Raw genomic sequence first — 95,364 nt, 5'->3', positions numbered from 1 at the left:
CCATCCAGGTTGTACTGCGCTGCATGCGCCTGCCAATTGCCGCTGGTGCCTTGTTCGATGCCGCCCGCATTGAAGCGCATGTAACTGCCCCCGCCATTGATGAGGACTTCTTCCTTGGCGGTGATGCTGATGCGATTGGCGGTGTGAGTGATGTTCAGTTTCGCCAGGATGTTGATGCTGTCCCTAAGCGCGGTGATGTCGATATCGGCGGCGGCGGCCACCAGCTTCATGCCGGCTTTACAGGCGAACAGGCGTACCGCATCCCTGGCGCTGGCCAACAGGCTCTTGCCGGCGCTGATGCTGGCATGGGCGCCGCTGGTCAAGGCCGTGTGCTGGTGGCTGAGCAGATGCGTAGAACCGGCACTGCTGGTCTGGATGCCGGCGGGGCTGGAAAGGGTGAGATGGGGTTGCTGGAATTCGGGGAAGCCGTTTTCGTCGCCAACGACGCGGCCCTTGACGGCATCATTCTGCTGATGCAGTTCCGCCGCCACCTGTCGCTGGTCACCGTCCTGCTGCGCCCCGGACTGCAGGGCGGCCTGCGACAAGCTGTCATGCAGATCGGCGCCCTGCTCCATGCGCGCCACCGTCTCGGTCATGTCGGTGATATGGCCCTCGGCGCCTGGCCGGGCTTCGGTCGTAAGCAGCAGGCCGCGCTGCGCACGCACCGCACCGTGACCGTCGGTACGCAGTTCAAAGCCTTGTCCTCGGCCATCCTTGCGACCGGCGTGGTCATCGATGCGGGTAATGTGACCCAGGCTGAGTTGGCTGGACTGATGATCGCTTTTGAGTTGGATCTGGATCTGCTTCCAGGTATCGTCCAGGACCAGATGATTGCTTCTCCCCAAGGCACGGTTGCCGCCCTCGGGGGTGAGCTCGCGACTGCGCAGGCCGGTCAGTGCACGCTGCTGCGGCAGCTCCCAGGGCGGCATGTTGGCCTCGTTATGGACACAGGCTGTGACCAGGGGATGATCAGGATTGCCGTCCAGCCACTGCACAACCACTTCGGAATCCACCCGAGGATGAGTGGCCAGCCCGCTCCGGGAGCCAGCCCAGTTGGTCGCCACGCGCACCCAGCAACTGCTGGTCTGCTCCCGATCCCAATGGAAGCGCACCTCGATGCGGCCGTAGCGGTCCACGTTGAGGCTGCCCTTGCCCTTAGGCCCGACCACGGTGGCCGTCTGCAAGGTAGCGATCCGGGTATCGACACTGTCGAAACCCGGACCGGGGCGCCAGGGGCTGTCCAGTGGCTGGCAAACGAAGCGGTTGCTGTAATGCGCCTCCATATCGGCGCCTTGCAGATAGTTGTTGCAGGCCTCGTGATGGACTTCCAGGATCAGGAATTGTCCATCCTCCTTGCCGTGGCGAAAATGTTCACGCAGGCGGAACGACCTGCCGGGTGTCACGTGACGGTTGTTCCCGCTGGCCTCGAACTGCAGGGTGCGGGCCTCGAGTTCCTCCATCCGCAGGCGCACCAGGCGCTCCGCATCGGCCAGGTTGCGAAATCCATAGTGGCCCAGGTAGCGATGCTCTTCCACGCGGGCAGTGGCCCCCTGCTGGACAATCGTGCGGATTTCCGTCTCACGCGGATAGGGCTGCTTGAAATCGAATCCGGTGACCACCGAATGGGCCGGTACCGCCTGCCTGGTCGCACGCCACTGCGCGATGGCGTCTTCGTCCTGCGCCCCGCCCTTGCTGTGGAAGCGGATTTCCGCACCGTCCTCGTCGAGAGGGCGGGCGCCGCAGGTGTCGTCACTCACGACCAGGGTGTGGCCATCCTCGGCATGCTCGTACCAGTAGGCGTATCCCTCAGCCGCCCAACGCCGCGACAGATAGTTGTGGTCGCTCTCGTCCCACTGCGTGCACATGGTGTATTGCAGCGGCTTGCGTACGACCGACCAGCGCCAGCGTGGCAGCCCACTGTAGGCCTTGAGGATCGCGTGGGTCTGCTGCTCTATCGTCTGCTGATGAAAGAGACGGCTGTTGCGGCGTAGGCGCGCGTAGTGCAGCCACGGAACCAGAATGGCCTCATAAAACGCGATCGCGCCGTCGGTCTTGACGAAGGCAAAGCGCGATACGTAACCGGTAAAAGGGCGCAACCGGCCATCGGCCAGCACCAGCGACACGCAGAGCAGCTTGCCCTGCATGCTTTCCAGTGCAATGGTGGCGTCGTCGCTGAGCAATTCCAGCGTGAAGCAGAAGTCTCTCGACATCGATTCGTGACCACTGAAACGGTGGATCATCAGTGGGGCCGAGGGGGCATCGTCGTGAGGAAAGGAGAGACGCAACAGACGATGGTGCTGATGCCGCTGATGCAGCATTTTCAGGATATTCATGGCAGCAAGAGAAGGATGAGCCGGACCGGGGAGGCAGTATCGGCTCAGCGCGCGCCCTTGTTCTTGCACCTTGTTGAACTAATTGGCTGCTTCCGAAAATTTTCGACACATTTTTTCGCTGCACCAAACTGATCCGGTCATTCATCAAAATGGGGCAACTCAATTCGTACCGATAGCTTCGCTATCAGGCCCCGGAGAAATCCACGGCTCGCCTACGTAAAAAGTGGATAGTCGCGCGCCCGCAAGATGCAAGCGCCGGATATTTTTCATCGTTCCGATTCCCTATGATCGCCGCAGCAAGCGATGAGGTCGTGCGTCCACGCGCACGGCTTCACGGCAGGTCGGTCTGCGCGCTTGCCACCTCCACATCCGCACCACTCAATTCAATCAACATGGGGAAGAGCATGAAAAAACTGGTCGCAGGCGCCATGGCGCTCACGGCAATGACTTGTGCACAGCAGGCGCTGGCGCAAAGCCAGGTCAGCATCTACGGCATCATCGATACCGGCGTGGTCTATACCACCCACGCCAACGCTGCCGGAAACTCGGTCCTGAAGATGCCGTCGCTGACGGCCTCGTTTCCGTCACGCCTGGGCTTCAAGGGTAGCGAAGACCTCGGTGGCGGACTGCAGGCCATGTTCGTGCTGGAGTCCGGTTTCGCCGTCGATACCGGTGCCATGGGCCAGGGCAATCGCCTGTTCGGCCGGCAGTCCTACGTCGGTCTGAAGAATGGCTGGGGTAGCCTGATGCTGGGCCGGCAGGTCAACATGACCTATCTGGTCACGGCCAAATCGGATGTGATGGGTCCCAACATCTTTTCCATCAGCAGCATCGATTCGTACATCCCCAACGCCCGCAGCGACAATGCCATCGGCTACCTGGGCAGCTTCAACGGTCTGACCGTCGGCGCCACCTACAGCTTCGGTCGCGATACTTCCAGCGCCGGCGGTGCCAGCGCCACCAACTGTGCCGGCGAAGTGGCGGGCAACACCAAGGCCTGTCGCCAGATCACCGCCATGCTGGGCTATGACGGCAGCAGCTACGGTATCTCCAGCTCCTACGACATCCTGTACGGCAACACCGGTGCCGCCAATGGCCTCACCAGCAGCAACAATCACGATCAGCGCGTCACATTGAATGGCTACGTGATGCTGGGCCAGAGCAAGATCGGCGGCGGCGTGATCGACCGCAAGACCCGCGCGGCCACCGCCAATACCGATTCGGACCTGTACTACCTGGGCTTCTCCACGCCGCTGTCGGTCGCGCTGGTGCTGGATGCGCAGGTGGCCCGGCTCAAGATCAAGGGCACATCCAACAACTCCACACTGTCGGTGGCACGCCTGACCTACAACCTCTCCAAGCGCACTGCGCTATACAGCTCGGTGGGATACATGAAGAACGGCGGCAACGCCGCGATCCCGCTGGATGTGGGCGGTACGGTCGGGGTCGGCATGAACCAGTTCGGCGTGATGACGGGTGTACGCCATACCTTCTGAGCTTGATCCCTCAGGTCTCGGCGTCGACTACGGCGATCCATTGCAGGATGGCCTGCATTGCATCCGGCTCGCCGTCGGCCAATGCCGTCTGTAGCATCTGGCTGCGTTCGGCCAGATGCTCGCGGCCCATGGCCAGCAGACCACCCTGCAGGCGATGCAGGATGCGCGCGGCGCGTTCGCCATCGCCGCACTGCAGGACCTGCTGCAACTTGTCCCGCTCCTGCGGCCAACTGTGCCGGAAGGCATCCAGCAGTACCTTTTGCAACGGGTCACCCAGGTCTTGTACCGGCGCTGCCGGGCGGCCGAAACGGGATAGCAGTTCCTGCATCTGCTGCAGCGACCCTGGTTTGTAGAGCAGGGCATCGAACAGTCCGCAGGGCAAGTGCGCCAGGCTGTCCGGGCCGGCGGCGGTGGTGGCGATGATGCATGCCTGCGCATGTTCCTGACGCACGCGTCGGGCCAGCGCGACGCCGTCCAGCCCCGGCATGTCCAGATCGGTGATGAGCAGGTCGGCGCGCTGCGCCTGCCATTGCGCCAGGGCGTCCAGGCCATCGCGTGCCAGCCGCAGGCGCTGACAGCCCAACGCTTGCAACTGTTGCTGGATCAGGGTCAGGTTCACGTAGTCATCCTCCACCACCAGCACGTCCAGCATGTCCGGTGCGGCGGGCAGCTGCACGGCAGGCGGCGGGCATCGCCATGCCGGTACGATCGTCCCATCCTGCTGGCTCAGGGCCATCCGCCAGGCATGGCGGTCGAAGGCACTGACCTGACGCCAGTGCGTTACGCTGCTGCTGTGGCGCACCACATCGGCGCGGATCAGCACGGCCGTCTTCGATACACTCGCAGGCGCAGCCGCGAAGGCTTCTACGCTATCCGGCGCCACCAGGTGAATGGTGGTCAGGCCGGCCGACTCCGGCTCGACCGGCTCGGCACCCCAATGTTTGAGGTATGCGCGCAGCATGGCTGCGGTGCCCGCCTCACCGGCATACAACGCCACCTGGCGTCCACGCAGGGGGGCGGCATGCTGCAAATCCACCTGCGGCAGCGTCTGCAGCACAATCTCGGCGCCGAACACGCTGCCCTTGCCCGGCTCGCTGGTGAGGGTGATGTCGCCACCCATCAATTCGGCCAGGCGCCGGCATAGCGACAGGCCCAGTCCGGTGCCACCGAAGCGCTGGCTGATACTGTCGTCGGCCTGTTGCAGGGACTTGAAGATGCGCTGGCGCGCCCCGGACGAAACACCGATGCCGGTATCGGCCACCTCGAAACGCACCACGCTCACCGCCTCGGCAACGCGCAGCAGGCGCGTGGACAAGGTGATGCTGCCGGTGCTGGTGAACTTGACCGCATTGCCAACCAGGTTCTGAAGGATCTGCATCAGCCGACGTGGATCGCCGCGCAGCGGGCGTTCCAGCGCGACATCCGGGAGACAGCGGAACTGCAGTCCCTTGTCCAGCGCCAGCGGCGCGAACAGCTGGGCGCATTCTTCGAGCAGCTCGTTGACCTGCAACTGCTCGGAAGCCAGCGTGATGCTCTGCGACTCGATCTTGGTGATGTCGAGAATGTCGTTGACCAGGCTCATGAGCATGTCGAAGGCATGCCGGATCAGCTCGATGCGCTGGCGCTGCGGCGCCGACAGGTCTTCACGCGTCAGCAACTCCAGGTGACCGATGGCGCCGTGCAAGGGGGTGCGGATTTCGTGGCTGACCTGGGCCAGGAACATGGACTTGGCCTGGTTGGCACGGTCGGCCATGCTCCTGGCGTCGCGCATCAGGGCTTCGTGCGCCTTCTGCATGTTGAGGTCGATCATGCCCAGCAGTAGCACATCCTGACCCGAAAAGCGGGTGCGCGACCACACTGCCCCCAGGTGGCTCACGCCGCCATCGCGCAAAGGCAGTTCCGCTTCGATCATGGCCTGGTGCAGATCGTCACCCACCCGCACCGCCGTGAGGATCTGGGCGTAGAAGCCGGCGCTGGGCAGTGCAGATTGCTCCAGCATCTGTGCCGCCACTGCGTTACGCAGCACCACCTCGCCGGAGCCCGGCGCATAGACGGCGATACCCACCGGCAGTGTGTCAATGATGGTCTGGCTGAACTGGCGACTTTCCACCATCGCCAGTGCCTTCTTCTGTAGCGGGCCGATCACGCAACGATCGAAGTACAAGGTGGCTGCCCACACGAAAAGCAAGGAGAACAGCCCCCAGAACGCGCCGGTGATGAAGTTGCCCTGAAGGCCGGCCAGCACGTCGCGCCAGGTAAAGGTATAGACCACCACCCAATCCGGACCCTCGATGGTCTGGGCGATGAAGAAGCTGCCATCGTCATGGAAATGGCCGACGTGATCATGCGGGTCCATCTCGCGTCGCACATGCTCCTGGATGTGCTGCATCAGGCCCGGATCGACCTGGCTGTCCGGCTGGCTCAACAACTGGACGCTACCCTGTCCTTCGAAGACGAACAGTCCAGGGGTATCTTCGTTCTTCATGAAGAACTGGCGGAACTGGCTGGCCGGGACCGAGAAGACGGCCGTGGCCTCATCAGCCTTGTCCAGCTGGATACGCACGGCCAGCCTGGTCACTGCATTACGCACCAGCGGCGCGCTCAAGGCCGGACTCATCCATAGCACACGCTGTCCAGTGCTGCCCTGGGCGCGGGCGGCACGCTCGCGTTCGGCGGCGAAGGCGGCGTCGACCGGTGCCCCCAGGGCGCTGATGAAGCGCGCGATACCCTGTTGCCTCACCAGAGTGAGCTCAGCCCCCTCCAGCGGTGGCGAGATCGCCAGGAAACCGGCATCGGACGTATAAATGAAACCGTCCAGCGTCACCCCTGGCTCGGCGGGATTGAACATCGGCAGGGCCGACGCCTGACGCAACAGGAGCAGCAGGCTGGCCAAGCGCAGACGGTCGGCGGCCGTATCGCTGCGCACCAGGAGCGAAAACGGTACTACCGTCAAGTTTTCCGGACTGCGGGTGATCTGTCCGCCACCGACGTTGCCGGTATAACCCTCCAGCGTCAGCAATTCCCTCTTGTAAAGATGTTGCAGGCGTGCGTACATTTCGGCGAACTGGACCACACGCGCTGTCAGCCGGTCGACCTCTGACTTGATCTGCTCGCGCTTGCTGGTGAAGGTGCCGATCTGGCGTTCTCGAAACTGGGAAAAGGCGCTGTATCCAAGGAACAGGATGGCGCAGACGATGGCCGCCGACAACAGGCAGGCACAGCAGTAGAGCAGGCGCCGATAGTAGCGCTCGGAAAGGGCGAGGAGCTGGCGTGGCATGGGGTCCGGTGGTGCGCTGGATCAGTCGCCCAGGCTCTGGAAGACGCGACTCAGTTCGACGTCATTGCTCACTCCCAGCTTCTTCATCGCCGCCACCTTCTGGTTGCTGATGGTCTTGGGGCTGCGGTGAAGTCGTTCGGCAATTGCTGTGATGGACATGCCCTGGCAGATCATGCGCGCCACCACCAGCTCGCGCTCGGACAACTGGCCCAGGCCGCTTTGGCGCGGGTTGACGCTGAACAGGCTGCCCAGCAGGGCCGACGACAGGGACTGCGGCAGGTAGACCTGGCCTCCCTGCACGCTGTAGATGGCCTGTGGCAGGTTGACGAAATCACTGCGATTCTTGCCGATGAATCCGGCAGCGCCCAGTTCCAGGGCGCTGGAGATGATCTGCGGCTGGGCGTGGGCGCTGAGGAAGATCACCTTCATCGCCGGATGGTGCCGGCGCAGCCGCTTGAGCAGGTCCAGTCCGTCGGCATGCGGGTCGTCGTCGAAAGCGTAGTCGCACAGCAGCACATCGACCGGTGTCTGCGCCAGCGCCGCCATGAGCTGGGCGATGCTCTCGGCGGAAAAATGCAGTGCGATGTCCGTGCAGGGCGCCAGGATCGCCTCTATCCCGCGCAGAACCACCGGAAAATCATCGGCAATGCCGACCCGTATCGTTACCCCTCTAGTCGTCACGGCAATACCCCCTTTCCGAAACTGGCTTCATCGCCGATGCTTGTGTGGCGTGACCGCCTACCGGCCTCCTGGCGTGATCCAACCTGACAAAGAAATCCGGCAGCGCCATCGGCCTGGCGAAATAATATCCCTGGAAACGTCTCACCCCGATGCGGCGCAGGCCCTGCCACTGCGCCAGGGTCTCGACCCCTTCGGCGGTGACGGAGGCACCGAAAACCGCGGCCAGTGCCACGATCTTTTCGATCAGGCGACTGTACATGGAATTTCCGTGCATGGCAGCAACAAATGAACGATCGAGCTTGAGGCAACTGATGCGGCCACAGGCCAGTTGGTGCAGGCGAGCGTCACCGACGCCGAAATCATCGAGCGCTATGGCGATGTCGGCATGCTCGCACTGGGCGAACAGGCGACGGCAATGCACCGGCCCGAGATCGCCGCCGCGTTCCGGCATCTCGATCATCAAGCGTAGCTGCCCCTCCTGCAAGTCTTGCAACAGGGCCTGACATTGCGCCACCAGGGTATCGTCATGCAATTGCTGGCCACATGCGTTGAAGGAGAGAAAGAAGGGCTGCAACAGACGCACCTGCGCCCGCTTCCAGCCGATGCTCAGTTGCCTGAGCATCTGCCGCGTGGCCGCCGCCAACAGTCCCTCCTCCTCTAGCCTCTGCAGAAAACTGGCCGGCGGCAGCATCCCGGCCTGCGGATGCTGCCATCGCATCAGGATCTCGGCACCCTGCCATTGGCCATCGGTACCGACGATGGCTTGCAGGAAGGGCAGGAACTGCCGTCGACGCAGCGCCTGCAACAGCTGTGCGCGCGTCATCGCGGGCATCCTGTCACTCCTGGTGCTGTGGTAAGTGAGGCCAAGCATAAGAACTCCGTTCAGGGGTGGGCGGGCGGCGTCAGCGCAACTTCGTGTTCGCTGAGGCGGCCGTCGTCATTGATGGTGTGGTACCGCAGATACGGGGCTTGCCAGGCGGCGGGCATCCCGGTCCGGGCATTTCCATCCTGCTGCAGCGCATAACGCTGCTGGCCATAGGGTGGGACCATCTGGTCGGGCGCCAGACGTGGCGAGAACGCTTGCGCACCATCGCCAAGCTGCAAGGCAGCGAAGGAGGCGAAGTAGGGGCTTTCGTTGCGACATACCAGCACCCATGCGCCTTCTTCCCCGGGGTCGCGCTCCAGATGGAAGTGCAGTGCGTGGTGCCACTGCGGACCGGGGGGCGACAGGCCAGGTGGGCGGTAAAACAGCTTGATCTGCGTGTTGATCCCCAGCAGTAGCCGTGATGCATCTTGCTGCGGGGCCTTGGCCGACAACAGCGCTATCTCATAGAGATTGAGCCAGAACACCGACTCACGCCCGGCCGGCAGGGGATCGCCGGTGTACAACACCCGCACCTGGCTGACGGCGTGCGGCTGCAGTCGTTGCACCGCCGGCATGACGAACATCGAAGACAGCACCGTGTCCGGCGCCTGACTGCCTTCCCCCTGATCGACCCAGCTCTGCATCATCACAGGGTAATCGTTGGTATTGGCCAGGCGCAGGCTAATCTCGCCAACGCCCTGGCTGAAGATCAGACGCGTACGTTCCGGCATGATCCCGGCCTCTCCGACGCTGCACACTGTCAGGCTCAGCCACAGGAAGGCACAGCGCCACATGGACCACTGCCTCATTGCGTAGCGCCACTTGCCGCGGGCGGGCCGGCGTCGGCGGGGAGGAAGGCTTCGCGCCGGGGCGCGGCGATGCAAGCGGCATCCAGGCGCAGGAGGGCGGCCTTGAGATCCTGGCCGTGCAAGTCGTAACGGACCGCGCAGCGCTCCTGCTGGCCGTCCCCCCAGCGTACCAGCAGGTTGCCGCGCAACTGGGCGATGCGCAGATAGGCCTGGCTACCCTGCCCCACCATGCCTACCAGCTCGCCCTGCGGATCCAGCACGTCGGCGCCCATGGGCAGGGGCTGACCATCGTCGCGCCGCAGCCGGATCAATAGTGCATGGCCGGAGCGGGTCCGGAAGTTCAGCTTCAGGGTGGCGCCGGCGTAGGGGATCACGGTGCGCTGGCTCTCAAGGATCTCGCTCTTGCTGCTCATGCCGGCGTCCGCCAGTTCCACGACGTTGCGCTGGTAGGGCGACAAGGACGGCAGCAGCGCAAAGCCGTTGCTGTCGATCACCGCACCTTGACCGTTGAAGAGCCGGGCCCCCTCGGCCCCCTTGGCTTCGACCAGTGCAAAGGTATCTCCCAGATAGGGGCCAAAGGTGATGCCGCCACCATGCAAGGCCAGCGCGCCACGGGCGTTGGCCGCAGCCTGCCAGTAGTCATGGCCACGCGCCAGGTTGAGATTGAGGTTGACCTTCGGCAGGCGCATGCCGACATTGCCATTGAGGCTTTCCTGTCCTCCGCCCGGTGCGTGGCTGGCGCCCAGGCTGTAGCTGATGTGGCGCTCGCCCGGCACCATGGCGGAAAGCTGCGACTGGTACAGATCCTGTCCAGCCGCCTTGACCACCGAGCTGCTCAGGACCGGTCGATCACCGCCGGCTTGCCCCAATGGAATGGAAAGCGACAGCATGACCGAGGAACCTGGTCGACCCGCTTGCGGCAGGCGAGGGTCGAGGCCCGACTGTACGCTGGAGGCGCCACTGACCTGCTGCCGCTGGAATGCCAGATTGATGCTCATGCCATTGCTCCACATGGTTGAATAACCGAACTGCAACTGGGTGATGCGGCTGCGGTTGTGATAGAAGGTCTGGGTCAGCCCGGAGAGGTAGAGTGACCCCACGCTGCCCAGTTGCTGACTGAGCGAGACGTCGAACCGCGAATGCTGCTGATAGCTGCTGGAATTGGCCAGCGCCCACTGGTTGCCGCGCCCGGCATGGCGCTCGCTGAGCACATCGGCCAGCTCCCGGTAGCCGGCCGTCGAATAGCGATAGCTGGCAATGGAAAAATTGGTGCCGGTGGCCTCGAAGGCGTGGGAATAGGACAGGCCCAGCATCCAGCCAGCGCGCGCCCCACGCCCGGTATCTGCGTAAGAATGATTCAACGCCAGTCCGACCGACCCTGCCGGCCCTGCCAACGTAGTTCCGATCAGCACCGAACGGTAAGCCCGGGCCAGTCGCAGCCCGACGTTGCCGGTCAAGGCATTGCTCAGACCACGTTGATACAGCGCGTCCATGAACAGCGCCGGCGTGTCGGTATCACGCGTGCGCCCGGCGGTCAGGCTGTAGCGCGAGCGACCGGGGCGCATCGATTCCGGCAGCGCGGAGAATGGCACGCTGAAGCCGGAACGCGTGCCGTCAGCCTCGATCACGGTGACGTCGAGGTCGCCGTTGTAACTGGTCGGATACAGATCGTCAATGACAAAGCTGCCTGGCGCCACCGTGGTGCGATAGATCTCGCGTCCCTTCTGGCTGACGATGACCTGGGCATTGCTGCGGGCACTGCCGCGAATGACCGGCGCGTAGCCGCGCTGCGAGTCAGGCAGCATGCGGTCATCCGAACTGAGTTCCAGACCCTGGTAGGCCAGACCGGAGAGCAGCTTTCCGGAAGTGAAGCTCTGGCCCACCGTCAGTTCGCTGGTCCAGCCTGGCAAGGCGCGCCTGGCGTAGGTGCGTACCGGATTCCAGGCCAGCCCGGCATGGTTGTCATAGCCCAGGCTGCCCTGCTGGCGCAGGCGCCAAAGACCGAGATTGACGCCGCTGTCGGTAAAGCCGTAGGTCGCGCTATGGCTGACCTGTGCCGTGCGAACGTAGTACTGGCTGATGCTGTAGTTGACGAAGCCGATACTTTCGCCGGCGTCGTAGTGTTCGGGGTCGACATAGCCCCGCGCCACATGCTTGAGCTGTGCCTGTGGCAAGGTGAGATTCAGGCGCAGATTAGCCAGATCGAACACCGCGTTTGCGCCCGGCGCAAGTTCTTCGAGGCGCGCACACTCGCGCTGCCCCAGTTGCGCCAGCAGATCCGGACGCAGGTTCAACATGGCAGCATCCTGCGCCTTGAAGCAGGCTGCGACGCCCTGCCCTTCGAACAAGTCGAAACGCAGCGACCGCCGGTGACTGAAACTGCCATTGACGAACACATCCACGCTGTAGGTGCCGGGCTCCACATTACCGATCCGGTTGAAGCGCGACAGGCTACCCTTGTTGACAGGGGAGGCCATCTCCAGCGCCTCCAGGAAGCGATAGCTCTGCTCCGGTTGCCCGGCCACCGGCGGGGCCATGACCAACAGACTGGCGCCCAACGACAGCGCTGTCCGGCCGGCTCCCGCCCGTAGCGTTGATCTGCATGGTTTCACTACCGGTCTCGTCAGTGCAGTGGGTAGTCGCGCACGACTTCCGCCCCGAAATCATTGACGATGCGCAGTTGCATGTGCAGGTCCGAGCGTTCCACCGGCACACGCGTCAGTGGCCAGCGCAGTTGCTGGAACGGACTGATCACCGTGGCCCGCGCCAGCGGCTGTTGCTGCTCTCCCTGCAGCAGCGTCGCCTGCTGCACCACGACGTGGTAGGCACTGGCATTATCGACAACGACGGTGGCGGCACTGCCCGTACTATCGATGGAGAATGCCAGGCCATCCGGCGCCCGCGCAGCATCGGCCTCGCTGGCCAGTGCCGCTGGTCGGTAGAACAGTTTCATGCGGCTGCGCACGGTGAGCACCAGTTGGTTTTCCCCGACGGAATCAGCCTTCAGGGCCGGCACCTGGAGAAAATTGAGGAAGAACAGGGACTCCCGATCCTGTGGCAACGCTGCACCCACATACGACAATCGCACCATCTGGCCACCATGCGGCTCTACCCGAAACACCGGCGGAATCACCAGAAACGGCGAGGACAAGGCATGGGCATCGCCACTGCGACCATCGTCGAGCCACACCTGGACGAGATTGGGATGATCGTCCGGGTTACTGAAACGCAGCGCCTGTTCGCTGGCATCGGCAGGATAGATGATGCGTGTGCCAAGCATGGTCACGCTGGCCTGGACGCCTGCGATGAATACCAACATCATGATGAGCCCTGCGAGCAAGCTTGCTTTTTTCATGTTCAAAACGGAAAAGGCACCGCGGCGGCGATCCAGCGGCGGCGAAGGTGAAGCGACAAAGCTGGCGCCGGCGCGCATTCAATCTGCGAGACGCGTGGATTGAATGTGCACCGGACCTGAAGGTAGCGAAGGAGATGATCAACAAGAGGCGACGCGGCAAGGCAGCCGCCCCGGGGGCGGCCCGGCCCGCAGGTCAGAGGTAGTCCAGCGCGTACTGCACCGAGCCGATGACCGAACCGGCTCCCGCCGAGCCAGCCTCTGAGATGTAGCGCACGGAGAAGGTATGCGACGCACTGGTGGCGCCCGTGGCGATCTCCAGGCCATCAACCGAGACGGCACTTCCGCCGACCAGCTTGATGGCTTCTCCGCCCATGCCGGCACGCAATTGCAGCGCCACGTTCTTGGCACTGCCGAGGTTGGGGATGTTGTTACCACCGGTGGCTGAACTGGCCAGGAACTGGGTCTTGATCTTCAGTGAATCCGAAGCCGATGCCGTACAACCGCTCACGCTGACCACGAAGGGAGTCTCACCGGCGGCGCTGCCAGCGGCTACCAGGTCACCGGCAGCCACCGTGGGCAGCAACACCACCGGATTGGTGGCGCCATCGACCATCACCTGGCAGGTCTGCTTGCTGACCTGGCCACGGAAGCTGATGGTATTGCCGGCCGCCAGCACCAGAGATGGCGAGACCAACATCAGGATTGCAAGATACTTTTTCATGTTTACCCCCAAAAGGATTCGGCCGACCGAAAGAAAATGCAGACGCCGACCGAAGCGCCCTGCACCGATCGCATCTTAGGCAAGAGCGGGCATCCAGAGGATCGGCACACGCCCATGTATGGGCCGGCAAAATCTGATTGCGGCATGGGCGAAATCCCATTAGGCATCGGCCCATCCGCATTGCGGGCCAGGCCCATTCACCGGCGCAGCGCGGAGAGCGATGATGGCTGGTGTCTCCTTCCCCCCTTTCCCCCTTTCCCGCCCTGTCCGCCCATGTCCCTCTTCCCTCACTATCCTCATCGCGCGCGCACGATGCTGTTTTTGCTGCTGACGCTTTCCCTATGGCTGCTGGCACCGACGGCAGAGGCGATCTGCAAGCGCAACAACCGCGCCGCCTATCCGTTTGCGCCGCTCAGTGACGGCGGCTCTGCCCAGTTCTGGTTCGGCCGTATCAATCTGGCCAGTACGGCGATCCAGCCACCAGGCAGCATACTGGGCAGCGCGGTGGCCAGCGCCGCTGACGCCGCCGGCATCAACGGCGATACCCTGCTCTGGACCTGCGACCTGGCCGATGCCGACCAGATCTATGAAGTCTTTTCCACCAATGGTGATGACAGGGTCGGTGGCTATGCCGAAATAGGTATCAAGGATGGCCTCCATGGTTTCTATCGCACATGGTTTCCCGGGGTGGCGATCCGCCTCACGCATCTGCGCTCGGGCAAGATCCTTTCCCGCTATTACCAGTCCAGCAAGCTCGATACCTATGAAGTCGATCAGGCCACCAGGAAGATCCTGATCCGCGCCCGTCACCTCAGCCCGATCAAGGCCGAGGTGGCGAGGGTATCGGACCTGACACCGGGCACCGGAACCAGCAACTGGTGCAGTGGCGCACCGGACAACACGCGCTGGGCCGCCGTCGCGTATGAGTGCACCCAGCCCAATGGCTACCTGATGCTGCGCGGTCCCGGCTATAACCGTGCCAGCGGCGACATGGATGACGATGGCGAAGACCATGCCTATCGCTACCTGTTCTTTGGCGCGGCCAATGGCATTGCATTCGGCATGCGCATGGGCGCAACACTGAGTGTGCTGCCCTCCTGCGTGGTCCAGAATGTGACACCGGAAGTGGTGTTCCCGCCGATCTCGGAAACCGAGCTCAATCTGGGGCAGACGCGCCAGGTGGAATTCACGCTCTCATTCCGCTGCGACGAGGGCATCGGCAGCAAGCCGCCATTCGCCGCCGGCACCGATGACAACCAGACCGCCTTCGGACTCCAGGTTTCATCGGGTGCGCTGGCGGCTGCCCGCTTGCTGGGCTATGTGAATCAGAGTCAGGGGGTGCGCTATCTGCTTTCGGACAACTACGGCACCGACCCGTCGCTGGCTAAGGGAGTGGGGATAGGCCTGAGCGATGCAGACAATCAACAGGAGATGCAGTTCCTGAGTTCATCGGTGACCGGCCAGTGGCTGTCGCAGTCCTTCCCGTCCGGCCGCAATGCCGGCTGGTATCGGCTGAGGGCAACCGAGGAACGATGTCCGCCCAGACCGCCGTCGCCCGCTGCAGCCGTCGAACAATTTACGATCAACAAGCGCCTGACGGCGACGCTACAGAAACTGCCGGGGCAGACCGTCACACCGGGAAGAGTGTTCTCGACCGCCTATGTCATCGTGAAGGTCCAGTGAAGGTCTCGGTCCTAAGCGGCCTTCAGTCGTCCGGGCTGGCCATCATCGATGGGGAAATGCAGCAGTGCCGCGACGATTCCCACCACGAAGGTGGCCATCCACAGCAAGGAATACGATCCGCTCAGTTCCAGCATCCAGCCCCCCAGCCAGGCGCCAAGGAAGGAACCGATCTGGTGGCTCAGGAAGCACACGCCGAACAAGCTGCCCATGTGGGTCGGACCGAACAGGCGTGCCACCAGCGCCGTGGTCAGCGGGACCGTGCCCAACCAGGTCAGCCCCATGACGGCGGCAAACAGGGTCACCGACAGACTGCTCTTGGGGGCGATGAAGAACAATCCGATCGCGGTGCTGCGCACCAGGTACAGCCAGCCCAGCACCTGCTGCGGACGATAGCGACCGCCCAGCCAGCCGCAGGTCCAGCTGCCGGCCATGTTGAACAGGCCGATCAGCGCCAGCGCCGTCGCCGCCAGGCCGGTGGGCATGTGGCACAGCTCGAGATAGCCCGGCAGGTGGGTGGCGATGAAGGCCAGCTGGAATCCACAGGCGAAGAATCCCAGGGTCAGCAACTGGAAGCCACGGTGCCGCAGTGACTGCACCATCACCCGCCGCAAACCGCCCTCCTGGCGCGGCATGACCGGCGTACGGATCGCTGGGGAGCGCAACACCAGCCCCAGCGGCGCCACCATCAGGACCAGCACGGCCAGCACCAGCAGCGCCAGGCTGATCCCCGAGGCAGCGCGCAAAGCCTGCACCAGCGGCAACATCAGCACCTGGCCCAGCGAGCCACCGGCACTGACCAGCCCCATGGCGCTGCTGCGCCGTTCGGGCGGTACGCTGCGTCCCACCGCCGGTAGCACCACGCCGAAGCTGGTGCAACTGATACCCACGCCGATGAAGACCCCCATGCCCAAGACCAGCAAGGCGCCGTTGGGGGCGAGTGCCGTCAACGCCAGGCCGATGGCATAGCAGACCGCGCCGAATGCCACCACGGGCGCTGGGCCATGCCGATCGGTCATGGCCCCGGCCAGCGGCTGCGCCGCACCCCATACCAGGTTGTGCAGGGCGATCGCGAAGGCCACCAGGGTCACCGGCAGGCCATGATCGTAGGACAAGGGACTGATGAACAGGCCGAAGGTCTGGCGCGATCCGAGCGCCATGCTCATGATGATCGCGCCGGCCACCACGGCCCACCACGGTTTGCGATTAACAGAAGCCTGGCTCATGGGAAATCTCTGTACTGGATGATGGAATGCTCCGATTTGACTATGAAATCGGGTGAGATTCAAATGACTTCGGTTGCCTCTCGCATTCCGTGTACGCATGCGAAAGAATTGCACCGCAAGTACCACGGCAGCGCCCGGCCATGCTTCAATAGCGCATTCCATCTCCGTCTGTGGACCGTCATGACCCTGCCCCTCGCCAAACTGCCGCCGCTGGACCTGATCCGTGGCTTCGTCGCCGTCGGCCGCCGCATGAGCTTCACGCTGGCCGCGCAGGACCTGTTTCTGACACAGTCGGCGGTCAGCCGCCAGGTTCACCTGCTGGAAGAATTCATGGGGACGCCCTTGCTGCAGCGGCATCATCGGGCGATCTCTTTCACCCCCGCCGGCGAGCGGCTATTCCGCAGCACCGATACCCTCCTGCTGCAGCTGCAGGACACGCTCGGGGAATTGCGCGCCGGGCAGGCGGCACGGCCAGTCACCATCACCGCCAGCATCGGCATGACCGGGCTGTGGCTGCTGCCGCGCCTGTCGCGGCTGCAGCGGCAACTGCCGGGGGTGGAGGTGCGGGTGGCCGCCAGCGACAGCGTGCTCGACCTGCGCCACGAAGACATCGATCTGGCGCTGCGCTACACCACCCGCGCCCACACACCACCGGAAGCGTTCCGCCTGTTCGGCGAATCGGTGGCGCCGGTGGCACATCCCCTGCTGCTCAAGCACGGCAGGCTGCCGGCCGATACCACCCTGATCGAATTCGAACAGGCCAATCCGCGCCTGCGCTGGAAGGACTGGCTGGAAGGTGGGGAATGGAAGAAGAAGCGCCGCATGCTGCGCTTCAACCAATACGACATGGTGATCCAGGCCGCGCTGGCTGGACAGGGTGTGGCGCTGGGCCGCATCGAACTGATCGGGCCACAGCTGGACAGCGGCCAGCTGGTGCTGCTGGCTGAACCGAGGGCGCAGGACGAGGACGGCTACGCCTACTGGATGATCCAGGCCACCCCGGCGGCGCGGCGCGAGGTACAGCAGGTCGCCAGCTGGATCCGCGCCGAAGCCGGAACCCCGGGCTAGCCTCACACCCTGGCGGCCTGTCCGGCACAGGCGGCCAGGGCGTCTTCCAACCTGTCATTGCCCCAGAACATCTCGCTGCCGACGAAGAAAGTGGGGGCGCCGAAGATGCCCAGCGCCCGCGCGCTGGCCGTCTGCTCGCGCAGGCGCATGCGATTCTCCCCGGATTGCGCGCGGACCAGGATGTCCGCTACCGGCAGATCCATCGCGGCGAGCACTTCACTGACGGTCTCGGCACTGTCGATATCACGATCCTCGACGAAATTCAGGTGCATCATCAGGCGGCAGAATCCCCCCACCCAGGCCGCCCCGGCCCAGGCCAGCGCGACCCGCGTGGCCAGCACCGCCGTGCGCGGGAAACGGCTGGGTCGGGTCCACGGCAGGCCATACTTGCGGCACTGGCGCGCCATGTCCTGCCAGGTGTAGTCCCCCTTCTCCTTCTGCAACACGAAGGGCGAGGTATTCCAGCCCAGCTCGCGGAACACCGGCCCCAGCAAGAAAGGACGCCATTGCACCCCCACTCCGGCATGCCGGACAGCCTGTTCGATGCGCAGCGTGCTGAGGTAACTGTAATTGCTGCCGAAGTCGAACCAGTATTCGATCGTGGGAAGAGCCGCGCTCATGCATGCACCACCAGGCAGCGGATTTCCAGGCTCTTGCGCAACGGCGCTGCGGGACCGATCTCGGGCAGGTCGAAGGCGCTGTGCGGCGTGAAGCGCGCCACGCCACTGGTGCGCGAATCGAACTGCTTGAGCACCAGCGCATGCTGGCGGTCCATCTGCGGGAAGTAGGCCCAGCGGTGCGCGGGATTGTGGCGCATCAGATAGATCTCGCCGGTACGGCGCGGATAGCGCACCTCCCCCCGCACCAGGTCTTCCTGCGCCACGCTGCGCGCATCGACCACGGCCAGCGGCGTATCCTCGATCACGCCGCGCAGGCTGCGCCAGATGTTGATGATGGAAAAGTGGCGGGCAAAGGGGATCAGGTCCGAATCATGCAGGACCATGGATAGCCTGCGGCGTCCCGATACCTCGGTGTAGTCGTTGTGGATACGGCCGTTGGCGGCCGGGGTGGCGCCCCGCGCGGTGCGCCCGAAATCCAGCGCGGTGCGGCCCGGATCGCGCTCGCGTACCAGGTGATCGAAGACATAGGCATGGGTGCCGCCAGTGACCTGCAGAGCCAGCTCCACCGCTTCGGCGTAGCAGGTGGACTCGATCTCGGCGGCATCGTCCGGGTTGCGCAGCGCGGTCGGGGCGTCCCGCAGTTCGAAGCCGTTGCGGTCGATGTCGAGCCCACTCCATCCGCTGGCATCGGCGATGAAGGTATCGTGCACGGCGTACTCGGCGCTCTCCCAGGGAATGCCGGGAGGCGGGGTAAAGGCATAGCTGACCGGATTGCGGGCATCGCGGGCGAGATAGCTCAGGCGTGCGTGAACGCCGGGCTTCGCATCAGCATAAATCATGTCAACGGGACCGTGGGCGGTAGGCGTATCCATCAGGGCTCCTGGTTCAAGAATGGCTGTCGATATCGACATTGAAGCAGTGCAGCATGCCGCGTTCAAACGATTAATTTGGCCTTTCACATGCGCAGAAGGAATACGAGATGCCATGACGGCCCGCGCCGACATCCACCGCTGCGGCATATACTTATGACGAATCGTTTCTTGGCGCTCTACCCGATGTCGCGCTAGGGTCTGGGTGTGGCAGCGCCTTCCGGCTTCCCCGTTCAACGACAAGAGAGAGACAACATGGCAGACAACCCACAATGGAAATTCGAGACCGTATCGGTACACGGTGGCTACGACCCTGATCCGACCACGCGCGCGGTGGCCGTGCCGATCTACCAGACGGTGGCCTTCGCCTTCGATGATACCCAGCATGGCGCCGACCTGTTCGATCTCAAGGTCCAGGGCAATATCTATTCGCGCATCATGAACCCGACCCAGGACGTGCTGGAAAAGCGCCTGGCAGCCCTGGAAGGCGGCATTGCCGCGCTGGCGCTGGCCTCTGGCCAGGCGGCCGTCACCTATGCGATCCAGACCATTGCCGAGGCGGGCGACAACATCGTCTCGGCCTCCACGCTCTATGGCGGCACCTACAACCTGTTCGCCCACACCCTGCCGCAGTTCGGCATCACCACGCGCTTCGCCGATCCGCGCCAGCCTGCTTCCTTTGAACCCCTGATCGACGACCGTACCAAGGCCATCTTCATCGAATCCATCGGCAATCCGCTGGGCAACGTCACCGACATCGCCGCCGTGGCCGCGATCGCGCATCGGCATGGCGTCCCGCTGATCGTGGACAATACGGTGGCCACGCCCTACCTGCTGCGCCCCTTCGAACACGGCGCCGACATCGTGGTGCACTCGCTGACGAAATACCTGGGCGGTCACGGCACCACGCTGGGCGGGGCCATCGTGGATTCCGGCAAGTTCCCCTGGGCGCAGCACAAGGAACGCTTCAAGCGCCTCAACGAGCCCGATGTCAGCTATCACGGCGTGGTCTATACCGAAGCACTGGGCGAGGCCGCCTACATCGGGCGGGCACGCGTGGTGCCGCTGCGCAATACCGGAGCGGCGCTGTCACCCTTCAATGCCTTCCAGATCCTGCAGGGCATCGAAACGCTGGCGCTGCGCCTGGACCGCATCACCGCCAACGCGCTGGCGGTGGCGCAGTATCTGAAGCGCCATCCCAAGGTGCGCTGGGTCAACTATGCCGGGCTGGAAGACCATCCCGATCATTCGCTGGCGCAGAAATACTTCAAGGGTCGCGCCTCGGGCGTGCTGACCTTTGGTGTGGCCAATGGTCGCGACGGCGGTGCACGGTTCCAGGATGCGCTGCAGCTCTTCACGCGCCTGGTCAACATCGGCGATGCCAAGTCGCTGGCCACGCACCCGGCGTCCACCACGCACCGCCAGCTGTCGCCGGAGGAGCTGGCAAAGGCTGGCGTGACCGTGGACACGGTGCGCCTGTCCATCGGCATCGAGCATATCGATGACCTGCTGGCCGATCTGGATCAGGCTTTGCAGTCGGCCTGACAGCGGGCATTCCTCTCCACGAAAAAAAGTGGCTCCGCAATGCGGAGCCACTGTCACATTGCGGCCGGAACAATCAGGCAGCCTGCTTTTGCTGCTTTTCCAGTTTCTGGCGCACGCGTTCTGCCACCAGTTCGCGCGTGCGCGGGATCAGTTCGCGACCGTAGTCGAGGGCATCTTCCAGCGGATCGAAACCGCGGATCAGGAAGGTCGTCACGCCCAGGTCGTAGTAATCCAGCAGCGCCTCGGCCACCTGCCCGGGCGTACCGACCAGGGCCGTGGAATTGTAGCGGGCACCGGTTTCGCGGGCGATGGCGGTCCACAGACGACGATCCACCCGATCCCCCTTCTCGGCAGCGGCCAGCAGGCGGCGTGCGCCGGTGCTTTCCTGGGGACCGGTATAGGCCGGATGGCGAACACCATCGCCCGCGCGCAGGCGGCGTGTCTCGGCCAGGATACGTTCGGCACGCTCCCAGGCAGCGTCTTCGGTGGCTGCCAGGATGGGACGGAAGGAGACCGAGAAACTGATCTCCCTTCCATGCCGTGCCGCTTCGGTTCGCACACGTCCGGTCAGCTCGCGCACCTGGTCCAGTGACTCGCCCCACAGCGCATACACGTCTGCGTGCCGTCCCGCCACCGGAATGGCGGCCTCGGAAGCACCACCGAAGAAGATCGGGATATGCGGCTGCTGGACCGGCTTGACCTCGGAGTAAGCCTGTTCGAAGCGGTAATGCGCGCCCTCGTGATCAAAGGGCTGCGTGGCGGTCCACACGCGGCGCAGGATGTGCAGGTACTCATCGGTGCGGGCGTAGCGCTGGTCATGGTCGAGGTAGTCGCCATCGCGCCGCTGTTCGCTGTCGGAGCCGCCAGAGATGATGTGAACGCCGAGCCGCCCGCCGCTGTAGTGGTCGAGTGTAGCCAGTTGGCGCGCCGCCAGTGTGGGCGACACAAAACCCGGGCGGTGCGCCAGCATCAGCTTGATGTGTCGCGTGGCGGCAGCCACCTGGGCGATGGTGAGGATGGCGTCCGGCCCGTTGGAGTGGTACGGGACCAGCACCCGGTCGAAGCCGGCTTCCTCGTGCGCCCGCGCAAAGCGCAGCAGGTAATCGGTATCGATGGCCGGTCCGACGGCGGGATGGATCTCCGAATTCTTGTTGGTGGTGACCATGCCGATGAAGTTGACGCTCATGCTTCTCTCCTTGAAATGAATCAGACCTTGACGATGTAATCGCTCACCTGCACCTTCTGCGGCAGGATCTTGCGTGCGGCCAACCAATCGGCCGCTCCCTGGAAGGTGGCGATGAACTTCGCGTCATCGGTGCCATGGAACTCCCAGCGGCGCGCCAGCCTGATGAGCGAATCGCGTACCGCGTCCGAATAACCGGCATCCTTTTGCACCAGGATCTCGGCCTCGCGCGGATTCCTGCTGATCCACTCGCCCTCGGCACGATAGGCGGCATTGACGGCGCGCACGATGTCGGCGTTTTCCTGGGCGAACTTGCGATGGGTGACGTAGGAGTTGAAGTCGATCAGGAAATCCAGATCGCGGCCTTCGAAGAAGACGTCATGCGCCTTGTATTCGACCCGCGCAATGTCCACGCCCGGGCTCCACATCGACCAGGCATCGACCTTGCCCTGGGAAAAGGCCGGACCGGCGTCCGGCGGATTGAGGTAGACGAACTGGACCTTGTCGCGGGCGATGCCATGCTTTTCCAGCGCCGCCACCAGCAGGAACTCGCCCAGGCCCGAGCGGTTTACCGCCACGGTCTTGCCGACCAGGTCGCTGACCTTGGTGATGCCGGAGCCATCCTTGGCAATGATGGCGGTGCTGCGTGGCTCGACCACGGCAAACTGGGTGAATACCAGCGGCGAGCCGGCGATCATGGCCGCCAGCGCGGGCGTAGTGCTACCGCCGAAACCAAAGTCGGCGCTACCGCCGGTGACCGCCTGCAGCGAAGGCGCGTGATTGGGGAAAGGGCCCACCCATTGCACCTTGATGCCATCGCGGGCCAGGGTCTTTTCGAATTCGCCACGGGTGCGGGCGATACCGGGCAGACCGCCCTTGCCCCAGGCCAGGCGCACGGTATCGGTATTGCGAGAGGAACCGGCGGCCAGAGCGACGGCGGGTGCACCGACGGCACCCAGGGCGGTGGCGCCTGCGGCCGCCTGCAGCAGCAGGCGACGATGAAGATCGATGGACTTGTTGTCTTGTGTCATGAGCATTCAATGGTGGTAAAGGGAAATCGAACCGGCATTCAATTCCGGTTAATGTGCTGCCTCGCCGGCTGCCACGCCCAGTTCGGCCAGCAATTGCGTGCGCAGGGCCTCGGCCGCCGGGTGGGCACGATGATGGGCGGCTTCCGGCGCGACCCGGTGATCGCTGGCAATGGCACCATCGCGCATGACCAGGATGCGGTCGGCCAGGACGATGGCTTCATCGACATCATGCGTGACCAGCAGCACACCGGGGCGATGGCGCGCCAGCAGTTGGCGCACCAGGGCATGCATGCGGATGCGGGTCAGGGCATCCAGGGCAGCGAAGGGTTCATCCAGCAGCAGCAGGCGCGGTTCGCGCACCAGGGCACGTGCCAGCGCCACGCGCTGCGCCTGGCCACCGGAGAGATTGCGGGGCCAGTCGTCGCTGCGGCCACCCAGGCCGACTTCTTCCAGCGCCGCCTGCGCGCGCGGCTTGCCGATCTTGTCATCGAGTCCCAGGGAAACGTTGCGCCACAAGGGATCCCACGGGATCAGGCGCGGTTCCTGGAACACCACGGCCGGTTGCGCCGGACCATCGATGCGGCCGCCATCGATGGCGTCCAGCCCCGCCAGCGCGCGCAGCAGGGTGGTCTTGCCGCAACCGCTCTCACCCAGCAGGGCCACGAACTCGCCGCGATGGATGCGCAGGTTCAAGCCCTGGATGACGGTGCGCTGGCCGTAGCGGCGCTTGAGACCGGCGACCTGCACGGCAATCTCATCGACGCCGGCCGGATGCATGGGTTGGGTGGTGGTGCTCATCATTTCCCCTTGGCGGCGTAGTTGGGATGCCAGGCCAGCAGACGGCGCTCCAGCAGGCGGGCAATGGCATCCGAGACCACGCCGATGCCGGCATAGATGACGATGGTCAGCACGATCACGTCGGTCTGCAGGAATTCACGCGCATCCATGGCCAGTGAGCCGATGCCGGTATTGGCGGCAATGGTTTCGGCGATCACCAGTGCCAGCCAGGCCACTGCCAGCGCATAGCGCACCCCGGCCAGGATCGAGGGCAAGGCACCGGGCAGCACGATGCGACGGATCAGGGTCCAGTTGGAGAGCCCGGTCACGCGACCCAGTTCGAGCAGCTTAGGATCGACCTGGCGGATGCCCAGCACGGTATTGATATAGATCGGGAACAGCACGCCCAGCGACACCAGGAACACCTTGCCACCCTCGCCCACACCGAACCACACGATCACCAGCGGCAACGCCGCCAGGAAGGGGACGGCGCGCACCATCTGCACACTGCGGTCGAACAGGGCTTCGGCCAGCCGCGAGAAGCCGACCAGGGTGCCCAGCACGAAGCCGAGGCTGCCGCCGATGACGAAGCCGGCGGCGGCCCGCAGGAGACTGGCACCGAGGTCGGAGAGCAGGCGGCCCTGACCGATCAGGTTCCAGGCGGTCTGCAATACCTTGCTGGGCGCCGGCAGCACTTGCGGCGAGAGCACACCGGCGCGGGCGAAGGCCTCCCATAGCAGGACCAGGAGCACAGGCGCGGCCCAGGAGAGCAGGAACAGGCTACGGTTGCCGAGTTCTTGCAAGGGACGCAGTCGCCTCGATCGGCGCCCGGGGGAGGACTCGGCGGCTGCCGGCAGGGGGAAACGATTCACCGCTTCGGACATGGGGATTTCCTTCTCTGACGTTTCAGGATGCGCAACCACAGTGGCGCAGGAAGGAAATGCTAATCAGCTTCGCGGTGAGCGAATACGAATGATTTTATGCTTGGATAGTTGATAAACGGATTTGGACTTCGTAGCGCAGTTTCAGCGGAGCTCGTCTTCGCCCACACCCGGCACGCCACGCCGGATCAGCTTGCTGTAGTCGTCCCCCGGACCGCTTTGCAAAGCCCGTCCGGTGATGCGGCCAGCCTCGCGCAGTTGCTCGAAGTGGTAGCCGGGCGTGAGTGCGCCATGGTCGAAGGCGTATTCGGCGAAATAACCGGAGAGCAGCAGGCGATAGTCCAGTGGCAACGTGGGGGAAAGACGGCGCGCCAACTCGAAGACGATGGTGGTGCAGTTGCTGGTGAGGGTGTTGTAGAAGCGCGGTGTGGCGCGCACCTGCGCGGCGCGTTCCAGGTATCCGAGGAAGACCTTGCGCAACTGGTCGGGACGCAGTTGCAGGCGATACAGGTAGACGTCCTCGCCACGGGCGTTGGTGCGGGTACGGACGATGTCGCGCTCGTCGGCGGCGACGATCACGGTCTCGAACTTGCGGAAGAAGCCGCCCAGGGCCGAGAAGGATTCGCCGCGTTCGCGCCGGATCTCCAGCGAAAATACCAGGCGCCGGCCATCGGCAAACCCGAAAGAAACCAGGGTGTGCGCAATCGCCGGCCCCATCCAGTAGGACAGCAGCAGGTCGGCCGAGACCAGTTGCGACAGATCGTAGTCACGCGACTCCCAGCGCACGTCGTAATCGGTCTCGCTGCGCCATTCGAAGTTGCGTACATTGTCCAGTCTGACGCGATCACCCGTGACCTGCGAGACCAGCATGCAGGCCACATCGTCGGCCCAGACCCGATCATGGGAAGCACGGATGCCACGCCACCAGCTCAGCAACACCACCAGTGCCAGCACGAAAGCCAGCGCCCCCCAGGCCGACGCGCCACCTGCCCCAGCCAATGCTCCCAGGGTGGCCAGCGCTGGCAGACTCCATGCCGTCATCACCAACAGACGCGCCCAGCGTGGCCCGGGGCACTGATACCAGAGCGCAAAACCACCCCAGGCCGCCAGTCCCAGCACCAGGCAGGCCAGCAAGATCAGCAATACGATAAAAAGAAGGCTCATTGACGTCGCGCACGCTTGTTATTGGTCTGGCGTCGGGGTCCCTCCCCCTCGCTCCCGGGCATTGTAGCCGTCCCGCGCGCATATGTTTATGCGGATATATTCGTGGCTGCCGCCGGGGTGGCCGGCACAGAATCGTCGGGTTTCCCATCATCAGGAATGCCTCCATGGAGCGCGACCGGTCGGTCTTACTTGCGTACGGCCTGAGCCTGTGCACGTGCCACGAGTCGTTCCCCTCCCCGGAGCCCCCCATGAGCCAGCCCCCACGGCAATTGCATCTGAACGTCAATATCCTGCATTCCGGCTTCATCCCGTCGGCGTGGCGCCTGCCGCACGCCGATCCGCTGGCCTTCATCGATGCCGCGCATTACGTCAAGGTGGCGCGCATCGCCGAGGCGGCCAAATTCGATGCGGTGTTCCTGGCCGACAATGCGGCCATCATCGAGCAGATCGATTTCCGTCCCATCACGGCGCTGGAGCCTACGGTGCTGCTGGCCACGGTGGCGGCCGCGACCACCCATATCGGCGTCATCGGTACCGCCTCCACCAGCTACAACGAGCCGTACAACATCGCACGCCGCTTCGCGACACTGGACCATGTCAGCGGCGGCCGCGCCGGCTGGAACATCGTCACCACCGCCGATGTCGCATCGGCCCGCAATTTCGGGCTGGACAAGGTTCCCGACCATGCAGCGCGTTATGCGCGTGCAGACGAATTCACCCAGGTGGTGAAGTCGCTATGGAACAGCTGGGAAGACGAGGCGCTGGTGGCCGACAAAGTCAGCGGTCGTTTCATCGATGACAGCCGGGTGCATCCCATCGCCCATCGCGGCAGCCACTTCCAGGTGCACGGCTCGCTGAACCTGCCGCGCACGCCGCAAGGCCAGCCGGTACTGGTACAGGCCGGCGGATCGGGGGATGGCCAGGAGCTGGCCGCACGTCACGCGGAGGCGGTCTTCTCGGCGGCCCATACCGTGGAAGAATCGCTGGCCTACAGCCGCGCCATCAATACCCGCGCCGCACAACTCGGACGCGGCCCCCATGCGGTCAAGATCCTGCCGGGGCTGGCCACCATCATCGGGGCCACCGAAGCCGAAGCACTGCGCCGACGCGACGAACTGATCGACAACATTCCCTGGAGCTATAGCCTGAAGCGCCTGGCCGGCATCCTCGGGGTACCGGTGGATAGCCTGGACCTGGATCGCCCCCTGCCGGACAAGCTGGCCCTGCCCGGTGGCGGCAATGGCAACCACACCTTCTTCCATGCCACGCTGTCGCTGGTGAAGGGGCGGCCACACACGGTGCGCGATGTCATCCGTGCCCTGTGCGGTGGCGGCGGTCACCGGGTACTGGTCGGCACGCCCGAGCAGATTGCCGATGACATCAAACGGTGGTTCAAGGCCGGCGCCGCCGACGGTTTCAACCTGATGCCCGATGCCCTGCCGGATGGCCTGCAGCACTTCGTCGATGGCGTGGTGCCGCTGCTGCAACAACGCGGTCTGTTCCGTCGCGACTACGAGGGCAAGACCCTGCGTTCCCATTTCGGACTCGTACATCCTGGCAGCACCGGTGGCCAGGCCAGGGCGGCCTGAGCCTCCGGATCAAGCACAATAGACCAAAGGCTCGCCCCCGGAACGACCGGGAGCGAGCCTTTTTGCTTGATGGTAGCGGGGTGGCAACGGGCCGGACAATGCGCCGATCAGTTCTTGCCCAATTTGAGGTTCTTGTCGTCCTGGTCCTTGCTGCTGAAATAATCCGGCAGGGTGAAACCGTCATAGAAGCGGTCGCTGCGGATGGCCTTCTGGAAATAGTCGGAACGGTAGGCCTGGGCGATATCGCGGGCATAGGTCTCGTCCTGGCGGGTCTTCTTGACGGCCACCACGTTGATGTAGGGCGGCTTCATGTCTTCCAGGATGAAGGCCTCGGACAGCTTGAGTTTGGCGAAGATGGCGAAGTTGCCCTGGATGGCGGCGAAATCGGCGTCATCCAGCGCGCGTGGACCCTGGGCATTCTCCAGCAGTACCAGTTTCAGGCCGACCTTGTTTTCCACCACGTCCAGTTCGGTGACGTCGACCGGCTTGTTCTCGCGGATGCGGATCCAGCCCAGCCTTTGCAATATCCACAGGGCGCGCTGCAGATTGACCGGATCATTGGGCACGGCGACGGTGAAGCCCTTCTTCAGGTTGTTCAGGTCCTTGTGCTTGCGCGAATACAGGCCCATGGGGGGCGTAGGCACCTGCACGATGCCCACCAGGTCGGTCTTGTTGCGCTCATTGTAGGAAGCCAGAAATACCGAGTGCTGCATCACGTTGGCATCGATGTCGCCCTTGAAGACGGCGCTGTTGGCTTCCAGTCCTGTGGAAAACTCATAGTAGCGGATCTTGTAGCCCTTCTTCTGCAGCTCGGGTTGCACGCCCAGCTTGAATTCGTCGATGTAGGGGCCGGGGACGAAGCCGATCTTCAGTTCGCGTTCGGGCGTGGCAGGGGGCGCGGCGTGGGCGCCGGCAATCACGGCAGCGCCGATGAGCAGCAGGCCGGCAAGTTGCTTGAGCATGATGGACTTCCTTCAGTGGATCGCGGAAATACCCGCCGCCAACTTGCATCACATTGGCGTGGGAATATGGCGGGTGGCGTATGTGGATGATTTCCTTGGGAGGTGAAACCGACCAAGGATTATGTGGCCGCGAACCGGTCCGAATGAACGAAGGAAAACGGATAAGAATATACAGAGCCAGTGTCCTGGCCGGAACTCATGTCGTCATCAGTTGCGAGATGTGTTCAAGGGCCCGTGAACCTGCAGCGGCTTGCTGGTGCGGATCGCCGCGATCATGTTGCGCACCGCCGGCGCGCGTTCGTGACGACGGAATACGGCTGCCACCTCGGAAACGATAGCGCTGCCCGCCAGCGGCCGATAGCAGACATTGGGCAGTTGCACCACCGAGGTCAATACCCCCGGCACCACCGCCACGCCCGCGCCCACCGATACCTCGGCCAGCACCGCCAGCAGGCCACCTGGACGACTCATGCTGCGCGGCTCGAAACCGCCGCGGCGCCAGACCTCGCGACTGCCCAGCTCCTGCTCGGGCAGGATGAAGGATTCTCCGGCCAGGGCCCGTGAACGCACGGCAGCGCCCGCGCTCGCCAGTGCATGATCAGCAGGCAGGGCCAGGCAGAAGCGGTCGCGCAACAGGACTTGCGACTGCAGGGTGCCGCCCAGCGGCACCGGCATGCGCAGGAAGGCGATGTCGACCTTGCCCTCCTCCAGCGCGTCGGAAAGTTGCGCCATCGGCCACTCGCGGGCATGTACCGTGGCTTGCGGCCACTGACGACGGAAGGCGCTGATCTGCTGCTGCAGGATGCCGCCGAATACCGCCGATCCCACATAGCCGATTTCGACCCGGCCCAGCTCGCCGCGCCCGGCACGGCGACCCACGTCGATGGCCTGGTCGAAGCGTGCCAGTACCGCGCGTGCCTGCTCGACGAAATCACGACCGGCCGAGGTCAGCAATACGGAGCGCTTGGTGCGGGCGAACAACTGGACCTGCAGTTGGCGCTCCAGCTCCTGGATCTGCACCGACAGCGTGGGTGGCGCAATGCCCAGCAGTTCGGCAGCACGGGCGAAGTGCAGTTCTTCGGCGACGGTCAGGAAGTAACGCAGGTGTCGTAGGTCCACGGGCTTGCTCCGGTATGAGGGATGGCGGCGATGCCTTGAATTAGTTTAAAACTAATTAAGTCGTGGTTGATGATTATTGAAGTGAATTATAGAGACTGGTTCAATGAACCCTCTCCCCTCTCGCATTTCAGAAAAGGAATTCCATGATCATCAAGACCCGACTTCTCGCCCTGGCCCTCTCCAGCCTGTTGGCGGCCAATGTAGCGGCTGCCGCCACCCTGCCGACCCAGCCGGTGCTGACGCTGGCCGCTGCGCAACAGGTGCTGCAGGCTGCCCAGGCCAAGGCGCAGGCGGAAAACTGGCCCTGCGTGATCTCGGTAGTGGATGCCGCCGGTCTGCCCGTGGCGCTGGTGCGCATGGACAACGCGGCCGTACCGGCCGGGGTCGAGATCGCGCCGGGCAAGGCGCGTACTGCAGCACTGTTTCGCCGTCCCAGCGGCGCGCTGGAAGATGCGATCAACGGCAACCGCCCGGCGGCCGCCACGGCACGCGGCTTTGTCCTGATGCGCGGCGGCTTGCCGTTGGTGGCCGACGGTCAGGTGGTGGGGGCCATCGGCGTGTCGGCCGACACCCCGCAGCATGATGAAGACATCGCCAAGGCCGGCGTGGCGGCGTTGAAGTAAGACCCTCTTGCCCTCCTGCCCGCGCCGCCATGCGTTCGCCCTTCTCCTCCACCGCTGGCCGCATCCTGCTGACCGGTTCGCTGGGATGTGCCATGACGGTACTGGACACCAACGTGGTCGGGATCATCCTGCCCACGGTGGCGCGTGAGCTGCAGGCGTCCTTCAGCGAGGTGGAATGGGTGGTCAGCAGCTATGTGCTGTGCTTTGCCGCGCTGCTGCTGCCGGCCGGTGCCCTGGCGGACCGCTATGGCCGCAAGCGCGTGCTGCGGAGCGGGCTGGCGCTGTTCGCGCTGGCCTCACTGCTTTGTGCCTTGGCTCCCACGGCACAGGCCCTGTATGCGGCCCGCGCGCTGCAGGGGGTGGGTGCGGCCCTTTTGCTGGCGCCTTCGCTGGCGGTGATCGGCCATGCCTTCCATGACGAGAGCGAGCGCGCACGCGCCTGGGCGGTGTGGGGCGTCATCATGGGCCTGACCATGGTGCTGGCGCCGCTGATCGGCGCCGTCATCAATACCCTGCTGGGCTGGCGCTGGGCGTTCGGGATCAACCTGCCGGTCTGCCTGTTGCTGGGCATGGCGGTAGGACGGCAGGTACCGGAGTCACGCAATCCGCTGCCGCGTCCGCTGGATCCGCTGGGCATCCTGTCTTTCTCCAGCGCGGTCTTCCTCCTGACCTGGGCCCTGATCACGGGTCCGGAACAGGGGTGGACCAGCGTTGTTTGCGTCGCCCGCGGTCTGGGCGGCGCATTTTTATTCCTGCTCTTCATCGCCTGGGAGCGCCGCTGCGCCCATCCGATGCTGGAGCTGTCACTGTTCCGCCATGCCGGTTTCGTGGCGGCAGTGGCGGCCATGTTCGCCTATGCGGCCTCGGCCCAGGTGATGGCGTCGCTGCTGCCGCTGTTCCTGCAAAATGCACGCGGCCTGAACGCGCTGCAGACCGGCCTGGGCATGCTGCCCTTCGCGCTGGCGATGCTGCTGTTGCCGCAGCTGGGACGCCTGCTGGGCCGGCACCTGTCGTCGGCGCGGGTGCTGGCCCTGGGGCTGGCCGTCACCGCAGCAGGCAACCTGCTGATGATGCTGGCCGCCGGCAATGGCTCGCTGGCGCTGGTGGTGCTGGGCATGGCGGTCCTGGGCAGCGGGGGCGGTCTGCTCAATGGCGAGACACAAAAGGCCATCATGGGCAATGTGCCGCGCGAACGCGCCGGAATGGCCTCGGGTATCAGCACCACCTCGCGTTTCACCGGGGTGCTGGCCGGCTTTGCCGGGCTGGGGGCGGTGCTGGCACAGTCGGCCCGCAGCCGCATGCTGGAGGGCATGATCACCCTGGGAGAGGCGCCCGGGCGCGCCGAGCAGTTCGTCAGTCGCGCGCTGGCCGGCGACATGGCTCAGGCGGCGCAGGCCTATGGCGAGCGGCAGGCGAGCATCCTGGCGCTGGCGCGCCAAGCCTATGCCCAGGGCTTTGCGCATGCCTTTGCCGCCGCGGCACTGCTGGCGCTGGCGGCCGCGCTCATCGTGCTGTGGTCGATCAGGCGGGCGGCGCAGCCTGCAGCCGTGCCGCCAGACGTGGCAGGACCGACTCGGCATCCTCCTGCAGCTTGAAGCCCAGCAGGTCGTCGGCGCGGGTCAGGCCGCGATTGATCGCCACCACCGGCTTGCCGGCTGCCGCCACCATGCGCGGGAAGCGGAAACCCGACAACACCATCAGCGAAGAACCGATCACCAGCATGGCATCGCAGTCGCGCGCGGCCGTCTCGGCCTGGGCGCTGCGGGCGGCCGGCACACCATCGCCGAAGAACACCACATCCGGTTGCAGCATGCCGCCGCAGACCAGGCAAGCGGGGACATGGAACTCGGCATCGGCCTCCGGTTCCAGCCGGGCATCGCCATCGGGCAGGATCTCCGCCTGCAGTCGGGTCAGGGCCGGGTTGTCGCGCTCCAGCTGCTGCTGGATCGCGGCCCGTGGATGTTGGGCGCCACAGGACAGACAACGCACCGCATGGATGCTACCGTGCAGTTCCAGCACATCGCGACTGCCAGCCTGCTGGTGCAGGCCATCGACGTTCTGGGTCAGGATGGTCCCCACCTGCCCGCCGGACTGCAACTGCGCCAGCGCGTGGTGGGCGGCATTCGGTACGGCGCGCGCCAGGCGCGGCCAGCCCAGCATGCTGCGTGCCCAGTAACGCTTGCGGGCCGCTTCCGACTGGCGGAATTCGCTGCCCTGGATGGGCAGACGGCCTCGACGTACTCCGGTGTCGTCGCGGTAGTCGGGAATGCCGGAGGCGGTACTGATGCCGGCCCCGGTGAGTACCAGCACCTTGCGATGGGACAGCAGCCACTGCGACAGTGCCGCAACAGCATCGGCCTGCAGGACAGGCGCTGCAGGGACAGGCAAGGGAGAGGACAGGGAATCCGGCAGGATCAGGCTCTGGCTCATGGAAAACTCGCTGGAGATTGTATCGACAAGGGGCAGCGTACGCGAAAACGGACGGGGCCGCCGGCCGCGCCGCAACCAACCACCACCCGCTATATCCAACCCGGCCCAGCCGCTCAGGCGCGGCGCGGCAGCTCCCGCAGCGGGATCGCCTGGGCCAGGTCGCGCAGGGTGGCCGGCAGCGCCGGTCGCCCGAACAGGAAGCCCTGCCCCTCCTGGCAGCCCTCCTGCTCCAGGATGGCACGTACAAAGGCCTTGGCCTGCTGGCTGGTTTCCAGCGAGGAATAGCCACTGCCGAAGTGGTCCATGGCAATGGTCACGCCCATGGCCTTGAGCTGCTGCAGCAGATAGAGCGCACGTTCGCGGTCGGCGATCCGCGCTATCCGTTCGCCCCGGGCATCACGTCATGCGGCTCAGGCTCGCGGGGGTGGTCGAATTGCTGAGGCGGAAGGTCGAGACCAGCCCGGCCAGCGCACTGGCCTGTTCCATCATCGAGTTGGCTGCTGCCGCCGCTTCCTCCACCAGTGCCGAATTCTGCTGCGTGGCTTCATCCATGTGGGTGATGGCCAGGTTGACCTGTCCGATGCCGTGGCTCTGTTCCTGGCTGGCATGCGAAATCTCGGCCACCACGTCGGTCACGCGCTTGACGCTGGTGACGACGTTTTCCATCGTCAGTCCGGCTTGCTGGACCAGGTGGCTGCCTTGTCCGATCTGGCCGACCGAGTCATTGATCAGCTCGGTGATTTCCTTGGCGGCGGTAGCACTGCGTTGCGCCAGGTTGCGCACCTCCGAGGCCACCACCGCGAAGCCACGTCCCTGCTCGCCGGCGCGGGCTGCTTCCACCGCCGCATTCAGGGCCAGGATATTGGTCTGGAAGGCGATGCCATCGATCACGCTGATGATGTCCACGATCTTGCGCGAGGAGGCATTGATGCCTTCCATGGTGCTGACCACCTGTCCCACCGCGACGCCGCCCTGGCTCGCCACTTCCGAAGCCGATACCGCCAGCTGGCTGGCCTGGCGGGCGTTGTCGGCGTTCTGCTTCACGGTGGACATCAGTTGTTCCATGGCCGATGCGGTCTCTTCCAGGGCGCCGGCCTGTTGTTCCGTGCGCGAGGACAGATCCAGATTGCCCGAGGCGATCTCGGCCGAGGCCTGTTCAATGGTATGCGTACCTTCCCGCACCTTGCCGACGATGGCGACCAGGCTGTCGCGCATCTTCTTGATGGCCATCAGCAGGCTGGCATTGTCGCCGGGGAGGGTCTGGACTTCCGAGGTCAGGTCGCCGGCCGCGATCTGCTGGGCGATGTCGGCGGCATAGGCGGGCTCGCCGCCCAGCTGTTTCAACAGGCCGCGGGTGATGAGTACGGCCACGATCACCGAGATCAAGCACACCAGCAGGGTGAGCACGGCCACCACCAGCGAGCCGTGTGCGGATACGTCCATCGTGGTCTGGTGCGCGCGGTCGTTTTCGGCGTCCACTTCCGCGATGACCTTGTTGATGTCCTGCACGATCTGGCGCCGCAGGGGACTGCATTCATTGACCAGGAAATCACGGAATTCCTCGCTCCTGCCGCCTTCGCGATATATGCGCGGACGCTTGAGTTCCTCGGCCATCTGCAGCAGCCCGGCACGCACCTTGTCAAAGCCCTTGTTGCCGGCCATTTCCGGTTCGAGTTCGGCCAGGGCCTTCAGATAGATCTGCTTCTGTTCATCGACGATCGCCAGTTCCTTGGCGGCATCGGCGTCGCTGCGGAACACATAGGCATTGCGCGCCGCAAGGCCGGTCTGGTCCAACGCCTCGCGTGCCAGATAGAGCGGCACCAGGCGCCGGCTCTGGACGGTATCGGCGGCCTTGATGGAGGTCGTCAGGGACTGGATGCTGACCAGCGCAACGGCAGCCAGGATCACCGTCAGCACCAGCAGGACGGCAAACCCCAGCGATAACTTGGTGCCGATTTTCATATTCTTTAACACACTCATTATTCCCCCCAGTTGTACAGGATGCGATTTTTTGGACATCGACCAATCCGGACGGAATCAATCCATGCAGCATCGACTATAGACAAAGGCCGAGCTGATGGATCTAGGGATTTTCCCGAGGCCAGCATCGGACCGGGTGACAGGCCGTGGCCACACGATAAAAAAAGGCGCCGGTGTTGCCACCGGCGCCTGGTGCCCTGTCGCGCGCGCGACTGTAACGGTTCCGTCTAGAGTTTTTCGGTTTCCCCACTCTTGGGTTGCCACTTCATCAAGCGCTTTTCGATCACGCCCACGGCCAGATCCAGCACCAGTGCAAAGATGGTCAGTACGACAATGCCGGCAAAGACGGTATTGATGTCGAAGGTCCCTTCAGCCTGCAGGATCAGGTAACCGACGCCACGTGCCGATCCCAGGTATTCGCCCACCACCGCACCGACGAAGGCCAGGCCGATGGAGGTATGCAGGCTGGAAAACACCCACGAGGTGGCCGAGGGCAGGTAGACCGTGCGCAGCAGCTGGCGCGCATTGGCGCCCAGCATGCGGGCATTGGCCAACACCACCGGGCTGACTTCCTTGACGCCCTGGTAGACGTTGAAGAAGACGATGAAGAACACCAGCGTGACCGCCAGCGCCACCTTGGACCAGATCCCCAGGCCGAACCACATCGCGAAGATCGGTGCCAGGATCACGCGCGGCATGGAATTGGCGGCCTTCACGTAGGGATCGAGAATGGCCGAGGCGGTCGGCGACAGTGCCAGCCACAGGCCGATACCCAGGCCGAAGACGGTGCCGATGACGAAGGCCAGCACGGTCTCGGTGAGCGTGATGAGCAGGTGCGAATAGATCTCTGCGGGGAACGTGAGCGTGAAGAAGGTGGTGTCGCCGATCCCCACTTCCAGCGAGCCGCTGCCCACCGTGAACCACTCCCAGATGCGCTGCGCCACCTTCAGCGGTTCGCCGAAGAAGAAGGCGGTCTGCGGATTGCGGGTGGCCACATGCCACACCAGCAGGACGATGGCCAATACCATCAGTTGCCAGAAGCGGATGTTCTTGTGATTCGGTTTAAATAATTTCCACATGGTGCTGGTTCTCTTCCCTGATCTTTTTCCGGTACGGCTTACGCTGCGCGCTTCTGTTGTTGATAACCCTTGAGCACTTCGTCGCGCAGCACGTCCCAGATCTGCTGGTGCAGTTCGACGAAGCGCGGATGCATGCGGATTTCGGCGACATCACGCGGGCGCGGCAGGTCGATCCTGAATTCGCCGATGGGATGAGTGCCGGGACCGGCGGCCAGCACGATCACGCGGTCGGACATGGCGATGGCTTCGTCGAGGTCGTGGGTGATGAAGAGCACGGCCTTCTTCTTGGCATTCCAGAGGTCCAGCACCTCGTTTTCCATCAGCTGGCGGGTCTGGATGTCCAGGGCCGAGAAGGGTTCGTCCATGAGGATGATGTCGGGGTCGAGGATCAGCGTCTGCGCCAGCGCCACGCGCTTGCGCATGCCGCCGGAGAGCTGGTGCGGGTAGCGGTCGCCGAAGCCTTGCAGACCCACGCGGGACAGCCATTGTTCACCCAGTTCCTGCGCGGCCTGTTCGTCCTGGCCGCGATACTGCAGGCCGGCGATCACATTCTGCAGCGCGCTGCGCCAGGGCATCAGCGCCTCGGCCTGGAACATGTAGCCGGCGCGGCGATTGATGCCGGTGAGCTCTTCGCCGAATACCTTGACGCTGCCCGAGGACGGTTGCAGCAGCCCGGCACCGACGTTGAGCAGGGTGGACTTGCCGCAGCCGGTAGGACCGACGACGGAGACGAATTCGCCCGGTGCGATGGACAGGTCGGTATTGGCCACGGCGGTGTAGCGCTGGGAACGATCGTCCTTGGAGACGAAGGTACAGGTGATGTTGTCGAACTGGAGGGCTGGCGTCATGGCAGTGCGGGCCGATAGGGCCACAGTGGGTGATACGGGGGGAAGCGTCCCGCCCAGATGCGCAAATGCCCGTTACCGGGCATTTGCTGTGCATTCGCATCGGGTGGGAGCACCGCGCTTACTTGTATTTGGCGTTGGCCTTCTGCACGAAGGAATTGGTAAAGGTCTTGGAGAGGTCGATCTGCTTGTCGGCCAGCGAGGGCTCGAAGGCCTTGAGCGTGCGCAGGGCGGTATCGGGGCCACCTGGCGGGAAGTAGCCGTCCGGCGAGATAGCCTGGCGCACCTTCATGAAGGCGTCGATGTAGAGCGAACGGTCACCCAGCAGGTAGCTCTCCGGCACGGCCTTGATGATGTCGGAGGGGCCGGCCTTCTGGATCCACTTCAGCGCGCGCACCATGGCGTTGGTCAGGGCTTGCGTGGTGTTGGGATACTTCTGGACGAAGGCCGCCGGGGCGTACAGGGTGGCGGCCGGCATCGGGCCACCGAAGACGTCGTTGGTGTCCTTCAGGGTACGGGTGTCGGCGATGGTCTTGATCTCGTTGTGCTGTTCCAGCATGGAGATCACCGGGTCCAGGTTGGCGATGGCATCGATCTGGCCGGAACGGATGGCCGAGATCGCACCGGCCGAGGCCCCCACGCCGATGAAGGAGACGTCGGTGGGCTTCAGGCCGGCCTTGGCCAGCACATAGCTGGCCATGATGCTGGTGGAGGAGCCGGGCGCGGTCACGCCGATCTTCTTGCCCTTGAGGTCGGCCACGCTCTTGTAGTTGGGCATGGTCTTGTTGTTGGCCGCCAGCACGATCTGCGGCGCACGGCCCTGCAGCACGAAGGCGACGATGGCCTGGCCCTTGGCCTGCATGTTGATGGTGTGCTCGTAGGCGCCCGAGACCACGTCGGCGCTGCCGCCCACCATCGCCTGCAAGGCCTTGGCACCGCCGGCGAAGTCGGAAATCTCGACCTGCAGCCCCTCATCCTTGAAATAGCCGAGCTGTTCGGCCACCGTCAGCGGGAGGTAATAGAACAGGTTCTTGCCACCGACGGCGATGGACACCTTGGGCTTTTCCAGTGCCTGCGCACCGGCACTGCCGTTGAAGGAAAAGTAGCCGGCCAGGAACAGGCCCGCGGCGATCAGCAATTGCTTCCAGCTCAATTTCATTATGTCTCCTCCGTGTGTGGATGGGGGTACAGCTTGTTGTGCATAGTCCCGTCCGGCATCCCGTGCAGATGCCACGACGGTCTGGGCGCCGTTCAGACCACGCCGTGGTCCCTCAGCGTCTTGATGTGGGCCTCATCATACCCCAGCGATTGCAGGATTTCATCGCTGTGGGCGCCCAGCTCGGGACCGAGCCACCTGGTCTGGCCCGGCGTCTCGGACATCTTGGGGGTGATGCCGGGCAGCTTGACCGGTGTGCCGTCAGCAAACTGGTGCTGCTCGAACATGTTGCGGGCCAGGAACTGGGCATCGCTCATCATGTCCTTGACCGAGTAGATCTTGCCGACCGGGACATCGGCCGCCTGCAGCGTGGTCAGGGCATTTTCGATGGTCTGCGTGCTGCACCACTGCTGGATGGCGGCGTCGATCTCGGCGGTACGCGGCACGCGGCCATCGTTGCGCGCCAGGCCGGGATCATTGGCCATCTCGTCGCGGCCGATGGCGCTCATCAGGCGCTTGAAGATGGCATCGCCATTGCCGGCGATGACGATGTTCATGCCGTCGCCCGTGGTATAGGTGTTGGAGGGCACGATGCCGGGCAGCGCGCCACCGGTGCGTTCGCGCACCACGCCGGCGAAGTCGAATTCCGGCACCATCGATTCCATCATGTTGAAGACGGCCTCGTACAAGGCCACATCCACCATCTGCCCCTGGCCGGCGACGCAGTCGTCGCCCTGCTTGCCGTTCCAGCGGCCGCCTGTGACGTCGCGGTGGCGCAGCGCCATCATGGCGCCGATCACGCCGTGCAGGGCGGCGATGGAGTCGCCGATGGAAATGCCGATGCGCACCGGTGGACGATCCGGGTGGCCGGAAACGTAGCGGATACCGCCCATGGATTCGCCGATGGCGCCGAAGCCCGGCAGGTCGCGCAGAGGGCCGGTCTGGCCGTAGCCGGACAGGCGCACCATGATGGTGGCCGGGTTCAGTTGCTTGAGGTCTTCATAGCCGAGCTTCCACTTTTCCAGCACGCCTGGACGGTAGTTCTCGATGATGACGTCGGCTTCCAGGGCCAGCTTCCTGGCGATCTCCTGTGCCCGCTCGTCCTTCATGTTGAGGGTGATGCTCTTCTTGTTGCGGGCCTGGACCGACCACCATAGCGAGGTGCCATCCTTGAGCACGCGCCACTGGCGCAGCGGGTCGCCGTTGCCTGGGGCTTCGACCTTGATCACCTCGGCACCGAATTCGGCCAGCATGCGCGAGCAGAACGGGCCTGCAATCAGGGTGCCCAGTTCCAGTACCTTGATGCCGGCCAGCGGGCCGGGCTTGGATGTGCCTGTGCTCATCGTGCTTGCACCGGATGGCTGACGCGCTGCGGCGCGGCCGATCCGGTGATCTCCTCCTGATCGTGATGCCGGACCTGGCTCTTGTCGGGTAGTGGCCAGTGTCCTGAAATGCGTGGGTTGGTGTGCAGTCCGGCGCACAGGGTTGCTGCGCTGTCGCCTGCGGCAGCCTCCGGGGGTACCGGCCGGCTGGCAGTCGTCATTCTATTGCAGCATGGACTGGATGTCGCGCATTTTGACCTTCATCGTCGACGTCATGCCTGCAAGTTTTTCATCTGAAATCTGAAACCGGTGCCGGCCTCACGTGGTCCGGCGATCCAGCATGGCGCGGGCGATGGTGCCGGCATCCACATATTCCAGCTCGCCGCCGACCGGTACGCCCCGTGCCAGGCGACTTACCTTCAGGCCACGCGCCTTGAGGGTTTCGCTGATGTAGTGGGCGGTAGCTTCGCCTTCGTTGGTGAAGTTGGTGGCCAGCACCACTTCGGTGACCACGCCATCGGTGGCGCGGGTGATCAGCTTTTCGAGATGGATGTCACGCGGGCCGATGCCGTCCAGCGGCGAGAGGCGCCCCATGAGGACGAAATACAGGCCCTTGAAGGTCAGTGTCTGCTCGATCATGACCTGGTCGGAGGGAGACTCCACCACGCATAGCTGGGTATGGTCGCGCTGGCTGTCCTGGCAGGTCTCGCAGATGACCTGCTCGGTGAAGGTATTGCAGAGCGCGCAATGACGGATGGTGTCAAGCGCCTGCGCCAGCGACTTGCTGAGCTCGGCAGCGGCGTCGCGGTCATGCTGCAGCAGGTGATAGGCCATGCGCTGCGCGGTCTTGGGGCCGATGCCGGGGAGCCGGCGCAGCGATTCGGTCAGGACGGTAAGACTGGAGGGTGTTTTCAATTGCGGTCTACGGAATAGCGGAAGGCTTCCAGCGCCTCGGCGGTCATCGAGGGGACGAATTCGATGATCTCGTATTCGGCCACACCGCCGATGAAGAAGGGATCGGATTCCATGATGGCTTCGATCTCGGCACGATCGGCGCAGTCGGCAATGATGATGCCACCGGTGCGCGGAACCTTGCGGCCCGACATCAGGAACACGCCGTCGGCATATTGCTGGTTGAGGAATTTCTTGTGCGCGGTCAGCAGGGAATCGATTTCGCCTGCCGGCTTGGTGTACGTGATCGAGACGATGAACATGGTGCATCCCCTAAACAATCGTGCATTCCGTCAACATCATGGATATCTTGCATTACCGCAGCGATCCTGGCGGCCCGGCATGCCTGCACGGGCCGCATCGACCTCAGAACGGCATCTTGAAGCCAGGGGGCATCGGCATGCCGGCGGTGACGCCGGACATCTTTTCCTGGGCGGTGGCTTCAGCCTTGCGCGCGGCGTCGTTGAAGGCGGCGGCGACCAGGTCTTCCAGCATGTCCTTGTCTTCGGCCAGCAGCGACGGATCAATGGAGACGCGCTTGACGTCGTTCTTGCAGGTCATCACGACCTTCACCAGTCCGGCGCCGGACTGGCCTTCCACTTCGATGGTGGCCAGCTGTTCCTGGGCCTTCTTCATGTTGTCCTGCATGGCCTGTGCTTGCTTCATCAGACCTGCGAGTTGACCTTTCATCATGCTCATGCTCCTTGTTTCAATTCACGGAATTCTATCGCGTTTGCGGAAGCGCCCGCCAATCCGGTTTGCGCTGGCGCTCCCGCCTCACAACGCCTGGATCGACCCCGGCACGATGGTGGCGCCAAATTCGCGCATCATGGTCATCACGAAGGGGTCGCTGGTCATCTTCTGCTCAGCCTTGCGCTGGCGCTCGGCGCGCTCGGCTTCGGCCACCGCGTTGGCGGTGTCGGCGACGGCGCCCAGCTCGGTTTCCACACGGATTTCCTTGCCGAAGCGTTCGGACAGCGCGGCCACCAGTTTTTCCACGCTACCCGAGGAACGCAGGGTATCGAGCGGGATGCGCAGATGGAAGCAGACATTGCCGCCATTGAGCGCTTCGCAGCGCACCAGTTCACTCTGGAACGCCATCTGATGCGCCACGCCGCGCAGTGCCAGGCTGGCGGCCAGACTGGGCCAATGGCCGTCCCAGCCCAGTTCAGCGGCGATGCGGGCGGTTTCCTGCTGCTGGGCGGGCGTGGCGGCCGGGCGCTGGGGCGCCGCCGGTGCCGACGGCTCTACGGCCACAGCTGACTCAGTTTTTTTTTCTGACGCGAAGCCAGCGGGTGGCATCACATCGGCGCGCGCATCCTCTTCCCATGGCGGGATGGCATCAAAGGGCGGCGGTTCGGGCAGGTCCGGCATCTCCGGGGACGCGGTCGCTGCGCGGGCAGCGGGTGCGGCCGGTACGGCGGGCGCAGCGGCAGCAACCGGGGCAGCGGGCGCGGCGGCCGGGGATGGACGGGCGGCGGGCGATTTGCCGTTCTTGCCGACGCGGGCTGCCATCAACGCGGCTTCACGCGCAGAGGCCGGCGCGGCGGGCGCAGCCGGTGCCGACACTGCTGCCGGAGTAGTCGTTGCCATGGGCGGGGTCTGCGCGGCCGGCGCAGCGGGGGACGCTACCGGAGCGGACTGGACCCGCGCCACCGGGGCACTGGTCACCGCCGCCTGCGGGGCCATCAGCGGTGCTGCCTGACGCGGCGCTGCCGGGCGGGCGGCGGCCGGGGCGGCTGCGGCCGGCACCGGGCCGGCAGCGCTGGCACTGACCGGACGGAAGGCCAGCATGCGCAGCAGCGTCATGCTGAAGCCGGCGTATTCGTCGGGCGCCAGGCCCAGTTCATTGCGGCCGTGCACGGCGATCTGGTAGAACAGCTGCACATGTTCGGCGCTGAACTGGTTAGCCAGGCGCAGGATGTCTTCGCGATTGGGCAGGTCATCTGCCAGGGCGGCCGGCACCGCCTGCGCCATGGCGATCTGATGCAACAGTGTGCCCAGGTCCTGCAGGGCGGCGTTATAGGACAGGCTGCGGGTGGCCATGTCGTCGGCCACCCCCAGCAGGGCCGCACCATCCTGCGCCGCCAGGGCGTCCAGGATGCGGATCAGGTAGGACTGGTCCAGCGCGCCCAGCATGCCCTGCACGGCGTCCAGGGTGACCCGGCCGGCGGCATAGGCGATGGCCTGGTCGGTCAGCGACAACGCATCGCGCATGGAGCCGGATGCCCCCTGCGCCAGCAGGCGCAATGCGGGAGGATCGAACGCGATGCCTTCCTGGTTAAGGATGTTGTCCAGATGGCTGATGATGTGGCCGGGTGGCATCTGCTTCAGGTTGAACTGCAGGCAGCGCGACAGCACGGTCACGGGAATCTTTTGCGGGTCGGTGGTGGCGAGGATGAACTTGATGTGCTCGGGCGGCTCTTCCAGCGTCTTCAGCATGGCGTTGAAGGCGTGGTTGGTGAGCATGTGCACTTCGTCGATCATGTAGACCTTGAAGCGGGCATTCGAAGGAGCGTAGATGGCCTGTTCCAGCAACTGCGCCATCTCGTCCACGCCACGGTTGGAGGCGGCGTCCATCTCGATGTAGTCGACGAAGCGGCCGGCATCGATGGCCACGCAGGCTTCGCACACACCACAGGGCGCGGCGGTGATACCGCCGTTGCCATCCGCGCCGACGCAGTTGAGCGACTTGGCCAAAATCCGCGAGAGCGTGGTCTTGCCCACGCCGCGGGTCCCGGTGAACAGGTAGGCGTGGTGCAGCCGCTGCTGTTCCAGCGCGTGCGTCAGCGCGCGCACGACGTGTTCCTGGCCTACCAGGGTGTCGAAGCTGCGGGGACGGTATTTGCGGGCGAGAACTTGATAGGACATGAGGTGGCTGCGGTCGGCTTTTTGGCTCAGGGGGGCATTTTAAGCTATTTCCACCGCTGTATCGCCTTTGCCTGCATGCACCGGCGCCGCCCGCCTTCCGGTGAGGGGATCAGGCCGTGCCGCGACGCGCCTTCTTGCGTTCGTACATGGCGGCGTCGGCGTCGCGCTGCAGGGCGTCGAGGTCGGCATGCCGGGCGGGATCGTATTGCACCGCGCCGACGCAGTAGTCCAGCCGATACTGGCGCTGGCCGCTCTCATTGAAGGCCTGCACCGCCTGCGCGAGGTGCGCCAGGACCACCTCCGAGTCGGCCAACGCAGTATTGGTCAGGAAAACCGCGAATTCATCGCCGCCCAGGCGTCCGATGACATCGGATTCCCTCAGCGTGGTCATGAGCAGGCCGGCAAAATCGATCAGGGCCTGGTCGCCTTGGGCATGACCGAAGCGGTCGTTGATCTGCTTGAAATGATTCAGGTCGAAATTGAGCATGCAGGCGGCATGGCCGACGCGTCTGACGGTGGCCAGGGCATGCCGGGCCAGCGCCTCGAAGCCGCGCCGGTTCGATACCCCGGTGAGGTCGTCGATGGTAGCCAGCTTCACTGCGGCCAGCTCCTGCTCGACCATGGCGGCCAGGTCCCGGAGCAGGGATTGCTCATCGACATCGAAGCTGCGCGGGACGGTATCGACCAGGCACAAGGTACCCAGCGAGAAGCCGCTCTCACTCTTGATGGGACAACCGGCGTAGAAGCGGATGAAAGGCTCGCCGGTGACCTGCGGATTGTCGGCGAAGCGGGCATCGAGCCGGGCGTCGGGGACGATGGTCATCTCTTCGCTCAGGATGGCGTGGGCGCAGAAGGAAATGTCGCGTGAGGTCTCGCTGGCGTCCCCCAGGCCGACACAGGACTTGAACCATTGGCGATGCACGTCCACCAGGCTCACCACCGCCATCGGTACATCGAACAGCCGACGCGCCAGTCGGGTCAGGCGGTCGAAACGCTCTTCCCTTGGCGTATCGAGGATGCGCAGCGAATGCAGCGCGTCGATGCGGGCAGCTTCATTGGCGGGGAGCTCGGCAATTCTCATGATTCATCAACGCGGGTAGATGTGGTTGCCAAGGTTAACGGCGGGCTGCGGCTCACTTTAACCCCAAATTTTTCGAGAAACAAGATTTAGTTGCGCGCACGAAAAGCCTCCTGCCGCAGTGGGCGTTCTGCTTCGGCAGTGGCTGGAAACAGCCGGGCTCCCCGGTCCCGACCCGCTGTCTACCAGCACCGATACGGCCTGGCGCCACGGCTATCCGCCCTGTGGATCTCCTTGCTGCGAAGGCTGGTCCCAGGTCAGCAGAGAGCGCCGGTCACTTCCTGGCGGCGGGCTGCTCCTCACCCATCTTGTCGGCCTTGCCTGCCGGCTCCCGGCCCTTGTTCTCAGCCTGCGGGGATTTGACTGACTTGGTCGGCTTGGCCGCCGCCGGTGCGGCCGCCGAGCCTGTCTTGGCCTGACCATTGACGGTCAGGCCGTTGGCCGAAAGCTTGGCGGCGGCCTTGTCCTTGATGCCCTTGACTCTTGCCTGCAGGTCACTCCAGTCCTTGAAGCTACCGCCTTTCTGGCGTTCGTCCAGGATGCGCCGGGACATGGAGGGACCGATCCCGCGTACGCCATCGAGCGCTGCCTGGTCGGCCTTGTTGACGTCCACCTCGGCCAGGGCGAGACCGCTGGCGACGAAGAAGCTGAGCATGAACAACAGGGTTTTCTTGAACATGATGCATCCTTTCGACTTTCTGGGTTGAGGAAAAAACAAAGGGCAGCGCACCCGGAAGTGCCCTGCCCTTGCTCAACGAAGGTCGAATCCACCTGTTGACAGTAATCCCGCTAGAAAAGTGTCCTCAAATCATCCCGCCAGCAATTCCTCGCGGGTGACCGTGGCCGTACCGAGCTTGCCGACCACGATGCCACCGGCCCGGTTGGCCATGGTGACGGCATCGACCAGGGATGCGCCCGCGCCCAGCATCACGGCCAGGGTGCCGATGACGGTGTCGCCGGCGCCGGAGACGTCGAACACTTCACGCGCCATGGTGGGGAAGTGAGTGACTTCGCCGTCGCGGTACAGGCTCATGCCTTCTTCCGAACGGGTCAGCAGCAAGGCTTCGAGGCCCAGTTCGGTACGCAGCTTCTGGGCGCGTGCGGTGAGGTCTTCCTCGTTCTTCCACTGGCCGACGATGCGCACCATCTCCGACTTGTTGGGTGTGAGGATGGAGGCGCCGGCATAGGGCGTGAAATCGTCGCCCTTGGGATCGACCAGGATACGCTTGCCCAGCTTCTTCGCGGTGGCGATCATCTCGGCGACGTTGACCAGCCCGCCCTTGGCGTAGTCGGAAAAGACGATGACGTCGTAATCGGCCACCAGCGAGTTGAACTGGGTGAGCTTGTCGCGCAGTACGGTATCGGTGGGCGCCTCTTCGAAGTCGATGCGCACCAGCTGCTGCTGACGGCCGATCACGCGCAGCTTGACGATGGTGGCGATGCTGGGGTCGCGGTTCAGATGGCTGTCGATACCCATTTCGCCCAGCATGCTCTCCATCACGCGCGCCGGTTCGTCGTCGCCGGTGACGCCCAGCAGCGCCGTCCTGGCCCCCAGGCTGGCCGTATTGCGTGCCACGTTGGCGGCGCCACCCAGGCGCTCTTCGCGGCGCTCCACGCGCACCACCGGAACCGGGGCTTCGGGAGAGATGCGGTTGACTTCGCCGAACCAGTAGCGGTCCAGCATGACATCGCCGACGATGAGGATGCGGGCCGAGCCCCAGGCGGAAGAGAAATCCTTGTTCATATTATTGTCCACGTGCTTGAAGAGTGCGGCCGATGCCGTAGTATTCGATGCCGCTGTCGGCCATGAGCTGCGGGTCGAACAGGTTGCGGCCATCGAAGATGACCGGGTGCTTCAGGGTCGCCTTGACGCGTTCGAAATCGGGGCTGCGGAAGGCCTTCCATTCGGTGACGATGGCCAGTGCATCCGCGCCTTGCAGGGTGTCATTGGGCGATGCGGCGAAGCGGATCTTCTGCAGCAGCTGCGTATCGTCGGCGAAGTCCAGTTCCAGCACGCGGCCGGCTTCCTTCATGGCCACCGGATCGTAGACCGCCACGCTGGCGCCACGTCGTACCAGTTCGCCGATCAGCACCCGCGACGACGCTTCACGCATGTCGTCGGTATTGGGCTTGAAGGCCAGGCCCCAGATCGCGAAATGCTTGCCGCTCAGATCCTCGCCGAAGCGGGTGACGATCTTCTTGCCCAGCACGTGCTTCTGGCGGTCGTTGACGCGCTCGACGGCCTGCAGGATCAGCAGTTCCTGGTCGTAGTCGCGGGCGGTACGCTCCAGCGCCTGCACGTCCTTGGGGAAGCAGGAGCCACCATAACCGCAGCCGGCATACAGGAAGCTGTGACCGATACGCGGATCGGAACCGATGCCGTGACGCACCGACTCGATATCGGCACCTACCCGGTCCGCCAGGTTGGCCAGCTCGTTCATGAAGGAGATACGCGTGGCCAGCATGGCGTTGGCGGCGTACTTGGTGAATTCGGCCGAGCGCACATCCATCCAGTAGGTGCGTTCGTGGTTGCGGTTGAAGGGCGCGTAGAGCTTCTTCATCAGGGTCTGGGCGCGCAAGCCTTCGGGGCTCTGGTCGTGGCCGATGACGATGCGGTCGGGGCGCATGAAGTCTTCTACGGCCGCGCCTTCCTTGAGGAATTCGGGATTGGAAACCACCGAGAAACCGGCCGCGGCCTTGCCGCGCTGTGCCAGCTCCTCAGCGATGGCGGCCTTGACGCGGTCAGCCGTGCCCACCGGCACGGTGGACTTGTCCACCACCACCTTGAAGCCTTCCATGTGACGGCCGATGTTGCGAGCGGCGGCCAGCACGTATTGCAGGTCGGCCGAGCCGTCTTCGTCGGGCGGAGTACCTACCGCGATGAACTGGATATCCCCGTGGGCCACGCTGGCGGCCACGTCGGTGGAAAACTGCAAGCGGCCGGCGGCACGGTTGCGCGCCACCACTTCTTCCAGGCCGGGTTCGTGGATGGGGATACCGCCGTTGTTGAGGATGTCGACCTTGCGCTGGTCGAGGTCCAGGCAGAACACATCGTTGCCGAGTTCGGCCAGGCAGGCGCCGGTCACCAGGCCAACGTAGCCGGTGCCGATGATGGTGATTTTCATGGTAGATCCAGAGTTTCAGGTACGGCCATGCGGCCTTGATTCATCACGTTCAGTTCATCACGTTCAGTTCTTCGGTGCGGCGCGGCGGATAGGTCTCCCACTGGCTGCAGCCCGGGCATTGCCAATAGAACTGGCGCGCCTTGAAACCGCAGTGGCTGCACTGGTAGCGTGCCAGCTTCTGGGTATAGCCATGCACCAGGGTCTTGACCACCGCCAGCTCGGGGCGCACGGTCTGGGGCGCACTCATCATGCGGGCTTCCAGGAACTTGTCCAGGCCCAGCAGCGTGGGTGTGCGACGCAGTTCGTCGCTGACCAGGACGTTGGCGGCATCGATGCCGTCGGCGTCGAGGACGGCCTTGAAGACCACTTCCAGCAAATCGATGGACGGCGCTTCGGCCAGGTAGGCGCGCAGCAGGTTGATCCCTTCCTGCGGCCGGCCCACGGCGAGGTAGCCATCCATCAGGCGCTGCGCCACCAGGGCGGTGTGCGGAACGCTCTGGTGCTCCACCCGGCGCCAGGTTTCCAGTGCGCCTTCGATATCGCCCCGCGCGCGCAAGGCATCGCCCATCAGCATGGTGGCGCGCACGCTCTTGCGGTCGGCGGCCAGGGCCTTCTCCAGCAGGGCCATGGCGGCATCGGTATTGGTGCGTACCAGTTCGTCGGCCGCCAGTTCGCAATAGAACTGGGCGATCTCGCGCTGGCGGCCACCGGCGCCGGTAGCTTGCAGGATCTCGGCGGCGGCGATGGCGCGGGTCCACTCCTTCTCGCGCTGGTAGATTTCCAGCAGGGCGCGGCCGGCCTGGGCGCTGTAGGGGGTGTCGATGAGCTTGTTGAAGGTTTCCTCGGCGCGGTCCAGCAGGCCGGCCTTCAGATAATCCTGGCCCAGTTCATACAGGGCATGTCCATGGTGCTCGGCCGGCAGGTCCGGGCGCGCCAGCAGGTTCTGGTGCACGCGGATGGCGCGTTCGGTCTCGCCGCGGCGGCGGAACAGATTGCCCAGGGCAAAGTGCAGTTCTACCGTTTCCGGGTCCAGCTTGACGATTTCGATGAAGGCGTCGATGGCCTTGTCGGGTTGCTCGTTGAGCAGGAAGTTGAGGCCCTTGAAATAGCCGCGTGGCAGAGTACGCGATTCGGACAGCAACTGGTTGATGTCGACCCGCGCGGCAATCCATCCGAGTCCGAAGAAGACCGGGATGCCGAGCAACCACCAAAATTCAAATTCCATAAAGAGAGAGGGGCAATTAGAGGATGTGCTGCGCGGTGATCACGCTGTCTGGCTGTGGCGGCTGGGCCTGTGCCTGGACCAGTTCTTCCTGCGCCTTCTGGATCTGGGCCAGGGTCTTCTTGTAGCGCGCGGCTTCGCGGCGATGGCGCAGGACCAGGGGTGCCATGGCCAATACGCCCAGCACCGCACCGATCACGAAGAAGGCCAGCAGGACCAGCACCAGCGGGTCGCTGCGCTCATAGCCGAGGAAGAAGTGCATGGTCACTTCCTGGGTGTTGCGCAGGGCGAAGAAAAAGAAGAACACGAACAGGATGGCCGCGATCAATCGGGAGAGTATTTTCATGGCGTAATCCTTTCTGGCGGGTCAGTGTGCTGCCCGGAAGGCCGCCTGCGCACCTCGCGGCGGGGCGTGCCGGATCGCAATTATTGCGCTGGCCGGAAAAATCGGGCCTGTTTCGCTCGCTTTCCAGGTCAATCCAGGTCAAATGCGGATTGTACGTGAAAAAAAACGGCATCCAAAGATGCCGTTCATTTTGTTGATCTGCCTTTACACCCGCTCAGCGTGCGCTGGGCAGGTGCAAGGCGCCAACGATTACTGCAGCCTGACATCGCCATCAATGAAGCTGGCGACAAGAACTGCCTGGTCACAGGCCAAGCCGGTTCAATCCTCGCGGATTGGCTGGCCGACCATCGCATCGACGCGTTCGCGCAATTCCTTGCCGGGCTTGAAGTGCGGCACCCGTTTTTCGGGAACCATCACCTTGTCGCCAGACTTGGGATTGCGGCCGATACGCGGCGGACGGCGGTTGAGCGCGAAGCTGCCAAAACCACGGATCTCGATACGCTGGCCGGTCGCAAGTGCGTCGACCATGGCATCGAGGATGGTCTTGACCGCGTAATCCGCATCCTTGGCGACAAGTTGCGGATAACGCTCAGCCAGACGGGCGATCAGCTCCGACTTCGTCATCGTGACCGGAAGATCAGTTCTTGTTGTCGAGCTTGGCCTTCAGCAGCGCGCCCAGGCTGGTGGTGCCCGAAGCAGCGTTGGAGTCAGCCGACATCTTCTGCATGGCTTCCTGGGTCTCGGCGTTGTCCTTGGCCTTGATCGACAGCTGGATGCTGCGAGCCTTGCGGTCGATGTTGATGACCAGGGCTTCGACGGAATCGCCAACCTTCAGGTGGGTACCGGCATCTTCCACGCGGTCGCGGGAGATTTCGGATGCACGCAGGTAGCCTTCGACTTCGTCGTTCAGCTGGATCACGGCGCCCTTGGGCTCAACCGACTTGACGGTACCGGTCACCAACGCACCCTTGTCGTTCAGGGCGGCGAAGTTGTTGAACGGGTCGCCTTCCAGTTGCTTCACGCCCAGGGAGACGCGCTCGCGTTCCACGTCGATGGCCAGAACAACGGCTTCCAGCTCGTCGCCCTTCTTGAACTTGCGCACGGCTTCTTCGCCAGCTTCGGTCCAGGACAGGTCGGACAGGTGCACCAGACCGTCGATGTTGCCCGGCAGGCCGATGAAGACGCCAAAGTCGGTGATCGACTTGATGGAACCCTTGACCTTGTCGCCCTTCTTGTGGCTCATGGCGAAGTCGTCCCACGGGTTCGGCTTGCACTGCTTCATGCCCAGGGAGATACGACGACGCTCTTCGTCGATTTCCAGAACCATGACCTCGACTTCGTCGCCCAGCTGGACAACCTTGTTCGGGGCCACGTTCTTGTTGGTCCAGTCCATTTCGGAGACGTGCACCAGGCCTTCGATGCCTTGTTCGACTTCCACGAATGCACCGTAGTCGGTCAGGTTGGTGACCTTGCCGAACAGGCGGGTGCCTTGCGGGTAGCGACGCGACAGACCGGTCCACGGATCGTCGCCCAGTTGCTTCACGCCCAGGGAGACGCGGTTCTTCTCTTGATCGTACTTGAGGACCTTGGCGGTGATCTCTTGGCCAACCGACAGCACTTCCGACGGGTGACGCACGCGACGCCATGCCAGGTCGGTGATGTGCAGCAGGCCGTCGATGCCACCCAGGTCAACGAACGCACCGTAGTCGGTGATGTTCTTGACGATACCGGTGACGACGGTGCCTTCCTTCAGGGTTTCCATCAGCTTGGCGCGCTCTTCGCCCATGGAGGCTTCGATCACGGCACGGCGCGACAGAACCACGTTGTTGCGCTTGCGATCCAGCTTGATGACCTTGAATTCCAGGGTCTTGCCTTCGAACGGGGTGGTGTCCTTGACCGGACGGGTGTCGACCAGCGAACCCGGCAGGAAGGCACGAATGCCGTTGGTCAGAACGGTCAGGCCGCCCTTGACCTTGCCATTGACGGTACCGGTGACGATCTCGCCGGACTCCATCGCCTTTTCCAGCGAGAGCCACGATGCCAGACGCTTGGCCTTGTCGCGCGACAGGATGGTGTCGCCGAAGCCGTTTTCCAGCGATTCGATCGCAACGGAGATGAAGTCGCCGACGTTGACTTCGACTTCGCCGTTGTCGTTCTTGAATTCTTCAACAGGGATGAATGCTTCCGACTTCAGGCCGGCGTTGACGATCACGAAGTTGTGATCCAGGCGCACGACTTCTGCCGAGATGACTTCACCCGAACGCATGTCCTGACGCGACAGCGATTCTTCAAACAGAGCAGCAAATTCGCTGGAGGTATCAACACCTGCAGCGATAACGGTAGTGGTAGACATAAAAGAAAGTAAGAAAGATTGGCCGGTATCCGTACGATGCAATCGTCCCGACTTGCACTGCCGTCTGCGTTGCCGCCGATGACATGGATACTGGGTTAGGTTTATCAACACCCGTCAGACTTTGCATCTGCCGGGCACCAATGGCACTACGGGTACAACAAGGACTTGCCCATGATGGCAGCGAAAAGCGCTTTTTCAAGCAGATGCAAGCGCTTTCAATGCCCCAGGGCAGCGTACCAGCTGAGTACCTGCTGCACCGCTTCGTCAGCGGTCATGTCGGATGTATCCAGGTGATATGCGCCCTCCGCAGGCTTCAAGGGGGCCGACGAGCGACTCATGTCGCGTTCGTCACGCTCCTTCAAATCTCTGGAGAGGTCTTCGATATTAGCAGAAAAACCCTTGTCAATCAATTGCTTATAGCGTCTTGTGGCGCGCGCTTCCACACTGGCGGTCAAAAACACCTTCAGACGGGCGTTGGGGAAGATGACGGTACCCATGTCGCGACCATCGGCCACCAGGCCGGGGGATTTCCTGAATGACAACTGCAGGCCGTACAAGGCCTGGCGCACGGTGATCAGGGCGGCGATGCGGGAAGCGGTATTGCCGACCTCTTCGGCACGGATGGCCTGAGTCACGTCCTCATTGGCCAAGAAGATGTGGGCGCCATCGAAATGGCAGTGCAGGTGCTCGGCCGCCTTGGCCAGCGCATGCTCGTCGTCCAGGGCGATGCCGCGCCGCAGCACGGACAGCGCCGTGAGGCGGTACAGCGCGCCCGAATCCAGGTAATGGAAACCCAGTTGCTGGGCCACCTTCTGGGCCACCGTACCCTTGCCCGAGGCGGTGGGACCATCAATGGCGATGACCGGTATCTTTGCTTTTTCCATGGCCTGAACCCTTTATCAGTGAATAATTTAGTGCAATTTCTCGTTACTACAGGGTTTATCAGATCAAGGTTTGCTCGGCAATCTTTTTGAAGACGTCGAAGTAATCCGGGAAGGTCTTGGCCACGCATTTGGGGTCATTGATGCGCACCCGGTTGCCGCGCCGCAATGCACCATCCAGCGATGCCAGGGAGAAACACATGGCCATGCGATGGTCGTCATAGGTGTCGATGGCGGCGCTGCCGATCTCGGCCGGCGGCGTCACCTTGAGGTAGTCGGCGCCCTCCTCCACCTCGGCGCCGAGCTTGCGCAGCTCAGTGGCCATGGCAGCCAGACGGTCGGTTTCCTTGACACGCCAGCTGGCGATATTGCGCAAGGTGCTGGGGCCGTCGGCATAGAGCGCGGCCACGGCGATGGTCATGGCGGCATCGGGAATATGGTTGAAATCGGCTTCGATGGCCTTCAGGGGGCCGTTGGACGAGGCCTCGATCCAGTTCTCCCCCATGGTGATGGTGGCCCCCATCTGCTGCAGCGCCTCGACGAAGCGCACATCACCCTGGATGCTGTCGCGGCCCACCCCTTCGACCCGGATCGGGCCGCCGGTGATGGCGCCGGCCGCCAGGAAATAGGACGCCGAGGAGGCATCGCCCTCGACGTGGATGCTGCCCGGGCTGCGGTAGTGCTGGCCGGGCTGGATGATGAACTGTTGCCAGCCATCACGCTCAACCTCGACGCCGAAGCGGCGCATCAGGTTCAGGGTGATCTCGATGTAGGGCTTGGAAATGAGCTCGCCGACCACGTCGATCTGCATCGCCTCTTCGCGCGCCATCAAGGGCGCGGCCATCAACAAGGCGGTCAGGAACTGGCTGGACACATTGCCGCGCACCTTCATGCGCGAGGACGTCAACTGACCGCGACGGATATGAAGCGGCGGATAACCCGGGTTGCCGGTGTAGTCGATGCGCATGCCCACCGCATTGAGGGCATCGACCAGGTCGCCGATGGGGCGCTCATGCATGCGCGGCACGCCGTGCAGCGTGTAGTCGCCACCCAGCACGGCCAGCGCGGCGGTGAGCGGGCGGATGGCGGTACCGGCATTGCCCATGAAGAGATCGGCCTGGTGCACCGGCAGCACGCCGTTGACGCCATGCACGATGTAATCCTGGGTGCCTTCGATCTGCTCCCACTTCACGCCCAGGGTCTGCAAGGCCATCAGCATGACCAGGGTATCGTCGGAGGCCAGCAGGTCGAAGATGCGGGTGGTGCCGCCGGACAGCGCCGCCAGCAGCAGGATGCGGTTGGAGATGCTCTTGGAGCCGGGCAGCTTGACCGTGCCTTGCACGTGGTGCACCGGAGCCAGGTCGATATGACGGGGGTAGGAAGGCTGTTTCATCGTGATTCGTTTTCGGTGGATGAATCGGGCCGCCGCAGCGGCACGCAAAGTTTCATTATTCTGCTGGGAGCGCGGCCTCAGCCACCCTTGCGCTCGGCGGCCTCGATGGCGGCAGCCCATTGCTGGCGCGCATCGCGGGCGCTGGCATAGACCTGTTCCAGCGCGGGGCCATCGCTATTGGCGATCATCTCGCGGATGGCCTGCAATTGCACCAGATAGGCATCGACTTCGGTCAACAGGGCATCGCGATTGGCCAGCGTGATGTCGCGCCACATCTCGGGCGAAGAAGCGGCGATGCGGGTGAAATCGCGAAAACCGCTGGCCGCATACTGGAACAGCGTGTCCGCATGCGGCTTGGCGGCGATATCGTCCACCAGCGCAAAGGCCAGCACATGCGGCAGATGGCTGACCGAGGCGAACACCGCATCATGCTCCTGCGGCGAAAGACGGTGAATGACGGCACCACAGGCGCGCCAGGCGGCGGCGACCGTTTCCACGTCCTGCGCGGCATTCTCGGGCAAGGCGGTGATGACCACCTTCTTGCCTTCGTAGAGGTCGGCCAGGGCAGCTTCCGGACCATGCTGCTCACGCCCGGCGATCGGATGGGCCGGGACGAACTGGCCGATGCGCGCACCCAGCGCCTTGCGGGCTGCGGCGACCACGTCGCCCTTGGTGCTGCCGGCGTCGGTGACAATGGCCTGCGGTGCCAGGTGCGCCGCGATGGAAGACAGGATGGCTTCGGTCTGGGCCACAGGGGCGGCCAGCAGGATCAGGTCGGCCCCATCGACTGCGGCCGCCGGGTCGGTGGCAACGCTATCGATCAGACCCAGTTCGCGGGCGCGCTCCAGGCTGGCCGGGGAGCGACCGACGCCGACGATGTGGGCGGCCTGGCCGGCACGGCGCAGCGCCAGGGCAAACGAGCCGCCGATGAGGCCCACGCCGAAGATGACGACTTTCTTGAACACGGTGGACTCGGACGGTAAAGGTGTCAGGACGGCCGGCACTTACAGGCCCAGCGGATAGGAACCCAGCAGCTTGAAGAAGGCGGCATTCTGGCGCAGTTCCTCCAGTGCCTGGGCGACCTTCTCGTCCTGCTCGTGACCTTCCAGGTCGACGTAGAAATAGTATTCCCACGCACCCATGCGGGCCGGGCGCGACTCGAAGCGCGTCATCGACACGCCATGACGCGCCAGTGGTGCCAGCAGGTTGTAGACCGCCCCCGCCTTGTTGGGCACCGACAGCACGATGGAAGTCTGGTCACGGCCGGAGGGCGCCGTACGCAGACGGCCGATGATGGCGAATCGGGTGCGGTTGTGCGGGTCGTCCTGGATGTGTGCGTTGACGGTCTGCAGGTTGTACTTCTGCCCGGCGATCTCGCCGGCGATGGCCGCCACGCTCTTGTCTTCACCTGCCATGCGCGCCGCCTCGGCGTTGGAGGCCACCGCCTGGCGTTCAATGGAAGGGTAGTTCATATTCAGCCACGCATTGCACTGGGCCAGGGCCTGCGAGTGCGCACAGATGCGGGTGATGCCCTCCATCTTGCCGTCAGCGGTCATGAGGCTGTGATGCACCGGGATGGACACTTCGCCGCTGATGGTCAGCGTGGTCTGCAGCAGCAGATCCAAGGTGCGGTTGATGACGCCTTCGGAGGAATTCTCGATGGGCACCACGCCGAAATCGGCAGTACCGGCTTCGGCGTCGCGGAACACTTCATCGATGGACACGCAGGGCAGGCCTTCGATGGCGTGGCCGAACTGCTGGTACACCGCCTGTTCGCTGAAGGTGCCTTCGGGGCCGAGATAGGCCACGACCACGCGCTTTTCCAGCGCGCGGCAGGCCGACATCACTTCGCGGAAGATGGTCTGGATATCGGTTCCCAGCAAGGGGCCGGGATTGCGGTCGGCGGCGCGGCGCAGCACCTGGGCTTCGCGCTCGGGGCGAAACACGGGGGCATTGGTCTCGGCCTTGACGTGACCCACTTCCTGCGCGACGCGGGCGCGCTGGTTCAGCAGGTCGAGGATTTGCGCATCGATGGCATCGATCTTCTGGCGCAGGGGCAGCAACTTGTCGTCACTCATCTTGCTCTTTCAGTGTCTGCAGCCGCGTCCCGGCGCGAAGACCGGGCTGCGGCGCTCTTGGCATGGCGTTGGCATGGCGCACGGCCGAAGGCCGGCACCGCACGGGCAGGCTGCCCGGTCAGGTGCGGTTCAACCGTGCTGCTTTTCGAAGTCTTTCAGATAATCGACCAGGGCCTGTACGCCCTCGATCGGCATCGCGTTGTAGATCGATGCACGCATGCCGCCGACCGACTTGTGGCCTTTCAGCTGCAGCAGGCCGCGCTCTTTGGCGCCGGCCAGGAAAGTGTCATTGAGCGACTCGTCGCGCAGGAAGAACGGCACGTTCATGCGGGAACGGCAATCCGCTGCGATCCGGTTGCTGTAGAAATCGGTGCTATCCAGATAGCCGTAGAGCAGCCCGGCCTTGGCGATGTTGCGCGCTTCCAGCGCGGCCACGCCACCCTGGCGCTTGATCCACTGGAACACCAGGCCGGCGATGTAGATCGCGTAGGTCGGCGGGGTGTTGTACATGGAGTCGTTGTCGGCCACGATCTTCCAGTCGAAGGCCGAGGGGCAGAACGGCAGCGCGTGACCCAGCAGGTCTTCGCGCACGATGACGATGGTCACGCCGGCCGGGCCGATGTTCTTCTGGGCACCACCGTAGATGACGCCGTACTTCGAGACATCGACCTCGCGCGAGAGGATGTGCGAGGACATGTCGGCCACCAGCGGCGCGCCGTCGGTATCGGCGGCCACCTCGGGAGTGTATTGGTATTCGACGCCGTCGATGGTCTCGTTGCTGCAGATGTGCACGTAGGCGGCATTGCGCGAGAGCTTCCAGTCACTGCGCGCCGGGATGCTGGCGAACTTGCGGTCGGCCGAGGAAGCCGCCACGTTGACGGTACAGTAGCGCCCTGCCTCCTTGATCGACTTGGTCGACCAGGACCCGGTGTTGATGTAGTCGGCCACACCCGCTTCGTGCTTGCCGGCCGGTGAACGCAGGGCCGCCAGGTTCATGGGGATGATGGCGTTTTCGGCAATCGCCCCGCCCTGCAGGAACAGCACCTTGTAGTTGGCGGGGATGTTCATCAGCGCGCGCACGTCGGCCAGCGCGGCTTCGATGATGGACATGTACTCCTTGCCGCGATGGCTCATCTCCATGACCGACATGCCGCTGCCATGCCAGTCCAGCATCTCGTCGGCTGCCTGCTGCAGCACTTCCTTGGGCAATACCGCCGGTCCGGCGGAAAAGTTATAAACCATTTCTGCGTTCGCCATCAAAAAAGGCGGCCGGCATGTCGCCAGCCGCCCGGGACTTGCTTTACTCGCCAGCGGCAGGAGTTTCGCTGCCGGCACCCTCGGCATTCTCGCCGTCCATCACGTCTTCCACATCGGACTCGACCACGCGTTGCAGGCCGGACAGCTTGGTGCCGTCCTCCACCGCGATCAGGGTCACGCCCTGGGTGGCACGACCCATCTCGCGGATCTCCGAGACGCGGGTGCGGATGAGCACGCCACCGGTGGTGATGAGCATGATCTCGTCGGTGGAATCCACCAGCGTGGCCGCGACCACCTTGCCGTTGCGCTCGCTGGTCTGGATCGCGATCATGCCCTTGGTGCCGCGGCCATGGCGGGTGTACTCGGTGATCGGGGTACGCTTGCCGAAGCCGTTCTCGGTAGCCGTGAGCACCGACTGCTGCTCATTCTCGGCCACCAGCAGGGCAATGACCTGCTGTGTTTCTTCCAGGTTCATGCCACGCACGCCGCGGGCGGTACGGCCCATGGGACGGACATCGTTTTCATCGAAGCGCACGGCCTTGCCGGCGTCCGAGAACAGCATCACGTCGTGGGCGCCATCGGTCAGCGCGGCGCCGATCAGGAAGTCGCCTTCATCGAGGTCGACCGCGATGATGCCGGCCTTGCGGGGGTTGGAGAAGTCCGACAGCGGGGTCTTCTTGACCGTGCCCAGGCTGGTCGCCATGAAGACATAGCGGTCATCCGGGAAGCTGCGGTTGGCCCCCGACACCGGCAGGATCACCGTGATCTTCTCGCCATCCTGCAGCGGGAACATGTTGACAATGGGCTTGCCGCGCGAGTTGCGCGAGCCCTGCGGCACTTCCCAGACCTTCAGCCAGTACAGGCGGCCACGGTTGGAGAAGCACAGGATGTAGTCGTGCGTGTTGGCGATGAAGAGCTGGTCGATCCAGTCGTCATCCTTGGTCGCCATGGCCTGCTTGCCGCGTCCGCCACGTTTCTGTGCACGGTACTCGGAGACCGGCTGCGACTTCATGTAGCCGGTGTGCGAGAGCGTGACCACCATGTCCTGCGGCGTGATCAGGTCTTCGGTGGCCAGGTCGGTGGCGTTGTGCTCGATGGTGGAGCGACGCTCGTCCTTGGCACCGATGCCGTAGTCGTTGCGGGCAGCGTTGAGTTCGTCGGTGATGATGGCGGTCACGCGGGCCGGCTTGGACAGGATGTCCAGCAGGTCGGCGATCTGCGCCATCACGTCCTTGTATTCGTTGACGATCTTGTCCTGCTCCAGGCCGGTCAGGCGTTGCAGACGCATCTGCAGGATTTCCTGGGCCTGCTCGTCGGAGAGCTTGTACAGGCCATCGGACTGGATGCCGTAATGGGCCGGCAGGCTTTCCGGACGGAAGGCTTCGATGCCGCCTTCATTGGCTTCGCCAGCGCGGGCCAGCATCTCGCGCACCATGGACGAATCCCAGGCGCGCGACATCAGCTCGGCCTTGGCGATCGGCGGCGTCGGTGCGGCGCGGATGATGGCGATGAAGTCATCGATGTTGGCCAGTGCCACGGCCAGACCTTCCAGCACGTGACCACGTTCGCGCGCCTTGCGCAGTTCGAACACGGTGCGACGGGTAACCACTTCGCGACGGTGCGACAGGAAGCATTCCAGCAGCTGTTTCAGGTTCAGCAGGCGAGGCTGGCCATCGACCAGGGCCACCATGTTCATGCCGAAGGTGTCCTGCAGCTGGGTCTGCTTGTAGAGGTTGTTCAGCACCACCTCGGGCACTTCGCCACGCTTCAATTCAATGACCACGCGCATGCCCGACTTGTCGGACTCGTCGCGCAGGTCGGAGATGCCTTCGAGCTTCTTGTCGCGCACCAGCTCGGCGATACGTTCCAGCAGGGCCTTCTTGTTGACCTGGTAGGGCAGCTCATCGACGATGATGGCGATGCGGCCTTCGCGGCCATACTCTTCGAAGTGGGTCTTGGCGCGCATGACCACGCGGCCACGCCCGGTCCGATAACCGTCGCGCACGCCGGAGACGCCATAGATGATGCCGCCGGTGGGGAAGTCAGGTGCCGGCACCAGTTCGATCAGTTCATCGATGGTGCAATGCTCGTTGGCCAACAGGTGTAGCGCGCCGTTGATCACCTCGGTGATGTTGTGCGGCGGGATGTTGGTGGCCATGCCCACGGCGATGCCGGAGGAGCCGTTGACCAGCAGGTTGGGGATACGGGTAGGCAGGACCGAAGGTTCCTTTTCCTTGCCGTCGTAGTTGGGCACGAAATCGACGGTTTCCTTCTCGATATCGGCCAGCAGTTCGTTGGAGATCTTGTCCAGGCGGCACTCGGTATAACGCATCGCTGCGGCGCCGTCGCCGTCGATGGAACCGAAGTTGCCCTGGCCGTCGACCAGGGTATAGCGCAGCGAGAAGTCCTGGGCCATGCGTACCAGGGTGTCATAGATGGACGCGTCACCGTGCGGGTGATACTTGCCCATCACTTCACCGACCACGCGCGCGCACTTCACGAAGGGACGGTTCCAGACGTTGTTCATCTCGTGCATCGCGTACAGCACGCGGCGGTGCACCGGCTTCAAGCCATCGCGCACGTCCGGCAGTGCCCGGCCCACGATCACGCTCATGGCGTAATCGAGGTAACTCTTGCGCATCTCTTCTTCGAGGGAAATGGGGATGGTTTCTTTAGCGAATTGATCCATTGGAGAGTCGAAAGATGTTTCCCGGCCAGAAAATCCTGCCGGGCGGGCGTGGCCCTTGGACTGATCAGAACAGTGCATTCTAGCACGCCGGGAGGGTCAAAAGCCCGTCAACCGCCCTCAAAACGCCTCCAACGGCCCGCTTCGAGGGCCCTTTCCGGCGCCACCGGGAAACCCTGCCCCGCCCCTACCAGCCGCTCCCAGCCTGCGAGAGCGGCCGACCTCCGCGCACCACTCGCTATATATATTAGAGGCCCAGCCGACTTCCGAGGAACGCGGACTGCCCGCCGGCAAGCGCAGCCATCATTCCTCGCGAATCCCCACGGGAGATTGCCGCCCGGCATCGCCCACCGACGATGCTCCTGCAGGATGCCGTCATGCCAACATGAGGAAAGATTTCCCCAGTTCATCTGCGGCACCGGCCTCGACAATAAAAATCATCATGAGCACCGGCAAGGATGCCTCAGAGAAAATGACAACTACTTGCCACGGCGAAAATGCGCGAACTGTATGAAAAATAAGGATTTTCTTGAAAAAAACGGGGATTTTCAGCCGCAGACGGAACAAAAACGGTCCAAAAATATCCCGTTGCGAAGAAACAACACAGTCCCAAAAACGTTGTCTGGACCAATTGGCAAGCATCGCTCAAGGGCAATCCGTGTGGCAGAATGGCGGCTAAGTTCATTACTAGCCCCATGGAACAAGGGCCGGTGACGACCTGAACACATGATATTATTCATTTTTTGATGTCGTAATCTTGTAGCGCAGTTTATCTGCGGATATCTCACCCGAGAGGAGAAACATGAACAAATTAGCAAAACTCGTCTTCGCTGCTGCGTCCGCAGCCATCGCACTGTCTGCCACCGCTCAGGAAACCAAGGACATCAAGGTTCGTCCCGGCAGCCTGTACCTGCAAGATGGCCGTGACGTCGTGACCCGCAGCGGTTACGGTCTGTGCTGGCAAACCGCTTACGTGAACGGTCCGTGCGAAGAACCGCCGGCACCGGCTCCGGTTGCCGCTGCTGCTCCTGCTCCGAAGCCCGCTCCGGCTGCTGCTCCGACCTCGGAAAAGGTCACCTACGCTGCTGACGCCTTCTTCGATTTCGACAAGGCAACCCTGAAGCCGGCTGGCAAGGCCAAGCTGGACGAACTGGTTGGCAACCTGAAGGCCATCAACCTGGAAGTCATCATCGCCGTCGGCCACACCGACTCGATCGGCTCCGTCGCCTACAACCAGAAGCTGTCGGTTCGCCGCGCTGAGTCCGTCAAGGCCTACCTGGTGTCGAAGGGCGTTGAAGCCAACCGCGTCTACACCGAAGGTAAGGGCAAGTCGCAACCGGTCGCTGACAACAAGACCGCTGCTGGCCGCGCCAAGAACCGTCGTGTGGAAATCGAAGTTGTGGGTACCCGCAAGTAATCGATTGACGCTACAAGGCTCAATGAACCCCGCTTCGGCGGGGTTTTTTTATTGCTGCTGCATTTGCGCGTCAGCCCCTTTTTGCCGCCTCACTTGATCTGCCGCCGCCAACCGGGACTGTCCGTTTGGGCTATCATTAGGCCCCATGAACACGACCAATGCGACCAATGCGACCATGAACGCCGATCCCCAAGAGATCCAGAAATTCAGTGAACTGGCCCATCGCTGGTGGGACCCGGGTTCCGAATTCCGTCCCCTGCACGAAATCAACCCGCTGCGCCTGGAGTGGATCAATGCCCGCGCTCCGCTGGCCGGCAAGAAAGTCATCGACATCGGCTGTGGTGGCGGCATCCTGGCCGAATCCATGGCCATCAAGGGCGCCGACGTCACCGGCATCGACCTCTCCGACAAGGCCCTGAAAGTCGCCGACCTGCACAGCATGGAATCAGGCGTACAGGTGCGCTACGAAAAGATCGCCGCCGAAGACATGGCCGCGCGCGAAGCCGGCCAGTATGACGTGGTAACCTGCATGGAAATGCTGGAACACGTCCCCGACCCGGCCGCCATCGTACGCGCCGCCGCCACCCTGGCCAAGCCGGGCGGCAAGCTGTTCTTCTCCACGCTCAACCGCAACATGAAGTCCTACGTCATGGCCATCATCGGCGCCGAATACGTGCTGCGCCTGCTGCCCAAGGGCACGCATGACTACGCCAAGTTCATCACCCCGGCCGAACTGTCCCGCTACGCGCGCGAGGCCGATCTGCAGATCGACGCCTTCAAGGGCATGGGCTACAACCCGCTGACCAAGATCTACTCCCTCAACGAAGACACCAGCGTCAACTACCTCGTCGCCTGTACCAAGCTGGCCTGATCCGCCATCCGCGCCGCAGCGCCATGCTGCGGCCGCTCCTCTCCACTGCCATCACAGACAAGACCCCATGCCATTACGCACTCCGCGCGCGATCCTGTTCGACCTCGACGGCACGCTTGCCGATACCGCCCCCGATCTGGCCGCTGCCGCCAACTTCCTGCGCCAGGAGCGCGGCCTGGACGATGCGCCCTATGCGCAGTTGCGTCCCGTGGCCTCGGCCGGTGCGCGCGGGCTGATCGGCGCAGCGCTCGGCATCCATCCCGACCACGAAGAATATGAAGCGCTGCGCGTACGCTTCCTGGATCGCTACGAAGCCAACATGAGCCAGCACAGCCGCCTGTTTGACGGCATCCCGGAACTACTGGAACAACTGGAAGCGCGCCAGATCGCTTGGGGCATCGTCACCAACAAGGCTGCGCGCTTTACCGACGTACTGGCGCCGCAGATCGGTCTGGGCCACGCCGCCTGCATCGTCTCCGGCGATACCACGCCACATTCCAAGCCGCATCCGGCCCCGCTGCTGGAAGCGGCGCGCCGCCTGCAACTGGCGCCGGAGGACTGCTGGTACGTCGGCGACGACCTGCGCGATATCCAGGCCGGCCGCGCCGCCAGCATGCCCACCATCGCTGCGGCCTGGGGCTACTGCGGCCACAGCGAGCCCACGGGATGGGATGCCGATGCCCTGCTGCATACGCCTTTGCAGATCCTCACCCTGCTCTCCTGAGCATCCTGCCGCGTCCGCTGGAAACTTGGACGCGGCTTTCCTCTCCTAGCACTGCACCGCCCCATCCGGCGCCCCGCTGTCACAGCAGTGACGGCTCGCATTAGAATGGCGGCAGGCGGGCTCGCGCAGGCTGAGCCCGGATCGCCGCCAACCATCACAATCAGAACCGGCTCGCGCATGCAGTGCTGCGCACGGGTCGGCACCGACAAGGGAAAACCGCAATGAGCAAGCCGGGCTCCGCCTCTTTCACCCAGCACCGCGCATGGCAAGGCCTGCGCCGCCCGCTCCGATGGCTGGCCTGGACATTGCTCGTGCTGCTGGTGCTGGCCGCACTGAGCTGGGCCGCTCTACCGGCCCTGGTCCGCAAGATCGCCATCGACCAGACCCAGGCCCAGATCGGCCGCCAGTTGAGCATCGGTGAAATCCGCTTCAATCCCTTCCGGCTGGCCCTGCGCGCTGCCGATATCACGCTCTACGAAGCCGACGGCAAGAGCCCTTTCTTCAGCGCCCAGTCGCTGCTGGTGGATATTTCCTCGGCCTCCTTGCTGCGCATGGCGCCGGTACTGGATGAGATCAGGCTCACCGCCCCGCAACTCCATGTCGTGCGTCTGGATGCGAATGGAAGCGGCCATTACAATTTCTCCGACATCCTCGACCGTTTGGCGGCACAACCCAAGAGCGAAGGCCAGGCCCGCTTCTCGCTGGCCAATGTGCAACTGCAGGATGGTGCCATCCGTTTCGAGGACAAGATCAGCGGCAAGCATATCGACATCGCCGCCCTGCAACTGGGCCTGCCCTTCATCTCCAACCTGCCGGGCAACATCGACAGCTTCGTGCAGCCGCAGCTGGCCGCCACGATCAATGGCACGCCCTTGCACCTGAAAGGACGCAGCAAGCCCTTCAGCTCCTCGCAGGAATCGGCCTTCGCCATCGACATCGACCAGCTGGACCTGGTCAGCTACCTGCCCTTCGTCCCCGCCGAACTGCCCCTGGCGGTGCAGAGCGCCAAGCTCACCACCAGGCTGGACCTGGGCTTCAGTCGCAAGGAAGACAAGCCCACCGTGACCCTGGCCGGTGATATCCGCATCGACGATATCTCCCTGCAGGACAAGGCCAAGGCGCCTCTGCTCAAGGCCAAGTCGCTGGCCGTGCAGCTCGGGCAATTCGACCTGCTGAGCGCCAGCGGCGAGATCACCCAGGTCAGCCTGGAACAGCCGCAGGTCTGGGTCGACATGAATGCCCGTGGCGAGATCAACTGGCTGCGTGCCATCGGCACCGGCAGTGGCAGCAAGCAAGCCGCGAGCAATGGCAAGCCACGGGCGACACCAACCCCTGCGCCAGTCGCCACGTCCGCCCCTGCAGCGGGGCCGACAAAAGCAGCACCAGCTGCCCCCATCGTGGTGCAACAACTGAAAGTAAACGGCGGCGACATCCACTGGCATGACCAGGCAAACGCCAGCCCGGCACAGGACATCAAGCTCACCAAGCTGGACATCAGCGCCACGGGCCTGTCGACCGACGCCGATGCCAAGCCCGCGCAACTGAACTTGTCGGTGACGGAAAACGGTCACGGCACGCTGGGCTTCGACGGTCAGATCCAGCCACTCAAGGCGCAGGCCAGCGGCAAGCTCAAACTGGAACGCATCGATCTCGCCGCCTACCGCAACTACCTGGCGCGCACACCCGTCACCGACATCGCCGGCAAGCTCTCCGGCAATACCACGCTGCAACTGCGCGACGGCCACATCAAACTTGATGACACCTCCGTGGCGCTGGCCGAGCTGCGCCTGACGCCCCCAGGCAAGGGCGCCCAGCCGATCAGCCTGCAGTCCCTGTCGTTGCAGGCCAAGAATCTCAGCGACACGCTGGACCAGCCCATTCCCTTCAAGCTGCAAGCCCGCTTCGACAAGTCCGGCAGTGCCGAACTCGACGGCCAGGCCGCACCACACCTGAAGCAGCTGGACCTCGACCTGGATGTCAAGGAGCTGCCCATCGCCCCCTTCCAGCACTACTTCACCCAGGTCCTCAACGTGACCCTGAGCAGCGGCCTGGTCAGTGCCAAGGGCAAGCTCGCCCTCACCCCGCCACTGGAAGAACGCAAGCTGGCGCTGGACTACAAGGGAGAGGCTGCCATCACCAACCTGCGCATGCAGGACAAGCTCACGACCACCGACTTCCTGCGCTGGCGTACGCTATCGCTGAGCGGAATCCAGGCCAAGCTGGGAACGCGTACGCAAGTGACACTGGACAAGATCACCCTGTCCAACTTCTACGCCCGCGCCATCCTCTCCGACAAGGGACGCCTGAACCTGCAGGACATCGTCGTGGCCGATGCACAGGAACAGGGTTCGATCACCGATGACAGCAAGAAGGGCGGCAAGCAAGCCAGCACCGGCAACGCGCGCAAGACCACCTCCACCGCCCCGGTGACCACGGCAGCCGCAGCCGCCGACGCTCCCATCGTGCGCATCGGCCAGGTGGTCCTGGAAGGCGGCAACATCAACTACACCGACAACTTCGTCAAACCCAACTACACCGCCAACATGACCGGCCTGGCCGGCACCATCGGCCAGATCGCCTCCGACAAGCCACAACCAGCGCCGGTCAACATCAGCGGCAAGATCGACAACGATGCGCCGCTGCAGATTTCCGGCGCGCTCAATCCGCTGTTCAAGCCCATGTACCTGGACCTCAAGGCCAGCGCCAACGGCGTGCAACTACCGCGCCTGACGCCCTATTCCGCCAAGTACGCCGGCTATCCGATCACCAAGGGCAAGCTGTCCATGGATGTGCAATACAAGATCGAGAACGACAAGCTGGTGGCCCAGAACGATCTGCGCATCGAGCAACTGAGCTTCGGCGAAAGGGTGGACAGCCCCGACGCCACCAAGCTGCCGGTCATGCTGGCGGTCTCGCTGCTCAAGGACCGGGATGGCAACATCAATCTCAACCTGCCGATTTCCGGCTCGCTCTCGGACCCCGAGTTCTCGGTCGGCGGCATCATCGTGCGGGTCTTCGTGAACCTGATCGTCAAGGCCGTCACCTCGCCCTTTGCCCTCATCGGATCGATGTTCCGTGCCGACGAGCACATCGGCGAACTGCGCTACATCGAGTTCGCCCCGGGCTCCTCGGAAGTCACCGACGAGGTCCGCAAGAAACTCGATGCGCTCGGCTATGCACTGCATGAACGCCCGGGCATCAAGCTCGACATCACCGGCCGCGTGGATCCGCAGGTGGATGATCGCGGACTGCGCCAGGAAGCGCTGGAACGCAAGATGCGCGGGCTCAAGCGGACCGAGCTGATCGCCCGCGAAGGCCAGCCCTCCGGCCCGGTACGCATCAGCCAGGCCGAACGCGGCAAGTACCTGGAGCAGGTCTACAAGGACAGCAAGTTCGACAAGCCGCGCAACATGATCGGGTTGGCCAAGTCGCTGCCGCCGGAGGACATGGAAAAGATGATCCTGGAACATACCGAAGTGACCCAGGACGACCTGCGCAATCTGGCCCAGCGTAGGGCCGACCAGGTACGCAACTACCTGCAGGAGCAAAGCGTGATCGAACCGGCGCGTATCTTCCTGATCGCCCCCAGGCTGGACGCTAGCGGCATCCCGGCCAAGGAACCCAAGGCGCGGGTGGACCTGACGATACAGTGAGCCGCCCGGGGCCTTGAAAAGCCCGGGCCAGCCCATACAGTTAGGAGTAGGTTATAATTGACCTCCCGCCGAAAGCGGGCGCTTCTCCAGCGAGAGGCAAGCGTAATACGCAGATTCAAGCGCCCAGCTGAATTTGCGAAGCTTCAACACTCACGGGGCCGACTTGGTTTCGACAGGGGTTGCAAAGCGGAACAGGGCATGCCGAGGACTGGTTACCTCGTTAATCCATCCGGAACTGCTTAAATGCAAACGACGAATCTTACGCTCTCGCAGCGTAAATCGCACCTAGAAACCTAAGAAACTTCTAGCTCTACAGCACTTCTTCCCTGGGGTGTGCTGGCAACAGCGGTAGAGTCATTTACAGGGAATCGTGGCGTATCGGGTTACTTGATACGTCATTAAATCCAAGGTAACTCGTCCTGTCGAAGCGTGTGCGTCCGCGTCGCCAGGATTAAAACCAATTGGCTGCACTACGCATGTAGAACTGTCTGTAGAGTGCTTCTGGACGCGGGTTCAATTCCCGCCGGCTCCACCAAACATCAGTCCTTTGAAGTCCAAGGACATCCGGAAAACCCGCTTCCCTCCTACGAGATAGCGGGTTTTTTGTTTATTGCCGTCCAAGCGAGTTCGTTGACATCCGTGTTCTTTGGGGGCACGCTTCGGGGCATGCCCTCAAAACAATAAAAGGATGCCCCCAAATGCCGAAACTGGTCGTGCCCCTTACCGATGTCCGTATTCGCAACGCCAAGCCCAAAGACAAACCCTACAAGTTAGCCGACGGCGGCGGCCTCTATTTGGAGATCACTCCAACTGGGTCGAAGCTCTGGAGAATGAAATTCAAGCGCACGAACGGCAAGGAGAGCCGCCTCTCTTTTGGCAGCTATCCGATTACCTCACTCGCTACTGCACGGGAGAAACGCGACGAAGCCAAAGCACTAGCGCGAACTGGCGTTGATCTCGCCGCCCACAGAGACGAAGAGAAAGTAGCGCTAGCGTATCGCGCAGCCAATACCTTCGAAGCTGTTGCTCGCGAATGGCTTGATCGGCAAAAGACTGGCTGGACTGAAAGTCATCATTCGAAAACTCTCGCACGGTTTGAAAAAGATATCTTTCCCTATATCGGTTCACGAGAGGTCGCGCTTATCTCCGCGCCCGAGCTCCTTACCGTCATTCGCCGCATCGAAAATCGCGGCGTGCTTGAAACGGCTCATCGAACATTGTCGAACTGTGGGCAGGTTTTCCGCTACGCCGTAGCGACGGGCCGCGCCGACCGAGATCCTTCAGGCGACTTGCGCGGATCATTGCCATCTGTCAACAGTCGCCGTGAACACTTTTCAGCAATTACCGAGCCCAAGGAAGTCGGGACATTCCTGAGGGTTCTAGATGGCTATCAGGGCACACCGACCGTTCGAGCAGCCCTACGGCTTGCACCCCTAGTATTCGTTCGCCCCGGTGAGCTGCGCACTGCCGAATGGGCTCATATCGATTTAGATGCGGCAGAATGGCGCTATACGGTCACCAAGACCAATACCCCTCATATCGTCCCCCTGAGCACACAGGCTGTCACGATCCTCCGCGAGCTACAGCCTCTGACTGGCAATGGCCGCTACCTCTTCCCGAGCCCCCGCACCAAAGAGCGCCCCATGAGCGACAACGCAATCTTGTCGGCCTTACGGCGCATGGGGATTGAAAAAGACGAGATGACCGGCCACGGCTTCCGCGCCATGGCTCGCACCATTCTCGATGAAGTGCTTGGTGAGCGGGTTGATCTCATTGAGCACCAATTGGCGCACGCGGTGCGTGATGCTAACGGGCGCGCGTATAACCGAACCTCGCATTTACCGGAACGAAAGCGCATGATGCAACGGTGGGCAGATTATTTAGATAGCCTGAAGGCGGGCGGGAACGTCCTAGTGGGAGACTTCCAGAAGTCGGCCGCCTAATTGCACCTCCAGATGACAAAGTGAAATTGCCTATACCTTTCACCCGGGAGATAACTACTGATCTTTCTATAATGGTTTAGAGGCATCGTGGGATGCCATAACCGTTAAGGAAAGACCAAATGTCATCTGCAAGCAAATCTTTGGCTTCGCTTCCAGAAACCGGCTATCTTCGTGAGCCCGCAGTGCTCACCCTGATCCCTGTTTCTCGCTCTACTTGGTGGGCTGGAGTGAAATCTGGAAGGTATCCAGCAGGATTGAAGCTGTCCTCACGGGTTACCGCATGGCGAGTGGAAGATATCCGAGCACTTATTACTCAAATTGCGGCCAATCAGTCCATCCAAAAGGAGGCCGCTTGATGAACGCCGAAAGCTTCTACGCGGTCGACGCGGATGTTGTTCGGCAAACTGAGGCCGAATCAGAATTGATCTACTCGATCAACATGGGAGCATTCACGATCCACCATGGCTACCGTGATGGCGTTCCAATTACGATCGCCGAACATCACAACCAGCAAGCTAGTCAGCTCTCGGGCATCTGGCTTGCCCAATCAGATGGCACTGACTCATCACTTTGCTAAATGATGCTTCAGCTTGCCCACTTCCGTCGGACGGCTTGTGTAGATTGGTTGGACGTGCGACTTCAGATCGCGCGCCCGACCCAATTCCAGCATGTCCAAACCGCACTCAAAGAGATAAGCGGATATAGGCTCTATGTCGCTCCGGTTTTTCCTAAAGCAGGTAACGTGTCGGATAAGTTTGTCGTTCGAATCAACGATTCCCTTGCAAATGATTACGCTGCTTTGGAAACCATATTCTTGGGCTCCATGCAGCGCATCCCTCTCGCCCGACCGCCAGGAATTTCGGCGATCGAGATCGCCTGTGATTTTCGTCACAAGGGCGAAGTGTCATTTCGAGAACCGCGAACCGTTGCTCTGACTCATCGACTCCAAAGTAGCCTCCTCGCTGCTGGTGGGCGGCCACGGCAATTCGATCCTCGACTTAGAGTAAATCGATTTATGGACGTAGCGGGGATGCGACTAGATCCAGATATGAACTAATCGAATTAACTTTGCAAGGTAAATTCACCAAGCGTGGTTAAGTCTATCAAAATACTGTATTTATATACAGTGTTTTATGATGAGCCGAATCCGATCTGCTGATGCCCTAGACCAGCCAATTGCTGTGTGTAGTGGTCAAGTCAGTTTCGAATGAAGACCTCGCCTGATGGCGCTGGGCGTAACAGCTTTTGCCGGCAGCAAGGCACATGTATAAGGTTTCACGAAAAAATCGGCGATTTTAGTGAATGGTGCCCTATCGGCAATGATTCGCCTTTCTAGGACTTCGAGAATAAGTGTGGCACTTCGACTTGAAGGGCGCCGGCTAAGATCTCAATCGCGTCTAATGAAGGATTGGCTGCGCCGCGTTCAATCCGGCTCATGTAAGAGCGAGCAAACCCACACCGATCGGCAAACGCTTCTTGCGAGAAGCCCGCGCTCTGCCTCAGCTCTTTGATTCTCAAACCGAATTGTTTTCGTAAAGGGGTGCTCACCCCCGAGAATGTCAGTCAATGTATACTAATTGGCCACGCACTAATCGTGACATTTGGCAAAAATATAACTATAGGGGGTCTATGTATATATTGCGCATATCCGCATGCGGCCTAGGACTGATGGGCATTTTGAGCCCAACATCAACGTATGCTATTGACGAGGGACGGAGCACGGCTCAGGGAGCAGGCTATGCGCTGGTGATTACCGAGAAGTGCTCCGGGCACCCTCGTTCAATAGAGCAGGCGACGGCGACGCAGAGAAATTTGTTTAACACCATGCAGAGGTCCGGCTATGTTTTCGAAGAGATAAAGGCAGGCTATCTAGAGGGCGTGTTGGCAGCAGAAAGACGCTTCCCAGGAGCGACTAAACCGCCGAAGCAAGAATGCCAAGAGGCGGTGAAGATCAAGCAGGCAATCGATCAGCTTAGATAGGTAGCCCCTGACGGGCATCAATGGCGGTTGAAAATGCCTAATTTGTTGCGCGTTGGTTGAGCGTTTTCCGTCATTTGACTAGTGGAAGAAGCTCAGGTTGGCCGAGCGGAAGCACTCCAATAATTGGACATAGATACAGTTATTAGGCCGTTCTGAAACAATACGCGACAGACGGGGCTTTGAGCTCGCGGTGCCTCTGCTCAAAGTCCCGATTTTCTCCGCAAGAAGGTCAGAGCTTCAGGTGCCGTAACGCTCCCTTGATTGCGTCTTGAAGTTCGTTGTCAGCTTGAAGATGACTACTCTCGCGTCGCACTTTTCTCCATCTATCGCGTCGGCCTAGGGCGCCGAAGCTATGCAAACCGCGATCGGGTGTTGCGTCATTTAGGCGTCTATTTGCAATGATCGCATTTAACTTGAATAGGTCACCAGCGGCTTGGATCTCAGGTGGAATCGGCGTTCGGAAGCGGAAGAATCGAGCGAGCCGCGTGAATCTATAACCTTGAAGGTCAGTCAATTCGATCAATCCTAAGCTTTCAAGTATCCGGCCTTGCAAAGTTACTTCGACGCGTGCGCGCCATCGTTCTCGCGGCAGTAACTGACCGCTGTCTGTTCGTTTCCAATAGACTTGCCACGAAATGTCATCCTGTTTGTTTCCGATGCGATAACCTATCATGGATAACTGAGGCGTCTAGGATGCCTCACATAGAGGAGCGAATATGATTACGGCATTCGGGAAATTTCTTCGCGAATTGAGGCATTTGCATGCAGAACTGATGAAGGATATGGCAGACAACCTGCAGGTTTCCTCAGCTTTTCTTTCCAGTGTTGAGAGCGGAAAAAAAAACATCCCGCCCACCTGGCTGGACAGTCTGAGAAACCTCTACAAGTTGTCCCCGCAGCAGGTAAATGCTCTGAATGACGCCTTTAATCGATCGCAGAAAAACGCGATGATCGATTTAAGCAATGAGAGCGAAAAGCGCAGGGAAATTGCCGTTACGTTGGCAAGAACATTCAATGATTTGAGTGACGAACAGCTTGATACCATTAAACGTGCAATGTTCTCTACGAAAAAGAGAGGCGACAATAGCTGATGCATAACTTCAAAGCGCCGCCAATGCGTCGGGCCGAAATTCGCCAGCTGGCGAATGACCTGCGACAAAAGCTGGGAATGGCACACAATCTATGGTTCCCCGTTCTGGAGTTCGCAGAACAAGTGCTTCCGTCGATGGATCCAAATTACTATTTTCAAGTTGTAGAGGAAGAAGAATTGGGTTCATCTCACGGGATGACCATCAGTTATGGAAAGGACGTAGCCATTCAGATACGTCAGGACGTTTATGAGCGTGCCTACCGGGATGAGGGACGTGATAGAGGAACAGTGGCGCATGAAGTGGGGCATTACTTGATGCATGCACGAACTACTGCGCTTCACCGAAACTTTGGTGGTGTTATTCAGACGTGCGAGGATCCCGAATGGCAAGCGAAGTGCTTCCAAGGGGAGCTTCTGATACCCCGCCACCTAGTCAGAGGGATGCGTGTCGATGAAGTGGCAAGAGCATGTGGTGTCTCCGCTGACGCTGCTAGGTATCAATTGAACCTATACGCAGACGGAAAATGAAAAACGCCTAAAGAACGGCAATTCTTTAGGCGTTTGAGTAAAAGAAAACTGAGACTGACCCCGGTTTTCTCTTGTGTTACTTGCTGGTGAAAGCAGCCCGGAGTGTAGGCGAAGGAAAGCTGTTTTGCAAGTGCCAAGTTGGTGACTAAGGTCGGAGCACAACCTTAAGAGGCAAAGTGATGATTATCTGTCACTACCCCAAATCGGTTCGTGTTCGCCAATACCAACGGTTCCGCAAGGGCCGTTTGGAGAATGTCCGCGAGCACTGCCGGAAGTCGCGCGATTAAAGCGCTTTGCAGCAGGGGCGACGAAGGTCGCCCCTATCTCCCAGCCATTTTCGATGAGGTTCCAAATGAGCAAGAACACTCGCACTCCCAGCACTACCGTAAATCGTAGTGCAGTCACCGGGCGCTTTGTGACTGACCGCTATGCACGAAATAACCCTAACACCACGGTGAAAGAAAGAGTCAAAAGTCCGCCACCATCAAAACCGAAATAATGAGCCATATAGAAGGCCCGCTTAAGCGGGCCTTCTATATTAAAACGCATCTTGCGTATTCAGCTCGCTCCCACTACAGTCGGTTTTCGGGGAATTTTTAGGGGAATCACGCCTGCCAATTAATAAAACAACTCTATAAAATCAAACCCTTAGATTAATAATTAAAGAGACGCCGGCCCACCAACATATGCCCGGCCATCGCACGGGCGGAAAAAATCCCCAGGCTTTACACCCTGGGGATTTTTTTTCGTCTGCATGCCCGCCTGCGCCATCTCGACTGCCCGATGACAGACCTGCGTCATCACCGGGCCATCAAGGTTTTCCATCGGCAGATCAGGCCTTCGCTTCGCGCGTCCATGGCGTCAGGGCCAGCGCAGCCGCGAATGCCATGCCGCCGATCCAGAAAGTCACCTCGTGGCGACCGCCGGTCCAGGCATAGACCCCTGAATAGAAATAGCCACCGATGGCCTGCGCCAGGGCAAACGCCACCGTCAGGCGACTCCACATGGCCTCGCGCTGGTGGGCGTCTTCGACCAGGTCATGCAGGCGTCCCAGGCCCAGCGGCACCACGCCGGCAGGGAAGGATCCGATCACCACGGCCAGGCCGATGAGCGACAGCAGCTTGCCACTGAATACCAGCGCCACTGCGGCGATCGCCTGGACCGCGAGGGCGACCACGATGGAACGGCGTGCGCCCCAGCGGTCAGCGGCCATGCCATAGAGCACCGGGCCGGCCATCGCACCCACGCCATAGGCGATCCATGCCACCGCACCCAGGCCGGTCCCGTGACCCAGGGCTCGCGCGACATAATCGACCAGGAACATCATTTCCGGGACCAGCCCTGCCGCCGCCAGCGCGTACTGGACGAACAGGATGTTCAACGGACGCGAAGCCGGCGCCTTCTTCATCGCGCTCATGCTGCGCACCTGGGTGTGGGCATCGTCCGGCCAGGCGCTCCAGCTCAGCGCCGTCAGGGCCAGGGACAAGGCGCCCAGCGCCAGCCAGGCCGCCTGCAGGCTGATGGTCAGCATCGCCGGGACCAGCGTGCCGGAAATGGCTACGCCCAGGCCGACGCCGAAGAAGATGGCGCCGCTGGCGATGCCCTTCTTGTGACGTGGCACACGGTGCAAGACCACGCCCGACACCAGCACCATGATGACCCCGCCGGCGACGCCGGAGAGCAGCCGCCAGCAAAAGAACCAGGTCTCAGACAAGGGAAAGGCACAGGCCAGGAAGGACACCGAGGCCAGCAGGGTCGTCAGCCGCAACACGCGCACCGGCGAGGCGTAGCGCGCCAGGGCGCGGCCCGAGAGGGCACCGATCAGGTAACCGGCCAGATTGGCGGCGCCGAGGAAGGCGACTTCCGTGGCGGCGAACCAGTGGTCGTGGATCATGGCCGGCAGCAAAGGCGAGTAGGCAAAGCGCGCCAGGCCGATGCCCACCAGACTGGCCACCAGACCGGCGAAGATGGCGGAAAGATAGCCGCGGGAAGCGGCGGGATGTGCGATGTCCATTCTGTGTCCTTTCATGGTGCGGCGGCGCCACACCTGGCACCTCATGCACGATATGACGACAGGATAGCCGCCTGCAAAGATGTATAGTTGCAGCACTTTTACTCATTTGAGATGCGTTTTTGCATCATCCTCGGACGATGAACTGGGACGATACCCGCATTTTCCTGGCCTTGAGCCGGGAGACCACCCTGCGCGGTGCTGCGCGTGAACTGGGCGTGGACCAGGCGACGGTGGGACGCCGCATCGCGGCGATGGAAAAGGACCTGGGCAGCGTGCTGTTCCTGCGCTCGTCCGAGGGTTACCTGCTGACCGCCGCCGGCGAGACCGCGCTGGCGATGGCGCGCCGGATGGAAAGTGCCGCGCTGGAGCTGCAAAGCAAACTGGAGGGGCAGGACGCCGCACTCAGCGGTACGGTACGCATCACCAGTACCGACTCGATCACCGTCGATTTCCTGCTGCCGGCACTGGGGGCGATGCGCCGTCGTCATCCCGGCATCACGGTCGATGTCGAGGTCTCGACGCAGATGCTGAGCCTGCCGCGACGGCAAAGCGATCTGGCCATCCGTAACGTGAAACCGGACAATCCTGACCTGGTGGTCCGCCGCATCGCCCGCTGGCCGGTGGGCCTGTTCGCCAGCCGTGACTATCTGGCCCGGCACGGAATACCGGTACCGGGAGCAGAATTCGCGGGTCACGATATCGTCGCCTACAAGCCTTACACCGAGACCGGCAAGACCTTTTCGCTGGTGGACGAAGCGGCGCGTGCCGGTCAGATCGTGGCGCTGATGAACTCCAGCCTGATGCTGCGCAGAGCGGTGGCGGCCGGCATCGGGATCGGCGAGATGCCCCTGCACATGGGCGAATCGGAAGGCCTGGTACGGATCTGGCCGGAGCGGGTACGCAAGCAGGACTACGACGTCTGGCTGGTCATGCATCCCGACCTGCGCGGCACCGCACGGGTGCGCACGGTGGCGGATTTCCTTGCCGAGGCCATCCGCGGTCTGAACGGGAATTGACGGTGGCCGAGGCGACGGCAGGAGCACAGAAGAAAGCGCCCTACACCTACCATTTTTATAGGTCGATAAAACAAGATTAAGTTGTTTTACAGCTTCTTTCGACTTGCGTAGAGTGGACTCACGGTGTGGCCCGGCAAGGGCTCCGCACCGCAAGTCCATCCACATTCAATGAGTCCCGTCATGAAGCCTATCAAGCACATCGCCATCACCGGCGCCGCCGGTCAAATCGGATATTCCCTGCTCTTTCGCATCGCCAACGGCGACATGCTCGGCCGCGACCAGCCGGTCAGCCTGCGGCTGCTGGATGTCCCGGCTGCACAGGCAGCGCTGCGCGGCGTGGAAATGGAATTGCAGGACTGCGCCTTTCCTCTGCTGCGCGACATCGTCTGCACGGATGACGCCACACAGGCCTTCGCCGAGGTCGATCATGCCATCCTGGTCGGCGCGCAGCCGCGTCAGAAGGGCATGGAGCGGCGCGACCTGCTGGCCGCCAATGCCGAGATCTTCGTGCGTCAGGGACGCGCGCTCAATGCGGTGGCCAGTCGTGCGGTCAAGGTCCTGGTGGTGGGCAACCCGGCCAATACCAATGCCCTCATCGCCATGCGCGCCGCGCCCGAGCTTGATCCGTCCTGCTTCAGCGCCATGATGCGGCTGGACCATAACCGCGCCCGTGCCATGCTGGCCATGCGCCTGGGCGAACCGGTGGACAGCCTGGAGCAGGTGGTGGTGTGGGGCAATCACTCGCCCACCATGTACGCCGATTATCGCTTCGCGCTGGTCAGGGGCGAGCCGGCGCCGCTGCGCATCCAGGACGAGCAATGGAACCGCGAGATCTTCATTCCCCGCGTGGCGCAGCGTGGCAGCGCGGTGATCGAGGCGCGCGGCAGGTCGTCGGCGGCATCGGCCGCCAGTGCCGCGGTGGATCACATGCGCGACTGGGTGGGTGGCAGCCAGGGGCGCTGGGTATCGATGAGCCTGCCGTCCAATGGCGATTACGGGATTCCTGAAGGGATCTTCTTCGGCGTGCCGGTGCGTTGCGAAGACGGCCGTATCGAACGCATCAGCGGTCTGGCCATCGATGCATTCGCGCGTGAACGCCTGCAGGGCGCCATCGATGAACTGCGGGAAGAGCGCGCCGCCATCGCCCATCTGCTGCAGCGCTGAACCGTCGACTCCGGAGCCGCTTCAGACCACCGGATAATCCACCTGATGCCGTGCGATGCGCAGGCTGCCGAGCTGCTGGCGCACGGCCAGGTGGGCGGGATGTTCGGCATAGCCGCGCAGGGCGTCGGCGCTGTCGAATTCGGTGACCAGGACCACGTCGCAGGCGTAGTCGACGCCACTGACATCGGTACCGACTTCCAGATGGCGCAGGCCGGGTATGCGCCCGGCCAATCCCTCGAAGGCCTGCCTGACCTGTTCGACATGGGCCCTGTGCAGCGCGCTGCCACGTTCGCCCTGGATGTCCCACATCACGATGTGCCGGATCGCCATCTCAGTTCTCCGCGCCCGGTGCATTGCCATGCCAGGCATTTTCCAGCAGGGCGCGCAGGCCGGCGCGCTCCAGCGGCCGCGGATTGGCATAGGCATTCTGCAAGGCGATATCGGTGCAGCGATCCAGCTCCTCGTAAGGCATGCCCAGTTCGCGCAGCGACAACGGTGCCTGCAACGCGCGCGCCAGCGCATGTACGCCCTGCGCCGCATCCTCGCTGTTGAGGGCGCGGGCGATGCGCTGCATGGCTTGCGGCGCGGCCGGCGCATTGTAGGCCAGCGCATGCGGCAGGACCACGGTATGGGTCTCGGCATGCGGCAGATTGTAGCTGCCGCCCAGGGTATGGCACAGCTTGTGATGCAACGACATCCCGACATTGCCCAGCACCGTCCCGCACAGCCAGGCGCCGTACAGGCATTGGCTGCGGGCGTCCAGGTCATCGGCGCGCAAGACGATCTGCGGCAGTCCTCCGGCCAAGGCGCGGATACCCTCCTCGGCCAGCATCGACATGATGGGATTGGCATCGGCCGCATACAGCCCCTCGGCCGCATGCGCCATGGCATTGATGCCGCTGGTGACCGACAGCGACAACGGCAGGCCCAGGCTCAACTCAGGATCGTAGATCACGGTGCGCGGCAACACGCGCACGTCACGCCCGGTCTTCTTCAGGCCAGCTTCGGTGATGCCGTAGATGGGTGTCATCTCGCTGCCGGCATAGGTGGTGGGGATGGCCAGGATGGGCAGTTCGGATTCCAGCGCGATGGCCTTTCCCAGTCCCATGGTGGAACCGCCACCGATGGCGATGGCGCAGTCGGCCCCAAGCGAGCTGGCCACCGCGCGGGCTTCGCGCGCAGTCTCGATGGGCACGTGCATGACGGCCTGGTCGAAGATGCCGGCGCAGCGCTCGCCGATCAGGGCCGCCACGCGCTCGGCGTCGGCACGCTGGCCGGGGGTGCACAGTACCAGGGCGCGCCGGGCGCCCAGCTGTTCGGTCTCGCGGACCAGGTGTTGCAGGCTGCCGGCGCCGAAGATCACGCGGGCCGCAGCGCTGGTGTAGGTGAAGGCTTGCATGCGGGTCTCGGGTTCAGGTGCGCTGGGGATTGAGGATGAAATCATAGTTCAGCGTGTAGAAGGGCTGCTCGCAACGGCTGCCATCGGGAGCGATGCCGGGTTCGTGACGCGGCCAGTCGGCGATGAGGGTGGAGCGCACGCCGAACACCGCATCCGAGTCGAGGTAGTCGTCACCGCGGCGAAATACGTGGGTGATCAGCGTTTCATGGCCCTCGGCGCGGATGCGGAAGTGCAGGTGGGCCGGACGCCAGGGATGGCGTCCCAGCTTGTCCAGCATCCGTCCGACCGGACCGTCATGCGGGATCGGGTAGGAGTTGGCCAGGATGCTGCGGAAGTGGAAGCGCCCCTGGGCGTCGGCCTGCAGGGTGGCGCGCGCCTGCAGTTGATCCAGGTCCGGGTACTGCACATCGTAGAAGCCATCCTCATCGGCCTGCCAGACTTCCAGCATGGCATGGGCCAGCGGCTGCCCATCCAGCCCGCGCACGGTGCCGCTGACGAAGCAGGGCTCGCCTCGCGCGCCATTGGCGATGTCGGCGCCCAGCGCGTAGCGCGGCGAGTTCTCGACATGGAAGGGTCCAAACACGGTGGCCTCGGTACAACCGGCCGGCTTGTGATTCTGCTGCGCCATCACCAGGGTGGACAGGCCCAGGGTATCGGAGAGCAGGATGAACTCCTGGCGCTTGTCGGAACACATCTGTCCGGTCTCGGTCAGGAAGCGGATGCCCTCGAACCATTCTTCCTCGGTCAGTTTGACCTCGCGGGCGAAGGCGTGCAGGTGCTGCACCAGGCTGGTCATGATCTGCCGCAGGCGCTGGTCGGGCATGCCGGCATGGCGCGCCAGCACAGCCTGGGTGATGGTGTCTTCGTTCAGGTTGAGCATGGTCTCCTCCGTTTTTGGGATGGTCATCCGGATTTTTCCGCTGGGCGCTAATATAGGCCTTAATTTTTGAGGGATATATGCCAAAAGTGGAAAACTGTTTTCCACCCGGCGATGACGACGATAAGGGGAGCCCTGGTGGACCGCTGGAATCAATTCGAACTCTTCGTCCAGGTCGCCGAACTGGGCAGCCTGTCGCGCGCGGCCGAGGCACTGGGCATGTCCAACGCGGCCGCCAGCCGCAGCCTGGCGGCACTGGAAGAACGCCTGGGCGCGCGCCTGGTGGAGCGCAGCACTCGCCGCCTGGGGCTGAGCCAGACCGGCGAGGCCTTCTACCGCCAGTGCAAGGCGGCCCTGGTACAGATGAAGGAAGCCGAGGAGCTGGTCAACGCCAACAGCGTGGCGCCCGGCGGCATGCTTCGGGTGACCTCCTCGCTGTCGTTCTGCATGAAACATATCAGCCCCATCCTGCCGCGCTTCCACCAGCTCTATCCGGACATCACGCTGGACCTGGTGGCGGCCAATCGCTATGTGGACCTGCTCGACAGCGGGATCGACGTGGCCATCCGTACCCGCGAATTCGAGCCCGATTCCAACATCGCCGTGCGCCGCCTGGCCTCGACCCGACGCATCCTGGCGGCGGCTCCCGGCTACCTGGCCGCGCGCGGCGTACCCCGTACGCTGGAACAACTGGCAACGCATGACCTGCTGGTCTACAGCCACGCCAACCAGCCCAACACCCTGCGCTTCAGCCATCGCAGCGCCGGCGAGCGCAGCCTGGACATCCGCGCCCTGATGCAATCCAACGACGGCCAGATCATCCGCGCCGCAGCGCTGGAGGGACTAGGCATCCTGATCCAGCCCAACTACATCGTCTATGACGACGTGGTGGCCGGCCGCCTGGTACCGGTGCTGGATGAATGGGACCTGCCGCGCCTGACCATCAACATCGCCTACCAGGGCCGCAAGCACCTGCCGGCCAAGGTGCGGGTATTCATCGATTTCCTGGTACAGCATTTCAGCGACATGGACTATGAGCGAAAGTGGACGCGCTGAGCGGTAGATCGCGCGCTCAGAAGCCCATTAATACCAATTGGTAAATAAAAAATACTAATCAGTAGCTTTTGATTTTCATTGGTAGTAATCTAATGCCGCACGCACAGCCTTGTCCCAGGAGGAAAGATCCGCATGTCCATCGCTACCGTCCCGTCCTTCCGCTTTGGCCCGCCCGATCGGGGCGACCGGTCCCGCTGGCGCCTGGTGGCCTGCGCCCTGCGGTTCGCCCTGCTGTCGGCGTTCCTGTTGGGCCTGTGCTGGAGCGGCGCAGTGCAGGCGGCCGCACCCTGGCGCGAGCTGGTGCCGCAGGCACAGACGGTAGGCAGCGGCACCATGCGCTGGCTGGGCTTTCGCATCTACCACGCCACCCTGTGGGCGTCGCAGCGGCCGCTCGACGACAGCCAGCCCTTCGCGCTGCAACTGGACTACAAGATCGCGATCAGCCGCGACCGCCTGGCCAGTACCTCCATCGAGGAAATCCAGCGCATGAGCGCGGCCCCCATCGCCGGCCCCACGCTGGCACGCTGGAAAAGCGAACTCGGGCGCGCCTTCGTCGATGTCGCCGATGGCGATGAGCTGGTGGGCGTCTACCTGCCCCAGCGCGGCATGCGGCTCTACGACCGGGACAAGCTGCTGGCCGAGATTGCCGACCCCGAACTGGCGCGCGCCTTCTTCAATATCTGGCTGGGTCAGCCCAGTCGCGACGAAAGTCTGCGCCGCCGTCTGCTCGGGGAGACGCCTTGAGCGCAGCCGCAGGCCGCACCGGGCGCTGGCCTGACGCCGCCTACGGCCTGCTGGGGGCGCCCCTGGCCATGGCAGCACTGCCGCTGTTCGTGCAGCTGCCCGCCTACTACGCCAGCCATGTCGGCGTGGCGCTGGCGCCGCTGGGCTGGGTGCTGTTCGCCGCGCGCCTGCTGGACATGCTGCAGGACCCGCTGTTCGGTCATCTGCTGGATCGCTCGGCACAGCGCCAGAAACGCTGGATGGCCATCGCGGGACTGGTGCTGGCGCTGGCCTTCGTCTGCCTGTGGAAGCCGCCGGCCACGCCGCAGGCCGCCATGCCCTGGCTGGTGGGCATGCTGGTATTGGCCTATGGCGCGCACAGCATGTTGAGCATCGCCTATCTGTCCTGGGGCTCGCGCCTGCCAGACCAGGGCCTGCGCGCCGTGGCATGGCGCGAGGGAGCGGGGCTGGCCGGGGTGATCGTGGCCAGCGTGGTACCGGTGGGCATCCTGGCGGCCGATGCGACCCTGGTCGATATCCGTCTCAACTGGTATTGCCTGTTCTTCGCCATCGTGCTCGCCGTGGCGCTGCTGCTGTTGCTGCGCCAGCCGGCACCGGCTGCGCCGGCCCAGGGGCAACCCTGGCGGCAGGCGTTGCGCAGCCTGTGGACAAATCAGGCCTTCCGCGCACTGCTGCCGCCTTACCTGCTCAATGCCCTGTCGGCCGCCATTCCGGCCACGCTGGCGCTGTTCTTCATCGAGGACCAACTACAGGAAAAGACCCTGGCCGGTCTGTTCCTGGCGGCCTACTTCGGCGCGGCCGCGCTCGGCCTGCCGCTGTGGAGCACACTGGCGCGCAGGGTCGGCGCGGTGGCCTGCTGGCGGCTGGCCATGCTGTTGTCCAGCGCCGGCTTCATCGGCGCGGTGTGGCTGGGACCGGGCGAGCGCAGCGCCTTCCTGGCGGTCTGCCTGGCCACCGGGGCGGCGCTGGGGGCGGACCTGCTGCTGCCGCCGGTGCTGCTGGCACGGGTGGTGAGCGGGCGCGCCTCGGTGGGCGCGGCGTTCGGCATCCTCACCATGCTGGGCAAGCTGGCGCTGGCACTGGCCGGCATCGCGCTGCCCTTGCTGTCGGCCCTGGGTTACCAACCCGGCCAGGGGCCCGGAACAAGCTTGCCCCTGGTGTATGCCGCCCTGCCCTGCCTGCTCAAGCTGGCTACCTTCCTGGCGCTGGGCCGCTACGCCCACCGGCATCCCTCCTGACGTATCGCCATGACCAACGACACTGCCCAGCCGCATCCCGCCGGCACCCTGCGCCTGATCCTGGGAGACCAGCTCAATACGCAGCATTCCTGGTTCGACGTGGTCGATCCCGACGTGGTCTACCTGCTCATGGAAGTGCGCTCCGAGACCGACTACGTCCTGCACCATGCGCAGAAGATCCTGGCCATCTTCGCCGCCATGCGCGCCTTTGCCGGGCACCTGCGCGCCGCCGGGCACCGGGTGCGCTATCTGCGCCTGGACGATCCCAGCAATCGCCAGTCGCTGGTGGATAACCTGACGGCGCTGGCCAGGCATTACCGGGCGCGCCAGGTGCAATGGCAGATGCCGGACGAATGGCGGGTGGACCAAGCCCTGCAGCAATGGGCAGCCGGCCAGGCCTTGCCCACGACGGTGGTCGACAGCGAGCATTTCCTGACCGCCCGCCATGAGCTGCCGCGCCTCTTCGCCGGGCGCAAGCAATGGTTGATGGAACACTTCTACCGGCAGATGCGGCGCCGTTTCGAACTGCTGCTGGAGCGCGATGGCCAGCCCGAAGGCGGGCAGTGGAATTTCGATCACGACAATCGCAAGCGCTGGCCCGGCACCCCGCCCGAACCGGTGGACTGGCGCGCCACGCATGATCACAGCGCGCTCTGGCAGATGCTGCAGGCACAGGGCGTGGCCAGCTTCGGCGACCCGCAGGCCGCGCAGTTACGCTGGCCGCTGGATCGCGCAGAAGCGCTGCAGCACCTGGAGCATTTCATCGTGCAGGCACTGCCGCATTTCGGCGACTACGAAGATGCCATGAGCAGCCGGGCACAGCGCCTGTTCCACTCGCTGCTGTCGTTCGCGCTCAATCTCAAGATGTTGCATCCGCTGGAAGTGGTGCGCCGCGCCGAGCAGGCCTATCGCGAGGGCGATGCACCGCTGGCGGCGGTGGAAGGCTTCATCCGCCAGATCATCGGCTGGCGCGAATACGTGCGCGGCATCTACTGGTCGCAGATGCCGGGCTACGATGAGCGCAACGCCCTGGCGCACCGGTTGCCGCTGCCAGCCTGGTTCTGGACCGGCCAGACCCGCATGCGCTGCCTGCAGCAGGCCATCGGCCAATCCCTGCAGAGCGCCCATGCGCACCACATCCAGCGCCTGATGGTGATCGGCAATTTCGCCCTGCTGGCCGGGCTGGATCCCAAGGAGCTGCATCGCTGGTACCTGGGCATCTACATCGATGCCTTCGAATGGGTGGAATTGCCCAATACCCTGGGCATGAGCCAATGGGCCGACGGCGGCATCATCGCCACCAAACCCTATGTCAGCAGCGCCGCCTATATCGGCCGCATGAGCGACTACTGCCAGGGATGCGCCTACAAGCCCAAGGACAGGACCGGCAGCGACGCCTGCCCCTTCAATGCCCTTTACTGGGATTTCTTCCTGCGCCAGCGCGCCACCTTCGGCCAGAACCCGCGCATGGGCATGGTCTACCAGCAACTGAAGAAGATGGACGGTGCCGATCTGGCTCGCCTGCAGGAACGCGCGGCCACGCTGCGCGCCAATCTCGACACCCTGTAGCACGGCACCGGCTACGGCGCTCCGGCGACCTGACTCCCGCCGGACGATAAATCCTGTCCGTTCGCACAAAAACGGGCAAAATACACAGAATCTGACGAAGTCGCGAAATTCTCTGCATAATTCCTCCGGGAAGTTTGCCTGAAGGCATCGCTGTTGCTTTTCGTCGAAAAACAATTATACCGAATTCAAATTTTATCTAACGAATTTGATTTATTTGTGTAAAATACCGATAATGGATTTATGAAAACCGCAAAGACAACCAGCTCCGAGGTCTGCACCACCCAGGAAGCGGCACACATCCTGGGCATTTCGGTGTCATCCGTCCAGCAACTGGTCGAGGCCGGCATCATCGAGGCCTGGAAGACCAAGGGCGGACACCGCCGCATACCTCTGGCTGCCGTGCACGCCTACAAGGCCACGCCAGGTTCCTCGGCGGACGCCGCCGAGCACGGTCGCAGCAGTCCGGCCGCGCGCCCCGGCAACGGCCGCACCGCCGTACTGGTGATCGAGGACAGTCGCCTGCAGCGCGAGCTGTATGCCGGCGCCATCGCTTCCTGGGGGCTGCCGCTGGACCTGGTCTATTGCGACAACGGTTACAAGGCGCTGCTGGAGATCGCGCGCAGCAAGCCCGATGTGGTGCTGGCCGATATCGTCATGGAGGGCATGGATGGCTACGAAGTGGTCAAGACCATCCTCAACGATCCCCAGCTGCAGGACGTGAGCATCGCTATCGTCAGCAGCCTGGATCAGGACGAGATGGCGCAGCGCGGCGGGATTCCGGCCGGGGTGGTGTTCTTCCCCAAGCCGGTCAACTTTGATGAACTACGCGGCTACATGCGGGCATGTTGTGCCCGCAGGGAGCGCGAGTCCCGCTGAGGGACCACACTGGGAAAGGCCTGCAGCGCCATGGATGACCGGAAACACTCTCCTCTGCCCCTCCGGTTCGCGCGCATCGATCTGCGCCTGGCGCTGGGCCTGTTTTCCCTGCTGCTGATCTGCGGTCTGTGGCTGGGTGCGTTCAAGGAACTGCAGACCAGCCGCGAAAACCACCTGCAGGATGCCCGCCGGGATGCCCAGTCGCTGTCGCGGCTGTTCCTGGAACACGCCTACCGCACCATCGAGGCCGCCGATCAGGCCGCCGTCTACCTGCGCTACCGCTACGGCGAACGCGGCAACACGCTGGACCTGGCCAACGAGATCGACCAGGGCCTGGTGGCGCGCAACGTCTACAACCTCTTCACCATCGTCGATCGCAACGGCGACGTGGTGCTCTCCAGCAAGCCCTTCACTCCGCTGAACCTGTCCGACCGCGAACACATCCAGGTCCACATGCATAGCGGCGAGGACAAGCTCTTCATCAGCACGCCGGTGCTGGGCCGGGTGTCCAAGAAATGGTCGCTGCAGCTCACGCGCCGCATCAACCGCCCCGACGGCGGCTTCGGTGGCGTGGTGGTGGTCTCGATGGACCCGCAATACTTCACCAGCCTGTATCACCAGATCGATGTGGGCCGCCACGGCGTGATCACGCTGGTGGGAGCCGATGGCGTGGCGCGCGTCCGTCGCACCGGCGACATGGATGCCATGGGCGAGCAGGTGCGCGGTGGCAAGGTCTATGCTGCCATGCTGGCCCAGGGCAGCGGCCTGATCGACGCAGTCAGCCGGGTCGACGGCCGCGAACGCATCTATGCCTTCCAGAAACTGCGCGATTACCCGCTCTACGCCTCGGTGGGCATCGACATCGAGGAGCGCCTGGCCCCCTACTACCGCGAACGCAACCGTACCCTCACGCTGGCTGCGCTGATCACACTGGCAGTGCTGCTATTCAATGCGGTGCTGATCTGGATGGCCGCTTCCCTGCTCCGGAGCCGCCAGGAAGCCATGCAGGCCAGCCAGGCAAAATCGCGCTTCCTGTCCAACATGTCGCATGAATTCCGCACGCCGCTCAATGGTGTGCTCGGCTATTCCGACGCCCTGCGCGAAGAACTGGGCGACTCGCCCCTGGCGCAATACGCCGGCGCCATCCACGACAGCGGCAACCGGCTGCTGGACCTGGTGAACGCCATCCTGGAAGTGACCGAACTGGAAGACCGCCGGGTGGCGATACACATGGCGCCGGAAAACCTGCGCGAACTGGTCAGCCAGGCCATCGCCCGACACTATCAGGCGGCTCGTGACAAAGGACTGCCGCTGGAGTGCCGCATCGCCGACGATGTGCCCCAGGTGGTGGTGTGCGACCAGCGCAAGGTGCTGCGCGTGCTGGAAAACCTGATCGGCAACGCCGTGCGCTATACCGATACCGGCCGCATCCTGGTCGAGGTCGAGCGCAGTGCCGCCGACCAGCTCGACATCCACATCAAGGACACCGGCATCGGCGTTCCCGCAGCGCAACTGGAAACCATCTTCGAGAAGTTCACCCAGGCCGACGACAGCGTCCGGCGCGCCAGGGATGGCGCGGGTCTCGGACTGACCATCGCGCAGCGACTGGTGACGCTCATGGGCGGCAAACTCGTGTTACAGTCCGAACAACATCAGGGTTCGACTTTCAGCTTCACATTGCCACTGCAAGAGCCGAAGTAAAACGGCCGCCAAGAAATGAACGCAAAGGGGGAAACCGTGTATCCGGGCCAGCCAGAGAGCGACTATCGTCATATCGATCCCAGCGATCTGCTGGAAGCCGTGGGCGGCGACGTGCACACCGTCGCCGCCTTGGCCCGTACCTTCGTGGAGAGTGCGCCGGCGATCTTCGCGCGACTGGAACAGGCCACCCTGGCCGGCAACGCCGATGCCTGCCGGCACGAAAGCCATACCCTCAAGGGCATGTGCGCCCTGTTCAACGCCCGGGTATTGAGCGCCCTGCTGCTGCAGGCCGAACAGGATGGGCGCCAGGGTCGTGTGCCACGCCCGGAAGAACTGGCGCAGCTGCAGGCCGGCTTTGCGCAGGTGCTGGACGAGATACGGCACTGCGCCCGCCCGGCCCAGACCGCCTGAATCGCCTCTGCATCAACGTCGCCGCCGCCGGTGCCCATGAACCGCCCCCAGCCCGCCCCTGCAAGCGCAACCATGCGCGCGCCGCGCGTGCGCCGCTCCACGGTCACCCTGGGCTTGCTGCTGCTGGGCCTGCTGGCGGCCACCCTGGTCATTTCCGGGAGCCTGCTGTACCGCGCCAGCCTCAACGACTGGCGCAGCGATCTTTCCACCCTCTCCACTGTCCTGGCCGAAAGCACGGCCCAGACCATGTCGTCGGCGCGCCTGGTGATCGACAGCATCCAGTCCGACCTTGAAGCGGCCAACGTCGACGACGAAGCCCAGTTGCGCCAGCATGTCGGCAGTGCCGCCTTTTCCCAGGCCATGCGCGAAAAGATCCGTGGTCTGCCGTTCATCTCGGGGGTCGGCATCAGCGATGCCCAGGGCCGTATCCTCGCGCTCTCGCGGGCGCATCCGGCACCGCCGCTGGATCTGACCGACCGCGATTATTTCCTGCACCACAGCAAGTCGTCCTCGACCGAGGATTTTCTCGGGGAAACGGTCAATTCGCGCGCAGCAGGTGTCCCCACCTTCTACCTGAGCCGCCGTCTCAATGACCGCCAGGGACGCATGCTGGCCATCATCGTGGTAGCGCTGCCCTGCTCCTTCTTCGAAGACTTCTTCGGCGCTGTCACCAAGGACAAGCCGTTTTCCATCCTGCTCTCGCGCCAGGATGAAAAAGCGCTGATCAGCACCGCCGTGGTCCACGACACCGACACCCTGCGCGACATCACGCCGCTGTCGGCGCTGCATCCGCAGCGGCCGGACCAGAGCGATGGCCGTACGCCCTACTATTTCATGCAGGCGCACTGGCTGGGCATCCACCGTCCGGTGCGCAATGCGCCGATGTTCCTGGAGATCGGCGTGACCGACCAGGTGTACTTCGGTGAGTGGCTGGAATCGATGTACCCGCTCATGCTGGTGGCTGCCATCAGCCTGGTGGGCCTGATCGGCGGATTCACCATCGCCTTGCGCCAGGCGCAGCGGCGTGAGCAGGACGCGGCACTGGCCATGCAGCTCAAGGAAGAGGCGGACCAGGCCAATGAAGCCAAGTCACGCTTCCTGGCCATGGTCAGCCATGAGATCCGCACCCCCATGAACGGCATCCTCGGCCTGTCCGAACTGCTGATGGAGTCCGGCCTGTCGAGCAAGCAGCGCCACTATGCCGACAGCATCAACAATGCCGCCGGTGGTCTGGTACGCATCATCAATGACATCCTGGACTTTTCCAAGATCGAATCCGGCAAGCTGGACCTGGAAGAGGTGGCCTTCCATCCGGCCCGGCTGGCGCGCGAAGTGGCCGAACTGTACCGGCCCTCGATCCACAACCAGGAGGTGCAGTTCGACCTGCGCATCGATTGCGAGGACGGCCTCTGCCTGGTCGGCGACCCCTCGCGCCTGAAACAGGTGCTGGGCAATCTGCTGAGCAACGCCATCAAGTTCACCCGCGCCGGCCATGTGCGCCTGAGCCTGTCGGCCCGGCGCGAAGAATCCGCGCCCAATCGCTGGCGGCTGTTCTTCGCGGTGGCCGACAGCGGCATCGGGATCGCCCCGGAAGCGCTGGCGCAATTGTTCCAGCCCTTCACCCAGGCCGACAACTCGATTTCGCGCCGCTTCGGCGGCACCGGACTGGGGCTGGCCATCAGCAAGAACCTGGTGGAACTGATGGGTGGCAAGATCGCCTGCCAGAGCGTACCCGGCCAGTCCACCCGGTTCAGCTTCGACATCCTCTGTCCGCAAGGTGCAGAGCCGCAGCGGCCGACCGCCAGCGCAGCCCCGGAAGTGGCTGCGGCTGCAGCAGCGGCGGCCCCAGGCAGCGCGCCGGCGGCAACCGCCTCCGAAGCCGCCGCCCCCGCCAAACTGCCCGGGCCGCCCGCGGACAACACGCCCGGCCCGGGGGCCATGAATGGCGCCCGCATCCTGGTGGCCGAGGATACCGAAATCAATCGCCAGCTGTTGCGCATCCTGCTGGCGCGCCGCGGCTGCATCCTGCAGGAGGTCGAGAACGGCCTGCTGGCGGTGGACGCCATGCGCAACGGCAGCTACGACCTGGTGCTGATGGATTGCATGATGCCCATCATGGACGGCTACCAGGCCACTGCCGACATCCGCGCCCTGGAACAGGCCCAAGGCCGTCCGCGTACGCCGATCATCGCCTTGACCGCCAGCGCCATCGAAGGCGATCGCCAGCGCTGCCTGGACGCCGGCATGGACGATTACCTCAGCAAGCCCTTCACCCAGGTCGGACTGATGAATGCCGTTGAAAAATGGCTGCAGCAAAAAAGCTGAATCAGGAAAATCCCTAAGAAAATAAAACAACTGGTTAATTTGTTTTATTTGATTTATTTGTGAGATATCCCTATGATGACTCTCATGCGCACTCTTACATCCCAACAGCGCAGCTATCAGGAGCGTCATCATGAAATGGTTCTACGATCTGAAGATCGCCTATAAGCTCAACGCTGCCTTCCTGGTGGTGTTGGTGTTCATCGTCGGGCTGGGCGGATTCTCCGTTGCACAGCTGGCGCAGGTGAACCAGAGTTCCACCGACATCGCCCGCAACTGGCTGCCCAGCATGGGTTCGCTCTCCAAGATGAGTCTGGCGCTGGCGCGTTCGCGCAGCTTCGACATGCAGCAGCTGCTGACCGACGACAAGAAGGAAGAGCAGGCCTCGCGCGAACGCGCGGACAAGCAGATGGAAATCCTGCTCAAGGAAGTGGCCACCTACGGCACGCTGGTCTCCGAGCCGCGCGAAAAGGAGCTGTATCCGGAAATCCAGCGCAACATCAATGAATACAAGGCGACGCACGAGCGCATCTCGGCACTGTTCCAGGAAGGCCAGAAGCAGGCCGGCCATGCCCTGCTCAATACCGCCTCGACCCCGGTCTATCGCAAGCTGCAGGAGCAGATCCAGGAACTGTCCGACGTCAACAGCAAGGGAGCTGCCGTGTCCGATGCCGACGCCACCCGGATCTATGAACAGGCCCGCCTGGCCATCATCATCCTGGTCGCCACCTGTATCGCCCTGGCCATGGCCTTGTCGTGGTGGATCGCCCGCCTGGTGGCCCGTCCCTTGACCAATGCGGTAACCATCGCTCGCCAGGTGGCCGAAGGTGACCTGACCGCCGACATCCCCAGCGCCCACCGCGACGAAACCGGCCAGTTGCTCGACGCGCTCAAGCAGATGAACGGCAACCTGCTCAACATCGTGCGTGAAGTGCGCCAGGGCACCGATACCATCACGACCGCCTCGGCCGAGATCGCCACCGGCAACATGGACCTGTCCTCGCGTACCGAACAGCAGGCCGGTGCCCTGGAAGAGACTGCCTCGGCCATGGAAGAACTGACCTCCACCGTGCGCCAGAACTCCGACAACGCCCGCCAGGCCAACCAGCTCGCGGTGTCCGCCTCGGAGATCGCCCAGAGCGGTGGCCAGGTGGTCGGCAAGGTCGTCGATACCATGGGGGCCATCAACGAATCCTCCCGCAAGATCGTCGACATCATCGGCGTGATCGACGGCATCGCCTTCCAGACCAACATCCTGGCCTTGAACGCGGCAGTGGAAGCGGCCCGTGCCGGTGAACAGGGACGCGGCTTCGCGGTGGTCGCCGCCGAAGTGCGTACGCTGGCCCAGCGCAGCGCCGCCGCCGCCCATGAAATCAAGGGCCTCATCGACGACTCGGTGGCCAAGGTCGATACCGGCAGCAAGCTGGTCGACGAAGCCGGCCAGACCATGAATGAGGTGGTGGCCAGCGTCAAGCGGGTCTCCGATATCGTGGCCGAGATCACCGCCGCCGGTGCCGAGCAGTCCCAGGGCATCGAGCAGATCAACAACGCCGTGGTGCAGATGGACGAAAACACCCAGCAGAATGCGGCCCTGGTGGAACAGGCCGCGGCCGCCGCCAAGGCCCTGCAGGAGCAGGCCGCGCGCCTGAGCCAGACGGTCAGCGTATTCCGCCTGGACAGCAGCCACGCACCGGCACCCGTAGTGAGCATGGCTGCCGCGCCGGTGATGCGCGACATCACCCCGGCCCGTCCGGCCGTCGCCGCGCCGCGCACCCGCAGCATCGCCCAGCCCGGTACCCCGGCCCGCGCCGCCGCGAACAAGACCCCGCATGACAATGCCGCCGACAGTGGCGACTGGGAACAATTCTGATCCTCGAGGATGACTATGGACGCTTTTCAGAAAGAAATCGACGAACGCACCAACCTGACTTCCAGCAACAAGTTCGAACTGCTGCTGTTCCGTCTGGGAACCCCTGACGGGTCCACCGACAAGCCGGGTGAGCTGTACGGGATCAACGTCTTCAAGATCCGCGAGATCGTGCCCATGATGGACATCACCGCTGCGGCCGGCATGCGCTCGCCGATGCTGGGGATGGTCAACATCCGCGGCCAGGTGATGTCGGTGGTGGACCTGCCGGCAGTGGCAGGCTGCAAGGCCGGACATGGCATGAACATTCTGCTGATCACCGAATTCGCGCGCCACACCCAGGCCTTCGCGGTGGAGTCGGTGGAAGAGATCGTGCGCCTGGACTGGAGCCAGGTCCTGCCGGCCGATTCGCACTCCCCGGGCAGCCTGGTGACCAGCATCGCCCGTCTCGATTCGGCACTCGATGGCGGCCGCCTGGTCCAGGTGCTGGATGTGGAACACATTCTCAACCTGGTCTCGCCGGTGAAGGAACAGCTGCAGGCACCGCAGCCAGGGACCACCGAATTCCGGCTCAAGCCCGGCGCGGTGATCCTGGCCGCCGACGACTCGCGCATGGCGCGCGCCCTGATCGAGCAATGCCTCAAGGATCTGAACCTGCCCTATGTGATGACCACCGACGGCCTGCAGGCCTGGAAGAAGCTGCAAGAGCTGTCGCAGGCCGCCGAGCAGGAAGGCAAGCCGCTCACCGACAAGGTGGCCATGGTGCTGACCGACCTGGAAATGCCGGAGATGGATGGCTTCACCCTGACCCGCAAGATCAAGGCTTCCGACCGCTACAAGCAATTGCCGGTGGTGATCCACTCCTCGCTGACCGGATCGGCCAACGAAGACCATGTGCGTTCGGTGGGCGCAGATGGTTATGTCGCCAAGTTTTCCCCGCCTGAACTGGCAGCAATGCTGCGCAAGGTGCTGCCCCCCTGACGGCACCTACTGCAGAGCCAGTGAAGGCGCTTTTTACAAGCGCGCGGCCGCCCCAGGGTGGCCGACTGAAGCAGGCCGGACGCCATCTCCAGAGGCGGCGTCCGGCCTTGTGCCGTGGGCACGGGCGGCAATCCCGGCCAGCTTGAGCTATCTCAAATTATTTCGAGACCAAGCTCCTAGAATCAAGGCTGAGCGTCCTTCCCGCGCATCGTGCCGGGCCGGTGGACGACTCCGCCCGACCAGCGTCCGGTCGCACCTGCTGCAGGAGGCTGGCCATGTCCCATACCGCCGATCCCACCCCGCTGAACGAAACCGGCCTGCCGGGCCAGGGCATTCCGCGCCTGCTGGCCGAGATGGATGCCGAGCACCGCCAGGTGCTGCAGGGCATCGCCGCGCTGGCGCTGCTGCCGCCGGAGCGCTTTGCCGGCGCCTACGCCGCGCTGGTGGCGGAGATCGAAGTCGGCTTTCGTCAGGAAGAAGCCATGATGGAAGCCATCGGCTATCGCGAGATCCGCGCCCACCGGCGCGACCATGCCGAACTGCTGGCTCTGATGCACCGCTTGCGGCCCTATCTGGATGACGGCAATGCCCCGCTGGCCGATATCGTGATGGCGATGATCCCGGCCATGCTGATCCGGCACATGTCGGGCATGGACCAGGACCTGGCGCTGGCCTTGCGCCAGCATGCGCCCGACGGCGACATGGAACACTGAGCCAAACCGAGGCACCACGCCGGCGCCGGGATCAGCTATCCAGCGGTGCCGTCTGGGCGGTGGCCTGCGGCGCGCGGATGATCTCCGGTCCGCTACCGTAGTCGGCCAGCGTGGCCCGGTAGAATTCGATGAAATCGGCGGCCGGCAGGGGCTTGGCAAACAGCCAGCCCTGGGCGAAATCGACGCCCTGCTCGTGGAGATAGGCGGCCTGCTGCAGGGTTTCCACGCCCTCGGCCACGATGTGCAGCCCCAGGCTCTTGGCCATGGCGATGATGTGGTCGATCACGGCGCTGGTGGCAGCCCCGGTACCGATGGTGCTGACGAAGGACTTGTCGATCTTCAGCGCATCCATGGGCAAACCCTGCAGATACTGCAGGTTGGAATATCCGGTGCCGAAATCGTCGAGCGCCATGGAATGCCCTCTCTCACGAGCGCGTGCCAGGGTAATGCGGGCCGAAGCAATGTCCATGCAGCCCCGTTCGGTGGCTTCCATCCAGATCTGTTCGGTTCGTACGCCCGAGCCGGCCAGAACCTTGCCGACCACATCCAGGATGCGACCGGTCTTGATATCCTGCGCGGCCACGTTGACCGCGACATGCAGGGCGCGGTCGGCGCGCAAGGTGGGACCCAGTTCGCGCACCACCGACTCCACCACCAGGTCGGTCAAGGGCAGGATCAGTCCACTCTCTTCGGCCAGCGGCACGAACAGGTCAGGCCGCACGACGCTGCCATCGGGGCGCTTCCAGCGGATCAGCGCCTCGGCGCCGATACAGCGGCCACTGCGCATCTCGATGATGGGTTGGTAATGGACGATGAATTCCTTCTTGCGCACCGCCAGCTGCAGGTCGGCCAGGGGCGACAGCCGGGCCTGCGATACCCGCAGTACCAGCAGCACCAGGACCAGCCCCATCAGTACGCCCACGGGCAGGAACCAGCGCTGTTCGCGCGCCATGGTGTCCAGTACCTGCTGGCCATCGACGATGGCCGCCGCCGTCCAGCCGTCACGGCTGAGCGTGGAGACGAAGAAGCCGTCGAAATCCTGCGTTCCGGTGCCGCGCAGTGCGCGTCCTGCCATCCCGGGGGAGATCGGCGTCCCGTATTGCGCCACCAGGCCATAGCCGTCCCGCGCCAGCACCAGGTGCACACCCTGGTCCAGCACCACATCCACGAAGCGCTGGCGATGCACCAGGGCGCTGTGAGCACCGTACTGGATCGACATCATGCTCGGCCCGTCCAGCACGAAGGACGCCTGCTCCAGCGCCACGCCGGCACCAGCTGCGGTGACGAACGCCAATTCCGGCTGATGCCGTGGCGCAACCTGCGCCTGACGGTCCCAGGAAGTGCATCTGAGCTGTCCATATTCGTAGTAACCCATCTCCTCGATGGCCTGGGAGTTGAGCGTGATCAGCCGCATCTGGGCGATGTGCTCTTCGGAGCAGGGCAAGGCCAGCAGTGGCGACAGCGATTGCAGCGAGCGCTGCGTGGCCTGCAGGCTGCTTTCGGCCCGCTCCAGGACACTGCTGGCATAACGGGTGAGGCGCTCGTGCTCGGCCTCGATTAGCGCCTGGCGCGACAGCCACATCATGCCCAGGACCGGCGCAACGGCGGCCGCCACGGTCGCCACGATGGCCATGGCCACGATCTTGTTCTTGTTGCCCACCTCCATCCTCCTTGCTGGTCGCCCGCGGGCGGGACGGCTATCCACGCCGGCGGGCGTGGGCCATGCTCATCATTAGAGCGTCGAAAAATAAATAAATCAAATTAAACATTTTAAGAACATGCCAAGCGTGTCTCCAAACGCGCAGGAAAAGCGCGGCGAAAGCCGTCAATCATCCATATTTCCAATATATTTCAATTACTTACATAGAGAATCACCAAGCCTCACCCGCTCTTTTCCTCTTGACAACAGAGTTGGATGGGCGCAACGAATTCATTATTTAACTCATGATTAAATCGTTTTTTTATCGATTTAAATGAATTTGTGTTTTAATGATTCCATCAACCAACACCAACTGGAGTCGACCATGCGCCTGAACCTGCCCGTCACCCAACAAGAGCGCGACTTCGACGCCCATGCCTCGATCGTTTCCAAGACCGATACCAAGGGGCGCATCACCTACGTCAATCCGACCTTCCTCGCCATCAGCGGCTTCACCGAGGAAGAGCTGATGGGCGCGCCGCAGAACATCGTGCGTCATCCCGACATGCCGGAAGGCGCCTTCGCCGACCTGTGGAGCACGCTCAAGGCCGGTCTGCCCTGGACCGGGCTGGTCAAGAACCGCTGCAAGAACGGCGACTTCTACTGGGTCAAGGCCAACGTCACACCGATCTGGGAGCGCGGCGTCTGCACCGGCTACATGTCGGTGCGCACCAAGCCCAGCCGCGCCGAAGTCAACGCCGCCGAACAGGCCTACAAGGAACTGAAGAAGGAAAGCGCACGGATCGCCGTCTATCGCGGTGAGGTCGTGCCGACCGGGCTGCGCGGCAAGCTGCAGCGGGCGGCGCGCGTCTCACTCAAGACCAGGATCGACCTGGGACTGGGCACGGCGGCCGTGGGCGTGGGAGCGCTGGCCTGGCTCAATGCGCAGTGCCTGGAGCACGCCAGCAGCCTGCCCACCCTGCTGGCCGCCGGTGCCGCGCTGGGCAGCCTGGCGCTACTGCGCCTGACCCTGGCCACGCGCGTCTTCACGCCGCTGCGGCAGGCGACAGACCAATCGCGGCGTGTGGCCGGCGGTGATCTCTCGGCGCGCGACCTGCAGTTGCGCCGTGATGAAATGGGCGCCTTGCTGCAGGCTATGGAACAGATGCGCGTGAACCTGGTGGCGTCGGTCGGCGACGTACGCCGCAGCGGCATGCATATCGCCCAGGCCACCGGCGAGATCGCCCGTGGCAACATGGACCTGTCTTCGCGCACCGAGTCGCAGGCCAGCAGCCTGGAAGAGACGGCCGCCAGCATGGAGGAACTGGCCTCCACCGTGACCCAGAACAGCGAGAACGCACGCCAGGCCAATCGCCTGGTGGAACAGGCGCTGGCCACCACACGTACCGGCGAAACCTCGATCAGGCACATCAATGACACCATGGATGCCATCAACAAGAGCGCCGAGCAGATCAAGCAGATCACCGGACTGATCGACGGCATCGCCTTCCAGACCAATATCCTGGCACTGAATGCGGCCGTGGAAGCTGCTCGCGCCGGGGAGCAGGGGCGTGGTTTCGCGGTGGTGGCGTCGGAGGTGCGCTCCCTGGCGCAGCGTTCGGCGGCGGCCGCCAGGGAGATCAAGTCGCTCATCGATGATTCGGTGCAGAAGGTGGTGGCCGGCAGCGCGTTGGTGGAAGTGGCCGGCGCCACCATGCAACGTGTGGTGCAAAGCGTTGAGCACGTCCATGCCATCGTCGATGACATCAGCGTGGCCACTGCCCAGCAGAGCGAGGGCATCCAGCAGGTCAACGATGCCGTGGCCCAGCTCGACGACCTGACCCAGCAGAATGCTGCCCTGGCCGAACAGGCCGCCGCCGCCGCCGCTTCGATGCGTGCGCAGGCGGGCGAGCTGACGCAGGTGGTCAGTATTTTCGCGATCGGGACGCATGCCGGAGAAGCGTCGTCTGCCTCCCGGCACGCGTTGGCGTCGTCGCCGGTGGTGGCTGTCGGCGCGCTGCCGCAGCCGCGCCTGCTCGTGCCCCAGCCGCGTTAGCCGGTGGTGTCCGTCATGGGCTGCGGCTGGGCTCCTTCCAGATGGGCGATATAGCGGCCCAGCGTGGGGTTGCCGTTGTCGGCGCGATAGACGAAGGAGACGGGGTGGCGCATGGTCAGTTCCGGATGGTCGACCAGCACCACCCCTTCCGGGCAGGTATAGGCACTGACGTCAGAGACGATGGCATAGCCCACGCCGGCGGCCACCAGGCCGAGAATGCTTAGTACGTCGCTTGCCAGTTGCGCCTTGCGCGGCACCAGTCCGGCCGTCTGGCACTGGTAGTCGAGGAACTGGTCATAGCCCGGCGCCACCTCGGTCGGGAACCAGATCGCCGGCTCTTCGCGCAGTGCCGACAGATGGACTGGCACCTGGCGGGCCAGCCGGCTGTCGCGGGGTAGCGCCAGTTTGAGTCGACACTCGAAGACTTCGATCTCGTTGAATTCACCTGCCAGGAACTGGTCGTTGGGCGGATAGCGCCAGGCCAGGAAACCGGCATCCAGTTCGCCTTCCCTGATCCGTTCCAGTTGCCGGGCCGACAGGCCCGGTTCCAGTGACATGGCAATCCGTGGCTCGGCCTGGTGAAAGCTG

At 63.4% G+C, this 95,364-nt stretch carries 81 protein-coding genes and 1 other RNA gene; 31 read left to right on the top strand and 51 right to left on the bottom strand.

Features of this window, described 5'->3' with window-relative positions:
- The coding region (locus VE092_RS11580) for a type VI secretion system Vgr family protein (protein WP_324876844.1) at positions 1-2,333 on the bottom strand (2,333 nt) is incomplete at its 3' end.
- Positions 2,334-2,737: 404 nt separating this feature from the next.
- On the opposite strand from VE092_RS11580, the gene VE092_RS11575 reads away from it, so the two are divergent.
- Positions 2,738-3,829, top strand: a complete 1,092-nt coding sequence (locus VE092_RS11575; RefSeq protein WP_324876841.1) for a porin — start codon at positions 2,738-2,740, stop codon at positions 3,827-3,829.
- Between the two features lie 10 nt (positions 3,830-3,839).
- Here the strand turns inward: VE092_RS11575 and VE092_RS11570 are convergent, their stop codons facing one another.
- From VE092_RS11570 to VE092_RS11540, 7 genes are all read right to left on the bottom strand, one after another.
- A complete protein-coding gene (locus VE092_RS11570) occupies positions 3,840-7,106 on the bottom strand; it encodes a hybrid sensor histidine kinase/response regulator (RefSeq protein WP_324876839.1) in 3,267 nt (1,088 codons plus the stop codon).
- A gap of 21 nt (positions 7,107-7,127) precedes the next feature.
- Positions 7,128-7,787, bottom strand: a complete 660-nt coding sequence (locus VE092_RS11565) for a response regulator transcription factor (protein WP_051110952.1) — start codon at positions 7,785-7,787, stop codon at positions 7,128-7,130.
- A complete protein-coding gene (locus VE092_RS11560) occupies positions 7,777-8,658 on the bottom strand; it encodes an EAL domain-containing protein (RefSeq protein WP_324876835.1) in 882 nt (293 codons plus the stop codon). The genes VE092_RS11565 and VE092_RS11560 overlap by 11 nt, the downstream gene beginning before the upstream one ends.
- An 11-nt stretch (positions 8,659-8,669) precedes the next feature.
- Positions 8,670-9,446, bottom strand: coding sequence for a molecular chaperone (locus tag VE092_RS11555; RefSeq protein ID WP_324876833.1), 777 nt, complete (start codon positions 9,444-9,446; stop codon positions 8,670-8,672).
- Between the two features lie 11 nt (positions 9,447-9,457).
- Positions 9,458-11,998: a fimbria/pilus outer membrane usher protein gene (locus VE092_RS11550; protein ID WP_324876848.1), complete on the bottom strand. Its 2,541-nt coding sequence runs from the start codon at positions 11,996-11,998 to the stop codon at positions 9,458-9,460.
- An 86-nt stretch (positions 11,999-12,084) separates the two neighbouring features.
- Positions 12,085-12,894 carry a molecular chaperone gene (locus tag VE092_RS11545; protein WP_324876831.1) on the bottom strand — a complete coding sequence of 270 codons (810 nt, stop codon included), beginning with the start codon at positions 12,892-12,894 and terminating at the stop codon, positions 12,085-12,087.
- Positions 12,895-13,009: 115 nt separating this feature from the next.
- On the bottom strand, positions 13,010-13,537 hold the full coding sequence (locus VE092_RS11540) for a fimbrial protein (RefSeq protein ID WP_039876786.1): 528 nt from the start codon (positions 13,535-13,537) through the stop codon (positions 13,010-13,012).
- A gap of 36 nt (positions 13,538-13,573) precedes the next feature.
- Between VE092_RS11540 and VE092_RS11535 the strand changes: the two genes are divergently transcribed.
- Entirely contained in the window at positions 13,574-15,220 is a 1,647-nt protein-coding gene (locus tag VE092_RS11535; protein WP_324876828.1) for a fimbrial protein, read from the top strand.
- 11 nt (positions 15,221-15,231) lie between these two features.
- Here the strand turns inward: VE092_RS11535 and VE092_RS11530 are convergent, their stop codons facing one another.
- Positions 15,232-16,443 (bottom strand): MFS transporter, encoded by a 1,212-nt coding sequence (locus VE092_RS11530; RefSeq protein WP_324876825.1) that lies wholly within the window; start codon positions 16,441-16,443, stop codon positions 15,232-15,234.
- A gap of 180 nt (positions 16,444-16,623) precedes the next feature.
- On the opposite strand from VE092_RS11530, the gene VE092_RS11525 reads away from it, so the two are divergent.
- A complete protein-coding gene (locus VE092_RS11525; protein WP_324876823.1) occupies positions 16,624-17,511 on the top strand; it encodes a LysR substrate-binding domain-containing protein in 888 nt (295 codons plus the stop codon).
- 2 nt (positions 17,512-17,513) lie between these two features.
- On the opposite strand, the gene VE092_RS11520 is transcribed toward VE092_RS11525, so the two are convergent.
- Positions 17,514-18,131 (bottom strand): 2-hydroxychromene-2-carboxylate isomerase, encoded by a 618-nt coding sequence (locus VE092_RS11520; protein WP_324876821.1) that lies wholly within the window; start codon positions 18,129-18,131, stop codon positions 17,514-17,516.
- Positions 18,128-19,003, bottom strand: a complete 876-nt coding sequence (locus VE092_RS11515) for a CmcJ/NvfI family oxidoreductase (protein WP_324876819.1) — start codon at positions 19,001-19,003, stop codon at positions 18,128-18,130. Before VE092_RS11515 ends, VE092_RS11520 begins: the two co-directional genes overlap by 4 nt.
- A gap of 252 nt (positions 19,004-19,255) precedes the next feature.
- Between VE092_RS11515 and VE092_RS11510 the strand changes: the two genes are divergently transcribed.
- On the top strand, positions 19,256-20,545 hold the full coding sequence (locus VE092_RS11510) for an O-acetylhomoserine aminocarboxypropyltransferase/cysteine synthase family protein (RefSeq protein WP_324876817.1): 1,290 nt from the start codon (positions 19,256-19,258) through the stop codon (positions 20,543-20,545).
- 73 nt (positions 20,546-20,618) lie between these two features.
- Here VE092_RS11510 and VE092_RS11505 read toward each other — a convergent pair whose 3' ends face one another.
- From VE092_RS11505 to VE092_RS11485, 5 genes are all read right to left on the bottom strand, one after another.
- The gene (locus VE092_RS11505) at positions 20,619-21,731 is read right to left on the bottom strand and encodes an LLM class flavin-dependent oxidoreductase (RefSeq protein ID WP_324876815.1); all 1,113 of its coding nucleotides are present in this window, start codon (positions 21,729-21,731) and stop codon (positions 20,619-20,621) included.
- Between the two features lie 20 nt (positions 21,732-21,751).
- On the bottom strand, positions 21,752-22,759 hold the full coding sequence (locus tag VE092_RS11500; RefSeq protein ID WP_324876813.1) for an NrtA/SsuA/CpmA family ABC transporter substrate-binding protein: 1,008 nt from the start codon (positions 22,757-22,759) through the stop codon (positions 21,752-21,754).
- A 48-nt stretch (positions 22,760-22,807) separates the two neighbouring features.
- Entirely contained in the window at positions 22,808-23,557 is a 750-nt protein-coding gene (locus VE092_RS11495; RefSeq protein ID WP_324876811.1) for an ABC transporter ATP-binding protein, read from the bottom strand.
- Positions 23,557-24,420, bottom strand: a complete 864-nt coding sequence (locus tag VE092_RS11490; RefSeq protein WP_324876809.1) for an ABC transporter permease subunit — start codon at positions 24,418-24,420, stop codon at positions 23,557-23,559. The genes VE092_RS11495 and VE092_RS11490 overlap by 1 nt, the downstream gene beginning before the upstream one ends.
- Before the next feature lie 141 nt (positions 24,421-24,561).
- Positions 24,562-25,581, bottom strand: coding sequence for a DUF4105 domain-containing protein (locus VE092_RS11485; RefSeq protein ID WP_324876807.1), 1,020 nt, complete (start codon positions 25,579-25,581; stop codon positions 24,562-24,564).
- 248 nt (positions 25,582-25,829) lie between these two features.
- Between VE092_RS11485 and VE092_RS11480 the strand changes: the two genes are divergently transcribed.
- Positions 25,830-27,170, top strand: a complete 1,341-nt coding sequence (locus VE092_RS11480) for an LLM class flavin-dependent oxidoreductase (RefSeq protein ID WP_324876805.1) — start codon at positions 25,830-25,832, stop codon at positions 27,168-27,170.
- A gap of 107 nt (positions 27,171-27,277) precedes the next feature.
- Here VE092_RS11480 and VE092_RS11475 read toward each other — a convergent pair whose 3' ends face one another.
- Both VE092_RS11475 and VE092_RS11470 read right to left on the bottom strand, forming a co-directional pair.
- Positions 27,278-28,132, bottom strand: coding sequence for a MetQ/NlpA family ABC transporter substrate-binding protein (locus VE092_RS11475; RefSeq protein ID WP_324876803.1), 855 nt, complete (start codon positions 28,130-28,132; stop codon positions 27,278-27,280).
- A 207-nt stretch (positions 28,133-28,339) separates the two neighbouring features.
- On the bottom strand, positions 28,340-29,251 hold the full coding sequence (locus VE092_RS11470; protein ID WP_324876801.1) for a LysR substrate-binding domain-containing protein: 912 nt from the start codon (positions 29,249-29,251) through the stop codon (positions 28,340-28,342).
- Positions 29,252-29,394: 143 nt separating this feature from the next.
- Here VE092_RS11470 and VE092_RS11465 point away from each other — a divergent pair, with 143 nt between their 5' ends.
- Positions 29,395-29,874, top strand: coding sequence for a GlcG/HbpS family heme-binding protein (locus VE092_RS11465; protein ID WP_006465026.1), 480 nt, complete (start codon positions 29,395-29,397; stop codon positions 29,872-29,874).
- Between the two features lie 29 nt (positions 29,875-29,903).
- Positions 29,904-31,469, top strand: coding sequence for an MFS transporter (locus VE092_RS11460; protein ID WP_324876798.1), 1,566 nt, complete (start codon positions 29,904-29,906; stop codon positions 31,467-31,469).
- Here VE092_RS11460 and VE092_RS11455 read toward each other — a convergent pair.
- From VE092_RS11455 to VE092_RS11330, 26 genes are all read right to left on the bottom strand, one after another.
- Positions 31,396-32,304 (bottom strand): NAD-dependent protein deacetylase, encoded by a 909-nt coding sequence (locus VE092_RS11455; protein WP_324876796.1) that lies wholly within the window; start codon positions 32,302-32,304, stop codon positions 31,396-31,398. The genes VE092_RS11460 and VE092_RS11455 overlap by 74 nt on opposite strands.
- Positions 32,305-32,417: 113 nt before the next feature.
- Positions 32,418-32,627: a hypothetical protein gene (locus VE092_RS11450; protein WP_324876794.1), complete on the bottom strand. Its 210-nt coding sequence runs from the start codon at positions 32,625-32,627 to the stop codon at positions 32,418-32,420.
- A gap of 73 nt (positions 32,628-32,700) precedes the next feature.
- Complete coding sequence (locus VE092_RS11445) at positions 32,701-34,266, bottom strand: methyl-accepting chemotaxis protein (RefSeq protein WP_414653468.1); 1,566 nt, start codon at positions 34,264-34,266, stop codon at positions 32,701-32,703.
- Between the two features lie 245 nt (positions 34,267-34,511).
- Positions 34,512-35,363: an ABC transporter permease gene (locus VE092_RS11440; RefSeq protein ID WP_324876790.1), complete on the bottom strand. Its 852-nt coding sequence runs from the start codon at positions 35,361-35,363 to the stop codon at positions 34,512-34,514.
- Between the two features lie 38 nt (positions 35,364-35,401).
- Positions 35,402-36,211, bottom strand: coding sequence for an ABC transporter ATP-binding protein (locus VE092_RS11435; protein WP_324876788.1), 810 nt, complete (start codon positions 36,209-36,211; stop codon positions 35,402-35,404).
- Positions 36,212-36,329: 118 nt separating this feature from the next.
- The gene (locus VE092_RS11430; RefSeq protein WP_006465019.1) at positions 36,330-37,367 is read right to left on the bottom strand and encodes an ABC transporter substrate-binding protein; all 1,038 of its coding nucleotides are present in this window, start codon (positions 37,365-37,367) and stop codon (positions 36,330-36,332) included.
- A 92-nt stretch (positions 37,368-37,459) separates the two neighbouring features.
- Positions 37,460-38,707 carry a CaiB/BaiF CoA-transferase family protein gene (locus VE092_RS11425; RefSeq protein WP_324876785.1) on the bottom strand — a complete coding sequence of 416 codons (1,248 nt, stop codon included), beginning with the start codon at positions 38,705-38,707 and terminating at the stop codon, positions 37,460-37,462.
- A 297-nt stretch (positions 38,708-39,004) separates the two neighbouring features.
- Positions 39,005-39,601, bottom strand: coding sequence for a recombination mediator RecR (gene recR / locus VE092_RS11420; protein ID WP_006465016.1), 597 nt, complete (start codon positions 39,599-39,601; stop codon positions 39,005-39,007).
- Positions 39,598-39,900: a YciI family protein gene (locus tag VE092_RS11415; RefSeq protein WP_324876783.1), complete on the bottom strand. Its 303-nt coding sequence runs from the start codon at positions 39,898-39,900 to the stop codon at positions 39,598-39,600. The genes recR and VE092_RS11415 overlap by 4 nt, the downstream gene beginning before the upstream one ends.
- A 103-nt stretch (positions 39,901-40,003) precedes the next feature.
- On the bottom strand, positions 40,004-40,330 hold the full coding sequence (locus tag VE092_RS11410) for a YbaB/EbfC family nucleoid-associated protein (RefSeq protein WP_324876781.1): 327 nt from the start codon (positions 40,328-40,330) through the stop codon (positions 40,004-40,006).
- Positions 40,331-40,414: 84 nt separating this feature from the next.
- Entirely contained in the window at positions 40,415-42,508 is a 2,094-nt protein-coding gene (locus tag VE092_RS11405) for a DNA polymerase III subunit gamma/tau (protein WP_324876779.1), read from the bottom strand.
- 109 nt (positions 42,509-42,617) lie between these two features.
- Positions 42,618-43,589: a sensor domain-containing diguanylate cyclase gene (locus VE092_RS11400; RefSeq protein WP_324876777.1), complete on the bottom strand. Its 972-nt coding sequence runs from the start codon at positions 43,587-43,589 to the stop codon at positions 42,618-42,620.
- A gap of 271 nt (positions 43,590-43,860) precedes the next feature.
- A complete protein-coding gene (locus tag VE092_RS11395; protein ID WP_324876775.1) occupies positions 43,861-44,265 on the bottom strand; it encodes a helix-hairpin-helix domain-containing protein in 405 nt (134 codons plus the stop codon).
- Between the two features lie 129 nt (positions 44,266-44,394).
- Positions 44,395-45,330, bottom strand: coding sequence for a D-glycero-beta-D-manno-heptose-7-phosphate kinase (rfaE1, locus tag VE092_RS11390; RefSeq protein ID WP_324876773.1), 936 nt, complete (start codon positions 45,328-45,330; stop codon positions 44,395-44,397).
- Position 45,331: 1 nt separating this feature from the next.
- The gene (locus VE092_RS11385) at positions 45,332-46,711 is read right to left on the bottom strand and encodes a UDP-glucose/GDP-mannose dehydrogenase family protein (RefSeq protein WP_324876771.1); all 1,380 of its coding nucleotides are present in this window, start codon (positions 46,709-46,711) and stop codon (positions 45,332-45,334) included.
- Between the two features lie 49 nt (positions 46,712-46,760).
- Positions 46,761-47,936, bottom strand: coding sequence for a lipopolysaccharide assembly protein LapB (gene lapB, locus VE092_RS11380; protein ID WP_324876769.1), 1,176 nt, complete (start codon positions 47,934-47,936; stop codon positions 46,761-46,763).
- A gap of 16 nt (positions 47,937-47,952) precedes the next feature.
- Positions 47,953-48,279: a LapA family protein gene (locus tag VE092_RS11375; protein WP_324876767.1), complete on the bottom strand. Its 327-nt coding sequence runs from the start codon at positions 48,277-48,279 to the stop codon at positions 47,953-47,955.
- Between the two features lie 318 nt (positions 48,280-48,597).
- On the bottom strand, positions 48,598-48,903 hold the full coding sequence (locus tag VE092_RS11370; protein WP_006462119.1) for an integration host factor subunit beta: 306 nt from the start codon (positions 48,901-48,903) through the stop codon (positions 48,598-48,600).
- A 13-nt stretch (positions 48,904-48,916) separates the two neighbouring features.
- Positions 48,917-50,632 (bottom strand): 30S ribosomal protein S1, encoded by a 1,716-nt coding sequence (rpsA, locus tag VE092_RS11365; protein ID WP_077235498.1) that lies wholly within the window; start codon positions 50,630-50,632, stop codon positions 48,917-48,919.
- A gap of 215 nt (positions 50,633-50,847) precedes the next feature.
- Positions 50,848-51,516: a (d)CMP kinase gene (gene cmk / locus VE092_RS11360; protein WP_006462117.1), complete on the bottom strand. Its 669-nt coding sequence runs from the start codon at positions 51,514-51,516 to the stop codon at positions 50,848-50,850.
- A gap of 58 nt (positions 51,517-51,574) precedes the next feature.
- Positions 51,575-52,906, bottom strand: a complete 1,332-nt coding sequence (gene aroA / locus VE092_RS11355; RefSeq protein ID WP_324876763.1) for a 3-phosphoshikimate 1-carboxyvinyltransferase — start codon at positions 52,904-52,906, stop codon at positions 51,575-51,577.
- A 77-nt stretch (positions 52,907-52,983) separates the two neighbouring features.
- A complete protein-coding gene (locus VE092_RS11350; RefSeq protein WP_324876761.1) occupies positions 52,984-53,871 on the bottom strand; it encodes a prephenate dehydrogenase in 888 nt (295 codons plus the stop codon).
- 39 nt (positions 53,872-53,910) lie between these two features.
- A complete protein-coding gene (gene pheA, locus VE092_RS11345) occupies positions 53,911-54,984 on the bottom strand; it encodes a prephenate dehydratase (protein ID WP_102662249.1) in 1,074 nt (357 codons plus the stop codon).
- Positions 54,985-55,113: 129 nt separating this feature from the next.
- A complete protein-coding gene (gene serC, locus VE092_RS11340; protein ID WP_234294466.1) occupies positions 55,114-56,226 on the bottom strand; it encodes a 3-phosphoserine/phosphohydroxythreonine transaminase in 1,113 nt (370 codons plus the stop codon).
- Between the two features lie 58 nt (positions 56,227-56,284).
- Positions 56,285-58,930, bottom strand: coding sequence for a DNA gyrase subunit A (gene gyrA, locus VE092_RS11335; protein ID WP_324876756.1), 2,646 nt, complete (start codon positions 58,928-58,930; stop codon positions 56,285-56,287).
- 372 nt (positions 58,931-59,302) lie between these two features.
- Positions 59,303-59,569: a hypothetical protein gene (locus VE092_RS11330; protein ID WP_324876753.1), complete on the bottom strand. Its 267-nt coding sequence runs from the start codon at positions 59,567-59,569 to the stop codon at positions 59,303-59,305.
- 160 nt (positions 59,570-59,729) lie between these two features.
- Here VE092_RS11330 and ompA point away from each other — a divergent pair, with 160 nt between their 5' ends.
- The 8 genes from ompA to VE092_RS11290 all read left to right on the top strand — a co-directional run bounded on the left by ompA (position 59,730) and on the right by VE092_RS11290 (position 68,112).
- The gene (ompA, locus tag VE092_RS11325; protein WP_088756378.1) at positions 59,730-60,344 is read left to right on the top strand and encodes an outer membrane protein OmpA; all 615 of its coding nucleotides are present in this window, start codon (positions 59,730-59,732) and stop codon (positions 60,342-60,344) included.
- Positions 60,345-60,489: 145 nt separating this feature from the next.
- On the top strand, positions 60,490-61,215 hold the full coding sequence (ubiG, locus tag VE092_RS11320; protein ID WP_324876749.1) for a bifunctional 2-polyprenyl-6-hydroxyphenol methylase/3-demethylubiquinol 3-O-methyltransferase UbiG: 726 nt from the start codon (positions 60,490-60,492) through the stop codon (positions 61,213-61,215).
- Between the two features lie 67 nt (positions 61,216-61,282).
- Positions 61,283-61,939: an HAD-IA family hydrolase gene (locus VE092_RS11315; protein ID WP_324876747.1), complete on the top strand. Its 657-nt coding sequence runs from the start codon at positions 61,283-61,285 to the stop codon at positions 61,937-61,939.
- A gap of 221 nt (positions 61,940-62,160) precedes the next feature.
- Positions 62,161-65,592, top strand: a complete 3,432-nt coding sequence (locus tag VE092_RS11310) for a DUF748 domain-containing protein (protein WP_324876745.1) — start codon at positions 62,161-62,163, stop codon at positions 65,590-65,592.
- 154 nt (positions 65,593-65,746) lie between these two features.
- Positions 65,747-66,127, top strand: a transfer-messenger RNA (tmRNA) gene (gene ssrA, locus VE092_RS11305).
- A gap of 178 nt (positions 66,128-66,305) precedes the next feature.
- Positions 66,306-67,535: a tyrosine-type recombinase/integrase gene (locus tag VE092_RS11300; RefSeq protein WP_324876846.1), complete on the top strand. Its 1,230-nt coding sequence runs from the start codon at positions 66,306-66,308 to the stop codon at positions 67,533-67,535.
- Between the two features lie 119 nt (positions 67,536-67,654).
- A complete protein-coding gene (locus tag VE092_RS11295; protein WP_324876742.1) occupies positions 67,655-67,891 on the top strand; it encodes a helix-turn-helix transcriptional regulator in 237 nt (78 codons plus the stop codon).
- A complete protein-coding gene (locus VE092_RS11290) occupies positions 67,891-68,112 on the top strand; it encodes a hypothetical protein (RefSeq protein ID WP_324876740.1) in 222 nt (73 codons plus the stop codon). The genes VE092_RS11295 and VE092_RS11290 overlap by 1 nt, the downstream gene beginning before the upstream one ends.
- 755 nt (positions 68,113-68,867) lie before the next feature.
- Here VE092_RS11290 and VE092_RS11285 read toward each other — a convergent pair.
- Complete coding sequence (locus tag VE092_RS11285; protein ID WP_324876738.1) at positions 68,868-69,083, bottom strand: helix-turn-helix transcriptional regulator; 216 nt, start codon at positions 69,081-69,083, stop codon at positions 68,868-68,870.
- Between the two features lie 1,148 nt (positions 69,084-70,231).
- Between VE092_RS11285 and VE092_RS11280 the strand changes: the two genes are divergently transcribed.
- Both VE092_RS11280 and VE092_RS11275 read left to right on the top strand, forming a co-directional pair.
- Positions 70,232-70,606 (top strand): helix-turn-helix transcriptional regulator, encoded by a 375-nt coding sequence (locus VE092_RS11280; protein WP_324876736.1) that lies wholly within the window; start codon positions 70,232-70,234, stop codon positions 70,604-70,606.
- Positions 70,606-71,133 (top strand): ImmA/IrrE family metallo-endopeptidase, encoded by a 528-nt coding sequence (locus VE092_RS11275; RefSeq protein WP_324876734.1) that lies wholly within the window; start codon positions 70,606-70,608, stop codon positions 71,131-71,133. Before VE092_RS11280 ends, VE092_RS11275 begins: the two co-directional genes overlap by 1 nt.
- Positions 71,134-71,965: 832 nt before the next feature.
- On the opposite strand, the gene VE092_RS11270 is transcribed toward VE092_RS11275, so the two are convergent.
- On the bottom strand, positions 71,966-73,147 hold the full coding sequence (locus VE092_RS11270) for a YbfB/YjiJ family MFS transporter (RefSeq protein WP_324876732.1): 1,182 nt from the start codon (positions 73,145-73,147) through the stop codon (positions 71,966-71,968).
- Positions 73,148-73,284: 137 nt separating this feature from the next.
- Here VE092_RS11270 and VE092_RS11265 point away from each other — a divergent pair, with 137 nt between their 5' ends.
- On the top strand, positions 73,285-74,163 hold the full coding sequence (locus VE092_RS11265) for a LysR family transcriptional regulator (protein WP_324876730.1): 879 nt from the start codon (positions 73,285-73,287) through the stop codon (positions 74,161-74,163).
- A gap of 180 nt (positions 74,164-74,343) precedes the next feature.
- The gene (locus tag VE092_RS11260) at positions 74,344-75,327 is read left to right on the top strand and encodes a malate dehydrogenase (protein ID WP_414653467.1); all 984 of its coding nucleotides are present in this window, start codon (positions 74,344-74,346) and stop codon (positions 75,325-75,327) included.
- A gap of 21 nt (positions 75,328-75,348) precedes the next feature.
- On the opposite strand, the gene VE092_RS11255 is transcribed toward VE092_RS11260, so the two are convergent.
- Genes VE092_RS11255 through VE092_RS11245 form a run of 3 tightly spaced genes read right to left on the bottom strand, consistent with a single transcriptional unit; the run spans position 75,349 to position 77,606 of the window.
- On the bottom strand, positions 75,349-75,657 hold the full coding sequence (locus VE092_RS11255) for a Dabb family protein (RefSeq protein ID WP_324876726.1): 309 nt from the start codon (positions 75,655-75,657) through the stop codon (positions 75,349-75,351).
- Position 75,658: 1 nt separating this feature from the next.
- Positions 75,659-76,726 (bottom strand): maleylacetate reductase, encoded by a 1,068-nt coding sequence (locus tag VE092_RS11250; protein WP_324876724.1) that lies wholly within the window; start codon positions 76,724-76,726, stop codon positions 75,659-75,661.
- A gap of 13 nt (positions 76,727-76,739) precedes the next feature.
- Positions 76,740-77,606 (bottom strand): intradiol ring-cleavage dioxygenase, encoded by an 867-nt coding sequence (locus tag VE092_RS11245; protein ID WP_324876722.1) that lies wholly within the window; start codon positions 77,604-77,606, stop codon positions 76,740-76,742.
- A gap of 135 nt (positions 77,607-77,741) precedes the next feature.
- Here VE092_RS11245 and VE092_RS11240 point away from each other — a divergent pair, with 135 nt between their 5' ends.
- The 11 genes from VE092_RS11240 (at position 77,742) to VE092_RS11190 (ending at position 91,081) form a co-directional block, all read left to right on the top strand.
- Positions 77,742-78,659, top strand: coding sequence for a LysR family transcriptional regulator (locus VE092_RS11240; protein WP_324876720.1), 918 nt, complete (start codon positions 77,742-77,744; stop codon positions 78,657-78,659).
- Positions 78,660-78,791: 132 nt separating this feature from the next.
- Positions 78,792-79,403 carry a chalcone isomerase family protein gene (locus VE092_RS11235; RefSeq protein WP_324876718.1) on the top strand — a complete coding sequence of 204 codons (612 nt, stop codon included), beginning with the start codon at positions 78,792-78,794 and terminating at the stop codon, positions 79,401-79,403.
- Between the two features lie 68 nt (positions 79,404-79,471).
- Positions 79,472-80,641: an MFS transporter gene (locus tag VE092_RS11230; RefSeq protein ID WP_414653469.1), complete on the top strand. Its 1,170-nt coding sequence runs from the start codon at positions 79,472-79,474 to the stop codon at positions 80,639-80,641.
- 9 nt (positions 80,642-80,650) lie between these two features.
- Positions 80,651-82,210 carry a cryptochrome/photolyase family protein gene (locus VE092_RS11225; RefSeq protein ID WP_324876714.1) on the top strand — a complete coding sequence of 520 codons (1,560 nt, stop codon included), beginning with the start codon at positions 80,651-80,653 and terminating at the stop codon, positions 82,208-82,210.
- A gap of 240 nt (positions 82,211-82,450) precedes the next feature.
- Positions 82,451-83,086 carry a response regulator gene (locus VE092_RS11220; protein ID WP_324876712.1) on the top strand — a complete coding sequence of 212 codons (636 nt, stop codon included), beginning with the start codon at positions 82,451-82,453 and terminating at the stop codon, positions 83,084-83,086.
- 30 nt (positions 83,087-83,116) lie between these two features.
- Positions 83,117-84,787, top strand: a complete 1,671-nt coding sequence (locus tag VE092_RS11215; RefSeq protein WP_324876710.1) for a sensor histidine kinase — start codon at positions 83,117-83,119, stop codon at positions 84,785-84,787.
- Positions 84,788-84,802: 15 nt separating this feature from the next.
- Entirely contained in the window at positions 84,803-85,198 is a 396-nt protein-coding gene (locus VE092_RS11210; protein WP_324876708.1) for an Hpt domain-containing protein, read from the top strand.
- Positions 85,199-85,270: 72 nt separating this feature from the next.
- Complete coding sequence (locus VE092_RS11205; protein WP_324876706.1) at positions 85,271-87,523, top strand: ATP-binding protein; 2,253 nt, start codon at positions 85,271-85,273, stop codon at positions 87,521-87,523.
- 130 nt (positions 87,524-87,653) lie between these two features.
- Positions 87,654-89,390 carry a methyl-accepting chemotaxis protein gene (locus VE092_RS11200; RefSeq protein WP_324876704.1) on the top strand — a complete coding sequence of 579 codons (1,737 nt, stop codon included), beginning with the start codon at positions 87,654-87,656 and terminating at the stop codon, positions 89,388-89,390.
- Positions 89,391-89,405: 15 nt separating this feature from the next.
- The gene (locus VE092_RS11195) at positions 89,406-90,368 is read left to right on the top strand and encodes a chemotaxis protein (RefSeq protein ID WP_324876702.1); all 963 of its coding nucleotides are present in this window, start codon (positions 89,406-89,408) and stop codon (positions 90,366-90,368) included.
- 275 nt (positions 90,369-90,643) lie between these two features.
- On the top strand, positions 90,644-91,081 hold the full coding sequence (locus tag VE092_RS11190) for a hemerythrin family protein (protein ID WP_324876700.1): 438 nt from the start codon (positions 90,644-90,646) through the stop codon (positions 91,079-91,081).
- A gap of 31 nt (positions 91,082-91,112) precedes the next feature.
- Here VE092_RS11190 and VE092_RS11185 read toward each other — a convergent pair whose 3' ends face one another.
- Positions 91,113-92,741, bottom strand: a complete 1,629-nt coding sequence (locus VE092_RS11185; RefSeq protein WP_343650414.1) for an EAL domain-containing protein — start codon at positions 92,739-92,741, stop codon at positions 91,113-91,115.
- Positions 92,742-93,105: 364 nt separating this feature from the next.
- Between VE092_RS11185 and VE092_RS11180 the strand changes: the two genes are divergently transcribed.
- The gene (locus tag VE092_RS11180) at positions 93,106-94,776 is read left to right on the top strand and encodes a methyl-accepting chemotaxis protein (protein WP_324876696.1); all 1,671 of its coding nucleotides are present in this window, start codon (positions 93,106-93,108) and stop codon (positions 94,774-94,776) included.
- Here VE092_RS11180 and VE092_RS11175 read toward each other — a convergent pair.
- The coding region (locus VE092_RS11175; protein WP_324876694.1) for a LysR family substrate-binding domain-containing protein at positions 94,773-95,364 on the bottom strand (592 nt) is incomplete at its 5' end. The genes VE092_RS11180 and VE092_RS11175 overlap by 4 nt on opposite strands.

This window comes from Herbaspirillum sp. (assembly GCF_035644555.1).
Lineage (GTDB): Bacteria > Pseudomonadota > Gammaproteobacteria > Burkholderiales > Burkholderiaceae_D > Herbaspirillum.
Note: the sequence above shows the minus strand (reverse complement) of the source record. Positions and strands in the feature narration are given on the sequence as shown.

Coding starts and splice junctions, on each gene's coding strand:
- VE092_RS11575 (WP_324876841.1), top strand. CDS start 2,738: ATGAAAAAACTGGTCGCAGGCGCCATGGCGCTCACGGCAATGACTTGT.
- VE092_RS11570 (WP_324876839.1), bottom strand. CDS start 7,106: ATGCCACGCCAGCTCCTCGCCCTTTCCGAGCGCTACTATCGGCGCCTG.
- VE092_RS11560 (WP_324876835.1), bottom strand. CDS start 8,658: ATGCTTGGCCTCACTTACCACAGCACCAGGAGTGACAGGATGCCCGCG.
- VE092_RS11555 (WP_324876833.1), bottom strand. CDS start 9,446: ATGTGGCGCTGTGCCTTCCTGTGGCTGAGCCTGACAGTGTGCAGCGTC.
- VE092_RS11550 (WP_324876848.1), bottom strand. CDS start 11,998: ATGGCCCCGCCGGTGGCCGGGCAACCGGAGCAGAGCTATCGCTTCCTG.
- VE092_RS11545 (WP_324876831.1), bottom strand. CDS start 12,894: ATGCGCGCCGGCGCCAGCTTTGTCGCTTCACCTTCGCCGCCGCTGGAT.
- VE092_RS11540 (WP_039876786.1), bottom strand. CDS start 13,537: ATGAAAAAGTATCTTGCAATCCTGATGTTGGTCTCGCCATCTCTGGTG.
- VE092_RS11535 (WP_324876828.1), top strand. CDS start 13,574: ATGCAGACGCCGACCGAAGCGCCCTGCACCGATCGCATCTTAGGCAAG.
- VE092_RS11530 (WP_324876825.1), bottom strand. CDS start 16,443: ATGAGCCAGGCTTCTGTTAATCGCAAACCGTGGTGGGCCGTGGTGGCC.
- VE092_RS11525 (WP_324876823.1), top strand. CDS start 16,624: ATGACCCTGCCCCTCGCCAAACTGCCGCCGCTGGACCTGATCCGTGGC.
- VE092_RS11520 (WP_324876821.1), bottom strand. CDS start 18,131: ATGAGCGCGGCTCTTCCCACGATCGAATACTGGTTCGACTTCGGCAGC.
- VE092_RS11515 (WP_324876819.1), bottom strand. CDS start 19,003: ATGGATACGCCTACCGCCCACGGTCCCGTTGACATGATTTATGCTGAT.
- VE092_RS11510 (WP_324876817.1), top strand. CDS start 19,256: ATGGCAGACAACCCACAATGGAAATTCGAGACCGTATCGGTACACGGT.
- VE092_RS11505 (WP_324876815.1), bottom strand. CDS start 21,731: ATGAGCGTCAACTTCATCGGCATGGTCACCACCAACAAGAATTCGGAG.
- VE092_RS11500 (WP_324876813.1), bottom strand. CDS start 22,759: ATGACACAAGACAACAAGTCCATCGATCTTCATCGTCGCCTGCTGCTG.
- VE092_RS11495 (WP_324876811.1), bottom strand. CDS start 23,557: ATGAGCACCACCACCCAACCCATGCATCCGGCCGGCGTCGATGAGATT.
- VE092_RS11490 (WP_324876809.1), bottom strand. CDS start 24,420: ATGTCCGAAGCGGTGAATCGTTTCCCCCTGCCGGCAGCCGCCGAGTCC.
- VE092_RS11485 (WP_324876807.1), bottom strand. CDS start 25,581: ATGAGCCTTCTTTTTATCGTATTGCTGATCTTGCTGGCCTGCCTGGTG.
- VE092_RS11480 (WP_324876805.1), top strand. CDS start 25,830: ATGAGCCAGCCCCCACGGCAATTGCATCTGAACGTCAATATCCTGCAT.
- VE092_RS11475 (WP_324876803.1), bottom strand. CDS start 28,132: ATGCTCAAGCAACTTGCCGGCCTGCTGCTCATCGGCGCTGCCGTGATT.
- VE092_RS11465 (WP_006465026.1), top strand. CDS start 29,395: ATGATCATCAAGACCCGACTTCTCGCCCTGGCCCTCTCCAGCCTGTTG.
- VE092_RS11460 (WP_324876798.1), top strand. CDS start 29,904: ATGCGTTCGCCCTTCTCCTCCACCGCTGGCCGCATCCTGCTGACCGGT.
- VE092_RS11455 (WP_324876796.1), bottom strand. CDS start 32,304: ATGAGCCAGAGCCTGATCCTGCCGGATTCCCTGTCCTCTCCCTTGCCT.
- VE092_RS11450 (WP_324876794.1), bottom strand. CDS start 32,627: ATGGGCGTGACCATTGCCATGGACCACTTCGGCAGTGGCTATTCCTCG.
- VE092_RS11445 (WP_414653468.1), bottom strand. CDS start 34,266: ATGAAAATCGGCACCAAGTTATCGCTGGGGTTTGCCGTCCTGCTGGTG.
- VE092_RS11440 (WP_324876790.1), bottom strand. CDS start 35,363: ATGTGGAAATTATTTAAACCGAATCACAAGAACATCCGCTTCTGGCAA.
- VE092_RS11435 (WP_324876788.1), bottom strand. CDS start 36,211: ATGACGCCAGCCCTCCAGTTCGACAACATCACCTGTACCTTCGTCTCC.
- VE092_RS11430 (WP_006465019.1), bottom strand. CDS start 37,367: ATGAAATTGAGCTGGAAGCAATTGCTGATCGCCGCGGGCCTGTTCCTG.
- VE092_RS11425 (WP_324876785.1), bottom strand. CDS start 38,707: ATGAGCACAGGCACATCCAAGCCCGGCCCGCTGGCCGGCATCAAGGTA.
- VE092_RS11415 (WP_324876783.1), bottom strand. CDS start 39,900: ATGTTCATCGTCTCGATCACGTACACCAAGCCGGCAGGCGAAATCGAT.
- VE092_RS11410 (WP_324876781.1), bottom strand. CDS start 40,330: ATGATGAAAGGTCAACTCGCAGGTCTGATGAAGCAAGCACAGGCCATG.
- VE092_RS11405 (WP_324876779.1), bottom strand. CDS start 42,508: ATGTCCTATCAAGTTCTCGCCCGCAAATACCGTCCCCGCAGCTTCGAC.
- VE092_RS11400 (WP_324876777.1), bottom strand. CDS start 43,589: ATGAGAATTGCCGAGCTCCCCGCCAATGAAGCTGCCCGCATCGACGCG.
- VE092_RS11395 (WP_324876775.1), bottom strand. CDS start 44,265: ATGTTCAAGAAAACCCTGTTGTTCATGCTCAGCTTCTTCGTCGCCAGC.
- rfaE1 (WP_324876773.1), bottom strand. CDS start 45,330: ATGAACAAGGATTTCTCTTCCGCCTGGGGCTCGGCCCGCATCCTCATC.
- VE092_RS11385 (WP_324876771.1), bottom strand. CDS start 46,711: ATGAAAATCACCATCATCGGCACCGGCTACGTTGGCCTGGTGACCGGC.
- lapB (WP_324876769.1), bottom strand. CDS start 47,936: ATGGAATTTGAATTTTGGTGGTTGCTCGGCATCCCGGTCTTCTTCGGA.
- VE092_RS11375 (WP_324876767.1), bottom strand. CDS start 48,279: ATGAAAATACTCTCCCGATTGATCGCGGCCATCCTGTTCGTGTTCTTC.
- VE092_RS11370 (WP_006462119.1), bottom strand. CDS start 48,903: ATGACGAAGTCGGAGCTGATCGCCCGTCTGGCTGAGCGTTATCCGCAA.
- rpsA (WP_077235498.1), bottom strand. CDS start 50,632: ATGTCTACCACTACCGTTATCGCTGCAGGTGTTGATACCTCCAGCGAA.
- cmk (WP_006462117.1), bottom strand. CDS start 51,516: ATGGAAAAAGCAAAGATACCGGTCATCGCCATTGATGGTCCCACCGCC.
- aroA (WP_324876763.1), bottom strand. CDS start 52,906: ATGAAACAGCCTTCCTACCCCCGTCATATCGACCTGGCTCCGGTGCAC.
- pheA (WP_102662249.1), bottom strand. CDS start 54,984: ATGAGTGACGACAAGTTGCTGCCCCTGCGCCAGAAGATCGATGCCATC.
- serC (WP_234294466.1), bottom strand. CDS start 56,226: ATGGTTTATAACTTTTCCGCCGGACCGGCGGTATTGCCCAAGGAAGTG.
- gyrA (WP_324876756.1), bottom strand. CDS start 58,930: ATGGATCAATTCGCTAAAGAAACCATCCCCATTTCCCTCGAAGAAGAG.
- VE092_RS11330 (WP_324876753.1), bottom strand. CDS start 59,569: ATGCTTGCCAATTGGTCCAGACAACGTTTTTGGGACTGTGTTGTTTCT.
- ompA (WP_088756378.1), top strand. CDS start 59,730: ATGAACAAATTAGCAAAACTCGTCTTCGCTGCTGCGTCCGCAGCCATC.
- ubiG (WP_324876749.1), top strand. CDS start 60,490: ATGAACACGACCAATGCGACCAATGCGACCATGAACGCCGATCCCCAA.
- VE092_RS11315 (WP_324876747.1), top strand. CDS start 61,283: ATGCCATTACGCACTCCGCGCGCGATCCTGTTCGACCTCGACGGCACG.
- VE092_RS11310 (WP_324876745.1), top strand. CDS start 62,161: ATGAGCAAGCCGGGCTCCGCCTCTTTCACCCAGCACCGCGCATGGCAA.
- VE092_RS11295 (WP_324876742.1), top strand. CDS start 67,655: ATGTCATCTGCAAGCAAATCTTTGGCTTCGCTTCCAGAAACCGGCTAT.
- VE092_RS11290 (WP_324876740.1), top strand. CDS start 67,891: ATGAACGCCGAAAGCTTCTACGCGGTCGACGCGGATGTTGTTCGGCAA.
- VE092_RS11280 (WP_324876736.1), top strand. CDS start 70,232: ATGATTACGGCATTCGGGAAATTTCTTCGCGAATTGAGGCATTTGCAT.
- VE092_RS11275 (WP_324876734.1), top strand. CDS start 70,606: ATGCATAACTTCAAAGCGCCGCCAATGCGTCGGGCCGAAATTCGCCAG.
- VE092_RS11270 (WP_324876732.1), bottom strand. CDS start 73,147: ATGGACATCGCACATCCCGCCGCTTCCCGCGGCTATCTTTCCGCCATC.
- VE092_RS11265 (WP_324876730.1), top strand. CDS start 73,285: ATGAACTGGGACGATACCCGCATTTTCCTGGCCTTGAGCCGGGAGACC.
- VE092_RS11260 (WP_414653467.1), top strand. CDS start 74,344: ATGAAGCCTATCAAGCACATCGCCATCACCGGCGCCGCCGGTCAAATC.
- VE092_RS11255 (WP_324876726.1), bottom strand. CDS start 75,657: ATGGCGATCCGGCACATCGTGATGTGGGACATCCAGGGCGAACGTGGC.
- VE092_RS11250 (WP_324876724.1), bottom strand. CDS start 76,726: ATGCAAGCCTTCACCTACACCAGCGCTGCGGCCCGCGTGATCTTCGGC.
- VE092_RS11245 (WP_324876722.1), bottom strand. CDS start 77,606: ATGCTCAACCTGAACGAAGACACCATCACCCAGGCTGTGCTGGCGCGC.
- VE092_RS11235 (WP_324876718.1), top strand. CDS start 78,792: ATGTCCATCGCTACCGTCCCGTCCTTCCGCTTTGGCCCGCCCGATCGG.
- VE092_RS11230 (WP_414653469.1), top strand. CDS start 79,472: ATGGCAGCACTGCCGCTGTTCGTGCAGCTGCCCGCCTACTACGCCAGC.
- VE092_RS11225 (WP_324876714.1), top strand. CDS start 80,651: ATGACCAACGACACTGCCCAGCCGCATCCCGCCGGCACCCTGCGCCTG.
- VE092_RS11220 (WP_324876712.1), top strand. CDS start 82,451: ATGAAAACCGCAAAGACAACCAGCTCCGAGGTCTGCACCACCCAGGAA.
- VE092_RS11215 (WP_324876710.1), top strand. CDS start 83,117: ATGGATGACCGGAAACACTCTCCTCTGCCCCTCCGGTTCGCGCGCATC.
- VE092_RS11210 (WP_324876708.1), top strand. CDS start 84,803: ATGAACGCAAAGGGGGAAACCGTGTATCCGGGCCAGCCAGAGAGCGAC.
- VE092_RS11205 (WP_324876706.1), top strand. CDS start 85,271: ATGCGCGCGCCGCGCGTGCGCCGCTCCACGGTCACCCTGGGCTTGCTG.
- VE092_RS11200 (WP_324876704.1), top strand. CDS start 87,654: ATGAAATGGTTCTACGATCTGAAGATCGCCTATAAGCTCAACGCTGCC.
- VE092_RS11195 (WP_324876702.1), top strand. CDS start 89,406: ATGGACGCTTTTCAGAAAGAAATCGACGAACGCACCAACCTGACTTCC.
- VE092_RS11190 (WP_324876700.1), top strand. CDS start 90,644: ATGTCCCATACCGCCGATCCCACCCCGCTGAACGAAACCGGCCTGCCG.
- VE092_RS11180 (WP_324876696.1), top strand. CDS start 93,106: ATGCGCCTGAACCTGCCCGTCACCCAACAAGAGCGCGACTTCGACGCC.